This is a genomic window from bacterium, assembly GCA_021108215.1.
Classification (GTDB): Bacteria; Oederibacteriota; JAAXVQ01; order JAAXVQ01; family JAUVAV01; genus JAIORK01.
Map to the genome: position 1 here is coordinate 1 of JAIORK010000028.1, position 115343 is coordinate 115343.

A 115343-nucleotide genomic window follows, 5' to 3' on the forward strand; every position below is an offset into this window, starting at 1 on the left:
ACTTCCCACCTCATTCCCTTTGTCCAGACTTGGCCTGGCGCAAAACTCCGGCACCAATAAATTCGCATGTGAATAATTGTGATTTTTCAACCTGATCAATTGACGACGAAAGATACGGGAAATTGGCATATCCGTTTTCTCCATTTGTTATTTATATGGTTTGACGGATTTTTTCGGAATTTGTGACGATTTTTTCATATTGATTTTTTGGGCGCGCTAAATCGCGCCCCTACGGCGGGGATGATAAATCGTGACGGTATGGTGTTTAATCAACCGGTGTTTCAGGCGCGATGAATCGCGCCCCTACGGGGGGATGGTGGATTCCAATGGTTGGAATTCATTCAACCGTTATTGTGTTACGTTGGTTTTCGGATGCAACAAGAAATGTATGAATGGTATTGTAGGGGCGCGATTTATCGCGCCCTCATGCTTTCCATACCCACTCACGCTGTATTATCGTATTTCACATATTTCCAATTTCGGAATAATATAATTTAAAACTATATTTCTTGTAGCAACAGCTTGCCCTCTCTTCTGCACACCTTCCTGCACCATCCGAAACATTAATTGTGCCTTTTCTTTGGACCCTCTTTTTAGACGTTCTGACAAGTAATCACCATCACTTATTTCTGACTCTTCCACAAGTCTCTTTAATTGCTCTATTATTCCATTACCTTGTTGTCCCATTATATATTCAGCACAATAGAGATCACACTCAATCTCAGCCAACCATCCATCATCAGTAACCCTTTCCTCGAGAAAACATTTCGAAAAATAATCAACAACTTCACCGGCATGCTTTACACCTTGCACATATTCACGATAAAAAATATTATTTTTTATTTTAAGTAATATTAATACATTCAATATAATGGGATACATATGATGATTATCATGAGTATTCCTATCTACAAAAATAAATAATCTATAATAGTGTTCTATTTCTCGTAACGTTAGACCAAAACGATAACTTATTACCTCAAAACACATTATAAATCGCCCATAATCATCAGAGTGAATCCTTCCTTTTGCCTGCCGCTCTTGAAAATGTGCTGAAAATTTATTTTTCTGGTTAAATGACTTGCAATACTTCCCAGAATCATTCGTTGATAGTATAAATTCCATATCAAATAGTCGGCGCAAATAATTATCAACATCAATTTTTCCATAAATTGTTCTAATTGAAATTGACAATTGTATTTTATCTATCCCAAGCACAAATACTATTCGAGGAACATCAAATATATGCTTTATTTTTTCTAAAAGCTCAATAGAAAATATTGGTCGACATCAATCCAATTCATCCACAATAAATACCAAGGGATGATTTGTTTTTTGAAATACTTTTTCAGATAACTGGTTCAATACTTCTTTTAGTTTTTTTTTGTCCGAATGAGAATTCTTATATTTTTCAATTATTTGATTAGAAACAGACCTTAACTTTGGATCATCCAAATCTACATGTTTTTTCATACCTGTTTTAATCATATTAAAAGCCAAAGATTTCGCAGTATTTTTAATTTTTTTTGTTATGTCACTCTCGTTAACGTTTTTTACCACACCCCACATTTGACCAAGGATTGCAATAAAAGGGTCTTCGTTAAAATCATCTTCCCAGGCATTATAATAAATTGCTTCATAACCATCTTTTTCTAATTGAGCATGCCACCTTTGTAATAAAAATGTTTTACCAGTTCCCCACCCTCCATCAACACATAAAACCATTGAGTTCATCTCACTGGCGACAATATTTGTTAGACCATCTGCTATTATTTTTCTGCTCAAAGTGTCATCTTTCCAAATATTTTGACTATCAATTATCTCTTCATTTATTTTCAATGGTAAATTCATTTCTATCGCCTCATTTGTATTTTAGGACAGAGTGATCTTCCCCTATTATATGCCCATCATTGCATGAGATTCTACAAGCCAATAAACTGAAGCCATTAGAAACATCACCGCCGATAATATATATAAATAAATCATTTTATACTTAAACGTGAAGAAAATCGAGCTCAATAGAATTGGCCAAAAAATTATAAAAGCCAGACCAAATCCTTCCCTATTGCCCAACTCAGTTATTCCCACTAAATTACCAAAACTCTTGGGTAATGATATAATTGCTGTTAAAAACATTATAAACACATTTTCAATTTGATTTATTATATGGCTACTTGCATTTCTATATTCTACATAAAAACTAACTGTCGCAATAATTACACCTACAAATATAAGCGCACAAAATGAAACGACTATATGTAAAATACTTTTAAATTTACATTTTCTTAAACTCAATTTATTCACCCACCCTGATCAATTTCAAATCCTTTCACTTACCGGTTTGCTCAAAAATATTTCTACCGAAATACCATTGTGTACTTGGTACCGGAGTTCGAATAACCGAACAAGGACGTTAACCGTATAATCGAACTCCTGAAGTTGCTCCAAAAGAAACGGGACGGAAACGGGACGTATTTGAATTAAGGAATTAAGCCTCCCTTTCTTCGCCCTGCCTGCCCATGATTGGCAGGCCTCTTCGACGCCGTACATCTCCCGGCTCTCTTTTTTGAGCAATGCCACAAGCCAATGAGGCCAGACAAAGGTCTCTTTTTTTAGACGCGCTGTGGTGCTTTTTTATAATGTAAAAACAAGAAATCGCTTGGCATTGTGGACAAACGGATCAACAGACAAACCCTGGTTTTAATTATTATATTGTTGTAGGTGACCAGGATGTCGAAAAAACCGCCACAGATCAAACTGCACAAATAATTATGCGCCTATGAAATGGAAAATGACAAGAAAAAAATCGATTCCAACAAAGACGGAAAAGTATGCAAGGATTTTAGTGATTTCCAGTCTAACCCAATGGAAGTTCCGGTTGACAGAACCGGGAATTTCAAACAAAATTGGGAGGCTGAAAAATGACAGAAGAAGGAAAGATTACGATGAGCGAATTCAAAACAGTTGTCGAACGGTTTGAAGACAACCAGAAAAAAATCGTCGAATACATGCAACATGAGTTCGGATCTATACACCAGCAGTTCGGAAAGGTCAACAAAAAACTCGATGTGCATGACAGAAAATTCGACTCTTTGCATGAGCAAATCGCTCTGCTGCACGAAGGCCAGACCGCCATCCGCGCGGAATTGCGGCATAAACCGTCTATGGAGATGTTTGGAGACCTGGATCGACGGGTAACACGGCTTGAGAACAGGGCAAACGTCTGAACGTCACGACCTTTTTATTTAGTCCACAGATTAAAACTCCCACAAAAACAAATGCGGACAAACTGAAAAACTTGCACCACGGAGATCACGGAGAAGGGCAAAGGCGGGATAGGGTGAAAGCGTAAAAGCAAAAACCAAAGACTCTATCCACAGATTTCACAGATGACGCAGATTACATCCTAAAAAGATAAAAACTTTTAGAGTTAAAACATATCAGCCAAAAAATGATTTATGCCTTCACCCCTAACAAAGATTTTAATCTGCGCAATCGGCGTAATCTGTGGATTAAACAGTTTTAGGTTTAAAGGGGGGGGGTTACACCCCCATCATGTTCTAAAGGTGCGGATCGTCTTTCATCAAATAATTCTGCACGTAATCCGCGACAGCATTTTCCAGGGACATGAAGCTTCCCGGATATCCGGCCCCGATCAGTTTATCAATCGCCGCCTCGGTGCGGTATTGATAACGATCGCGCAAATTTTCCGGCATTTCTATAAATTCAATTTTCGGTTCCTGGGCCATGGCTGTAAAAACAGCATAGACCAGATCTTTCCAGGTACGTGCTTTTCCGGTCCCGACATTAAAAATGCCATTGGTCGTGGGATTATTCAAAAGCCACCACATGACCTCCACCACGTCTTTTACATAAACAAAATCGCGTACCTGTTCACCGTCGTTGTATTCAGGCTTGTAGGATTTAAACAGACCGACTTTTCCGGTTTCTTTAATTTGACCAAACGCTTTGTGCACAACACTTCGCATATCTTCTTTGTGATATTCATTCGGCCCAAAAACATTGAAAAATTTCAATCCGGCCATTTGCCGGGCTGCACCGGATTTCAGCGCCCACAAATCCAGCAAATGTTTTGAGTAGCCATACATATTCATGGGTTTGAGCCCCGGTGTCTTGGCATCTTCATCAGAATATCCCTGATCACCGTTGCCATAGGTCGCACCCGAGCTGGCATAAATAAAACGAACTTTGTGCACCAGCGACCATTCCGCCAACCGGCGGGTATACTGATAATTATTCCGCATCAAATAATCCGAATCCCGTTCCGTGGTGGCGCTGCAGGCACCCATATGCACAATTGCACGAATATCGGCAGGAAGACTGTCCGAATTTATTTTTTCAATGAATTCTTGATGATCGAGATATCCATCAAAACGGAGGTTTACCAAATTTTTCCATTTATCCGTATCATCCAACGCATCCACAACCAGGATATCTTCAATCCCTTGCGCATTTAATTTCCAGATAAACGCACTACCGATAAAACCGGCGCCGCCGGTAACAACAATCATGCCTGACTCCCTGGTTTTATTTTCCTGGATTTGAATTCAAAGACTTTTTTTTGAATCTGCTCGCTTATCATTTCAACCGGATAAATACCATCTACCACACCGGCTTCTACAACTGATTTGGGCATCCCGTAAACAACACAGCTTTCTCTCGCCTCGGCCAGGATTTTCCCTTTATTTTTACTGATCACAGCCGCACCTTGCGTTCCATCGTGGCCCATCCCGGTCAAAACGACACCCAGACAATTGGCACCGTAAACCTTGGCCGCAGACTCCATTGTCACATCCGCAGCCGGACGGACACTGTTTCGGGTAGGTCCCTGATGCAGCCGGATAACTTCCTTGCCGGATTCACTCACAACAATCATGTGATAATTACTCGGCGCAATATAAACATGCCCCGCCAACACCTCATCGCCGTCCTCCGCCTCCTTGACGGAAAGATTGCTGATACGATTCATTCTTTCCGCCATCGATTTGGTAAAACCGAGTGCCATATGTTGCACAATCAATACCGCTGCCGGAAAATCCGCCGGAAGATCCGGTACCACAGCATACAGCGCCCGGGGACCTCCGGTCGAACTCGCAATCACCACAACTTGGCGGCCGGCAATCATGGTCTCGGGAATACTAACAATCTGCTTTAATTTTTCATATTCCAAAAATGACAGTCGGGAAATATCCACCTGCGCAGCTGCCCGGACTTTCGCCACCAAATCCTCAGCAACTTTTGCCAGATCAAGACTGATCGGCCCGGAAGGTTTGCAGATAAAATCAACCGCCCCGTACTCAAGCGCCTTCATGGTCATCTCGCCGCCCTTTTCCGTATAGGCGGAAAGCATGACCACCGGTGTGGGACATTCGCTCATAATATAACCCAGGGTCTGCAGCCCGTCTAAATTGGGCATCTCTATATCCAGGGTTACCACATCAGGATGATAATCAGTAACTTTTTGAACGGCATCCATGCCATCCCGGGCCGTGGCCACAACCTCAATATCTTCGGCAGCATTAAGAATATTACTGATGGTTTTCCGCATAAACGCCGAATCATCCACCGACAAGACTCTAATAGTCCGAGAAGCATCCATTGGAGGCATGGTTTAAAAGAAGGGTTATTTTGCCAGCGCGCGTTCGACTGCTTCTAAAACGCGAGGCGGTTGAAATGGCTTAATAACAAAATCTTTGGCCCCGGCGGCAATCGCCTCAATGACCATTGCCTGTTGTCCCATGGCACTACACATAATGATAACAGCCTTGGAATCCACTTGAATGATTTCCTTAACCGCCTCAATGCCATTGACTTCGGGCATGATAATATCCATTGTGGTCAAGTCCGGTTTTAGGTTTTTATACATCTCTATTGCCTCTTTGCCGTCTTTGGCTTCTCCCACAATTTCATAGTTCTGTTTTTCTAAAATTCCCTTGATCATAACCCGCATAAAAGCGGCATCATCGGCGATGAGGATCCTGGCAGGCATTAGTTCTCCTCCTGAAGTAGAATACTTGAAGCATCCGGTGTCTCACCGGGCAAACTTTCTGTTGCAACTTGCTCGACCTGATGTGTTTCCTGTTCCGAAAGTATTTTATCAAAATTCAGCATAATTAAAATCCTGCCAGGTAATTTTCCAATCCCTGAAAGATACTCTCCTGCAATGTCGGCAACCATGGGCGGCGGCGGTTCAATCGCATCAACCGGGAGACGAACCACCTCGCTTACTTCATCAACAATCATCCCTAAAATTTGCCCTTCCACTTCCACCTCCATAATCCGCCGTTTTTTTTGCGGAGAGGCATCCAGCGGCAATTCAAAACGACGCCGCAAATCGAGAACCGGAATAATCCTTCCTCTTAAATTAACCACACCCTCAATAAACCGGGGTGCCCGGGGAACACGGGTTATCTCAACCAACCGAAGAATTTCATGTACTTGATGAATCGGCGCGCCAAATTCCTCTTCACCCAGTCTGAAGACCACTAATTTTATTTCATTTTTCATTTCCCGGTTTTCGTGCATGGTCATAACTCATGTTCCCCGGCCAATGCGGTTCGAACACGCATCATGCCGGTTTCGGAAAAATATTCCACTGAACGACCCGAAGTCCCGCCCGTATCTTCAGAAGCTAAAAAAATACCTGCTTCTTTTAATTTTTCTTTCACCGCGATAATGTTCCGTTGCCCGATATTCAAACTATCCGTATTGGAATTCTTGTTTCCAAAGACAAACATATTGGCCCCCCCCACCACTTTAGCCTGCAAACGTGCGACCGGGACACCCAATTGTGGAAAACGCTCCAACATCACCATAACCGCCGTATCCGCAAATTTAGCCGGATTGAGTTCCTGCTTGAAACGCGGCTGTTTGGAATCCGGCAACATAATATGAGCCATGGCTGCAATCTTGGTTTGGGGATCCCATAAGCCAAGACCCACACACGACCCCAAACCAAAGGTTATCAAACTATCTTTATCGCGGGCAATTTTCCAACTCGCCATACCCACTTTAATTCTTTCAGGCATCGACAACTCCCGCAGCTTTTTGTATCGCACCAACAATAATATCCAAAGAACCGGCTTCAGGAATCAAGAAGAAGGTTCCGGAAATTTTTGCTTCCGTCTCTATAATTTCAGTTTTAAGCATTAACGCATATTGTGTATTCACAGAAATTTCGACCAAAATGGTTTCTAAAATAGCGGTCATCGTATCAATTGCCAGCGCCGGAACAGATGGAATCATGCGCATATCCAGAAATTTTGCCAAAGCATTTAAATAAGCACCGGATAAAATCGCTCCCAATTCTTTAAGCGCGGATAACTTCATCTCGCTCATGAGCGCGGTCGACCCCAATGTCTGGCCCAGCAGCATATCTGTCAGCCGGATAAGATTATCATGCGGAAAAGTCACCAAAATTTTCGAGGGCAAATCGCCGAATACTTCGAGATAAATCCCGGCAACAATGTCCTCCGCCCCACCGACCTGTTCAGGAACTTTTTCAACCGGAATAATCATCACATCCGGAACAGACATGGTGATGGTACGTCCCACCAATTGAGAAAGTGCAGTCGCAGCATTGCCGGCACCGATATTCCCCAGCTCTCTTAGTGCATCGCGATAAAATTCATTAATTTGGTTGGGATCATCCATAAGAACTACTCCTCTTCCTGTTCAACTTTTTGAATCGCTTCAACAACGCCGGTCGGCTGAAAAGGTTTAATAATAAAATCACGGGCACCTGCCTGCATGGCCTCCACCACCAAGGCCTGCTGACCCATCGCGCTGCAAATTACAATTTTTGCTTTGGGATCAATCTCCACAATACGTTTGACTGCTTCAATCCCGCCCATTTCAGGCATAATCAAATCAATCAATGTAATGTCCGGCCGGAATTCCTGATACGCTTCAATCGCAACTTTACCATTCTCCGCCTCCCCAACAATCGCGTATCCATGGCTGGTAAGTATATTTCGCAACATCATGCGCATAAACGACGCGTCGTCTACGATGAGGATTTTACTTGCCACTTTGAATCTCCTCTCTTCAATTTCCCCGCTCTGATCCGGCATTCGCCGGACAAGAGAACGGGGATTTGGATATGATTTGTAAAAAATCATTATTACAATTCCGCAGTTTGTTTCTCAAACAAACTGTCCCCGGCTTAACATGCTTTACACTAATAATGCTATCCCGCTCATGTCATGCAGTTAAAGCCGGGGAATTCACGGTTAACATATTAAAAACATGCTTTATTTTTCCTGCATTTTCCCCCGCCCGGCACGGCGTTGCTATAACGCCGATTCTCCCCGCTCGCCGGTGCGAATACGAACAGTTTCCTCAACCGGAAGAACAAATAATTTCCCATCTCCCAAGCGTCCGGTCTTGGCTGTCGAAATAATTATTTTTAAAATCTTTTCCAGCAATGCTTCTTCAATAACTATTTCTAACACAATTCGGGGTTGAAATTCAACCAAGTAATTCCTACTCACTTTATGTGTCAACTGCGATCCATGAATACCATAACCCTTGGCCTCATAAACCGTCATCCCTTGCACCCCTTCCTGCAAGAGTGCGTCCTTCAATAATTCGAGCTTCGTGACCGGGATAATACATTTAATCAGTTTCATGCATCGCTCCTGTCATTGTGTTCAGCGTATCAGCCGGCGGTTCTTGGTTCCCGGCGAATAACGGAACTGATCCAACCAGTCTTGTGTGCTGCGCATCTTCTCGGTGGCCCGCATCGCCGCCTCTGTGTTTGGCGCCAGCTGGATAAAACGGTCCCAGGCGGCAATCGCCTCGTCCCACCAGTTGCGCAGGCTGTAAATTTTCCCCAGCCGATCATGGACCTCAATATGTTTTGGATTGAGTTCCAAGGTCCGGCAGTATTCCACCTCAGCCTCATCCAGCCATTTTTTTTGCAAATAAACCTCTCCCAAATAATAATGTGCATCCGGATAGTCGGGGTTTAATGAAACGGCGCGCAAGAGAACCTCCAACGCCTCGTCGGAACGGTCGAGTTTTTTATAAATCAATCCCAGATTGGTACAAGCCTCGACATACCGCGGATTGATTTTCAATGCTTTTTGGTACTCGTCTATTGACTCTTCAAAACGATCCGTGTTGCGATAGACATTGGCCAAGTCATAATGAGCCGCTGCATTGTTCGGATTGGCGCGAATATCCGCCTGCAGCTTTTCAATCGCTTCATTAAAAATATCTTTCTTCTTAGCCGCCGCCACCAGATTTTTTTTCGCGGTGTCATATTCCGGATCTATTTCCAAGGCATGATTAAACTCCTCGATCGCCCGATCATAGACACCTTTTTGGTAATAAATAACACCCAGATTATTAAATGCTTTGGCGTACTGTGAATTAATGGCGATCGCCTTGCGGTACGCCTCCAACGCATCGTCAAAATTCCCAATGCTTTTATACGCCATCCCCAGAGAATTGTGGGCGATCGCATTTTCCGCATCAATCGCCAATGCTTTTTGATACTCAATAATCGCTTCTTCAAAACGGCCCTTGTCCGCCAAAGCCAGTCCAAGATAAATATTCGCCTCACTGTCTTGCGAGTAAGCCGGCGAAAGCTCGATGGCCCGCCGAAATTCCCGGACCGCACCATCATAATTATTATGTCGATAATAATAAATACCCAGTTGATAATGCGCATCCGCATAATGAGGATTTTTTTCAATCGACCGTTCAATTTCCGTAATCGCCTCCTCGATTTTACCCTGCTTATAGTAGACGATTCCCAGTTCATAATGACATCGCACATTTTCCGGGTCATACTCGAATGCTTTTTGAAACTGATCCACCGCCTCCGGAAAATGCCCCTGATTCCGGTATAAAATCCCCGCATTGATATAGGCTTCCGTATACTGAATATCCAATTCAATGGCATGATGAAATTGTTTAAGTGCCTCGGGCAGCATTTTAAGTTCAAAATAAACTTCACCCAGGCTATTACAAAGCCCGGCATCCGCCGGGCTCACGGTCAGCGCCTTTTCATATTGCTGGATGGCTTCATTATACAATCCTTTGAGGCGATAAGCCTTGGCCAATTCTTTATACGCGGCCGACGGATCCCCTTCTTGCGCTGCGGTTGCAGCCTGTGAGGAATCGCCCCACCCTGAACCGCCCGCTTCACCTGCCTTGTAGTAATCAATCGCCAAATTGGTGGAGGCTTGCGCATACCCCGGATTAATCTCAACTGCCCGGGAAAATTCCCGTTCCGCTTCCTGGTTCATACCCTTATCCCCGTAGGCGAACCCCAAATTGTAATGCGCTACTGCAAATTCCGGATTAATTTCAACGCAGGTTTTAAATTCCTGGATCGCCTGATCATACGAACCTTTATTATAATACACCTCTCCCAACGTATTGTGCAGATCTGCAAAATGCGGTGCTTTGTCGATTGCGCCTTTTAAAAGGTCCAGTGCATCATCAAATCGCCCCAGACTTTTATAGACCGAACCAAGAGAATTAATGGCAAAAAGATGTGAGGGTGTAATTTCGATTGCTCTTTGATATTCCGAAATGGCCTCTTCATACCGTCCGGTATAGCGGAAAGCATTTCCCAAATTGTAATGCGCGTCAGCATCATTGGGATACATTTCAATGGCTCGTTGGTATGCCCCGATCGCCCGGTCATAAATACCCGTATTTTTATTGACTGCCTGAAGATTTTCCATGGCCTGGGTTAAATTATGATCAATCTCCAACGCTCTTTTAAATTCCTTGATGGCTTCTACATACATGCCTTTGGAATAATAAAACACACCGAGGTTGTTGTGCGCCGAGGCGTCATTTTGATCAATGCCGTACTCGAATTCCCGGATGCTTTGCATATCCTCGGTTCCGCTCATTGAAGCTCCCCTGCATCCGGCAAAACATCATGGGCCTGCACGTTTTCTAAAATATTTTCCAGATGCAATACTGTTATGAGACGATCATTGTACTTGCCGACACCGTAAATATATCTGGCATCCAACCCGCGCAATACCGCCGGCGAACTCTCAATCCGGTCCATGGGCAGCTGCACCACCGCCTCGACTTCGTCAACCAACAAACCAAAAATTTGTGACGCACACTCCACCACAATAATCCGTGACTCGTCGCTAAGTGTCTGTGATGCCTGTTGGAGTTTGGCTGCCAGATTCATGATCGGTACGACAATACCGCGATACTTAATCAGCCCTTCAATAAAGGGCGGCATTTTGGGCAATTGATTAATTTCCTGATGACGAATTATTTCACGGACAAAGAGCGCCTCAAAAGCAAAGTCCTCTCTGGCCAACCGGAAGGTAACCACCAAAAGCCCTTGGAGCGCATTTAAAACATCATGTTCATTCACATAACCGAGACGAACCAGCGTTTTTCCCAACGGCTCGGCCGAACGCTGCTGTTCACCCAGCGCTTTTTGCAGTTGATCCCGTTGTAAGCGCCCGCTTTGCACCAACAATTCGCCCAAAGATTTTTCCTGCTGCTTTTGGATAAAACTCATGTCCCCGTACCCTTCATAAATTTTATGTTATTCCGCAAAATCTCATTCTGCGGATCAAGCTCCAAGGACTTTTCCCAGACCTTAAGTGCCTTTTCCTTCTCCAGCTTTTTATAAAAAATATTGCCGAGTTTGAGATACGCTTCAGCATTATGCGGTTCCAATTCCAGGACATCTTTGAATGCCGCCTGGGCACGATCAAAATCCGAAGTCCGGTAAAGAAAATTGGCCATCCCGACATGAATACTCGTATCCTTGGGTGACAACTTACGGGCCTGCTCATACTCCTTGAGGGCCTCACCTTGATTATCCTGTTGATCATAGATAAAGGCCAGCATTTTATGCAAATTGGCATCATCCGGATTAATCTCCAAAACCTGCTTGTAGGCTGCCACCGCTTCTTCCCGTTTTCCCAGTTTGGCATAAATCTGCCCCAGCAGCGTAAACGCCTCAATATTTTTCGGATTCACCTTGAGCGCGCGCTGGACAAACATAATCGCCTCTTCGGATTGTCCCAGCCGAACAAGAATCGTTCCAAGATTTTGCAGACTGATGACATCATCCGGATTAATTTCCAATGCTTTCCGGCAGGCTGCTTCCGCTTCCGCAAATTGTCCCATTTTGGATTTCAACCCGGCGATAATATTGTGAACACCGGCGTGTTTGGGATTAATTTTCAGCGCCGATTCATATTCCTCCACACCCTCGGCATATTTACCCTGGCTCTCATAAATATAGCCGAGCTTAAAATGAACTTCGGAAAGATTAGGATTGATTTTCAAGGCCGACACATACTCGCTGCTCGCCTCGGTCAAAATACCCTGTTTATAATATACGTCTCCCAGATTATTATGAATCCCCGAATCATCGGCATTAATCTCCAGGGCTTGCCGATATTCACGAATCGCCTCATCCAGCTTGCCCGTATTGGAATAGATCAACCCCAGTTTGCAATGCGCATTGATGTGTTTGGAATTTGCTTTCAGGACGCGGTTGTATTCCTCCACCGCCTCATCATACTTCCCGATATTGGAATACAGCACCCCGAGCTGAAAATGAACTTCCGGGGCTTCAGGATTAAGTTCCAGTGCTTTGCTGAATTCGCGTATGGCATCTTGATAACGCCGTGTCAAAGAAAAAGCCACGCCTAAATTAATATGGTCTTGAATTTTATCCAATGAAAAATTGCCTCCTACGCTTATTCCGTATCCGGCCCGGCTTCCTTTTTCTGATAAATCCGCTCCCGAATATCCCGGATATGATACAGCCGGCGCATATCTCCCAAAAGTGTTTCCGTTTTTCCCAATACTAAAAAACCATTGGGACGAAGCAATTCGTGAAAACTCTTGAAAAGTTTTTCCTGCAGCCCGGCGACAAAATAAATCAAAACATTACGGCATACAATCAAATCAAATCGTCCAACCGGCATCGAGCCCGTTAGATCATGCTGCCTAAACTGTACATGTTCCGCAATCGATCGATTGATCTTCCATGTCATTTCTGTTTTTTCAAAATACTTCTTCCGTAAAAAAACCGGAACATTTTTGATTGTCTCATCACGATACTCTCCCTGCCGGGCCCGTGCCAAAACCGTGGGATCAATATCTGTGGCCAAAATCTCCCAAATGCCGGAGGCGGGCAAACCTTCTTTCAATCTAATGGCCAATGAATAGGGTTCTTCCCCATTGGCGCAACCGGCACTCCATATGCGGATATTTCTTTGCTTTCCAATCTCCGGGATGATGATCCGCTTGATCTGATCATAAACCACAGTGTCACGAAAAAAATTAGATACATTAATTGTCAACCGGTCCAAAAGCCGGCCATATTCTTCTGAATCATTCTCCAGCAGCTGCCGGTATTTCACATAACTATCAAGTTTCGTCGCCCGCATACGGACAGCTAATCGCCTTTTTAAATAATTAACCTTATACTGCTGACAATCAAGACCCACCTGTTTTAAAATCAGCTGGCAGAGTTCTTGAAATTGGTTTTCAGTCTGAAACGTCATTTTTTTGTCCCAAGATAAACTATATCTCCTTGATGAATAATATCACGAGCAGCAATCACACGTCCAATGCTTATTTTATCATGGTTTTCTATGATCTTCACCCAACCCACTTCTTCATACCACTCTAGAATACATTGCCCCGCTTTGGGAAGACGCTTTTTCATATATTTATATATAATATATTTTGCATTTTTTTGCATGTTTTTTGTAGGAAAATTTGTTAAAAATATTGTATCTCCTGTCGTGATTATCAAACGATCCTCCTTACTATCTAATAACGCTGTACAACACTTCTTCATTAGTTCTGCTGAAATGTAATACCGGCTTGGTCGAGACGGATTGCCAATCTCAGATGGTTGGGAATCTTTTTTGAATTCATCAGCAGTTTCACCCGCAACCGGTGTCACCAGCGCCAAGGCTGCTTGCACCGGCAGCAACATAATCGCTAAAAAAACCCATAGTAACCTGTATTTGCTTTTTTTTATTACTTGCCGCATCATGTCACCCCTTATCCTCATTATAAACCATGCAAACCGCCACACGGCCTATTCATAGGAACGGAAAAAAAAACAGGTTATAAACCAAAATGATACATTTTTACCATGATTAAATGCATAGCAGGATCAGTCGTTAAACTCTATTTAGTCGATCCTGAAGACTATTGAAAAAACAGTAAAAAGGGCATGTTATAATTTGCACAATTACGTAAAAAAGCAAGGATTTCCTGCAAAGTGCGACCGTTCTAAGGGCAAAGCAGACCTGTGCGTATTGTTGAACGAATACGCTGCCGGGGTATGGCCTGACAGGCTTATTCAGCATCCGGCGGCTCATTGCAGGCTGTTATTTTTATGTCCCCGTAATATTATATGGCCCCTTTGCAGCAAAACAGAGAAACAATGCGCACAGATCCGGCCTGTGTGATGATATAAAACCACGGAATGACCTGGTCAAAAAATCATTTTCCGGTTAACTTTTTCAGGATCGACTATTTATGCGTGAATAAATGAAGAAAACAAAAGATGGGACACTGTAAAAAATCAGCAAATTATTTTTCAGGTAAAATTGCCGATACAATCCGGGGTATTTTCTGCCAATCAGGCAGGATTTGAATGCACTTGAATCCGTGGGCCAGAAACATATCGCCAACCGCAGCGCTCTGACCAATTCCTATTTCACAAACACACAACCCACCTTGACAAAGCAATTGCCGGGCTGTGCCAACCACTTTCTCAATCATCCTAAGTCCGTCCACGCCGCCATGCAGTGCCATCCTGGGCTCATGGCGCACTTCTGCCTGAAGTTGCTTCATGTGTCCGGTCATGATATAGGGTGGATTCGCTGTTACCAAAGAAATTTTACTGTACTGTTTTTTGGGAATCGCTGTGGTCATATCCCCTAGAAAAAAATAAATATTTTTTTGTTGCATCTTTTTTTTATTGATTCGTGCCCAGGCAAGCGCACGCTTAGATTTATCCACAGCCAAAATCGTTGCCTGCGGATATTCAAGCCCCAACGCCAACGCTATATTCCCCGAACCGGTGCACAAGTCCGTTAGGATACTATTTTGCCGCTTAGGGATAAATCGCTGTTTAACAACTTCGAGTAAAAGTTCGGTTTCCGGCCTGGGAATTAAAACACCCTTTCCTACGGAAAGCGTCATTCCCCAAAAATCTTCAGACCCCAAAATATATTGGAGCGGCACATGACGGCATCGCGCTTGCAGAACCTTTTTAAGTCTTATGACTTGCTTACCGGCGAGTCTTTTTTCCGGTAACGTCAACAACGCCGCTTTGGAAATCCCGATTGATTGGCATACCAAATCCCGGCTGGTACGCTGCGGTGCCTCAATCCCTGCTTTTAGCAAGACTTGTTCAATCCGCTGTTGCCAATCACCAATAGTTGTTTTTCCTGTCATGTCCCAAACCTTATTTCAGTTGACTTTAAATGATTCATAATTTAACATAGCTTCAGTAACATTTTAAAATTAATACTTTTATACGCTTCTCGTTTTTATCACTATCCAAATTCACTACCAAACCAAATAAAGCGGGAAAAATACACTTGGATGGTTTTATGACTTTAATTTTACGCCCACATCACATTCTGTGCAGCCTGGGATTCAATGGATACGGCTATTCCCCTGAATTCATTGCTGAAATCGCGCGTATTACAAAAATCATCAAATCCGGACGTGTAAAAACAGTTATTATCCGGCCCGGCTTTGACAATGTTTGCCAAAGCTGTCCACACCATGAGTATGAATGCTCCCCTGAAACACTTGGTCCGCGAGGGCGTCATGCCGCAGAGCTCGACCGGCGTACTCTGCGGGCTTTAAAACTTAAACCGGGACATCCCTATCCGCTGCCGGAAATCAATGAACGCATCGCCAATTTATCAGAAAAAAACTTCCAGGAAATCTGTTTAGGCTGTGAATGGCAAATATTAGGCATCTGTCGCGAAAGCTTCCTGGCACTAAAATCACGGTTAAAAAACCCATCCTAAAAACATACCCGTGCGACACAATCCAGCGTCTTATTCTCCAGCGAGTTTAGATGCCTGATCGGCAGCTTGGAGCTTTTGTATCATTTCCTGAATATCACCATTGATGAACATTTCAAGATTATACAATGAAACCCCGATCCGATGATCCGTAACCCGGTTTTGCGGAAAATTATATGTCCGGATTTTCTCACTCCGATCACCGCTGCCAACCTGCGATTTACGATCCGCCGCCAGTTCTTTAGATTGCTCCTCTTCCCTGACTTGTTGTAATCGTGCTGTCAGCACTTTCATGGCCTTGGCTTTGTTCTTGGTCTGGGACCGTTCATCCTGACATTGGACAACAATCCCGGTTGGCAGATGGGTTATGCGTATGGCGGAATAAGTGGTATTAACACTTTGTCCCCCGGGACCGGATGAACAAAAAATATCAGTCCGCAGATCACCTGGATTAATGGACACATCCACTTCATCCACTTCGGGCAAGACCGCCACTGTCACTGCAGAGGTATGAATCCTCCCGGAAGCTTCCGTGCTGGGCACACGCTGCACACGATGCACACCGGCCTCAAATTTCATATGCCGATAGACTTCTTTTCCATCTATCTGAAAAACAATTTCCTTATAACCGCCCAGTTCCGTCTGATTACTATCCAAAACACCAATCTTCCAATGTCTGGCCTCGGCAAACCGGCTGTACATACGAAACAGATCCCCGCAAAACAGGGCGGCTTCATCGCCACCGGTCCCCGCACGAATTTCCATAAACACATTTTTTCCATCATGGGGATCTCTGGGTATTAAATGCTGTTTAAGATCGCTCTCCAGTTGGGTTAATTTCCCCTTCAACAGCTGCGCTTCTTCTTCAGCCAATGCGGCCATCTCACCACCCGCCGCCTGCATCTCTTCAGTATCCTTAAGTTCCTGCTCCAGTTTACGGTATTGCCTGATCGCCTCAACCACTTCGGTGAGTTCAGAATGCTTGCGCACCACCTCACGGTACCGGTCCTGATTCTGCACCAAACCGGGGTCCGAAAGCTTTTCTTCCAGATCAACATACTTTCTTTCAATTTTTTCCAGTTTGTCCCTCATGAGTATCCTCTTTAAAATCCATTGGCTGCGTCAACATCCCAAAGATCGCGATGTGATCTTTCCGCTCCTATCCATCCCTGACGTCCCGGGAATCTGCGTAAACACAATGGTGCCCCACGGACTTGCCCGTGGTACCCCATTTGATCCTGCACCGCGCGTCAGTTTGGCCGCTATAAAATGTATTCAGCGCAGAACAACTCCTAGGATGTTCTGCAAAACGGGATAAAAAAAACCACAGAGTCCAATTTTCCGGCAGGTTCTTCCATCGGAAAACAAATCACTCTGTGGCTCACCTAATCGTTTAAATCAATGCAACCACCCAACATCCCTCGTCGAAACCGACATTCCTGCTATATCAAGAGTATTGGGCTGTGTCATCACCGGTATTCCTCGCAAAAAATAACTTCCTGACAGCACAAAACTCACCGGCCGATCCAAAAGGCTGCAGTGAGTTTTGGTTGAACAAAAAACTATTTGGATTCTTTCTTCTCATACCGACGGCGGAATTTCTCGACCCGGCCTGCGGTATCAACTAATTTTTGGGTTCCGGTAAAAAACGGATGACAATGTGAGCATATTTCCACACGCACTTTAGGCGGCGTGGTGGAGCGCGTTTCAATCACATTCCCGCATGCACAGGTAAATGTGGTATCCTCATATTTTGGATGAATTTTTTGTTTCACTGCTTTTTCCTCCGATACTCAAAAAAACAAAATAGCATTATTTAAAAGAGCGGTATCCTACCATACCGAACTTAACTTGGCAAGTTTTTTTACTTTAAAATACAGGGGTATCCCACCAACGGACTAAGTGTTCATCGCATCCAGAAAAGCCTTGTTATTCTTGGTTTTCCCCATTTTATCCAATAAAAGTTCCATGGCTTCAACCATGGAAATAGGATTGAGAACCTTCCTGAGAAGCCAGATTCTGGCCAAATCATCAGGTGGAATAAGCAACTCTTCTTTTCGTGTCCCGGAGCGCTGAATATCAATTGCCGGAAAAACACGCTTTTCAACCAACTTGCGATCCAAACACAGTTCCATATTACCTGTTCCCTTAAACTCTTCAAAAATGACCTCGTCCATACGGCTGCCGGTGTCCACCAAAGCAGTCGCAATAATCGTTAAGCTCCCGCCTTCTTCCAATGCACGTGCCGCACCAAAAAACCGTTTAGGCCGCTGCAGCGCATTGGAGTCAACACCACCGGATAAAATTTTGCCGGATGAGGGAATAATCGTATTGTATGCCCGGCCCAGACGTGTAATCGAGTCGAGCAAAATAACGACATCACGTTTGTGCTCAACCAGGCGTTTGGCTTTCTCAATCACCATCTCGGCCACCTGGACATGACGATCTGCCGGTTCATCAAACGTGGATGAAATAACTTCGCCGTTGACCGAACGCTGCATATCCGTAACTTCTTCCGGGCGTTCATCAATTAGCAGTACAATCAACCAAATATCCGGATTATTGGCGGTAATGGCATTGGCAATTTTTTGAAGTAAAATAGTCTTTCCGGTACGCGGCGGTGCCACAATCAGGCCGCGCTGGCCTTTTCCGATCGGGATTAATAGTTCCATAATCCGTGTACTGATATCGCCTTTATCATATTCGAGTTTAATTCGCTCTTTCGGGTGAATCGGGGTCAGGTTATCGAACAGAATTTTATCCGCCTGTTTTTCCGGCAGTTCAAAATTTATTTTCTCCACTTTGAGCAAGGCAAAATACCGTTCTCCCTCTTTGGGCGGCCGCACCTGTCCCGTAATGGTATCACCCGTACGTAAATCGAAGCGCCGAATTTGCGAGGGAGAAACATAGATATCATCCGGGCCCGGGAGGTAGTTATAATCCGGCGAGCGCATAAATCCAAACCCGTCAGGCAAAACTTCCAAAACCCCCTCAGCAGTAATTTCTCCGTTTTTCATGGCTTGGGCTTCAACAATTTTAAAAATCAGCTCCTGCGTTTTCAGCCCGGAAACGTTTGTCAATTTCAGTTTTTTCGCCATGTTGTTGAGCTCAGAAATGCTCTTGTGTTTCAACTCCGTGATGTTCATAAATAATATTTCTCCCTGATTATGGTTTGATCCGGCAGGACACTGTGTATAAAACCCCATTTGTTTTTATTAAACGGCTTTTGTATCTGGTCGGTTTATTCATGTTTACTATCGGTCAAGCCCCAAAAAAATTAACCTATTTAATTGCTTTTTGTCAGTAAACCAATAATTTCGTGCCTAATGATTGGAATCCAAAACTCGCGGGATAACGCAACGACAGCAATCAAGCAAGGTCGCTCCGTTTTGGTAGGCTAGTTGAGTATAGCCAAGCTTTCAATCCCTGTCAATCTTTTTTTGGGTTCCCCGCCTCATAGATGCTGACCCTATCCCGACCTGCATGCTTTGCCTGGTAAAGCGCCTCATCCGCCGAAACAATCAACGACTCCTGTGAAAACGCATCTGTCGGATACGTACTGACACCTGCTGAAATAGTCAGAGTCAACTTCAACCCACCAATATCAATGAGGGTTGCCTTTAAAAACCGGTTAATCGATTTGGCCACCTCCGCAGCACGGACTTTGATTGTATTGGGCAGCAGGACCGCAAACTCCTCCCCGCCGTATCTGGCCACCAAAGCTGTGGGCCCGGACATTTCTTGAATCCGGGCGGCAGCTTCCACCAGCACCGCATCCCCCACCTGATGTCCGTTTTTATCATTCACCTTTTTAAAATGATCGATATCCAGCATAATCAGGGACAGGGGTTGGTGATAACGCTCGGCCCGGTGAATCTCCTCACGCAGCCGCTCCTGAAAATACCGATGCACATAGAGTCCTGTCTGGCTGTCTGTAAAAGAAAGCGTCTGCACCTTCCGGTAAAGCAGAGCTTTTCGCAAGGCAAACACAATTTGCTTTCCCAACACCTCCGCTTGTTTAAAATCCTGAGGTGAAAAGGCAATCGGCTGGGATGACCCCAGCAACATCACACCAATCACAATCTCATGCACAACCAAAGGCATAATAATCAATGCACGAAACGGCGTTTCCTGACGCAAACCATAAAACCGGGGATCAGCCGTCAAATCCTTGAGACGTAAAGGACTGTAATTATCCCCCAACCAACTGCGCAAATTCACTGCCTTAAGCTTGGCAGGGAATCCCGCATCGGAAATTTCGTGTTCCTGGGTCAATACTTTTTGGAAATCACTGGTATCCTCCTCAGGAATATAAAAAGCCAGACGCACATCCTCTTCCGATTGTGCTTGAAAATGGTGGGGCAATATTTGCGAAACTTCCACCCTTGCCTCATCCAACATGGTCTCCAACTTAAGAATCCCGGAAAGTTTTTTAGCCACTTCATATAATTTTATCAAACCTTTGAGTCGTTTCTCATAACCTTCGATTTGACGCCGGATCATAAAAGCTTTACGCTCGATTTTCAACAATTCTTTTTCCTTAGGTTCCCGAATATCGAGGTATTCCTTTTGTAATAATTCCCTATCCTTGTACTGCAATGCCAAAAAGCCAAAAAGCCCCCCAAAGGTCACGACTTGAACGATCGCGATACTCTGGGGAAGCCAGGCATTCAGATAGCACCCCACCACCGTGAGTGCCGCCAGCAGGGTAAAGATAAAAGCACCGATGACATCTTCCAACATGCTTGCCAACAAGATCAGCGGCAATAAAAGCAACAAGAAAAAACCGGTTACCTCCGACTGTTGTCCCAGCAATATCAAACAAACAATCAAAATATATGCTGCTATTAGGATGCCGTAATGTTTTTTCTTCCGGTTCATGAATCGCCTCCAGCCAGCACGATCCGGTTTCTTCCATTCCGTTTTGCGGTATAAAGTGCCTCATCTGTAATCCGTATAAGCTCATTCATATCCGTGCCGTGACGCGGGCACTCACCGATGCCCCCACTGACGGTAATACTCATCTCGGTTCCGCCTGCAATAAATGTTTGCTTTGCCACGCGATCCCGCAGACGTTCCGCCATCACCAGAGCCCCTTCAATTTGTGTGTTGGGCAGGATAATGGCAAACTCTTCACCACCGAAGCGACAGAGTAAATCCGCCACCCGGGCCTCCTCGCGCAAAAGTTCCCCAAGTTGCGAAAGGATCTGGTCTCCGGCCAAGTGCCCCAGCCGGTCATTGATCCGTTTAAAATGATCCAGATCCAAAATAAACAGTGAAAAAGGTGTCGCATGTTCGCGGTTGCGACTCAATTCCTCCTCAAACCGCTGGTTGAAAAAACGGCGGAGATAAAGACCGGTCAAACCATCTGTAATCGCCAGTTCCTGAGCATACTGATAAAGCCGGGCATTTTCCGCAGCCACCGCCGCTAAATCCGCAATGATGGTAAACAACCTTAAGTCGTCCTTTGTAAAAATATTTTCCCAGGGACTTTCGGCCCTTAATATACCGATCAATTTCCCTTCCGCCATCATGGGTGCGATCATAAGGCTGCGTACCATGGTCTCGTGCCCTAGGGGTTGAAAACGAAAATCATCATTGGTATCACAAACCAACAAGGTGGAACAATGCTGGGTCGTCCAGCTGCCGTACTGGTCACCCGCGACCTGGTCGGCATCAGGCTGTTCCGGAATCCCCTGTACCAAGGACTCCTTTTTATCAGGAAAATCAAACACCAGCTGATAACGCCCGCGTTCCGCACCGATAATTTCCCGCACTTCAATTAAAACTTTCTCCGCCAATTTTTCCAATTTAAGTTGTGATCCAAAAACCCGCGAAACCCGGTTTAATAATGAACATTTTTGAAATTTCTTTTGGTTGGATACATTAACGATCAAATCGGTCTTATATTGTTCGCGTATCAAAGTGAGGCGTTCCGCAATCACATCAAGGTGTCTTTGGTCCTCGATTTCCCGTTTGATATTGCGATGCTGAAAGATCAATGAAAAAATCCAAATAATCAGGATCACGGGAATATGAAAAAGCATCTCCAATCGATAAAGCGCATCCACTTCGCGGACTCCGGCAAACCAGAAAAAAATAATCGAAAAAATCATCAGACTGTTGCCCACCGCCAAATTAAAGCCCAGCATGCCGATAATCGGCGGCAGCAACGCCAGACTGAGCCAGCCCACATCCCTCACCAAATAGGTCAAACCAATAATCGCCGGATAAAACCCAACTAAGGCTGCCAGAAAAACCCAGCGGCGCACGGGATGTTGTCTTAGTACCCAGAACATCATCGTCCACCCTTGCCGGTAATTTTTGAGAGTATGCGCGGCCAAACTTCCTCCGCACCTTTTTTCACATCCATATCCGACCCAAGGTTGGGAAGAATAAAATCAGAATTTTTTTCATATTCCTCATCTTTACTCTGGATGCGTACCCGGATGGAAGCCTCTTCCATCGAAAGCCGCTTGCTGTCCGCCAGACGCTGAACCCGCAAGCCGCCGGGTGCCCGGACCCATAGCACGGCATCTCCCATCCCCCGAAAGGATTTTGCAGGGTAAACCGCCATATCGAGAATAATAGGCCGGCGACTGAGTTTGTGATGAAGCCGGATCTTGGCATCCAGCAATTTCCTAAGTCTTGAATGAGTTATTTTATTGAGGATTTCAAGGCTGGCGGGATCGGAAAAGACCCTCGCGCCCAGCTTGTCCCGCCGAATAACACCCGCAGCATTGATTGCCCAGGGACGTTCCGGCAGCCGGTTTCCCTGAACATCCACAAAATCCTCCGGCAAAAAAGAAACCGGTGAGCCTTTTTTTTTCATATATTTGACGCCACAAAATTCCCGAATAATTTCACGCCAGGCTTCCCCGCCTGGTTTTAGCAGCCGATGGGCAAGGCGATCAACATCCACGACCCGTGCTCCCTGTTTTTTAAACACGGCTGCCACTGTACTTTTTCCAGACCCGGTCCCGCCGGTAATCACAATCACAGGAGCACGATTTTTTTTAAGCACCCTATCTACCTCACAAAATAACGAATAGAAAAATTCCAACCCAGCCTATTGCGTTGCTGATGAAAAACCACACCACCGACATTTGGCAAAAAAACCTAAAAATAAAAACCGAAATTTCTAATTATTATACCATCTTATCCAAATTAAAAAATACGGCAGCGAACCGATTCGCCCTAAGTGCTGGTTTTTAAAAAAACTTGTCCGGCGAATGCAGGACGCACCACAAATTTCAGTGGAACACCAGGGGACTTTATCGTCAAATCCGGCTCTAGCGTATGGATACAGTATCAATTTTCCTCTAAAAATCAGCACTTAAGACGAACAAAAACAGTGCGTTTTATAATTTGGACAGCAGTGTTATTATACGGAATTCCCCACAAAACAAAACCCGGAAAATCATTTTTTATGCTACGTGTGAGCTTCCATCCAATTTCGTCCCCAGGCCGCTTCCACTGTCAGCTCAACTCGAAGCGCCACAACGCCGCTCATTTTCTCAACAACCGTTTGCTTAAGTGTTTCCATCTCGGCTTCGGGTCCTTCAAACAGCAATTCATCATGTACTTGCAAAATCATACGCGACTGCCATGTTTCTGCGAAAAGTGACTGATCAATATCGATCATGGCTTTTTTAATAATATCGGCTGCTGATCCTTGAACGGGAGTATTAATTGCCATTCGCTCAGCAGCTTCCCGAATATTCCGGTTGGCAGCTAAAATGTCCGGCGTCATCCTGCGCCGCCCCATCAGGGTTTCCACGTAGCCATTTTCTCTGGCTGCTTCCAACAAGTGGTCCAGATAAATCCGTACCCCGGGATAACGCGCATAGAACCCATCAATAAAATCTTTGGCACGCATCGGGGGGATGCGTAATTGGCGTGAAAGCCCATAGGGGCTGACCCCATAAGCAATCCCGAAATTGCATGTCTTGGCCTGACGTCGCATATCGGTCGTCACATCCTCCAACGGCACCTTAAAAATATCCGCGGCTGTGGCTGAATGAATATCCAATTTATCCACAAAATCTTTTAGCATCTGTTTATCTTGCGAAAGGTGTGCCAGTAAGCGGAGTTCAATTTGCGAGTAATCAGCTGAAAGAATACGTTTTTCAGAATTTCCGGCAATAAACATCTTTCGCAAAACCCGTCCCCGTTCAGTCCGAATGGGGATATTCTGCAAATTAGGTTCCGATGAAGAAAGCCGGCCGGTGGCAGCCCCAACCTGATGAAACGAGGTATGAATCCTTTTGTCTCTTTGATCAATCAAGCCGGGCAAAACATCCAAATAAGTTGATTTCAACTTTTGCAATTGACGAAATTCCAAAAGTTTGGCCGGCAGCGGGTGCTGGTCCGTCAAATTTTCTAAAACATCTACACCCGTTGATCTCCCGGTTTTGGTCTTTTTTCCAGGCAAAAGCCCGAGACGTTCAAATAATATTTCCGCCAATTGCTGCGGTGAGCGGAGATTGAACTCTACGCCGGCAATTTCCCAAACCACCTTTTCGAGCACACCAATCTCCTGCCCCATCGCTTGCGACATTTCCTCAAGTGCTTTAACATCAATGGCCACGCCCATTGCCTCCATTTTTGCGAGCACCGGAAGCAGCGGTAATTCCAATGTCCTGTAGAGCTCTCCGCCATCCACAGCCGCGAGGCGGTTATCCATCGAGGGCGCGATCATCACAATTGCACACGCGGCTGCCTCCGGGCGGTCTTCCGGCCATGCCCCGCCTAAAACCCGGGTAATAAATTGTTCCAGTTTATTGGATGGCAGATCAATTAAATGAGCGGCAAGATGAAGGTCAACATAAGGTCCGGCCATTTCCAGACCGGCTTTAAAAAGCGCGGTCACCAAAGGTTTCATATCATAACTGATTTTTTTAATTGCTTTGTCGGTTAGCAGGGAAACCCAATCACCGCCGTGGCGGAGCAATTCCGGGAGCGTCTCTATCGGGGCCGCAATCCAAAATGGCAATACAGCATCGGCTGCCAGTGCAATTCCCTGCGGAAAAATCTCAATAACCACTTGCTTTTTTTTCTGAGCCCGAGTAATAACATCCGCAATCGTCGTGGCTGCTTCGATACCCTTCGTCCATTCGGCTGCCGGCGCGCCGGCGCTCATGCCCCGGCTCATCAACAGCCGTTTAAAGCCGAACCCGGCCAATGCATGAAATCCGGATTCCGGAAGTTTTTTCCCGACCACACACTCTTTTAATTGGAATGCAATCGGCACATCTTCAATAATTTTTACCAAAGCATAGGATTGCTCTGCCAGCGCCTGATTGTCCACCAACTTCTCCCTGAGCTTACTCTTGCTGATTTTATCCACTGACCGGTAGATTTCCTCAAGCGATCCATAGGTGTTGACCAACTGAATTGCGGTTTTTTCTCCAACACCGGGGACTCCCGGGATATTGTCTGAGGCATCACCCATCAATGCCAGCATATCCCGGACATATCCGGGTTCCACGCCAAAAACCCGTTTCACTCCGGCCTCATCTAAAATTTCATATTCGCCCTTGCCGCCGCGAACCGTACGTGCAATGTGAACTTTAGGCGTCACCAACTGAAATAAATCCTTGTCGCTACTTAATATCAAGGTCTCAAATTTTTCTTTTTCCGCCATTCGGCTCAAAGTGCCGATAAGATCATCTGCTTCCAACCCGGCTTTTTCACAAACCTGTACTTGAAACGCCGCAACCAATTCTTTAATCAATGGAATCTGCGCGACCAGATCATCCGGCGGCGCTTCGCGCTGTGCCTTATAATCCGGATACATTTGATGCCGATGCGTTGGCTCCGGCCGATCAAACGCCACCACCATATGCGTCGGCGAAAATTTATCAAACGCATTTAAAAGCATGTGAGCGAAACCATAGACCGCATTGACCATCCGCCCTTGCGGATCGGTCAAGGGCTTGATGGCATAAAATGCCCGGTAAATATGCGCAGTTCCGTCAACAATAACCAGCTTCTTCGACACAGTGTTTCTCCTTTTCCACAACCTATCCCATCCGGCGTGGCAAATTCTATTTTTTTCGGATAAAACCGACCACACTTTCTATGTGATAGGTGTGCGGAAATAAATCGATGGGTTGAACCTGCCGGATACGATAACCACCGGAGGTCAGGCGGGCAGCGTCTCTTGCCAAAGTGATTGGATTACAGGATACATAAACAATTTTCTCAGGCTTTACTTCCAAAATTTTTTCCAGCAAAGCATCGGCACAGCCCTTACGCGGCGGATCAAGTACAACTAAATCCGGATGCAATCCTTTTTCCGCCAGCAGCTTCATACCGCAACCCGCATCCTCAGCCAAAAACTCCACATTGGAAAAATGATTCAAATGTTTATTGGCCTGAGCATCCTCAATGGCACCCGGTACGGATTCAATCCCAAAAACCCGCCGCGCATGCCGCGCACACTCCAGGCTCAAAAACCCTACACCGCAGTAAAGATCTACGACTGTATCATTTGCATTAATTGCAGCGGCCCTTAAAACCGCCTCTGCCATATGCGGCATCTGAAAAGGATTGATCTGAAAAAACGACCCGGCTGAAATGCGATACCGAATACCGCTAATTTCTTCATAGTAAAAATTCCGACCTGTCAAAACCCGAAAATCTTCCCCTAAGATAACATTGGTCGACCGTTCATTGATATTTTGCACCACCCCGACAATTTCAGGGATTGTCTTTTGCAAATCCTGTGCAAATGCATCTAACCGGGGAATATCTTTGCAGCGGGTTACCAGGATAACCATCACTTCACGCGTATGCAGACCCACCCGGATAATCAGATGGCGTATCTGACCTGCTTGTTGTTTTTCATCATAGCCGCTAAATCCATACACTGTCATACGCTCCCGCACCAGACGAAACAGATGATTGCCTACCGCCGGCTGGACCGGGCATGTATCAACATCAATGACCTCATGGGTCTGACGCTGAAAAAAACCGGCCCGGATGCCTTCCGCAGTTTGCTGAATCGGAACCTGAATTTTATGCCGATAGCCCAAATGAGGAGAAGATTTTACAACCGGTTGAACACGGACCTGCTTCAGATGTGCGATATGTTGAAAAGCGTTTTCTACAAAAGATAACTTTGCTTGTAACTGCGCCGGGTAATCCAACTGCTGCCAGGAACACCCGCCGCATTCTTCCGCCTGTTGACAAATTGGCGCAACCCGCTCTTTGGATTGATGACAAATCTCGAGCAATTCCCCGCGGCCAAATCGTTTTTTTACCTGTTGCACCCGAATCCGGACTCTATCTCCAGGAAAGGCATTGGCGACAAAAATAATCAACCCCTTATAGCGGGCAATACCTTCGCCGCCATACGCCAGCGCGTAGATATCCAGTTCCAGTTCTTCGCCCACGGCAATCATGGAAATTGGCGCTTCAACTGTCAAGGGTATGCGCCTCCTTTTTATATCCTGACCCAGCCGACCCTTTAGCCCAGACGTTCCTTCAATATCTGATTGACCATTTTAGGATTGGCCTGACCTTTTGAAGCCTGCATGACCTTTCCCACAAAAAAACCAATTGTCTGGGTTTTTCCGCCACGATATTCTTCCACTGCCGACGGATTGGCCTGCATAACGTCTTCTACCAGTTTGACCACCGCGCCTTGATCGGAAATCTGGACCAGGCCTCTTTTTTGTACAATGATCTCCGGGTCCTGGCTGCCGGTATACATTTCACTAAAAACCTGTTTAGCGATTTTTCCGGATATTTTTCCGGTTTCAATAAGTCCGGTTAAAGCAGCCAGCTGTTTTGCTGAGATAGGGGATGTCTCAATTGATTGATTGTCCTGATTTAATTTACCCAACAATTCAACCGTGATCCAGTTACAAACACTCTTGCCCGGAACACCAGCTGCGGCAGCCATTTGCGCGGCAAGATCAAAATAATTTGCCAATGCCGGGGTCATTGTCACAACACCGGCATCATATTCGGAAAGATCATAGTTTTTAATAAAACGCGCGCGTACGGCTTTGGGTAATTCAGGAATTTTCGCCCGGGCTTCCTCCAGCATCTGTTCGGAAATCTCGACCAGGGGCAGGTCCGGTTCCGGGAAATAGCGGTAATCATGTGCCTCTTCTTTCATGCGCATCGTATAACTTATATGCTTATCCGCATTCCACAACCGCGTCTCCTGTTGGATAACCCCGCCTTGGCTCACAATTTTCATCTGTCGTGCGGCCTCATAGTCAATCGCTTCACGTACATTTTTAAAGGAGTTCATATTCTTCAGTTCCGTCTTGACACCCAGGGCCGTCTGGCCGTGCGGCCGAATGGAAATATTTGCATCACAGCGCAAAGAACCTTCTTCCATATTACAATCGGAAATACGCACATACATCAAAATTTCTTTCAACCCTGTCAGGTAGGCATAGGCCTCTTGGGCTGACCGCATATCCGGTTCGCTGACAATTTCAATCAACGGGACACCGGTCCGGTTGTAATCCACCAGTGAATTGGCAGCCGCACTGATCTGTCCACCCGCGCCCAGATGAACCAACTTGCCGGCATCTTCTTCCATATGGGCCCGGGTAATACCAATGGTTTTCTTCCGGCCCTCAACCATTATTTCAAGATGCCCCCCGGAGGCAATCGGCATGTCAAATTGAGAAATTTGATAAGCTTTGGGTAGATCAGGATAAAAATAATTTTTCCGGTCAAATTTTGTATGACATTGAATTTGACTGTCAAGTGCCAAGCCTGCCCGGATGGCCAGTGCCAAGACCTCGCGGTTTAATACCGGCAAGGTCCCGGGCAAACCAAGACAGACCGGACAGACATGCGTATTCGGAGGTGCACCAAAGGAGGTGGAACAACTGCAAAAAATCTTTGAAGCGGTTGCCAATTCGGCATGAACCTCAAGTCCGATAACAATTTCGTAATCATGAACCATTATTTCAATTCCTCAATTCCCTTCACATCAACCGCAACACGACTGTTTTAGGACGCCGGATTACCCGGCATCCTTCTCACAAGCCTGGATTTTTTCATCCCATTTATCGCCATCAAGACGATGCAAAGGCCTTTCAACAAAGGTCTTGATATCATACCCTTCAGCATCAATATCCTCACTGTTGCACTTCGGACAAGAAAGCTTAATATCCAGATCACCTGTTTCCGGCTGATTGTACCGTTCCATCATGCCTGAATCATCAAACTCCCAAATTTCCACTGGTTCGTAATAAGTGACCAATGATTGAAAATTTTTCCGGTTACCGCATTTTTTACAAATCATAATTGTTTATTCCTCCATTTTTGTACTTAATTTGTCACTTCAACTTTTCCGGTTTAAAAACCGGGGACATTTTCGCCATAAGCAAAAATGTGATCTGCCAACAACGACTCTTTTCCTGCAAAGCGGAATCAAATTACCCGCGTTTCAGCGCAGTGTAATTCCAGATAAATCCGGCCGCCGGGTATGCCAATCCGTCTGCGACTGAAATGCCTGCGCTGTCCGCAAAAGTGCTGATTCTCCGAAAACCTTACCCACCAATTGCATCCCAATGGGCAGACCTTCCGTATTCATACCGCAAGGTATTGAAATTGCCGGTAACCCCGCCAAATTAATAGAGATAGTATATATGTCTGAGAGGTACATTGACAAGGGATCTTCTGATTTTTCTCCGGTTTTAAACGCCACAGTAGGCGAGGTCGGGGTCATGATCATATCACATGTTTTAAAAACTTCCTGAAAATCATTTTGAATAAGCGTACGAACTTGGAGCGCTTTTTTATAATAGGCATCATAATACCCTGCCGAAAGTGCGTAGGTCCCCAGCATAATCCGACGCTTAACTTCCTCGCCAAATCCGGCAGCGCGCGTCTCTTTGTACATGGCAAGTAAATTATCTGTTTGAGCACGCATCCCATACTGCACTCCGTCATACCGGGCAAGATTGGATGACGCCTCAGCTGTGGCAACCAAATAATAGGTTGCCAGACAATACTCGGTATGCGGCAATGAAACCTCGACAAATGCAGCACCTGCCTGAGTTATTGTTTTTTTAGCTGCTTCAATCGCCTGGGCCACTTCAGGCTGTAACCCTTCCGCAAAATATTCCCGGGGCAGTCCGATGGTCATGCCTGCAATATCCTGAGAAAGATCCGCCAAATAATCCGGAACCGCAGCCGCTGCGCTGGTTGAATCCTTTGGATCATGCCCTGCAATCACGGAAAGCAACAATGCCACATCATCAACGGTCTTCCCAAAAGGACCAATCTGGTCCAGAGAACTGGCATACGCCACCAGACCATACCGGGAAACCCGTCCATAGGTCGGTTTGAATCCAATCACGCCGCAAAACGAGGCCGGCTGCCGAATCGAGCCGCCTGTATCCGACCCCAGCGCCAAAGGTGCCATATCTGCCGCCACCACCGCAGCCGAGCCGCCGGAGGAACCGCCGGTGACGCAGTGTGTATTCCAGGGATTGCGTGTAGAAAAAAATCCGGAATTTTCACAGGACGATCCCATCGCAAACTCATCCATATTCACTTTTCCGAGTACCACCGCATCTGCAGCCAGCAATCTTTCCACTACGGTTGCATTATACGGCGGCTGCCATTTTTCCAGAATACGCGAAGCACAGGTGGTGGGCATGCCCTGAGTGCAAAGATTATCCTTCAGAGCAATCGGCACTCCGGCCAAAGGACCGACCGGCTGATTAGCGGCAATCTTTTGATCCACCGCTGTCGCCGCTTTACGAGCACCCTTCGCATCAAGATGTAAAAACGCCTTGAGTCCGGGATCAAACAGTCCGATACGCTGCAACGCAGCCTCACAAACCTCAATCGCAGTACATTCCTTGGCAACAATTTTTTTTTGGATGGATGTGGCGGATAGTTGTGAAAAATTCATTAATTTTTTTCCTCATGACTGTCCAAATTACGTCAATTATACTTAATACGGTTTCCCAGATACCCGGATATCCTTCAGCACACCAGTATCTTTATTATTCTATAATACGCGGCACCCGAAAAGCATTGTCATACGCATCCGGTGCTTGGTCCAAAGCCTCTGCGTTTTCCAACCCCGGTTTCATTTCATCCGGGCGCCAGACATTTTTGATCGGCAATGCATGCACGGTTTGCGGCACACCCTGGGTATCCAATTCATTGAGCTTATAAAAATGTTCGAGGATTTTTGCCAATTGATCTGCAAAGTGTCCGGCCTCGATTTTATCGACCTTTAAATTAGCCAATTGGGCGATTTTTTCAACTGTTTCTCTGGTAATTTCAGACATAAAAAACCTCATTGTTTTAAAAAGCGTTTCAATATAGCATGAGCGCCATGCCAACGCAAGCACTTGTAAAAGGAAACCCGCAGGAAATCATACCTTAGGACGACTCATTGTTTCCCCTATACTATCTTGACTTTCAACACAATTTTCTTCACCTGTTCCAAACCCTTTGCCTCCGCAGCTTTTTCCGGTATCATCATGGGCATGTATGCATCCTGCGGGAAAAAAACCACAAACATTTTTGACTCAACTGAACTCCGGGCTTAATTTCATTTTTTTAAGGGCTTTGAGATAGTTTTCAGCTTTTTGCCAAGCCGCAGTATGCGTGAATATTTTGTACTATTTCATCTACACATCCTTACACATCCTTACACATCCTTACACATCCTTACACATCCTTACACATCCACAAACTGAAGAGTATGGTTGAAATGCTTAATTCCCTAATTCAAATACGTCCCGTACCACGTCCCCGTCCCGTACCACGTCCCGTACCACGTACCATTATGCGGCAAGCTCACTAACCAACTCGGCAACGACCGGGATATGGCCGGTCAGTAACCATGATAATTTTTTATGTAAATTCAGGTGCCAGGCACGATTCACCCAAAATCTCCGGACATCATCTCCAGATGTTCTTTGATCACAGGCCGGGTGGCGAAAAACCCATTGATTACAGTCAGGTATTTTTCATAATGTCGTGTCTTTTTCAATTGTCGAAAAAACGCCGGTCCGTCTTCAAAAACGTGATGCAGATAAAACCAGATAGCCAAAAGCTTATCCACGATATGCGAAGGTCCGGATAATTTTTCCTTATAGTCCGCCGCCATGTCTGTATGAAACCGCATAAGGGTGTCCAGTTTATCGCATCCCGGCGCAAGCACCCCTTTGATCTGCGCAGGCAAAAACGGATTGGCCAAAGCACCCCGCCCGAGCATCCAGTGAGAAACCTGCGAAAAACGTTTTTGCAATGCCTGAAATGCTGCCAGATTAAAAATATCACCATTGTAAACCACAGAATGTTTGCTGAGCCGCAGGCATTCTTCAAACGATTCCAAATCCACCTGACCGGCATAGGTTTGGCGTCCCAATCTGGGATGAATGATGAGCCTTTGAATCGGATAGCGATTTAATAATGGTACGATCGCGAACAATTCGTCGGCATGCTCCAATCCCAAACGAACTTTAAGAGATAATTGGCAGTGCAATCGGGGCATGATGGCATCTAAAATGGATTCAATTTGTTCGGGATAGGGCAGCAAACCGGACCCGCGCTTTTTCTTGGTTACCAGACTCATGGGGCAGCCTAAATTCCAGTTGAATTCCTGATACCCGGCAGCTTGCAGCGCGTGATCAAATTGCAAAAATTCTTCCGCCTGATTGGATAAAAGCTGTGGAATCATCCGGATTTTTTCATTTCTCTTTTGCAGCAGCGCTTTCTTCCTTTTTCTAGGCCCTCCTTGTATCTGAACTTTGATAAACGGCGCAACATAGCAATCAATGCCGGCAAACAAGTCATGGTACGTTGTTTGATAGCTTTCGATGGTTACGCCTTGTATGGGTGCCAGATAGAGTTGGGGTCCTTTTATCATATTCCAATACTTCCCTGCCGGATGGCAATCAGCATTAAGCATACCTTGTTTTTTTCCATGCATCCACTATTTTCCAGCGGAAAAAACGATCCTATGTTCAGGCTGAACCGCTCCCTTACACGATTGCAATCATTATATAGATATGTTGTTTTTATCCTCACTATTTTACTAAAAAGGAGCAATCCCATGGATTTATTCAAACAATTAACCCAAAAGGGACAAATTTTTTTAGGCGTACATACCCCGATCATCAGCAGCGGCATGACTTGGATCGGCAATTATGAATTGGTAAAAGCTGTCAGCAAACACGGCGCCTTTCCGGTATTGGCCGGCGGACATATCGGACATGTTTCATTGACCATTTTACTCCAACAAGTCCTGTTTAATTTTCGTGATTTCCCTATTTTTGTGGCCGGCGGCATTGCCACCGGCAAAATGATCGCACATCTGCTGCTCATGGGCGCATACGGCTGCCAACTGGGAACGCGCTTTGTCATGACAGAAGAGTACACTGCACATGCCAAGTTTAAAGATGCTTTCATCAAAGCCAGAGCACGCGAAACCATTGCCACCCCCCAATGTGATTCCCGGCTGCCGGTGGTTGCAGTCCGGGCGGTCAACAACTGCGGCATGCGGAATTTTGGACAACTCCGGTTGAATTTGCTAAAAAAAATGGAAACCGGTTCGCTTTCCCGGGAAGAAGCTCAATTCGAGGTAGAGAATTACTGGATGGGTGCGCTGCGTCGTGCGGTTGTGGATGGAGATGTTGATTCCGGTTCGCTCATGGCAGGGCAGAGTGTTGGTTTGATGCACGACGTCAAACCCATGTGTGCCATGCTGGACGAATTGGTCGATGATGCCCGCGATGAATTGGAGCGTGTCTGCGGCACGTTGGGCGGAAAATAACACCGGTTAGTTCCAAGAAACCATCCAGCGCCACCGGGCGGGATCTTTGCCGTCAAGTAAAACCCGGATATTTTGTTTATGTGAAAGTTCCAACACGCCTTGAATATACCCCGTGGTGACATCACGGTAAACCGGCGACAAGCCGGGATAATCTTCCACAATAAAGTCTCCGGCATTGCGCCGGGGATCTTTCTCAACCCGCGCACGTCCCCGGGAATGGTTGACACTCCAAAGTTGTGATGCTTTTTCCATAATCATGGGTATCGTCGCAAAACGCAGCAGCACTTTGTAAATACCGGTCATGTCGCTGATCGCGACCTCGCGCGCAATTTGCAAAACACCCTTGGGATGATGCGGATGCAAAACCACCGCTGCATTAGCATAAATTTTCGAAGCAATCGCAAGATCAATCCAGGCAATCGGCAAAGCCGTTTGAAAAATAGTTTGCTCGGTTGGACTCAATGTTTCTAAAAACGCTTTTTCTAATTCAGCCCCCTGGGCTTTAATCCGCTTTAAAATAAATGAAATACCCGACCCTTTCACCTTCCCGGCAACATCTTCATCTCGCTTCATTTATGTCGCATACCGTAAAAGGCCCTCACTCCCAGGTAAATTCAAAAATACAGTGATCGTCCCCGCGCGCAATGCACTGAGGATGTTTGGCAATAACATTTTTAGCACCGCTAATCACCAGCATTTCCGCAATAAAAGCATTCTGGGCAATTTCGTGATATAAGGGAATATCCAGAAACTCAGTAAGCGTTAATCGGGCAGCTTTGTCATCCGGAAATTCAACCGCCACTTCACCCGTATCAAAGTATTGATGCCAAACCTTGGCGGTATTCTTAAAAATTCCACGCGGCGTCAGCAAGGAAAAAAAAACCCGGTAGATACCGCTAATATCTTTACGGGCATTGTGCCGGGTGGCTTCTTTGATGATCCGGTAGTCTCCTTGACCAAGGACTTTGTCCGCGACCAACATCATGCGAATATACGCACCATAATCAAGCCAGGTATAGGAAAGAATGGGACTATTAAAGATAAGCGCCCGATCTGCGGGTAAAAGCGCTGCTTTAATTTTTTCCATACCGGCGGCCCCGCCGATTTTTTCCAAATACTCCATATTGCCGATCCATCCGGTACCCTTCATTTTTCCCATTGCGCCACTCCTTTAACTGACTGCCAAAAAACTTAAATGAATCGTCCACCGGCAGTCTGCCACTCCGGAAATTTTCAGCGCTTCCAGAGTATTCCGATTTACAGGTCCGAACAAGACACTTGCTCTCTTTTTAACAATAATGATTGTGATTCACAAAAATTTTCAAAAAAACGGAACAGCTTTTGCTGCCGTCACCCGCTCAAGCCGGTTCGAGACGATGCGATTTTTTCTTATGCATCAGCTTGGGTGCATGTTCCGGATCGTTTAAGCTGGCGGCTTGTTTAAAATGGTAAAGCGCGCGCCCATACAATCCTTTTGCCAAATGCTTTAAGCCTCGCGCCAGGTAAACCGGGGCGCTGGTGTGATCAATATAAAGTGTCCGCACCAAATCATTCATGGCTTTCCCACGGTTATCGGCAGCCAGGTAGCAGGCTGCCCGTTTATGATAGGCATCCGCCCAGAGCGCGTCACGTTCCAACGCACTGCTAAAATCCTGTACTGCCGCAGTATAATTTTTTTTCTTCATATAAACGGTCGCACGCAAATAATAAGCAGCTGCATTTTCTGTACTGAGTGTCATGGCTTGCTCAATCCAGCTCATTGCCTTGGCAAGCCGGTTGTTTTGAAAATAACCGGTTGCCATACCCACGCAAGCATCGTGATTATCCGGATTCAATACCAGACTTCTCTCAATGGCCTTGAGTGCTTCGGCAACATCCCGGTTTTCCAAAAATGCCAGACCGCGCACATACCACCCATTGGCATCTTCCGGTGCCTGCTCTAAAAAACGACCCAGATCTCCAATCGCTTCTACGTGCTGTCCGGACATCAACCGGGTAATTCCCCGGTCCCGATAGACCGGATAGTGGTCCGGCCTAACCGTTGCCACATAATCAAAGCACGCTTGCGCCGCAACAAAACGCCCTTTCAATAAAAATATATTTCCCTTACGCATTGCTGCCTGCCAAGCTGACGGAACACGGGACGACAAAAAAAGCATGTCCCAAATTTTTCTTAGCATTGCCGGTCTCCTCATCCATTTGCTGTTTCCTGAAGCTTAATCCCGGGAACCCCAAATGTCAAATAGAACTTCCACCACCTAAAAAATCTTTTTCCTGCTTAATGCCAACCCGGGTAGACCGCAGGTTTAAAGGCCGCAACCGGTTGGTGCGCAACCAGAACCACCAACATTTACTTGGCGGATCGTTCTTCAACCCGGCATTCACCGGCCCTATTAACGCCGCATACCATAATACGGACGCATCTCACTTTTGAAAGCTTAATTGAACAATCGGTTTAACGGGATGTCTTTTTCCACATCACGGTTTCATTAAATTCTTTGGGCCGCGAAACATACTCAACCTTATCCATACAGATCTGCATAATATAGCGGCCCATACCGCCCCGGGAAAATTTTTTCATAACTCGTTTGATGGTTGCTTCAGAAACAGGTGTGGGTTTGTAATTTTTCCCATAATCGCGAACGGCTATGATAATCTTTTTGGGTTCCTTCCAGACACGAATCTGAATAATGCCGTCCTTTTTTCGCGAATAGGCATGCTGAATAACATTGGAAACCGCCTCATCAACCGCCAACTCAACATGATCAATAACCTCAGTAGAAAGACGGTAGGACTCGGCAAATCGTCTGATTTTTCTCCGGACCAACGATAATTTTTCAGCTGCGCTCGGTAATTTAAAAACAAGCTCTTTTGGCATTATTGCGCTCTCCTGATGACAGAGTTGGCAGCAAGTTCCCCGTATCCAAACCGAAGACAGAGCAAGATTGTCATCATGCTTTTCTTCAATACATATCAAATTTCATGCTCTTTGGAACGGGGCATTTTTGTGTCCAGCGATTCCAACGCCCCCTCCAGATGCGAGTATAACTGGATAATCCGATTGAGACCAGTAATTTCTATGCTGCTTTTTACACGTCCGGAAGCACCGACCACGATTACACGGCCATTTCCGGCATCCAGTGTCTTTTGAATCGTCAATAAAACACCCAACCCTTTGGTATTGATATAGACCAAATTGCTTAAATCAAACACCAACCGTTCTTTGCCGGTATGAATAACTCCCCGTGCGATTTCTTCCAATTCCATGGCGCGCGACATATCAATCGCGCCATGCACTTCAATCAGATAGGCATCCACCCCCTCCAGAGGCTTCTGTTTAACAAAAAATTCCACTGTCATGAGATATCCTTTTATAGCGGTTCAAGTGCCGCAAAACGGACCAGCATCTGCTTGCGGCCATATTGTATAAAAGCAATTTCCACCTTCATATCATCCCCGTCCCCTTTTTTTCCAACAATGGTTCCCGGTCCATATTTGGCGTGCCGGACACGTTTCCCGACCGTCAAAACATCCGGGATATCTTCGGCTACACACCCATCCTCAAGAAAAGGTTCTCTGCTTTGAGTATCGACAGAAACCTGATAGTGTTTATCCCGCCACAAACCGCGCCCATCCGCCTGGTGCTCGGCCTTCTGATGTGCCAACGGTTTTGTACCCACAAAAAGGTGACACGGAATTTCATGTAAAAACCGCGATTCGGAGTTGTAAATCCGATTTCCAAAGGAACTGCGGGTTGCCGTCCCTGTCATCACCAATTTTTCCCGGGCACGGGTAATTCCCACATAGCACAGACGCCGTTCCTCTGCCAACCCGTTATCATCCTGCAATGCGTTGGAATGTGGAAACAGCCCTTCTTCCATACCCACCATGAATACCAAAGGAAACTCCAGTCCTTTGGCAGAATGCAATGTCATCAGGGTTACCTGCTCGCTATCTTCATTCGTCTCATCCCAGCTGGAAACCAGAGCAATCTGATCTAAAAATCCCTGAAGCGAACTGTCCCCGGTACGCGAGTATTCATCCGCCGCTTCGATTAATTCATTCAAATTTTCAACCCGCGAGATACCCTCGTCATTCGGCGCATTTTGCCACATCGCCAAATACCCGGTCTCGGTAACGACCCTGGCCATAAACCGCGTCAAGTCAACCTGACTGACTTCCGCTTGCAAACCTGCCATCATTTTAGAAAATTCCGCAACGGCTTTGCGTGCGCGGTCGGTAAAATCACCATTCCCTTGCGCAATCAGGGCCATGGCTTCCAAAAGGGTGCTTTTACTTTCAAAAGCCAGCGCGCGCACTTTCTCCAGGGTTTGATCTCCCAGGCCGCGGGCAGGTGTGTTCACAATCCTTTCCAAAGAAAGTTCATCTGCCGGATTCACCAATATTTTAAGGTAAGCGAGCATGTCCTTAATCTCCATGCGGTCATAAAACTTCATCCCCCCCACAATCCTATAGGGCAGGCGTTCCCGACGAAGCGCATCTTCAAGCGGACGCGACTGGGCATTGGTGCGGTACAAAACAACACAATCCGTGAGCTTGCGCCCGGCACGGTTATACACCGCCTGCAAAATTTCCCGAACGACAAACGACGCTTCCTCAGCCTCATTTTCTCCACGAAAATATTGCAATGGCAACCCTTGCGGATTGTCGGTCCAAAGCGTCTTGTCTTTTCGTCCCTTGTTGTTCCGTACCACAGCCCCGGCAGCCGCCAGGATTGTCTGGGTGGAACGGTAATTCTGTTCCAGTTTAATCACCTTCGCTTTGGGATAGTCACGCTCAAACTCAAGGATGTTGCGCAGATCCGCGCCGCGAAATTGATAAATGCTCTGATCATCATCCCCAACAACCGTCAGGTTGGCTTGCTCTCCGGCCAGCTGACGAATCCAAAAGTACTGGCAATGATTAATGTCTTGGTATTCATCCACCAGGATATACTTGAATTGATCTGCATATTTTTCATGCACGGCGGGATTTTCCTGAAAAATCTTTACCACCCGCATAATCAGATCGCCAAAATCACATGCATGATTTTTTTCCAGTTTTTTCTGATAGAGGCGGTATACTTTGGCTGTCTGGCGCGAACCGAAATCAACTGCCAGTTTTTCAAATTCATCCGCATCAACCAATTCATGTTTGGCACTCTCAATCCGGTAGGCCAATTGATCAACCTTCATTATTTTTTCATCAATACCCAATTCGCGCTGACATTCTTTTAACAGACGTTTGCTCTCTTCCCCGTCATAAATCGTGAAGGCATGTGTCATTTCTTTTTTAAGAATCCGCAAGCACAGTGCATGAAACGTTCCGATCCAAATTTGCTTGGCAATCTCAGTACCTACAATTTTCTTAATCCGGCCACGCATTTCGCCTGCGGCTTTATTGGTAAAAGTCACCGCCAGTAAAGCACTCGGGGCGATTTTATGCTGACAAATCAAATGAGCGATACGATAGGTGATAACCCTGGTCTTGCCCGATCCTGCACCGGCCAATACCAACAGGGGTCCTTCGTCATGTTCGACTGCTTCGCGCTGAGGACTATTCAGCTCCGCCGACGGTAAAACACCGGATTTTGTCATACGTCCGACGCGTTGACCGCGATTTCTTTTAATTCGCGTCCGGGCCGAAAAAAAACACGTTTCAATGCCGGAACAGGAACCGGCTGTCCGGTTTTTACCACACGCCCTAAACTTGGTTTCCGCTGCTTGATGCCAAACGTTCCCAATCCGCGTAGTTCAATCCGGCTTCCCTGACTCAATTCATCCGCCAGTGTATTGACAATATGATCAACAATTACATTGGCTTCCCGTTGGGTAAACCCAAACCGTCGGGAAAGCCGCCTTGCCAACTCTACTTTATTCACGCTTGTTATTCCTCCTCGGCTTTTACCACAATCATTGTGACATCATCGTTTTGCGGCGCCCCGGCACGAAACCGATCTACCGCAGCATCCAATTTCTTTACAATCGATTCGGCTGTTTCAACAGCCAGGCCGCTTAAAATTCCCAGCATGCGTTCCATACCGAATAATACATCCTCGGCATTGCCGGCTTCATCAACCCCGTCGGTAAACAACAAAACAAAATCACCGGGATTCAATTTGATTTTTTTCTCTTGCATGATTTGTTCAAACACATCAGGTTCGGCAATGCCAATCGCAATCCCGGCCGGCATTTCAACATTAAATGTTTTACTCTCCGCCCGATAGACAATTGCTCCGGGATGACCTCCCCGCGCCAATGCCAGTGTCTTTTTTTCCGGATCAAACACAGCATAAGAAATAGTGATGAACATATCCTGACGCATATCGCAGTATAACTGCCGATTGGTTCGCGCAAGAATTTTACCCGGCGAAAAGCTCTCCTGGGCCACACTGCGCAATGTCGCGCGCAGCTGGGCCATCACCAACCCGCCGGGCACCCCTTTGCCGGACACATCGGCAATGGCAAGACCCCAGTTATTTTTTCCCAGCTCAATAAAATCGAAATAATCCCCACTAACTTCCTCCGCCGACCGATAAAGCGTCCCGATGGAAAATCCGGGAATCACAGGATTGGATTTGGGAACCAGCAACTTTTGAATATCTTTGGCCAACGCCATTTCATGCTGAAGCCGTTCTTTATCGATCAGCTCTTTTTGTGCCTGCTTCAAATCAGCAGCCATATGATTAAACGCCAGTGCAAGTTGACCCAATTCATCCCGGCTGTGCGTGGTCAACTTCAAATCCAGGTCCCCCGAGCCGATCTGTTTGACCGCATTGGCCAATGCCTCTACCGGGCGCATGATCCAGCCCACAAAAACAACCGCAAAAAAAACACCCATACCCAGACCGGCAATTGTAATCAACAAAATGGTCCGCAATGTCCGGGTGACCGTCTTTTGAATCGGGGTTAAGAAGTAGACAACATGCGCCTGCCCCAGTACCTTACGCATCGAGGCATCCTTGCCTTCCAAAACAATCGGCATTTCAAAATCCAGACAGATACATCCGGCTTGCGCATACTGATAAATCCGACCCTGCCGCATGGGTTGAACCCGGGCGGTTTTGGGAATCCGGTAGAGCCGGGACTCCTGTCTAAAATCACTGTGTGCCAGAATCATTCCCTTGTCATCCGCCAACACGGCATGGCTGATTCCGGTTTCCTGCTTAATCACTTTGTCCACCAGTTCGGCCAGCAACAACTGATCGGCGGTGGCCAGGGCTTCCGCTGCATTTCCGGCCAAGCCGCGCGTCAACGCCATCCCCTTGACACGCATCTGTTTGAGCAGGGCCTCGCGGACTTGAAACCGCACGACACCCGTCACGGCCCCCATCACCAACGAAATCAACAGGATCACCGCCAAAGAAAATTTTATTTTCAGGCCAACCCCGCGCTTTTTCTCGAACTCCTGCGCAACTATTTCCGCCATCATGTCCCTTTAAATTTTTTCATCGCTTCGGAAGCTGTTTCCAGAACATCAAAAACATCAGTAAAACCAAATACCTTTAAAATATCAAAAACCCGGGTGGAGCAGCCGCCCACCTTGATGTCCCCTTTGCGTGTGCGCACTTCGCGGATCCGTCCAATAATAGCACCCAGACCGGCTGAAGAAATATAATCCAAGTTGGTCATGTCCAGTACGATCTTTGTGTGACCTTCCTGGATTAATTGATCCAAAATTTTTTCCAGCCCGCCAACCTCGGTCATATCCAAAAAACCATTGAACGTTACCAGACGGACAGTACCCTTTGTTGTTTGCGTAATCGTCACTTTGTTTTTCATAGTATCCTCACTCAAAATAACTATTGTAGTGTCTCATGCTGTTGGTACTTTATAAAAATCATTGCGAGGAGCGATTTTTGCGACGAAGCAATCTGGGTTGAACTCAAAGTGCTTGAAAAACCAAGATTGCGACCAACGAAAGTCCCATACGATCCCCCATCCGGGCGGGGCTTCGCTTCGCTCGCAATGACAAACGCTCCATCATTTCCGAGACACTACACTATATACTCTCCGGCTTGCGTTTACTGCATTATTGTATTGCCAACCCGGTGTTTTGTCCACAGCTTCTGTGCGCGCGCCCAATCCTTTTCAACTTGTTTAAGCAATGCCCCGGCACATACAAAAATCTGTTCCCCGCGCAGCCGGGCTAAAAATTCAACCGCCATATACCGTCCGTATAATTTTCCCCGCCACCCGGGAATATGGACTTCAATGGTTTGCGGACCCCACTTATGAAATGTCGGTCGTTTCCCGATATGACATAAACCCGGCCGGGTAATTCCGCCAAGACGGACCACAACCGCATAGGTTCCGGGTTGCGGAACAATTTCGTGCAATGTCTTGATATTGGCAGTTGGCAGCCCAATCTTACTGCCGCGGCCATCGCCATGAACCACCTTGCCGTGTAATGTATACGGCCAGCCAAGCAGCATCCGGGCTTTTTCCATCTCACCTGCCGCGACCATCCGGCGTAGTGCACTTGAACTTACCACCCCTTGCCTGCGTCGTATTGGATTGACCTCCGTCACACCAAATCCCAGGGCTTTTCCCATTTTTTTCAGAAGTGCTGCATTACCGTGACCATGCCTGCCAAAAATAAAATCCTTGCCAATCACAACATGCCGTACTTTTAACCACTTTACCAGAATACGTCGGATAAAATCTTCTGCTAAAATAGCCGCAAATGTCCGGGAAAAACGCACCAAAAAAACTTCATCGATTCCCAGCGTACGCATACGGGCAAGACATTGCTCCTGATTGGCCAGTCGCGGCGGACGTTTATCCGGTGCCAAGGTTTTGTGGGGATGTTCATAAAATGTCATCACCGCAGCCGGCACACCCAACTGTCGCGCTTTTTGTATAAGCGTCTTGAAAATGACGGCATGGCCGATGTGCACACCATCAAAAACCCCCAGGGTCAACACCCGCCCCTTTCCGGGTTGGGACTTCAACCGCGTATGGCGCCTCATTTGTTTTCCTCATTGGCGGGATGTAAAACTTTGATCATTTTCAGTTGTCCCATTTTTTTTTGTGCCAGTGCCAAAATCCGGCCGGACACGTCCTGAAGACGAACAATTTCCTGGTCACCCGGTTCCAGGTTATCCGGGAGCGCGATGGCCGACCCGTGCTGGACCGCCTGCTGTACCTGCCCGGCAACCGTCCAGGGTGTCAGATGCCCCAGCACCTTTTCCGGTGCGATCAACCGGTCGCGCCATGTTGTCTGTTGAACCGCTGCTTCCAGCTGTTCCAAAGACATGGCCTGCTCGATTGAAAAACCGTTGCACAAAATCCGGGTTAAAGCATGCAAATGCGCACCACAACCCAGGCGTTGACCGATATCAAATGCCAGTGAACGGATATACGTTCCCCGCGAGCAACCGACTTCAATGCTGATATCCGGCGCATGATAATCGAGCAAATGAATCCAATGAATAACAATCGAACGCGGTTCCCGCACCACGACTTCGCCGCGCCGTGCAAGCTCATAAAGTCTTTTCCCCTTGTGATGCAGTGCTGAAACCATGGGTGGAATTTGCTGTTGGTCGCCTTGAAATGCTTCCAAAACGCTTACAATCGCTGCTGGATGTAAATTCGGTATGGGAAAGGTTTTTTCCACCTCGCCCCGGGCATCATAGGTCGATGTGATCTCACCAAGACGTACGGTTGCACGATAGGCTTTATCAGACAAAAGATAGGGAAAGAGCCGGGTCGCCCGATGAAATGCCAGAACCAAAACACCTTCTGCCGCCGGATCAAGCGTCCCGGAGTGACCGACACGTTGCGCGCGGGTCAGCCGTTTTACGCAGTTAACAATCGTCGCCGAACTGGGCCCGGCCGGTTTAATGACCGGAAGAAACCCATCCGGCATGCGATTACCGTTGTCCGTTGACACGGGCCTCGACTTCAGCAATCACCTTATGCTCTGCACTTTCCAATGGACCGGGCATAAGCGCCCCGGCTGCGCGCTGATGACCGCCGCCGCCAAACGTAAGCGCAATCGTGGAAACATCCACAGCACCCCGCGAACGAAAAGACAGCTTCACCTTGCCTTCCTTGGTTTCCATAAAAAAAACCGCCACCTCAACGCCATCCACTGCCCGAACATAGTTCACAAAATTCTCAGTCTGGTTGGCATTCGTCCCGGTTTCTTTGAGCATATCCTGGGTAATGGAAAACCAGCCTACATTTTTTTTAGCGTTGTACTTTACACCGCAAAGGCCGCGGGCCAGCAATGAAAGACTGGGAGCGGGAACACGCTCATAGAGTTGCTCATTCATGTAGCCGGGTTGAACTCCCAGCGCGATTAATTCCCCGATAATCCGATGGGTTTGCTGCGTGACACCTGCATACTTAAAATGACCGGTATCGGTCGCGATGGCGGTATAGAGTCCAATGGCCATACGCTGATTACGACTGCAATTCAATGCACAAATCAGGTCCCAGACTTGTTCCCCGGCCGCAGCTGCCGTCGGGTCAATCAGATTGACAGTCCCATAACGCGAATTGAAAACATGGTGATCAATATTGATAATATGATCCGCACCACTTGGCACCGCAATCACACCACCCGACCGTTTTTCATCCGGACACTCTAAAAAAATCGCCACTTCATGATGTTGGGTATGTTGCGATGTCACCTGGAATTGTTCCCGTTCCGGGAGGTAATGATACAATTCCGGTGTCGGATGGACATTGACGACAGTCACTTTTTTCCCCATGCCGGTCAATGCCATTAAAAGTGCTGATTCAGAACCCAGGCCGTCGCCATCCGGATTAAGATGGGTGGTTAAAACAAAATCCTGACAAGCACCAATAATCTCAACCGCTTTTTCAAATTCCTGCTCATAGGCCGAATCACGTTCCAGCTTCTGTTCCACCATCGGGTGTCTTTCCTCCTTGGTTCAACTCGGTGATAATTCGTAAAACATTTTCCGTCTGTTCAGCCTGCTCATCCCTAAAAAAACTCAAGTTGGGAACAACCCGCCATTTCAGCCGGTTTCCCAGTTCGCGTTTGATAAAACCGCTGGCATGCCGCAATGCCTCAAATGTTGATTCTTGTTTTTCACCACTGTCCAAGGTTCGGATAAATATTTTTGTGTCCCGCATATCCGGAGAAACGTCCACCCGGGTGATGGTCACCCACTCTAATCGCGGATCGGAAAGTTTGCGTCGGATAATATCGGAAATTTCGCGAATAACTTGGGATGCTAATCGGTCTGTTCGTTTTGCTTTCATAATTGTTTTCCCACCATCTTGTTCCCTTGCTTTGTGATACCGCCGATCTCCAGTCATCACATTTTAAAACGGCATAGCGCAATACTTTCTTTTAAAAACCCTTCCCATGGACTTCCGGATTTTTACAGTTTCTGTGCCACTTCCTCCAGCCTAAACGCTTCAATAATATCTCCGGTTTCGTACGTCTTGTAGCCGCTCACAGTAATACCGCATTCCTGACCGGTAGTCACTTCTTTAACATCGTCTTTAAACCGGCGCAAGGAGTCAATTTTGCCTTCGTGCACGATCTGGCCGCCCCGGACAACTTTCCCAACCGAGTTGCGGATAATTTTTCCGTTCAGCACCTGTGAACCGGCAATGAACAATCCGGAAGAAAGTTTAATCGGCGTTTTCACTTCAGCCTTGCCGATCTCGATCTCATGAAAATGGGGTTCCAAAAGCCCTTCCATGGCCGACTTGACATCTTCGACCATCTCATAAATAACCGAATAAATAAGAACATCCACTGCTTCGCGTTTGGCAATCTGTTCAACGCCGCTTTCAGGTTTAATATGAAAACCCAGTACGATGGCGTTGCTGGCAGCTGCCAGCATCACATCGCTCTCGGAAAGGTTTCCCACAGCACAATGAATACAGGTCAATTTAACCTTTTCGGTTGAAAGCCCTTCCATGGAATTTTTCAAAACCTCTGCCGATCCCTGAACATCCGCTTTAATAATAATCTTTAGTTCTTTGATTGAGCCATCGGCAATCCGTTCATTTAAATTATCCAACGTGACTTTCTGGGCGCGGCTGATATCCTGCTCACGTTTGATCATCTGACGCTTCATGGCAATCTGGCGCGCCGTCTTGTCACTCGCGATCACCTGAAAAACATCCCCGGCCTCAGGGACGCCGCCCAACCCAAGAATCTCTGCCGGCATGCTGGGGCCGGCACCCTTTATCTGCTTGCCCCGTTCATTCATAAGCGCACGAACCTTGCCATATTGGACGCCGGTTACAATCGAATCACCGACATTCAATGTGCCGCGCTGAACCAACACGGTCGAAACCACACCGCGGCCACGATCAAGTTTTGCCTCAATCACCGTCCCCTTGGCAAGGGTCGTGCGATTGGCCTTTAATTCGAGCATCTCCGCTTCCAGCAAAAGCATATCAAGTAATTTTTCCAACCCCATTTTTTTCTTGGCTGAAATTTCTATACAGATGGTTTTGCCGCCCCATTCTTCCGGTAATAAATCGTATTTGGTCAGTTCCTGCTTAATCCGATCCGGATCGACTCCCGGTTTGTCCATCTTGTTTATCGCGACAATAATCGGGACCTCGGCCGCCTTGGCATGATCAATTGCCTCAATCGTCTGCGGTTGAATACCATCATCTGCCGCAACCACCAAGACCACCACGTCGGTTATCTGTGCACCGCGCGCACGCATGGTGGTAAACGCTTCGTGACCCGGTGTGTCCAAAAATGTCACATAACCTTTGGGCAGTTTTACCTGATAAGCACCGATATGCTGTGTGATGCCCCCGGCCTCACCATCCATAACATTGGTTTCCCGAATTGCATCCAGCAGTGATGTTTTCCCATGATTGACATGCCCCATAATGGTAACCACCGGCGGACGGGATTGAAGGTCCTCAGGACGATCAACGTCTTCCTGCTCGGAAAGCAACTCTTCTCCATAAAGTTCCTCGTATTCCGGAGAATGACCGAATTCAGACAGCAAAATTTCGATTGTATCTTCATCCAAGCGCTGGTTGATGGTTGCAAAAACCCCCAGCCCCATAAGCTTTTTAATGATTTCGGCCGGTCGTGACTGCAACCGGTTGGCAACATCCGATACTGTCGCACCACTGGGTACCTTAATCGGTGTTAATTCTTTCTCTATTTTCTCAGGTTCCGGCTCAGGTTCCGGCTCGGGTTCCGGCTCAGGTTCCGGCTCGGGTTCCGGCTCAGGTTCCGGCTCAGGTTCCGGCTCAGGTTCCGGCTCAGGTTCCGGTTCCGGTTCTTCCGCCACCACAACCTGCTCACCGGGTCCGGACTGACTGTTATCCGTTTTGAATTCAAGCGCGTCTTTTTTTTCCTCTATCTTCATTCCCGGTACAATGGCATCATCGACAATCTCATCTTCACCCCAATGCCGTTTGATATACGCAACCGTCTCATCCTCCAAAACGCTCATATGACTTTTAACCTCAATGCGCATCGCCGTTAATTCACCCAATAATTCCTTGGAGGTTAATTTCAGTTCCTTGGCCAATTCAAATACGCGTACTTTTTGACTCATTCTTCATCACCTTCTTCCGCCTCGGCAGAACCAGCCTCTGCATTTTTATCCTCATCAGCAGTCTTCGCGGCACTGTCCAACCCTGCAAATAAATCGCCTACCGCAATCTCTTTTTTGGGTTCCGATTGAGATTGGACGGTACTCTCACCTTCAATTCGCGAAAAAAGATCAGCTGCAGTTTGTTCTTCTTTGACCTCGCTGACTTTGGGTAAATAGTTGGAAAGACTTTCCATAATTTTCTCAGCAGTTTTCAAACCAATCCCCGGAATTTCCGTCAATTGTTGGGCCGTAACCTCCCGGAACTGCACCACCGTTTCATAACCGGCCTCTTTAAGGCGTTTGGCCATTGCCCCGGTAATCCCCGGAACTTTTTCCAATGCCGGTGCCGTGGCCAAAAATGCCTCTTCAGCCTTTTTCCGCATTGCTTCCTGATTTTTCGAAGAACTCATCACATCAATTTTCCAGCCCGCCAATTTAGATGCCAGACGAACATTCTGACCGCTTTTCCCGATTGCCAAGGCCAATTGATCATCATTTACAATAACCGTGGCACAACTTTTCTCCGGACAAAGCTCCACTGCTGCAATTTTTGCCGGCTGCAACGCGGAATTAAGCAATGTCTCTATATTTTCGGAATAAAGGATTACGTCAATTTTTTCACCATGAATTTCGCGGACAATAGACTGGATGCGCGATCCTTTAACACCCACACAAGCTCCGACAGGATCAACATTTTTATCCTTGGAACAAACTGCAACTTTGGACCTGGCGCCAGGCTCCCGTGAAATCGCCTTGATCTCAACCACGCCATCCGCAACTTCAGGAACTTCCATCTCAAAAAGTTTACGGATCATGGTTGGATGCGAGCGGGAAACCACCACCTGGGGTGAGCGGCTGGTTCTACGGACATCCACAATAAAACTTTTTATCCGGTCCCCATTTTTATAAATTTCACGCGGTACCTGCTCGCGTGCGGGCAGCACAGCTTCCGTATCTCCCAGATCAATAATAATATTTTTATGTTCCTGCCGCAGTACCGAACCATTAATCAGTTCACCTTGGCGTTTTTTAAAATCTTCATAAATGGCATTACGTTCCGCTTCCCGGACCCGCTGCAACATAACCTGTTTGGCGGTCTGGGCGGCAATACGTCCAAAATCCGAAGGATGCATCGTAATCTCGATAACATCGCCCTCAACCGCGTCTGATTTCACTTTATGGGCGTCTTCCAAGGAAATTTCGTTCCACGCTTCCTGAACCTCTAAAACCACCTGCTTTTTAAGGTGCGCCATCAGATCGCCGGTCGTGTTATCAAACACGACCCGGATATCCTGCGCTGTTCCATGATTTTTCCGGGAAACCGATATCAATGCCGATTCGATTGCTTCGATCAGCACTGAACGGTCAATTTTTCTGGCCCGTTCGATCTGCCGGATAACGTCTATTAATTGTACATTCATGCTACAGTCCCTCACTATTTTCAAACTGGTCCCACTGCCGGTAAGCTGTCTAACCGCCCTGCAATGAAAAAAACACAGTATAAAATAAAAAGAGTGGGCATAAAACCCCCACTCTTTTTGGCAAAGTGGTTTTCTAAAGCTCATAGAATAGGACTGTTTGAATATCAAGTCAAGCGAAAAATAGTATTCTAGTCGATCCTGAAAAAATCAAATTGGAAATCCTTTCCCGATGAATCCTGGTCAAACCATTGAGCAAGTACGCTGCCAGGCATTGTCCGGCACAACTTGTCCGGCGAATGTCGGATGCTGGGATTCGGATGCCGGGATTTTCCACGTCCGGTTTCATTATCAGCATCGATGCCATACACATCCCCGTCTTAAATACTGTCCTTTGGCGGCATACGTGCGCAATAGCTTGACCAGGCAATAGCGTGATTTTTGTATCTTCATACACTTGGGACCTGTGCGTATTTTTCAAAATCGACTCTCTATAATTTCTTTTTTAAAATTCGGTGTTTTATGAGAGGATTATATTGATTTTTATAGGAGATACTCACATGATGAACTCTTCAGACACATTCCCGGCAAAATTGCTTCGCACATCACATGCTGACGTTCATAAGGACCATCCTATGTCCCGGGAATGTTCCTTCCAACTGGGCGGCAAAGCACAGTATTTTTGTAAACCCCGTGATCCCCGGGCGCTTCAGGCAACACTGCAACTCTGCCTGGAGGCGCGTGTCCTTCACTTGCTCATCGGCGGCGGTGCCAATCTGCTTTTCCGCGACGAGGGATTTCCCGGCGTAGTTATCAGCACTGCAAATCTGACGAACATTGAACCCTTGGACCCAACCCGCATCCGGCTGGGCGCCGGGCTGAGTAATGCCGCATTCACGGATTATACCTTAAAAAACAATCTTACCGGATTTGAATGGGCCACGGACTTACCCGGCTCTCTCGGCGGCGGTATTTATATGAATGCCAAATGTTATGACGCCTGTTTTTCCAACATCGTCTCAGAAGTCAAATCACTCGCCCCTGATGGAACCTGGCATGTTTTTTCCAAATCGCAATGCGGATTTGATTACAAACAATCAATTTTTCAAAAAAACCGGCACATCATTGTCGAAACCGTCCTGGATATGGCACCAGGTGAGACCCAAACCATTTCCCGCGAAATCGACCGGATACGTCAGGACCGAAAAACCAAAGGTCAGTTCGCATATCCCTCAGCCGGATGCGTGTTCAAAAATGACTATGCCGCCGGCATTCCCTCCGGTCAACTCATCGAGTTGTGCGGTCTCAAAGGCCACCGTATCGGCAATGTCAAAGTCTACGAAGAGCATGCCAATTTTATTGTGAATCTGGGCAATGGCAAGACACAGGATGTTGTCGCGCTCATGCAGTTGATTGAACAAAAAGTCTGGGAAAAACACCATGTTCGCCTTGAGCCGGAAATACGGATTGTTCCCTAAAAACAATTGTTTTCTAAAACCAACGTTTTCCAAGGAGTGACCCTTTGATCTTAAAAACCACACCCCCTAATTTTAACATAATATTTGAAATCATCGATGATGCCGCCTCAGCATACCGGGCCATCATTCCCAAAAACTTTCGGTACGACCTCTGCAAAAAATGAAAAAAAAATTACTGTCATTTTTCATATCCCGCTATTTTTAATTGTATGCACCCCTTTCTTTTCCACCTATAGTCACGCTTCAGCCCAGGAGGCAACTTTTTTGAACAATCCGAAACTTAAAACCATCAAAAACGGTTATCAAGGCAATCCGATTTCCCGAAAACGTTTCCACGGACCCTATACTTCGAATGTAGGTAAATCGTTTCTGCCAATTTTGAAGTGGAAGTTATCCAAAAATCCCAGAGGCCAAGCAAAAAAAACAGACACTTTCCGTCTCCAGGTCCTTAAACCGGGACCACTCCCTGCCAGTGACCAAAACTATCTTCTCTGGTTGGGACATGCCTCGTTTTTACTCCAATTGGGCGGCAAAACAATTTTAATCGATCCATGCTTGTCCACCTCACCATTTTATAAGCGCTATGTTGATGCTCCTATGGAAGCCGGCCAAATCCAGGCTGACTATCTCCTGGTATCCCATGTCCACTACGATCATTTGGATAAAGCGACCCTGCAAGCACTGCCTGGAAAAAACACCCTGGCCTTGCTGCCCTTACGCGTTGGACGACTGGTAAAAAAAATGAATCCCCGTATCCATATCCAGGAAGCCGGTTGGTACCAACAGTTTGAGACCGACGGAGATGTGGAAATTTATTTCCTTCCAGCCAGGCATTGGAACCGGCGCGGCCCAAATGATCTGAACCGGTTTTTATGGGGCAGCTATATCATCCGCTATCAGGATATCACCCTCTACTTTGCAGGTGACACGGGTTATGATACCCACTTCAAAGAAATCCGTGCGCTCTTCCCTAAAATCGATTATGCCCTCTTGCCGATCGCAGCCTATGATCCCGCTTTCGTGATGCAAGACAATCATATGAATCCTGCCGAAGCAGTGCAGGCATTTCTGGATCTCGAGGCAAAAATCTGCATTCCCATGCATTACGGAACCTTTGACTTAACGGATGAACCTCCGGGCGAACCGCTCCAATGGTTTCTCAAAGAAATCAAATCTCACAATTTAAACCAACAGGTTCGTGTGATGGATATAGGGAAAGTCATGCGCTTGCCGATGGTTGAGTGTGTGAAAGAATAATTTTTAGAATAGTGTGGTCTGGTCGGTCTTGGGCAGTACTTCCAGGCAGCCGTGTTGGGTCATGATCTCAACTACATTTTTGTTGGCACCGGTCCGTTTGCCCAATTCTTCAATAGAACGAAAGGGACGAAGTTCCCGTTCCTCGGCAATACGCAGTGCACAGGTCAGACCCAGTCCTGCCAAAGAAATCAAGGGTGGTAACAGCGTCTGCTGCGGGCGCAATTGAAAACGCTGCGGATCCGACTCGGAAAGCGAGATCGGTTGAAAAGTAATCCCCCGGGCATACGCTTCCCGTACCACTTCGAGCACCGTCAGATTATTTTTCTCCTTGGCCGTCATGCTCTCCAGGGCTTTTAATTCTTTAATGGTCTCAGCCACCTTCTTGGCGCCACCGTGTACTACCAGCTCAGCATCAAAAAAATCGGCATTCAAAGAAAAATAATTGGTATAAAATGCGGCCGGAAAGTGCACTTTAAAATAAGCGATGCGAAAAGCCATAATGCAATACGCTACCGCATGGGCTTTGGGAAACATATATTTTATTTTCTTACAAGAGTCAACATACCATTTGGGAACGCTGTTCGCCTGCATGCTTATTTCCTGATCAGCTGCGACCCCTTTGCCTTTGCGAACAGATTCCATAATCTGAAAAGCAAGTGCCGGCTCCACGCCCTTGCTGATTAAATAATTCATAATATCATCCCGCGCTGAAATAACCGTGGAAAGTGTGGCTGTTTTCTCCTTAATCAAGTCCGCGGCATTGTTGAGCCAGACATCCGTCCCATGGGAAAGTCCTGAGATACGCACCAGTTCGGAAAAAACCGTAGGTTTGGTGGCTTCCAGCATCTGACGAACAAATTCGGTCCCGAATTCGGGAATCCCCAAACTCCCTATCGGGGTTCCAATCTGATCCGCTGTCACGTTCAAGGATTCCAAACTCGAAAAAATTTTCAGGGTGTCCAAATCATCCAGGGGTATGGAACGCACATCCACACCGGTCAAATCACCCAACCGGCGCAAAGAGGTCGGATCGTCATGCCCGAGAATATCGAGTTTAAGCAATGCGTCATGAATGGCATGGTAATCCAAATGGGTTGTGGTAATCTCTGATTTACGGTCATCCGCCGGGCGCTGCACAGGTGTAAAATCATAAATCTCCATATCCGCCGGAACAATCATAATGCCACCCGGATGCTGGCCCGTGGTCTTTTTCACCCCGGCACACCCGCGTGTCAGCCGGTTGACCTCAGCTTCACGAATCACTAATTGGTGCTCTTCCAGATATTTTTTAACAAATCCATATGCAATCCTGTCCGCCACCGTAGAAATCGTCCCGGCACGAAAAATATGGTCCTTATCAAAAATTTCTTCCAGCGACTTATGCGCAATCGACTGGTACTCTCCGGAAAAATTCAAATCAATATCCGGCAGTTTGTTCCCTTTAAAACCCATGAAGACCTCAAAAGGAATATCGAAACCGTCTTTTTCCATCACCGTTCCGCACTCGGGACATTCCTTTTCCTCCAGGTCAGCGCCAATCCGGTTTTTTTCTCCCTGCTCAAAATGGCGGCACTTGGAACAAAGGTAATGACCGGGCAACGGATTCACTTCTGTAATCCCCAGCATCGTGGCAGTCAGCGATGACCCTACCGAACCGCGCGAGCCCACCAAATAGCCGTCTTTGATGGAACGCAGAACCAACTTCCTCGCAATGAGGAACAACGAAGCAAAATGATTGTCATTGATTGCCTTGATCTCCCGCGCCAGCCGTTTGGCAACCATTTCCGGCAGCGGGTCGCCGTAACGTTCCCGGGCCTGTTCAAAAGCAATCGTCTTGAGCTCCTTCTCGGCATCGGGTAATTTAGGCGGATAAAAATTCTGTTTGAGCGGCTTGATATCCTGGACCTGTTCGGCAATCAATACTGGATTCCCCACCACGGTTTCAAATGCCTCTGCCGAACCAAGATACGCAAACTCCTCCAGCATCTCATCGGTTGATTTAAAAAAGAGTGGTGCTTGCAAGGTTGCATCGTCATATCCCATCCCAGACTGGAGGATGGAACGAAAAACTTCATCGCCGGGTTCGAGAAAGTGTATATCCCCGGTTGCCACCACCGGGATATTTAATTTTTTCCCGAGCTGATAAATTTTTCGGTTCAATTCAAGCAATGCCGCTTCATCCGCCACCTTGTTGTTGCGGATCAAAAAAGCATTGTTTCCCCGGGGCATGATTTCTAAATAATCATATTTTTTGGCAGTGGCTTCCAGCTCCTCTGCCGGAACATTTTCCAGCAGTTTACGAAATACTTCACCTTGTTCGCAGGCTGATCCCAAGAGCAATCCATCGCGACTATTAAACAAAACCGAACGCGGGATACGCGGATGGCGGTAAAAATATTTTAAATGAGCCTCGGAAATCATACGATAAAGGTTGCGCACACCTTGGGGTTCGGAAATAAGAATACTAATATGATACGGCCGCGGCGGCTTGCGCTTGCCCACCTGCTCAAGCCAGGCATCCTCGATCAGATACCCTTCCATGCCGTAGATTATCTTGATACCATATTTAGCGCCGGCAGACATGGCTTCAGGAAACGCCTGCACCACCCCGTGATCTGTGATCGCAATCGCCTTGTGTCCAAAATCCGCCGCCCGCTTGATCATCTGAGAAACACCCACCATAGCATCCATGGCGCTCATTTGCGTGTGGGCGTGCAATTCCACCCGTTTGACCTCAGCCTCGTCTACACGCTGCGGCTTTTTGCCAATCGCAATATCCTTCACAAACAAACACAAATCCTGGGAATATTTATCATTCTGTACAGAACCGCGCAGCCGCACATAGGCACCCGCCTTGATCTCCGGCGCCAACTGCTTGCCGGCATCCACAAACAACCGGGTATTCATGCTGCCGGTTTTATCATACACATCCATCAAAATCAATTGACGCCCGGTACGCAGTGTTTTGCATTCAAAGGTAATAAGCTCACCTTCAAATACCGCGTGAGGTTCTTCTTCCTTGATCCCGGCAATTGGAATGGGCTGGGCGGCAATCTTGCGGCCATACACCACGCGCCATGTCGCGCGTTTGGCAGGATCACCCTTGGCGCCGGCATCACTTTGCATTTCATCTCCGGCTTCAGCCTGGACACGCTCCAATTCCTCGCGAATACGCTTCTCGTACAGGGCTTCACGCAGCTTAACTTCTTCGCCGAACTCGCCGATCTCAAAACGCACAGCCACCTCACACTGCAATCGTTCTGTCAGCAGCCGGCCGAGAATTTTGTCCCCTGTCTGACGCTTGAGTGCAATCAGGGTCATCTCATTGGGCACGGCAATCCTGACCTTGTTCTCGCTCCCGTTGGAAAAACGCACCAATGATAGGTACGCGCCCGCCATGTTGACCTGACGCGAAAAAACACTGATCAAATCATTCCAGTGTTCATTAAAATAGTCTTGGGGATTGATGATTTTCGGAGTGTAGTGTACATCCAGAATCATTTGGGGAGATTCCGCCGGGGACATACACTTCACCAATTCACAGCGCAGTTGATCCACCGCATCTTTATTCAACCGCTGAGCGGCATTAAATTCAATTGTAATCATTGCCGGTTTGGGACTCACCAAAATGGCGCGGGGTGTCATACTCAACAAAGATGTTTTTGTGGAATCGTCCAGGTCCAGCTGATTGATGATTTCCTTCAGTTTGGCTGAAAGCCCTTGAGGTTCTACGCGGATTTCCTGATTCATGCATTGCTCCAACAAACAAAGTACCAAGCGGCGAAATTATAGGCCCGTTTTTTAAAAGCGTCAAGCTGTATTTCCCCGGGGAAAACTCATGATTTAAGCAGCCCAACCCGATACTATCTATGCTATATTTAATATGTAAGGAAACTTGATTGATCCGGCGGGTTCAATCGGTTTTACCCTTTTCCCGGAGGACTTACCATGCCGAATACACATAACTACCGTGTCTTTATTCCCCTGATGATTAGCCTGCTCCTTGCCGGCCTGACCGCTGTTGAAGCGGCCGGTACCGGCGTCGGCACAACCAATACCCAAGATGCCTTTAGTTCAGCCTCACGGCGCTATGTCCATATCGCTGCCAATCAATACTGGATCACATTTCATAACGGTGTTTCACCGGTGCTGGCCGTAAGCAGCGACGGTTCCTCCTGGACGGAAGTAAACACAGGCAATAGTGACAACCACCTCTTCACCACGCCCGACCCGGTACCGAGTGATTGGGGTGCGCTTTTTTCCGGGCGGACACTCTACTTGGCCGGTGCAACCTCCTCGATGGCCTATTTTGAAAAATATCAGATCAACGCTGCCGGCGTTGTTGCCAAGGATGAAACCCGCACCGAATCGGTCGGCACCCATGGAAGCAATAACGAGACCAACCTCTCCCTGACTGCCGGCGGCTTGGTACGGGTCTTTTGGCGTTACGATCCGCGGATTTACCTCTTTGCAGGCAATGCCGGCGAGACGATCTGGTCTGATCAATACAAATCAGGCTATATCACACAGGTTAACTCTTTTTTTCCCTTTGCGCTGCCCCTGGGAACAGCTGATGACCCCAATGAAAATTTAGTGATGATCGCTTTGGATGATGTCAGCGAACACCAAATCCGCAGCATGCCCTATACTGACGCAACCAATACCTGGGGCAGCGCTGAACTGGTTGCCGATGATCTAAACCTGGTTGGAAGCCAACCGTATTGCCGGCAAGTTTCAGCAGTCAAAACCGACGATGGCCGGAGTCACTTGGTCTACATTACAAATAACGGATTAATTGTACATAAAATCCGCAGCAGCAGTGTCGGGGGAACATGGACCACCCCATCTTCAAACATCACGGGAATCGACACCCATACCCGCCTCTCGCTCTCCACCGACGGCCTTGCTTTATGGCTTTTCTATGATAAAAATATGCAGCAGCTTTTTATGCGGCACTGGATCGCAAATACCTGGGGTGATGAAACGGTTGTGAAAAGCAGTACCACTTCTTTGCAAGGTGCCATCACCAGTTCTGAGCATGTGGTCAACGACCAGATCGGTCTTGCCTGGACCGAAGGCCTCGCTGTACCGTATGTTGTTGAATTTGCCAAGGTGAACATAGGCACTGCCACCCCGACACCAACACCGGCCGCAACCCTCACACCGCTGCCAACTGAGACGACCCTGCCGGCATCCGGCCTGAGCATTACCAATAAAATCGTCCGTGCCTCACGCGGTGAGATGCCGGAATTCACTGTGCATCTTGAAAAAGCGGGACATGTACGCATCCGAATCTATAATTTAAACGGCAAACAGCTCGCTGCTTTGGCCAACCGCGACTACCCGGCCGGCACGCACCGTCTGACCTGGAATATCACGGGGGTGGGTTCAGGCACCTATTGGATTTTATTTGAAACCCCTGCAACGAAAACAAAGGAAAAAATTGTGATTACGCGGTAATCCTTTTCTGCTCTGCCTATGCTCTTTTCACAGTTACTAAATAATTCAATGCGGATATTCTCCAGCACAAGCCGGAGTCCTTTCCTTTTACTGTTGCTTCTCTTGCTGCTCCCGCTTCCAGGTTTTTCCCTGACCGGGCAGCTCCTGGATGTATCACCCGATGCCCGGACCAATGCACTCGGTTCCGCTGCAAGCGCCGATGCCAATGGATCTGCCGCTGTTTTTCACAATCCTGCCGGACTCATGACACTCACCACCCTGGAGCTGGCTGCTTCTTTCCGCAACGAATTAGAGGATGTCAATTCCGGAAGCATGATCGTGGCCATGCCTTTTATGCAAGCCGGTGTTCTCGGCCTGAGTATTTTCAGCCTCAATGCAGGCATACTGGACCTGCCGGATACTGAGAATGATCCTATCGCAGAACTTGATTTTATCGTTTCAACCACCTACGCAACCACGCTGGACCCTTCCCTGGGAATACCCTTCCCGCTCCACCTGGGTGTCACGGCAAAATATTTCCACTCCACACTGGTCGGCGACTACACCGGCCAGGCGGTTGTGGGTGATATTGGCATGATGACGGCTTTGTTCGCGTCCCGGTTGGGTCTGGGTGTCACCCTAAAAAATTTCGGATCGCGTATCACCTATGATCTTGAATCCGAGGCGCTTCCCACCAGCATTGTCTGTGGTGCCGCCTGGCATGGCAGCCTGACACCTGATTTTTCCTATCTGGCGCTGGCAGACTATGCCCAACCACTGGAAGAAAAACCATTGATCCTGACCGGTATCGAGGTGCAATACCGCGATTTCATCAACCTCCGCGCAGGTTACCGTTTTTTACATGACACTGCCAACCTCTCGGCAGGTTTCGGTATCCAGCTGCGCCCTTACACATTTGACTATACTTTTTTAAGCGGCACGCTGGCTGCCAAACACCTTATCACGGTCCGGTATACATGGATCCCCGTTAAAGTCATCCCGTCTACCCACGCCCAACAGGGTATTGATTATTTTAAACAAGGAAAACTGACCGAGGCCAGGCAAGCTTGGAAAACCGCCTTGCAAAAAAATCCGGATGACCCTTTTGCAAAAAAATATGTCCGGGAATTCGAAACTTTACAGACAGACTGGATCAACCAACAGGCCGACCGGGCGGAACAGGCCTTTGCCAACGAGCATTTTTTAGAATCCTGGGAACTTTGGCAAGTGCTTGCCAAAAAAGATCCCAATCACTTCCGTGTCCGAACCGGTATCCAAAAACAAAAAAACGCGGCAGACCGCCAGGTAAGCACAGCACGCACCTGGTTCAACCGCCAAGCCTGGAACAATACACTTTCCGCTGTTTCCCATGCATTAAAAATCATCCCGCGCCATCCACCGGCACTGGCAATGCAGGAGCAGGTAAACACTGTCATGCAGCGGAACCGCCGGAACAAAAACCGTTTCTTCAATCAAATTGCCGCTAAAATAAAAAAACTCAGCCTGCAAGGCAAACCCCGGGATGCACTGGCGATCGCCAAGCGGACACTGACAACTTCACCCAAAAATTCTGTTTTGCTCAAAGCCAAAGCGCGCATCCCGGAATGGTCACATCAGCACGCATTGAAACTCAAATCGCAGCGTCACTATCAGGCTGCCATGCTTCTATGGAAAACACTTCTAAAAATCTCGCCGAATTTCATACCGGCAAAACATCAGTTGAAAAAAACCGCTGATTTTTTCCAAACACATATTCTGGCAGGACAACAAAAAGCCGAGCAGGCATTCTCCCGAAAAAACTATGTGATTGCCATCACTGCCTGGGAAAAAGTCTATGCGCTTGATCCGGAATCAGATGTCAAAAAAAACCTGCTGATAACTTATGAGGCACAAGGAATTTTGTATTATCGGGACGACAACCTGGATGCAGCACTCCAGCTCTGGAAAAAAGCCCTTCACCTGAACCCGGCCAATTCCATTCTGATAAAAAACATCAAGCGGGCTCAAAATAAAAAACAGTTTATCAAAAAGCTCGGTTGGGAGACTTCGCCATGAAACAAAAATTAGGCATCCTGCTTTCCTATGCCACGATCCTCTTCATCACACTGCCGCCGGCAAGTGCCGGTCAACAGCACTATACTGCCGCCGAGGGTCTGCCCCATCCCATGATCAGCGCACTGGCTGTTCAGGAAGGACGGGTCTGGGCCGGAAGCAACCAGGGGCTGGCGGTCAAAACGCTGCAAGCAAAATCCTTTACCTCCTTTTCCGGACAAACGCTGGGAAAAGTGATTGCAATTATACCGCAGCACAACAAGGCCCTCATTGCCTGCAATCAGGGTATTTTTCGCGCAGACGCAGCCAAGCGCTCGCTGGCACCGCTGACATTACCTCCCCATGTAACCCCGGACCAGATCACCTGCTTAAAACAGTCTCCCGGCAAAACCCTCTGGTTGGGAACACGACAGGGACTTTTCACCTCTTCAGAAACCCGAATCCAGTGGCAGCCGTTGGCGCTGCCAGAAACCGCCGGCATGGTACACCACATTGCTTTTTCCGGTTCCCTGGTTTTTGTCAGCACAGAAAATACCTCACTGTATGTCTATGCTACGGTACTCAAACAATGGATCACGGCAATACCGCTGGAAACCGGAGCCTTTATCACCGCACTATCGGTTTACGGTACCACACTTTATTTAGGCACCCATGGCAAAGGACTGTATCAGTACGACTGGCAGCAGCGCCAATTGACCAAAATTTTCCCGCAAAAGGACCGCAATGAATTCATCCATGCTGCCATCACCAATGGTGAAAATGCCTGGTTCGGGACATTTAATCGTCTGCTCAAAGTCAATCAGGCCATGGGTACATTCCAAGAGCGATCGCTACCGTTCCCCAGTCCCAGCAGCATCAATTGTTTTGCCCTTTCCACAACTGATCTCTATATCGGCACCGAATTCGGCATCCTGGTACAACCTCTGAAAAAACCCCGGCTTGCGCTGCAAGTTGACCGCAGTATCTGTTTTGACCCGAAACGCACCCTCAAACTCTCCGGAACCGCTTCCGAATCATCCCGCAAAACGCTGGTTCTGGATTTTTCCAACCGGACACTTGCCACAGTCTGGTTCAAAGAATCACTTTCACTTTCATCACCAGCCAACCGGGCGGACTTTACCGGCCAATGGAACATCACCGGATTGCCGGATAAAAACAATTTTTATCTTCTGCGCGTACGCGCCACCGACCCGCAGGGCAAAAAAAACAGCACCGTCCTGCCCATACTCATCGCAACCGAGAAACCCGCCATCACACTCAACCGCACGAACACGAAACATCCCGAAGGCTTGCGTTCCTTCAGCGGTAAATTCAACACCTGGTTTGTAGACACTCTCCAGGTAACACCCGGCGACATGCCGGCAGAAATCGAGATACAAAAAAACGCCTTCCGTTCCACCGTGACACTCAATCCCGGCAGCAACACTGTCCGCGCAGTCCTGAGCGATTGGTTCGGGCGCAGCGCCAAAGACCAAATTACAATTCAAGTCGCCCAAAAATCTTCCGAGAATGCTGTAATCGTAAAAGCCGGCAAACAAAAAGGCGAGGAAATCATTGTCCTTAGCGAGGCGCTGATCTTTGATTCAGGACAGGCGGAAATCACACCCTCCGGCCTGGAAGCACTGACGAAAGTGGCGGATTATATGCTGCGCGACGATGCCATCACCGCCCGAATCATCGGACATACTGACAACCGGCCAATCGCAAATCGTAAATTCGCGAACAACCGGGCACTCTCCGAGGCCCGCGCCCACACGGTATTTAACTATCTATCAAAAAAGAAAGCCCTTTCACCCGACCGCTTCACCATCATCGGCAAAGGCGCCGCAGACCCCATCGCAGATAACCAGACCCAGTCCGGGCGCAAGAAAAACAGACGAGTGGAAATTGTGCTGAAGAAAGTGGAGTGAAATAAATTGATTGACTTTTTAACGAACTAAGGCCACCTTCTTTTTCTGCTCAAGGATAATCTTCCCATGCATATCGGTTACTTTGATTATGCAAAAATAAATGCCTGGCGCAACATCCTGTGCTGCCCAGACTGTTGATACCGTCCGGCCGCCCCCACCATCCGAACTTTCTTCAATACGGGCAACACGCTCCCCGAGTAGATTAAATATCTGTATAGTTGCCTTTACTTCGCCGACAACTGTATAAGCGAAATACATTTTACCTCTGGCAGGATTGGGATATGCCATCACTTGACCTTCCTGTATAAATGGAGTCGAGGTCGGCGTTGCGGTAATAGTGCAAGTAGGTGTCGATGTGATTACTTCAGGTGTTACCGTGACTGTGCTATTCAATGTCGGCGTCGGCGTTGCTGTTGAAGTCGGTGTTGCAACCGGAGTGTTCACACTTATTTCCGCAGAATAAGCATACGTTGGACGGTCACCGCCCGATGCTTCACGCACACGAAGGTAAATCGTTTCTCCCACATCATAGTGCTGATTGGACGTTTCCAATACACCATTGATTGTCTGCCCAACTGTCAGATTTAATGTTCCTGACCCAGGATCATTTGTCGCCATATTTGTAACCGCATCCATAACAAAAGTTGTGTTGGCAGTTGCTACTATTTGGTGCGATGTATCATCACGCACTTCCACTCTCACCGAAAATGTATTGGGCGCCGCATCCACCGTTATTGGACCAGGCTGTTCAACCCCATTGACCCATACTTTGAAATAGGTCTGACCATAGGAAACAATCTGAACATCTGAACGGGATTCCTGATTATGATTTAATGTACCATTGGTGGTATCCCAGGGATAGATGGTCAATTGGCCCAGGGTATACAAGGTTGCTTCCACCCATGCGGAAGCATAATTAAAAGCGTCCAGCACCAATACGCTTACAATGGGCGAGGAAACATTCGGAATCCCCTGCGGATCACTTTCAGAATTTGTCCGCACTTCAAAATTATCCACAATACTCTCTACCTGATTACCAAAACGATCAACCGGATAAACAGTCACGCCAAAAGCGGCACCGGAAATTTCCGGATCTGCCAGCAGAGAATTTTCCACATCACCGGACGGCTCGGTCAAGGTTACACCACTGTACCAACCGCCTGATGTAACACCGCCGATACCGCTGGCCATAAGGGAATTGCCGCTGCCTTCCACCAATATCTGTCCGGGTGCCACCGTGACCAAGCCGTACACTGACGCCGGATTAACATAAATACCCGGTGTGGTACCGGTCGAAATACCGGCCGGATTGGAATAAACCCAATGCGCAGTAAAACCCGCACCACCTGCAGGCGCATCTCTTCCCAGCCACTCGATGGAATCACCATTTTGCTGATAATCCCAGTTTTTCACATAGACAGCACTGCCATCATGCACCTTGATAATATCAATAACATTCGTAGTTCCCAACGCATCCAATGTTGAACCATTGGCACGGGTCAGCGATTGGGTAGTCTCAATGACATCATAAGCAGTAATGGAGAACGGCGTATCTCCTATGTCCGGATCAGCCGCCTGATGGAAAGCAAATGCCTGTGAACCGCTAAACTCAGCATAACCGCTAATTAAGTTAATTTGAACCGGCGTGGGGATGGATGCAAATCGATCAGTCGTTTTCACATAAACCCAGTCCACTGGTCCTTCAGCCACATTGCCGTATGCATCGCAGGCATAGACCCTAAACGAGCTAATCGAAGAACCTGAGTTTTGTGTTCCCGGTGATCCTGAATACCCGACAAATCCGGCACCCGGACTCGGTGTGCTATAAACACCGCCGCCATTGATATCCATGGAAGGAACGATGGGTATCAATCGCGTGAAACTATTGGCATTAACATTGGATGCAGATGAAGTTCCGCCATGGGTCCCCTCGACATCACTGAATGTCGCCGCAACACTGTTGCCGATATATTCCTTGTACAATGTCAAATCGGGATAACCAACGCCACCGTACGTCCCGCCAGGTAACTGAATAACAGTTGGATATAATGTATTGGTCCCTGAGCCCGAACTTAAATTGACATTATTCGACGCTGGAAAGGCCGTCGCTGTATTGCGGTTGTCCATGGTGTTGCCATACCCATCTTGGGCAGTCACGGTTGCCGAAAAAGCCACACCGGCTGTTTTTGGCGAGGTATCAATATCCACCTGGAACTGTCTAATTTGATCATTGTGCCGTACATTGATCGGGGGATTACCGCCGCCACCCAATGTAAAGGATGCCACACTGCCATTATCCAGATTGGCCACCGTCAATGTCTGATAGCCATTAATGCCAACAGTATAAAGCACAAAATCAGTTGTCCGGTATCCACCATAAGGATATCCCGGATCCTGGGGTGAATTAACCCCAAATGCACCCACATTGACGGTCTGCGGTAAATTTTGACCAGCTCCTAACATCGTCCCCATTGTTGCCGGATACGGATCTGATGAAGAAATCTGAATTTGATCTGTTCCACCCGAGGCAGTATGCGTCACCACATTATAATATTCATCGCAAACATAAATTTTCAGGTCATAAGAAACACCCGCCTCATGAATTTCGGGATTTCCCTCATAACCCGGGAAACCTCCCGGCGGATAGACATTGGGTGCAATACCCGGTTTGGGTGTCATCCCGGTTGCCAAAGCCAACATACGATTGGCTGCATTGTGATACACTGTGGGATTTACACTAACAACGGAGGGAACACTTCCTAGCTGACATTGAATATTAACATTCGTATACGCGCGAAAAACAGTTGCTTGTCCATACCAGATGCCATTCGTGAAAATAATCTGCTGAGGACTAATCACCCGGTAGGGTTCTGCATAATCCGCCGATGTAACCAAATTTGTCTGTCCATTGAATGTTGACGCAATGGTTGATCCTGCATCAGCATAAGCTGTGATCGAGAGGTCAAACGGCACACCGGCAGTCAGGCTGTCCGGGAGGACCGCACCACCAAAACCGGTTAGCATAAAACGGTTCAGACTTGTTGTATCGAAATAATAGGGCGTCGTATAATCATCAATTCCGGTGGTATCATAATCAGCTGTCAAACGATAGGTCTCGCTTCCATTGAGTACTACAGCAACCACGGTATTACCTAAATTGAACTCCCAGTCCGTATTGTGAATATTCGAAGTATCCGGAACCGTGGTCATTGTAAAAGACCCGCTCGAAAAAACCGGATTCCACCAGTCATCTGTCGCATAAACCGTCACATAAAAAGGTGTCCCGATCTCCTGTGCATTCGGAGTCCCGTAATAACCACCCAAAGAATTGCCATCACCGCCGCCCACGCCGGGTCGATATTCTAAACCAGGCACAATCATGAACACTTTTTGGTGTGTGTTTGCATTGACATCAAAGGATGCGCTAGTTCCGATGACTCCCGTACCATTAACATTTTGTGATACTGAAATTTCAACATCCGTACCGGCACGATAAACCAGCATATTATGCGACCAGACACCACTTGAAAACCCCGAACTGACTGTCCAGGTCACACCTGTCGCGGTCCCGTAGGTCGGTACGGATAATACCGATTGTTCAGGATTATGATAATCCAAATCAGGACAGGTCACATACACCGGACCGGTAAAGGATGTAACAATATTTTCATATTCATCACGAGCTGAGATATTGACATTGAAAGCCGAGCCTGCCGTCTGCGTCCCGCCAATATTCCCAACTGTGAAGTGATCCAACGAGGTCGCCAAAACATTAAAATAATTCGATTGTCCCGGGATCGGGGCCGCACCTGTGCACTGTAATTGTTGTTGGTTTGATCCGCTGTAGGCAGTGGTTAATACGATGCTAAATACCGTTCTGCCGTTCGACAAAGCTGCTGTAGACGGTACGGTGGCACCGGCATCAATTCTTTCCAGACTATTATTAATATCACCGGTCGAATAAACGCCGCTTGTCAGCTGATTTCCATAAAGATCGGTTGCATACACTATTACGGATACCATATCTCCCACTGTCATATCAGTGGGTGCAGCAGAACGGCCAAAACCATCACCTTGGTTTTCTCCGGGATGATACGTCTGACCCGGCATAATAACGATATAACGGTAAAGCGAAGTCGTCTGGCTCGCTTCAACATTGAATGTCCCTGAATCATCATCAGTTGCACCATTGTCCGCTCTGATTCCAATGGTAAATCCGGTACGGTAGATGGTATAGGTCCCCGTCCAATTACCATCCCCATCAAATTGAGAGCCACTGATTGAACCGGGAGCATAAGCGCTGGCATCAAAATCACTGCTTGAATTGGCAACCAAATTCACCGTTCCTGCAACACTACCGGTCGATGTACAGGTATTACCATAGACATCATAGGCTGTTACAACCAAGGAAAAACCCGTACCCGCATACTGCGGTGATGCAATTGTGTTAAATCCAAAGGATGCATGTGTCGCATTATCGAGAGGGACTGTTTCCTCATCCGTGGTCAGACCACCAGCCACAGTAAGCGTCTGACTGCCTGCGAGTACACGCCGTAAATCAACATCAAAATAAGCAACACCGCTCGTTAAAAACCCGAGTGTTCCATTCACCTGCATAATCGAGCCGCCAAAGCCCAAATCAGTTGCACCCAAAGCAATCGTGGTCGAAGGCGTGATAAGATTCCAGTACTGGTCGCAGGCATAGATGGTCACCCGAAAGGGGACTCCGGCGGTCTGAATATCCATACTGCCATCAACGCCATCTCCCCCAGTTTCACCCTGCTGAATAGATTGCCCGGGGCCAACAATGAGAAACTGCCCAGCCGGGCCGGTATTTACAGTAATCGATCCCGATGTGGATGTTACAATCGTTCCGGGATCAGGCGAAATCGTGCTTGCCTCCAGTTGAATGCCGCTTCCGGCATAAAATAATTGAATGCGCGGATAAGCCACACCATTGGTAAAGGAAACCGTGTCCAAAACCCCGGAATCGGACCCATTAATACCTCCATTCAATGCGCGAAATGACACCGTCCCGTCAAACGGCAATACAGGATCATTATTATTGTCTCTGGCGGTAACTGTCACATAATTCACTTCCCCTACATCCCATGATACCGGCAGATCATAAAAAAACTTGTCCATATAATAAATATGAATTATTTTTTGTCCCGTTTGAATACCGCTCGGATTATTGGTGCCTGTGGAAATGGTCACATCAGACGTCGCTGCGGGTAAAAGTGTTGTCACAAAAGGCGTATACCGGCAATTGGAAACCGGCGTATCCTGCTCCAAATTTTGCGCGCCTGATGCCGGATTGAAGGTGGCCGAACTGGTTGCTGTCATTGTCACCAAGGCATACGTTGTGATATAATTCCAACTCGAATCATCAATCGAGCCTATTTCCACATCAAAAGCAACCCCCGCAACTTGGGAATTTGGCACAGCATCTACCCATCCTGTACCATGTAAAAAAGATTCACCCGGTGCAACGAGAATAAGTCGATTCGCCGCCATCGCAATCGATGCAGATAGCAATAAAACAACAACACTAAAAACGATTACCATCATTTTTCTTACAGTTCCTTTTATCATATGTTTGTCCTTTTCCCAGAATTTAACAAACCTGCCGAGTGCCCGGATCACTGTCATCCTACTTCTTTATTAGACAAATTATCCATTCATTTTATTGCATTTATTTTATATTTTTATAAATCATTTCACAAATGCATTATTTTCGCCTCATCAAATCCGGGGATGGGACGCACTCCTGATAACTTGTTTAACCTCATCACCAAATATCAAGCTTTCACCCTTTTGAATCAAAATGCTTGCACTGCTTCTTGTCACACATATAAATAATTTTTGCGCCGGAGACAGCAAAAAACGGGCATGAGTGGTCATCAATACCCGGGCATAACAATTGACCTTGGTTTTTTCCAGACACATACTGAAACATCTTGAAAATCGAATCCGGTCTTTCTTATCGTGAAACAAAAACCTGCGTTCGATGCCGCGGATGATGATGTGATAGATGCCACCTGGTATATGGAGTCTCCCTTTTCTGGCCATATATCTTTTGACCAACACTTTGGGAAATCCTTGCACTTTTTTTTAATAAAGTTAAACAGTTATCAGGTTTACGTCCCGTTCCACAGTTACGTCCCGTTCCACGTTCCATGGGAACCAATAAAGAGTCTAGAAGCCAGGCCTGGCACCCTTACCTGCGGTGCCGCCGTAATGGCAGCCACCAAAAAGAGGTCAGGCACACGATGAAATAGAGGCCGGCCGAAAGACGGAAAATCCATAAAGGCGCCCCCCAGTTCTCAACATAAATAATCCGTTCCACCCATGTAGCCAGAAAAGATTCCTGGTAAGAAAAGCCCGGTGTCGCAGCTTGCCGGAAGTATTCCTCGCCATAGGTCAATGGGCAATAAAACCCCAACACTGCCAACACCAAGTAAGAGAATAGCCCCACAGCATGCACCACGCGCAATACCGGACTGCGCAGCACCACTGCCAGGAGAAAACCCGTCACCATAAACACAACCCATAGAAAATGCATTATCAGAAGCGCATCTGCCAGCAGCTTTGCCATAGTCGTTCCTCAAATAGTATGACGGTATTTACCAGAAATACGGTCGCCAATCAGCAATCTAAACAATCCTCACCTGTAATTTCTTTCCCAGTGCCAAAGCAACTTTTTCCAGAGTCGAGAGCTTGATGTCTTCCGCGTGATTCTCAATTCTGGATATTGCTGTCTTTTGCGTGTGCAATTTCTTGGCAAGCTCATCCTGGGACAACCCGGCTTGTTCCCGCGCCATTTTCAGAATGACCCCGATTTTGAATTCCTGATAGCCGCTTTCATAATTCAAAGCAAAACTTTTATCCCTTTTTTTGCGTTTGGAGGTATATTTTTGTAAATCACTCATGGCCATCATCTCTTTTCCTTAAAATATTCCTGCTTCATTTTCTCTGCCCTGTGAATCTCTTGTTTTGATAATTTTTGTGTCTTCTTCATAATGCCATGCGTGAGAATAACATTATTACGGTCCCAAAAAGCAAACACCCTGTAGATGTTATTCCCGACTTTTATCCTGCACTCCCAAATACCCTTCGTTGCAGTGAGCTTCTTGAAATACTGCCTGGGAATAACCGGTAAATCTTCAATAAGATTCAATACCCAGACGACTTTCTTTGCTGTTTTTGCCGGAAGAGTCTCCAGAAAATCCTCAACCGGACAATGATTCTTGAATCGGTAAAAACCCACAGACCGAACCGGCTTATTTTCTATGTTAACTTGCATGTTAACCTTTGTCAAGGTGTGTTTTGCCATATGAATTCCCCTTTGGATTGCGGTATCATCATATTGGACTGATTATTTCAGAAATCCATGCAGAAAAAATAAAAAAAGAATCAATCACTGAATTAACGAAGACTACGAAGGAAAAATTATTTTGAGATTTTAATGATGTAAACTACAGGAGCATTACGAATCTTCATCAATGGAACCCGGGACGTTGATTAGAACCCGGGACGTTGATTAGTAGAACCCGGGACGTTGATTAGTATATTAATATAGCACGTCTGGCACCATCTTCTCAGGTATCCAGCAAATCAAAAACAGCTTTTTCCGGCTCCTCTCCCTTTGGCACTGACGTAATAGAAGGCTCCTGGGATTCCAGTTCAAAATTGTCTTGGCATATTGTATTTAACTGATAGTAGCGGGTTTTCATTTATTTTTTTTGATTTTCTATACTGATATACTAATCAACGTCCCGGATCCAAACGTCCCGGATCCACGGATCCCCTCACTATTACGCTATTAACGGCGTGCCTGAATTATATTTCAGTGAAATTTAAAGGGGACGTAGGGCAAGGGCGTGAATCCCGGTGCCTAATGCACCACCGCGATTCTCCGGGTTTCCAGCAACTTCCCGTCTTTGAGCACCCGCAACAGGTACACGCCGGCAGCAATATCCGAACAGTCCCAGACCAGCGTCTGTCCCCGGCCGGCTGAAAGCGCGGATCCCACCGAAGCGATGCGCTCTCCGGAGAAATTGTATATTTCCAATGTGATCTCAGCCGCCGCGTCCAAATGGACGACAAACTTCATTTCCGCATTGGCGGGGTTCGGATACGGCAGCACAAAGCCGCCCTGCAAATCCACCTGGGCCAGGACATTGGTGGGCGTACAACTTGACGTAGGGGTGGAAGTATACGTGGGTGTGACTGTACTAGTGGGAGTAATGGTTCCGGTCACTGTATAGGTGGTTGAAATCGTCGAAGTTGCCGAAATAGTCGGGGTCGCGGTTATGGTCGGCGAATGGGTAAAGGTTGGTATAGTAGTTGGTGTAATCGTAGGTGTATGCGTGGGAGTGCCGGGCGGAGAAGTGGCTTGTAGGTTCAAGGAAAATTCAGAGGTATTATTAAGCACATCGGTTGCCGTCGCGCAAATATACTCGCCCACGATATAGCCTCCGGCAGCCAGACTCCACAAACCGGATCCGTTGGCAGTAGCATTCCCCAGGTAGCGGGTACTGCCCCCGTATCCGCCGGGTGTATTTTCCGCCGCAAATATTTCCACATAATCTCCAGCTTGAGCTGTACCGGTAATCCCGGCAACTGTGTCGGCCAATCCGACCACAGGTATGTCATAATTTCCGTTTCCACTGCTGACCAGATAAATGCCTTTATTTACAAAAGCAACAATCGTGTTCCCAAAAATCCCATTGTCAATAGTTGCGGCGCCACTCACCACAATCCCGTCATTGGCATTGGCAATCAAGTTACCCACGCCGGTTGCTTTGTTGCCAATCATATTCCCGTGCGCACCGGTGAATAGGTTGATCCCGGCTACCAAACCCACGACCGGAGATTGATCCGGAAACACGCCGATCACATTGCCCACCAGGGTATTGCCAAACGTACCCGTATTTTGCAAATTAATTTCTTGTATATTGTAATTACCTTGGATCATATTCTGAAAACTGTTGAAAAGAACAATGCTTCCGGACCCATTGAGCAAAGGCGCGGTCCCCCCCGCATTACACCCAATATAATTTCCGGCAATAACGTGCCCCACACCGCCGCTCATGAATATGCCATCACCATTATTCCCGGAAATGATATTCCTATAATTCGAATTATACCCGCCAAACAAACACGGCCCTGCGCCGAAATTAATAAATATTCCGCCATTCTGATTGGCTATGGGAGCGTCTCCATTGGCATTGAGTCCGATTGTGTTTCCCGCAATGGTATTGCCCGCGCCCGAGCTCAGGAATATTCCATTGAATTGATTCCCGGAAATTACATTCCCATAGGTGCCCGCATCATTGCGGCCGCCAATCAGGTTGCCGGAACCGCTAATTACAATACCCGTGTTATTCTGCAAAGCGGAAGTGCCGGTCACATTCGTGCCAATATAATTACCGCAAATGGAATTGCCATTCCCGATCAAGTAGATTCCACCGTTTGCGCCATTGCCGGATATGATATTGCCTTCCAAATTATCGCGATTGCCTCCAATAAGTGTGTGGTCGGAATCGTTTAGATAAATACCATCTCCATTGGTGAAAGAGGCACTGGAGGGATTGGTGCCAATATAATTATTCTGAATGATATTATTTTGCGGTCTGGTGCCGGCAGCCTCCCAGAAATTAATGTTGTATGAGGTATTGCCTGCCACAATGTTTTCGTAATTTGCCAGGGACAGTCCGATAGCGTTCCCCTCCAAGGATACGCCCGCAATACCCCGGTTGTTTGGCACGGCGGTATCCATCGCAAGATTCAGCCCTACAATGTTCCCGGCCACCGTATTGCCGGAGGCTTCAGCATCTTCAAAAACAATACCGTATTGGGAATGGCCTGATACAATATTACCCAATCCCGCGCTCCGATCACCGCCAATCAAGTTTTCCCGGCCGGCATATATACAAATACCAAAACTTTGCGCTCCCAACCCCGCGCTGCCCGCATTATTGAGTCCAATATAATTTCCGGTAATAACATTATGCGAACTGCCGGTGTTGAGCCAAACACCGCCATTGGTATTGTCGGAAATGATATTACGCGTACTCGCATTATTTCCACCCAGGCTGTTGTAATTACCCATGATATATATCCCATAGTAATTTCCCAAGCCCGTGGTGTCCGCCCAATCCGTGCCAATCCGGTTCCCATAAATCATATGGCAATTTGAGTTGCTTTGAATACGAATACCGTAACTACTGTCCACAATAGCCAGGCCGGTAATCGTGCTTCCCGTCGCCCCGGCATTCAGTTGAAAACAGATTTGCGGACCAAGATTTTCAGCGCCCACCTTTATCTGGTTGCCATGGATATATGCTGGATAAACAATGAGTAACGTACTATGAACAGTAATTGAATTGGCGGCCGGATCCAGGGATTGCGCATGCACGAATTGGATGATATCCGGAGCGGTCGTCAGATTGGCCTGCGCAATACACCACGGCAAAGAACCAGGCACTGAAACACTGGCCACTGGCGTGACGACATTGTAGGTGGCTGCCAGAGCGTTTTGGCATTGCATGAGAAGCACAAGACTGAATAAAACCGCTGTTTTCAAAAACAGTTTCCTGGCTCGCATAGTGCCCCCCCCATTAATGAAATCCTGCATTATTGTGACAAACATATTTTCGGATGGCAAGTTAAAAGCAAGAAGAACAATCAGCGAATAATTTATTATTTGGTTTTTCCGTAAAGAACCCGGGACGTTAGAACCCGGGACGTTGATTAGTATATTAATATAGCACGTCTGGCACCATCTTCTCAGACATTTGGCAAATCACGAAAAACTTTTTTCCGGATCCTCTCCCTTTGGCACTGACATAATAGAAAGCTCCGGGGGCAAAGTCCCCCTGCTCCCTATGTGCAAGGTGCCGGGGTAATTTCCCTAATAGCATAAAATTCTGTTAGAGTATTAAAATATACATTAGCAACTCTATTCACTTAAACCCCGCACCGACAACTCGATTTTAAAATTTCAGCTTAAATTCCAAACCATAATAATTTGCATCAATCTGTGGTTCAAAAGATAGTACTAGTTCCTGTTTTTCTTTCTCTAAGATCTTAATTTTGTTACTATCACTAGCGCCTAAGACTAAAAAAAGAACGCCATTCCCCGTTATTCCAATGGATGCCAATAATAACATCAGGCCAAAATAGCCTTTTTCTCCACCAACCAAACTAACAACCGTCAATATACCGCCAGCACTAAGTGTAGTAAGCCCCACAATATTTTTCCATAATCGCCCTTTTTTATAGTCCTCGATTTCTTCTTGTATTTCTTGAATAGTTAATTGATTTGTTTTTTCGCTATATTTAATATATTGTTCGTCTTTGAGAACCAATGCTTCTCCTGCAAAACTCATATTTGCTGAAAATAGCAAAACTAAAATACTACTTAATATTTTTTTCATTGCCAACTCTCCTTTATACTTGGTTACATCGTCCAAACAACTTGCCAATTTCATCTACTGCCCTTACTTTTAAATTCATATTGAAAATTACTTTTCCTAATCACCTAACACTATTCCTTTTTCACTCCAAGAACCTAAGTATTTCAGCGAGTTTGACCTCAAGCCGCATGTGCAACTACTTTCGTGATGCATTGCCGGCTCATCTGCCAAAAAGTATATCTCAGCTGTCGAGCCCGAGCAAAATTTTGTTTTCTTTGGTTCGGTATCACCTCCTTTTTCCGGCCAAAAACCCGGGACGTTGATTCGTATATTAATATAGCACACCTGCCATCATCTTCTCAGGTATCCGGCAATCATGAAGAAATACTTTTTCTCCGGCTCCTCTACCTTTGACACTGACGTGATGGAGGGCTCCGGGGATTCCAGTTTAAAATTGTTTTGGTATATTGTATTTAACTGATAGTGGCGGGTTTTCATTTATTTTTTTTGATTTTCTATACTAATATACTAATCAACGTCCCGGATTGTGGCGGCCCACTAGGCGGCCCACTAGTTCCTGTACCCGCGCAATGACCATTTGCTGCATTTTGCGCAGGGAGCGAAAAGCCGGCACCATGGCCAAAAGGGTAACCTCGAAGATAAACACATTTTGCACCAGGCGGGTCCAAAAAGACTGGGAAGCCGGGATGAGCCAGGCCCACACGGCAGAGAGCACGATCAATGCAACGATACATTGTATCGGAAGGAAATCAACCATACGGGAGAACACTTTGTCCCGCTGGATGAACATGGCGAGTACTTGATTGATGTTCTTGGTGGGATAAATTTTAGCAAACCGTTCTTTGGCTTGCGCCAAGGTCCATTGCGGCAAGGTCTTGCGGACCACAGCGACCAGTTTGTTGATCAACCAGGTGGCAACCGCGGCCACGCCAATGGCAATGGCTGACCAGAGAATGATCTCAGACGCGTTCATGGATCGATTCAGCCTTGGGCTTTTTTGGCCGCAATGACGGTTTCATAATTGGCCAGCATCTGTTCGGCCTTGCTCCTGGCCGACCATTCGGTTGCCTGCTTTTTGGCTTCAACTAGTTTTTCCTGATACAATTTTTCATCCGTCAAAAGCCGGTTAACCGCATCCGTGAATTCGTCCACATTGAGCGAGACGGCGATCCCACCTCCAGCTGCCATAACATCGCGCACACCCATGGCCGCGACTGCCACGCAGGGGGTCCCGGCTGCCATGGCTTCGGTTAGCACCAATCCCTGGGTCTCGGTCACAGATGCCAGCAACTGTAAATCCGCCGCTGCATAAAGATCCGCCCAATCTTTGCGATTGAGCAGTCCGATAAACATCACCTTTTCGTCTAGCTTGCGCTTTTTACAGTCTGCTTTGACGCTTTCCAAAGCCGGACCCTGACCGGCAATTACCAATCGCGCGCGGGGTTGACGACTCTCAAGCTTTTGGAGTACGTCAAATAAGAAAGGGATATTTTTTTCACCGGCCACCCGTCCCATGCTCAAAAGAATTTTCTCATCATCTGCAAAGCCCAATTTCTTGCGCATACGTGCACCATCCACATTGCGAAACGGCTCAATATTAATCCCGGTCGGGATGACTTTGACCGGCGGTTTGACTTTATAATCTTTCATCACTTCTGCAATGGAGGTGGACGGCACCACCACCGCATCATGTAAATTACAGCATCGCCGGGAAAACCAACCCACAAACGGTTTATCAAAAACACGCGGCAAGATCGGAAAATAGTGCGGCATGTAAGCCTCAAACATGGTGTGATAGGTATGTACCAAAGGAATATTAAGTTTGCCGCAACGGCGTGCCATCATATAGCCCAATGTAAAGGGTGTCTGGGTATGCATAATGTCCAATTTCAAATCAGCAATCGCTTTGAGCTTACGCTTCGATTCCCCGGCATAAGGGTTGGGCAGCCGGTCCTCAGGATTAAAAAACAGATAAAACGAAGGAAAACGCCAGAGATCTTCTTCATCCACCTTGGCTTCGGGAAATCGGGGTGCAAAAATCGTGACTTTATGTCCCATGCTCCGGAACTGTTCTGTGAATGTCATGATGGATTTCATCACGCCGTTGACCCGTGGTAAAAACGTATCTGTCGCAATTCCAATGTGCATAAGTTCGACACCCCTTGTTTTAGATTGGCTGCACCTTGTGCACCCATAATCCTGCTGATGTGCTCTCGCGGAGAGCGCATCAGCTCCGTGATAGATCTTTAAAAGACAAATACAAATCCATAATTTTTTATTTCTTCTTTTTCATCCGGATCACTTTTTCATAAACCGCCAATGTCTCTTCGGCTTTTTTTTCTATCGACCAGGCCTTGGCCAGCGCCTTGGCTTCAGCTTTTTTCTGCTTATAGAATTTTTCATCTTTCAAGAGCCGATGCACGGCGTTTGTAAAGTCACTCGCGACCAAAGCTGTCATCAATCCACCGCCGCCGGCCATCACATCACGCACACCCATGGCTGCCACTGCGACGCAGGGGGTCCCGGCCGCCATGGCCTCGGTCAGGGTTAATCCCTGGGTCTCGGTCACAGATGCCAGCAGATGCAGGTCCGCAGCTGCATACATATCCACCCAGTCCTGCCCCTGAACATAACCCACAAAAAGCACACGCTTATCCAGCTTACGCAATTTGCACTCAGTCTGCAGGTCGCCCAAACCCGGGCCCGCACCTGCAATTACCAACTTGGCGCGGGGTTGTTTTTTCTTAAGCAAGTGCATCACATCAAGTAAAAACGAGAGGTTCTTCTCGCCTGCCACACGCCCCATGGTCAACAGCATGGGATCTGTTTTAGCAAACCCCAATTTTTTACGCATCCGCTGGCCGTTTTTTTTCTTAAACGGTGTGAGATCAATACCACTGGGTATTACGCTGATGGGTTTTTTAATTTTATATTTTTTCAGAACTCTGGCCATGGCCCGTGAAGGTGCGATAATATGATCATGCCGGTTGCAAAATGTACGCGAGCCGCGATAGACCAGATAACGTCCAAACCCTTCGGGAATATTTTTGGCATAGTGTTGAACATAGGTTTCAAAAAGTGTGTGATAGGTATGCACCACAGGAATCCGTTTTTGCTTGGCCCGGGTCAACATGGCAATGCCTAAAGCAAACGGTGTATGCGTATGCATAACATCCAATTCGAGTTTAGATGCCCTGCTAATAAGCCGCATGGATGACGGCCGGAAAGGATTAATGATACGGTCCTCAGGCGTGTTGGCGGAAGAGCGGGACGGAAAGCGCCAAACATCGCTGTCGGTTTCCTCATAGTCCGGAAATTCGGGCGCAAAAATAACCACCCGATGACCTTTTGCACGATATTCCCGTGTAAAGGTCTGGATGGATTTAACCACCCCGTTGATGCGGGGATAAAAAGTATCTGTTACGAGCCCGATATTCATTCCATTATTTCACCCATCATGTCATTGCGCAGCTGCAGAATCCGCTCCACAATGCGGTCACGGTCCACCATCTCAATCGCCTGATTGTCGCGCCGTTTCAGCTCTATCTTATTATCGGCAACACTTCTCCCAAAAGTTAAGCGAAGGGGAATGCCGATCAAGTCGCAATCCTTGAACTTACTGCCTGCCCGCTCATCGCGGTCGTCCAGCAACGCTTCAACGCCGGCCTGCCAGAGTTCCGTATAGACCGCCTCGGCCATTTCCATGGCTTTAGGATCTTTGGGCGATACCGGCAACAGGGCGACTTGATAGGGTGCAAGCGGCATAGGCCAGATAATACCATTTTCATCATGATTCTGCTCAATCGCAGCTGCCGCAATACGCGTAACGCCGATGCCGTAGCATCCCATCACGCAGAGTTGTTCTTTGCCGGCTTCATCCAGAAAACCAGCCTTCATCGCCTCAGAATATTTTGTACCCAATTTAAAAACATGCCCCACCTCAATCCCGCGTTCCAGAGTCATGGGGGTCTTACATTTGGGGCAGAGATCCTTGGCCTGAGCCACGCGCAGATCCAGCATTCGTGCAAATTGAAAATCTCTTTTCGGATTAACATTCACGGCATGGGTATCAACCCGATTGCCGCCGGTCACCAGGTTGGTTGCATCTTGCAAAGAATCATCCATCACGATTTCAGCAACACCCTGTAAATCAAACGGTCCGGCAAATCCAACCGGTGCTCCGGTCACCGCTTTGATCTTTTCCGGCGAGGCAAGTTGCAATGTTGCAGTATTGAGTGCATTGGCCAATTTGATTTCGTTGACTTCGCGGTCACCGCGGATAAGCACGGCCACCAGTTTGTCATCCGCCTGATAGAGCATGGTCTTGGCCAGCTTGGTAACCGGTACTTTAAGAAAAGCCGCCACCTCTTCCACAGTATGTTTACCCGGCGTATCCACCAAAGAACGTTCCCCCTGGGGTTCCAGAGTGTTGGTATCCGGTATGGCGCCAGTGGCTTTTTCAACATTGGCGGCATAACTGCATTGCGGACAGGTCGCGATCGCCTCTTCGCCTGTCTCAGCCAACACCATAAATTCAGACGAAAAAGCACCGCCGATCGCACCGGAGTCGGCTTCCACAGCTTTGAAGCGCAGGCCGCAGCGTTTGAAAATGCGCTGATAAGTCTCAAACATTTTGGCATAAGCAGCCTCGGCACCGGCTTCATCACGATCAAACGAATAAGCGTCTTTCATGATAAATTCCCGCGAGCGCATCACCCCAAAACGCGGACGGATCTCATCGCGAAATTTGGTATGCATTTGATAAAGATTAAGCGGCAGCTGACGATAGGAGCTGACGGATTTACGCACCAAATCCGTGATCACTTCTTCATGGGTGGGACCCAGCGCAAATTCCCGTTCATGCCGGTCCTGAATGCGGAACAACTCCCCGCCATATTTCCCCCAGCGGCCGGTCTCCTGCCATAATTCTGCCGGCGAAAGAATCGGCATGAGAACTTCCACCGCACCGGCCCGGTCCATTTCCTCACGCACAATCTGCTCAATTTTACGAACACTCCGCCATCCCAGGGGCAGATAATTATATAAGCCGGCAGCCAATTTGCGAATCAAACCGGCCCGGACCATGAGCTTGTGGCTCACAACCTCTGCTTCAGCTGGAACCTCTTTTTGGGTAACCAGCAGCGTTTTGCTCCAATACATCTTCTCACCACAACCTTTCAAATAAATCATCCAAAACGATTAATTTTCTCATAACCCCGCCGAAGTCTCAAGCAGCAAAAAATATCAGATTTTCCATTTCAGATTATCCCTGGCAAATTAAAAAATAAGTGCTCAAGCAAGTCATTCGGGAGGCCTGTTTTTCCATGAAAAAACGCACACCAAGGACACATAGGGCCTTGGTCAACAGTATCCGGGTGGAGACAGTACCGATTTTCCTGAAAAAACAGTCCTCCCGAATGAACGATCAACAGTATTGGACAATAGTGATTTTGGATATCCTTTTGAACAACGATGCAGGACAACAAACTATTTCTATTAATGGCCGGGTATTACTTTTTTCTTTTGCACACCGGCACTGTACCAGCGCAACCAAGCAAGCAGGATTATCAAGTCACCTTATTCAAAAAGTCATTCTTCCGACTACGTTTGTGCAAAAGAAAAAAGTAATACCCGGCCATTGTTCACCATCATACTCATTACTGTTTCACCAATTTTTTCTTCTTGATCGTGTGCATCACCACAGTATGCATCTCCCGATCAGACACATAAACACGCATGCCATCCGGTGAGACGACTAAGTTCGCAGGTTTTTTCACAGTCTTGCATTCAAGAATTTGTGTCCCGGTTTTCACTGAGATAAGTCGAATTCTCCCGGGTTCCAGGATATAAAGATTCCGCCCCATCGAATCCATCACCATATCCAATGCATCGGGCCCCGCCTGCCAGGTCAAACCCGCTTTTTTATAAAAAGGGTCGATTAACTGGACCACACTTCGGGGCGGTTCACGCCCGCTTCCCCGGCACAAAACAAACAGACGCTCCCCCATCGGGGTACTCAGCAGCTTCATGGGATTGGGCCAAACCGGCATTTCTTTGATAACCTGGTTCCTGTCCAGATCAATCACTGATACCGTATGCGCCTTATAGTTGGCAACCCAGAGCAGACCGGTCTCGATCTGCAACAGCATGTCCTGCGGATCAATACCCGCATTAATTGTTGGCAGCGGATTTTTCTGGACAAAGGGATAAATCTGATTTGATTTTGCACTGCAAAATATAAACTGCCTGGCATCCCGAGTCACCATGGCACTGGGTTCATCCGGAAGGTCCATTTTTCCCAGGAGTGTCATCTCAGGGACTTGGTAGAGATAGAGACGTTTATCTTCTGAGCACAGTATCCTCAAGGTTTGATTGTCCCGGTCCAGATATAACCGGATGGGGCCGATAGCCACGTCCACACTTTTTAAACGCTTCTTTTTTTTCACATCCCAGACACTGACTTTTTCCGCACCTTCACACGCAACATACAAATATCGCCCCCGTGCGTCCAGGGCCATGGCCGCAGGATCGGCCTCGGTCTCAATAAATTTTTGCGGCCCGCCACAGCCTGCCACAAGTCCTGCCATTCCTAAAATCATCCACAGTCTGATTCGTCTCATTCACTTTCCTTTAATCCAATTAGTTTTATTGGAGTTTTACACAGTAGGGGCGTATGGCCATACACCCCTTTCCTCCTGATTGGAGGCTTAACATTATTTATACCCTTGCAATTTTTTATCCATTCCCCAAATCACTTGCAACAGCGCTTGCACCGCTTTGTCTGCTGCAACGCGTTTCACCGGCTTGCCTTTGGCAAAAAGCATAAACGATCCATCCGCCGCACCCGCAATACCCACATCCGCATGCCGCGCCTCACCCGGCCCATTGACCACACATCCCATGACTGCCACGGTCAGTGTGCGCTTTTCTGTCGCCAGGGCCCGTTCAACCTGTTTAAGTATTTTTTGCAAATCAGAAGTCGTCCGGCCGCATGTCGGGCAGGCAATAATTTCCGGTCCGCGCTTGCGCACACCTGTGGCGGCTAAAATCATATCCGCCACCCGAATCTCTTTCACCGGATCTTCAGTAAGGGAGACGCGCAGCGTATCACCGATCCCCTCCAGCAGCAAAGGACTGATACCTGCCGCTGTTTTAATGCCCCCGGCCAGTTCCCCGCCGGCCTCGGTAATGCCAAGATGCAAAGGCCACGGCGACTGTTTGGCCAACGTTCGGTACGCTGATAAGGTGGACTGTATATCCGAAGCTTTTACTGAGAGGACAATGCAATCCAATCCGGTTTTGGCAAGTACCGCAGCATACTGCATGGCCTTGCGGGCCATGAGCCGCCCCAATGCTTCCGGGGTTTTGACTGTTTTTCTTTCCCGGGGTGCAATCGAACCGGCATTGACGCCAATCCGAATTGCTGTCTGCGCGCGAACTGCCGCCCGCGCCACTTCCAGGGAGCCGGGCAAACCCATGTTGCCGGGATTGAGGCGGACTTTGGCAACCTTGGCGGCAATGGCTGCCAGGGCAAGTTTATAATCAAAATGAATATCCGCCACAATGGGCAGGGGTGATTTTTTTACAATTTGCGGCAAGGCTGCGACCGCAGCTTGATCCGGGACTGCCACACGGACCAATTCGCAACCCGCCTTGGCAAGACGGCGAATCTGACCGAGTGTCTTCCCCGGCTCGTGAGTCTTAGTATTGGTCATGGATTGAACCACAACCGGCGCGCCACGCCCGATATGCAGCGGCCCTATGGCCACTGACCGGGTTTGAAAGCGCGGACCTTTTTTCAAGGCGTCCCTCCTCCGGTAAAAACAGGCGCAATAATCTTATAAATATCATTAAACGTCGCAAAAACCATCACGCCCATGAGAAGAAAAAAACCGATCTGCTGAGAAACTTCCTGAATCTTAAAAGAGAGCGGCTTACGCATAATACCCTCAATGATAAAAAACATGATATTCCCGCCATCCAAAACCGGAATCGGCAGCAAATTAATAATTGCCAGCATCACCGAAATACCTGCCAGAAAAAAGAAAAAATCTTTTGCGCCTGACTTGGCCTCTTGACCGGCCATGCGCATAATGGTGATCGGGCCGCCCAAAGAATCTTTGGCGGATATCTGACCTGAGATCATCTGTCCAAGTGCATTCAGAATCATTTTTGAAATTGTATAGGTCTGTACCACACCCAATTGTGCGGATTTGAAAAATCCATACTGCATACGCTGGGTCTTGTCGGAAATTTTAAAACCAACCCCGATTACACCAACTTTGCCTTCTTCCGGTAATTGCTGTGCCATGGGTTTGACCTTGAGGTCCACGACCTCACCGGCGCGCTCAACCCGGATACGGGTCTCCTGGTCCGCCCGGGGCCAGACCAATTGCTGGAAATCATATTTGGTCCAAACGGTCTCATCTTCCACTGCCAGAACTTTGTCCCCAATTTCAAACCCTGCCAATTCGGCAGGTGTGCCCACAAAAACCCGCTCCAAAATATTTGTTCCGGTCGGTGCAATGGTAATTCCCAATTGCCAGCGCTTGACCTCTTCGTTATACGCAGGTGTAATCGCTTTGCTCATGCTCTCGCCGTCCCGAATACAGGTAAGGGTAAGTGCTTTGCCGGCTTGTTCTTTACCCAGTGTGTTGATTCTATCGGAAAAGATCTCCCAGTTTTCCGTGGATTCACCATTAAGGTGCGTGATCACATCTCCGGGTTGCAATCCAGCCGCAATTGCCGGCGAAGCATCAGCCATTTGAATAATCTGAGGATGCGCCATGGGTACCATAAAACCAATCCAATAGAGCAGTCCCAAAATAAAGATTGCCGCGAATAGGTTCATAAAAGGCCCGGCCAAAAGCACCAGAACCCGGATATACCAGGGACGTGAAAAATAATCTCCGGGCTCAATGCCCTGATTCTCCTCTGATTCTTTGGGGTTTTCACCCGCCATTTTGACATAGCCTCCCAAAGGCAGCGCAGATATCAGATATTCGGTATCGCCGTGTTTAAATCCGACCAGTTTTTGTCCAAAGCCAAGAGAAAATTTCAAAACACGGATCCCCGCCCATTTGGCCACCAGAAAATGTCCTAATTCATGAACAAAGACAAGAAGTCCCAGAGCGAAAACCCCGTACAAAATAACAGTTACAACCTGCATGCGATTGCCTCCTTGGCTGCCTGACGGGCCCAGGTATCTGCCTGAATGATATCCTCCAAGGATACCCGCTTGGGCGGCCGATATTTTTTGAAAATCATACCAATAATCCGGGCGATCCCCGGAAAATCCAGTTCTTCCTGTAAAAATGCCTGCACCGCGACTTCATTCACTGCATTGATAACTGCCGGTGCCCCGCGTCCTGTCTTGCCGGCTTGATACGCCAACCCCAGACAGGGAAAACGCCGCATATCCGGCGGACCAAACGAGAGATTAAGCCCGGTTTTAAAATCAAGCGGTTTGACGATATGCGGAATCCTTTCCGGCGCTGTCAGAGCAGTCTGAATTGGAAGACGCATATCCGGATTGGACATCTGGGCTAAAATAGAGCCATCGACATATTCCACCATGGAATGGACAATACTCTGCCGGTGCACCACAACCTCTATTTGTTTATACGGCATGCCGAATAAATGGTGGGCCTCAATGATCTCCAGTCCTTTATTCATCAATGTAGAAGAATCAATTGTAATCTTCCGCCCCATGGACCAGGTCGGATGGCGCAGAGCCTGTTGAACCGTCACCCGGTTTAATTTGGCTTGAGAAAAATCCACAAACGGCCCACCCGAGGCGGTAAGTATCAGACGCCGGACCGGGACCGAATCATGTCCCTGTAAACATTGAGCCAAAGCTGCGTGCTCCGAATCAACCGGCAGCAATTTAACCTTGTGATGCCGCACAGTGTCCATGACAATCTCCCCTGCCATCACCAGGGTTTCCTTATTGGCCAAGGCAATATCCTTGCCGCTGCGAATCGCGTCCAGCGTCGGCACCAGCCCGGCACTCCCCACCATCGCAGAAAGGACTGTATCCGCCCGGGGCGCCACCGCTGCCTGACGAACCCCCGCCAACCCAACGGCAATCCGGGGAGGATTTTTCAACAATTTTATTTTTTCTTTCAGGTCCCGGGCCGCAGTTTCATCCGCCAAGGCGACCAGACGGGGTTTAAACTTTTTAATTTGATTGTAAAGACGGGTGACATTGCGTCTGGCAGCCAATGCTTCAACACAAAATCGATCCGGATGCCGTCTGATCACATCCAGCGTGGAACGTCCAATAGAACCGGTCGACCCCAATATAACAATATGCTTTTTCCCGCTCATGAATGCGTCAACCACCATGCCAAACAAAATAATACCGGCGCTGTAAAACAGAGATTATCAATCTTGTCCAACACGCCGCCGTGACCGGGAATAATACCTGAGGCATCTTTTTTTCCAGACCAGCGTTTTATCATGGATTCCATGAGATCACCGGCCTGGCCGAGGACCCCGAGCACCACACCGAGGATAATAAAAAAGGGCAGAGAAATCCCCAATGATTCCGGCAGCCAGACATAAAAAACAATAACCGCAACGACCGCGTTGGTTGCCAGGCCGATTAAAAATCCTTCCATCGTTTTAGCCGGAGAAATCAAAGGTGCCAAGGGACGCTTGCCAAAATATTTACCGCCGAACAATGCGGCCGCATCATACATCCAGTTGAAACCAAAAAGAATAATCCACCAGTTGTGCCCGTCCGGCATGTTGCGCAGCATAAACAAAAACGTACCAATGCCTCCCAGCATAAAAACGCTGAGAAAACTTGCCGCAATCGTTGCAAAGCTTCCCTGTTCCCGAAAACCGCTTAAAATTTCGCGCATTCCCAGCAGCAACAAGCTGGTGAAAACTACAAACCAAAAACCCGCCGCCATACCAAAAGGCCAGATGGTGCTGCCGCCTTCAGGCCAGGCTGCCAGCAAACTAAGCGCCCAGATCGCCGGCAGGGTAATCTCCCAACGAAATACGATCCCCCGATGAGAAATCAACTTGCCCAGCTCCACCGCCGCCACACTCATGCTGATAATCGCCAACAGAAACAAGGGCAGTGGATTGGGTAAATAAATCAGCCATACCAACAGGGGCAGAAAAATAAGTGCAACTATAATACGTGTTCTAAGCACGGATGGTCTCAACGCCTCCAAATCTCCGTTCCCGTTTTTGGTAGTCATCCAGGGCCTGTAAAAATTCTTTTTCCCTGAAATCCGGCCATAAAACAGGACTCACAATAATCTCGGCATATGCCAGCTGCCACAATAAAAAATTGGATAGCCGCAACTCTCCCGAGGTACGGATCAACAAATCCGGATCCGGCATAAAGGCAGTATACATCTTTTGCCCTAATATTTCCTCGGTTAAAACCGGACGCGGTTTCATTTTTATATACGCTTGCACTGCGTCAAGTATCTCCCGGCGTCCGCCATAGTTAAACGCCAGATTCAAATTCAATCCCTGATTGTGCGCTGTCATGACAACGGCCTGATCAATACTTTGCAATACTTTTTCAGGCACCGGATCACGTTGACCCAGCATCAGAATCCGCACACCTTGCCGGTGCAGTTCTGCCAGTTCCTTCTTCAAATACTCAATCAACAACTTCATCAAAAAAGAAATTTCCCGGCGGGGACGTTTCCAGTTTTCCGTGGAAAAAGCATACAACGTAAGATAATCGATCCCCATTTCGCCGCTCTGGCGGATAATGCTGCGCACCGAATTCATCCCTTCCCGATGCCCTTCCACCCGCGGCAGGCCGCGTTGTTGCGCCCAACGCCCATTACCATCCATAATCACCGCAACATGCCGGGGCAATAATGACCGCCGGCCGGAAGGTTTTGCTTTTTGCACCATACTGTTCCTCACCTTCCCCGGTATTTACCAACAAGGGAGTTCACAATGAACGGATGAAAAAAAATCCCCCGGACTTTCCAGGGGATTTTAAAAATAACCACACCAGAAACTATACTTCCATCAATTCCTTTTCTTTATGACTGGTCTGCTGATCGATCTTGGAAATATACTCATCGGTCAATTTTTGAATTTTAGTTTCGGCTGTTTTTTCATCATCCTCGCTAAGCGCTTTATCTTTTTTAAGTATTTTTAAATTTTCCATGGCTTTGCGACGATGATTACGAATTTCGATCTTCATGTCCTCGGCCATTTTGTGCACCTGCTTGGCCAACTCCTTGCGGCGTTCCTCGGTCAAGGGTGGAAATGCCAGACGAATGGCCTTCCCGTCATTAATAGGGGTAATCCCCAGATTGGCTTTTAAAATCGCTTTTTCGATCTCAGCCAGTGTTCCGACATCCCAGGGTTTAATCTCCAGCGTACGCGCATCCGGTATCACCACGGATGCCACCTGATTGACCGGCATCTGGCTGCCATAGTAATCAACCCGTACAGCATCCAGGATCGCTGCTGAAGCCCGGCCGGTCCGGACCGTGACAAATTCGCGTTTCAGTGCCTCGATCCCACGCTCCATTTTTTCTTTTGCTTCTTGATGAATTACCTCAGGCGTATTGGCGGACATAAAAACCTCCGTTACGTTGGATTTAATAAAAATTTTTCGTAGACAGCATCTTTTAATGCACCAGTGTCCCGATGCGTTTACCCAGTACGGCATTTTTAATATTATCTTTCTTCATCAACTCAAAAACAATCAACAGAAGATTATTTTCCATACACAAGGTTATGGCCGTGGTATCCATCACCTGCAAACGGCGGCGAATCACTTCCATATATTCAAGTTCTTTGAAAAAGTCAGCATTTTTATTTTTCCGGGGATCTGCCGAATAAACACCGCCGACATTGGTTGCCTTTAAAATCACATCCGCATTGATCTCGATCGCCCGCAGCGTTGCTGCCGTATCCGTCGAAAAATAAGGACTCCCGGTTCCTGCCGCAAAGATTACCACCCGGCCTTTTTCCAGATGCCGGATTGCCTTGCGTCGGATATAGGGCTCCGCCACTTTTTGCATCCCGATCGCCGACTGCACCCTGGTCGGAACACCCAATTTTTCCAAGCGTTCCTGAACTGCCAGTGAGTTAATCACCGTTGCCAGCATACCCATATGATCTGCGGTCACCCGATCCATGCCCAGGCCCTCGGCCGCTGCACCCCGCATAATATTGCCGCCGCCTAAAACCAACGCGATCTGGACACCCTGTTTTCGGACGGCCTTAATCTGCTCGCTGATTTCTTGAATGACAGCGTGATCCAACCCCATCTTCTGCTTTCCGGCCAATGCTTCCCCGGAAAGTTTAAGCAAAACACGTTTATATTTCAACTTGCGTGCAGCCGCCATAGCCGCCTTATTCCTCGCCGACTTTGAAGCGGGTGAACCTGCGAATCTGGATATTTTCACCAACCTTGGCAACCGTCTCAGCCACCAATTGGTGGATTTTTTTATCCGGGTCCTTCACAAACACTTGTTCCATAAGACAGATTTCCTCGTAAAATTTTTCCAGTTTTCCGGAAATTATTTTTTCCATAATATCCGCCGGTTTCTTCGATTCAGCCATCTGGGCCTTATAGATCTCACGTTCTTTCTGCAAGGTTTCTTCCGGCACATCCTCGCGCTTTACATACACCGGTCCGGATGCCGCAATATGCATGGCAATGTCCTTGGCCAGATTCTGAAACTCATCGGTCTTGGCCACAAAATCGGTCTCAACATTTACTTCCACCAACACACCCAAGCTGCCCCCGGCATGAATATAGGAAGTAACGATGCCCTCACCTGCCACACGGCCGGCTCGCTTGGATGCGGAAGCCAAACCTTTTTCACGTAGATAGGTAATGGCCTTTTCCATATCACCTTCAGTTTCTTTTAAGGCGGTTTTGCATTCCATCATGCCCACGCCGGTTTTATCCCGTAATTCTTTCACCACTGCTGCTGATATTGTCATTCGACGACTCCTCCTCAAACAAGTAACTTTTAATCATCCTTTTTTAAACAAACACGCCGGATCGTTTGTGCACTTATGTTCTATTACTCCACTGCTTTTGGCGCTTCTGCTTCAGGCGCTGCCGGTGCTACAGGTGTTGCCGGTGCCGGTGCTACAGGCGCTGCCGGTGCCGGTGCTACAGGCGCTACCGGTACTGCCGGTGCGACTGCTGCAGGCGCTGCCGGTGCGGCTGCTTCAGCCGATGCGGCCGCTTCAGCCGGTGCGGCATCTGTACCTTCATTCACTGCCTGCGCTTCCGCCTCAGCTTCCTTCTTTTTCCGTTCTTCGTCCAGACGGCGAATTTCCACACCTTCCAGAGATGACTCGGCCATCAGACTTGAAATCAAACGAACAGCGCGAATTGCATCATCATTTCCCGGAATAATATAATCTACTTCATCAGGATCACAATTGGTATCCACAATACCCACAATTGGAATACCCAATTTACGCCCTTCTGCAATGGCATTGTGTTCCTTTTTGGTATCCACAATGAAGATCGCTCCCGGCAGGTTGTCCATCTCCTTGATGCCGCCCAATGAGCGTTCCATTTTTTCCAATTCTTTGGAAGCCAGCACACGTTCCTTCTTTGGCAGTTTCTCCATCGAGCCGTCTTCCAACATGCGCTCGATTCCCTTCATACGTACAATGGTTTTCTTGATTGTCTGAAAATTAGTCAGAGTACCGCCCAACCAGCGCTGATTCACATAATACATCCCGCAGCGTTTGGCCTCTTCGGAAACCGAGTCCTTGGCCTGTTTTTTCGTACCCACAAAAACAATCTTTTTGCCGCTGGCTGTCAATTCCTTGACAAAACGAATGGCTTCCTTGAGTTTTTTAACGGTTTTTTGGAGATCAATGATATAAATACCATTTCTTTCTCCATAAATGTAACGCGCCATTTTGGGATTCCAACGACGTGTCTGGTGACCAAAGTGAACACCGGCCTCCAAAAGTTGTTTCATTGAGATGTTTACCATAAAAAGCCTCCTAATATTGAGTTTTTTCCGCCGCTGCCTTCATCCGGATGCAAATCCTGCAAGGCATCTCCACCTTATCAGGCACCCCTGCAACCGTCCGGCAGCGTGAGAATTTAGAACGTAGGATGTTAGCATATCGGTTTTTTTACCGCAAGTTAAAATTCAAGAAAATATCGTTTCAGGGGGGTAGTAGAAAACCAAACTACCGGTTTAGGGAATCAGGCCGCTGTCCGAAAGGCCGCTGATTTCAGGCAATCCCAGCATCAAATTCATATTTTGAATTGCCTGGCCTGATGCGCCTTTGATAAGATTGTCCGCCGCGCCGCAGACCACCGCGGTCTGTGTCCGGGAATCAACTGCTGCTTTTATCACACACATATTCGAGCCCACGGCTGATGACAGATCCGGCCAGGGTGCATCCGGTGCCAAGACCCGGACAAAGGGTTCATTCTTATATTTTTCCTGATACATCTGATGAAGCGCTTCCTCTGTAATGATTTTATTCAACCGGCCGTATCCGATTGAAACAATTCCCCGTTTGGCCGGGACCAGATGAGGTGAAAAGGTAATCCGTACCGTTTGTCCGCTTGCCTGGCTGAGTGTCTGTTCCATTTCCGGTGTATGCTGATGCAGACCTGCCATTTTGTAGGGCACAACATTTTCTGATATCCGATTAAACTGGGTTGCAGAATTTAATTTTCTTCCTGCACCGCTGATACCGGACTTGGCATCAACAATCAGGGATTGCGCATCTACCAGTTTGCTTTGCACCAAAGGCAACAGCGACAAAACAGTTGCAGTAACATAACATCCCGGATTGGCAACAAATGAAGCCCCTTTAATCTTTTCCCGGAACAATTCAGGCATCCCGTAGACCGCTTTACCAATCCATTCAGGTGCGCTGTGTTTTTGCGGATACCACTGTTCATACACTGCAACATCATCAAACCGAAAGTCCCCGGAAAGATCAATAACCTTAATCTTTTTCTTCAAAAGCTCCGGCACCCGCTTCATGGATTCGCCATGCGGCACTGCTAAAAAAACCAGATCAACATTTTCGGGAGACAGATCGGTTTCCGCACTTTTGGTTAAAATCCGGTCACCGCAAGCACCCATTGCCGGATAAAGCGCATTGAGTTTCTGTCCGGCAAAGGATTCAGATGTCAGCGCCTGAATCTCAATTTCAGCATGTCCGGCCAACAACCGCACCAATTCCGCACCGGTATATCCGCTGGCCCCAACAATCGCAACTTTTGTCATCCTGTCCCTCTATTATCCGCCGATGGATACTGACCATCCGGCGGTTATTCAAACAAAATAAACCAATTCTTTTCATCCACGAATAACACAAATAAAAAAAATCAAATATTTTAATTAATTCATTTTTTGCCTTTGGGCGGGGGCACCCCGTTCCGCCATTTTACTTTGATGCCTTCACCCTATCCTGTTTTTAATCTTCTCAGCGTTCTTTGCGTCTCTGCGGTAAAATGCTTTAACTTTATGCTTTTGACCTTACGATTTTTCCTTGGCTGCATACACCACTTTATATTTACCCTTCAATGATTCCAGCCAGGCCTTGTACCGCACATCAGAACTTTCCGCCATCATTTTTTTACGAATACTCCCCCGCACTTCCTCAAACGGCATCTGACCACCGGTCTGCTTGTCAATCAACTTGACCACAAAATAGCCTTTGGGTGTCTGTAAAATCCCTGAAACCTGATCAATTTTCAGACGCTTAAAAACTGTTTTCTCAAAAACCGGAAAGCCAATATCCCCCTCTTCAATCCAACCGATATCACCGCCCTTTTCCGCCGTGATTTTATGTTCCGAATACCGTTGAGCGGCAGATGCAAATGCATCCCCCTGTTTGAGTGCCGCCAGGACACGCTGGATTTTTCGTTTTGCTACCTGGTCCTGTGCTTGAAAATCTCCTGATGCAAGTCCTTTGCCGGGACGTTTAATAAATATTTGACTAATTCTGGCTCGATCAGGCCGGGAAAATTCAGAAATATTTTCTTTATAAAACCCCTTCAGTCTTTCATCCGAAACCTCGATACCGGTCTTGAATTCCTGGAGCTTGCTCTGCAACAACCGTTGCCGGATAAGATTTTCGCGGGTACTCTGCATCCGCTGCTTGCGCAAGTCAGCTTCAGTCAGGTGATCTTTTTCCAACTGCATTTTAAATTCACGGTAGCTGGGGAACTGCGCCCGCAGCTGTTCAATTTCTTTGTCCACCCGTTCCTCAATCAGGGCATCGTCAATCTCAATTTCCTGAGACCGGGCTTCCAAAAGCAGCAACTTCCCTTCAATCATACGCGCAATATGGAGTTTGCGCGCTTCCGTCATTTTCGCTTCCAGTTCCCGACCGCGATACTGTGTACTGAAGTGTTCGCGATATTTTGCCAGCGGCTCCTCAATATCCACTGTACTGACAATCTCATTCCCCACCCGGATTTGCACCTGATTAAAAACAACCGGCGGACCGGCCGGGACAACCCGGCTGGCGGCAGAAATGGTCTCTTTAGGAGGCGGCGCTTGATCAGCCGCCATTCCGGACAAAGTCGACAGCTGAACAACTGCCGCAACCGCTAAAATAATTCTAAATTTCTTTTTCATTTTCCAACTCCTTGACGATTATGAATACTAATTTCCGCCTGTGACCGCAAATCCTCAAGCCAAACCCGAAATGCCTTATCGGTTTTCGCAAGCCGCAAATCCCGGGCAATCATTTTTTTTGCTTCTTCCAGCGGGATTTTCCCGCCCCGTTCGCGTTTTTCAACTAAAAAAATATGATACCCATACTCCGTGGCAACCGGATCGCTGGGTTTGCCCGGTTTGAGCTGAAACAAAACCTTGGTGAATGTCTGCGGCAGATCTTCTTTGCCCACCCATCCCAAATCGCCCCCCTGATCTTTCTCCGGTCCGCGGGAATACTGGGCTGCCAATTCTTGAAACGGTGTTCCTGCTTCAAGTTTCTGCCTGAGGGTATCCGCCTGTTCCCGGGTCTCGACCACAATCTGCCGGGCATGAACCCTGACTTGCCGGTAAAACTGAAGCAGATGGGTCCAGTAAAACTCTTCCACCTCATCATCCCCCACATGAATCCGTTCCTCAACCGCCTGGTTAATGGTCTGCTCAATGGTTAACCGCTTGGTCACCAGCATCCGCCAGTCTTCCGGGGTTAAATGCTGTTCCTTGAGCATTCGTTCCGAATCCCCTTCAGCAGAACCGTTCCAAAAACCATTCATAAATCCGGCAACTTTTTCCTCTGCAACCACGACCTTAAGCCGCTTGGCTTCTTCCAGGATCAGTGCATCATTAATCAACCGGTCGAGAACATCTCCGCGGGTAATATTCGAAAAAGCCATATTATCACTAACCTTAAGAAATTGCATTTCCCGTTTGAGGTCCACATCCAAAATACCCACACCATTGACCGAGACCAACGTTTTGGGCTTATAAAATTTTTGGGTTAGATACTTGGAGAAAAATCCGAGTGAAAACACTCCGAGCCCCAGGACAACCGCACCCAGGATAATATATGTTTTTTTCATGTGCATAACCTTTGTCAGGCAGGAATACGTGCAATCGCAGACCGGCTGATATTATTCAATCACAATATCTATATTATCATCACCGTACTGCTCACGGAATCGCGACTCTTTCACTTCCACTGAGCTGTCTTTCTCCAACCGGCTGATCAATTTTTCTTCGACCAAAATAGCCTTGATCTGTTTTTGTACGGTTTTCAGCTTGGGAACTTTGGCAGCCGGATTTAAAATTTTCAATTTCCGGGCGTAGTCCTCAAAATACTCTTTCACCTCAGACTCGGAAATCTCCACACCCTTGAGCCCTTCTTTTTTCAAATTACTATTCAATTCATTGAGCAGAACATTTTCGTAAACTTGCCGGCTGATATAACCTTGCTGCGACTTGATATCTAAAATTTGTTTGTCCAGTTCTTCCTGGGTTTTTCCCTGAATTTCAGTAATTTTCTTTTTAATAACATCCTCTTGGTGATAGCCGCGATTTTCCGCTTCAATGATCAATAATTCTTTTTTTACCAAATTATCCAGAATTTTACGTTTGCCCTTATAAGACTCCGCTAAAACTTTATAGTTCTTGGGAAGATTTTGAATTGCCCGGTCAAAATCAAGTGTGGTGATTTCACGATCACCCACAATCGCCAAAACATCGGCATCTTTTTTTCCACAGCCTAAATTCCCCAGTGCAACAACAGCCACACAAAATATTAGCAAAGAACGCACACAATACTTCATCAGAACCTCCCTAAAAATAAAAATCACCTGACCTTTGATTTCTGTGTCAAGGTACACTTTCCCACCGGCCAATACATATTTATAGCACTATGTCAAAAAACAGTTACTCGTTTATATCATACAAATTTTAATTCGGACAAGAACTTTTTAACGTGTGTCAAGGGATCTCCGGCAGGCAGACCCACCTGTAACCCCGCCTGCTCTCCGGGTAAAAAACGAATCCGCTTACTCTGGTCCCCTAAAAGCTGTTGCACCAAGTCGGCATTGGGCTGGAAATATTTAGGCCAATTAAATTTTACGATCCGCTCAGTAATCTGAATCTCACTGATATGGACCTGACGTGCCATGATCCTTAAAAAAGCAACCTTCACCAAAGTTTGCACCGCCTGCGGCAAGGGACCAAAGCGGGCTGCAATCTCTTTTTCCAAAGCAGCCAAGTCCACCTCTTTTTGTACTGATGAGAGGCGCTTGTATAAATTCAGCCGGGTCATGGTATCCGGCACATACTCCGAAGGGATAAAGGCATCCTGCGCAATGGAAATGGTGACCTCCAGAGGGCCTTCCCGGCGCTGTCCGCGCAGCTCCCGCACCGCTTCTTCCAGCAAGCTGCAATACGTTTCAAACCCTACCGCCGTTACCTGCCCTGACTGTTCAGGTCCCAGCACGTCCCCGGAACCGCGAATCTCCATATCCCGCATGGCAATTTTAATACCGGAGCCAAGCTCGGTAAATTCCTGCAGCGTCATCATACGCTTCTCCGCATTCCCGGTCACCGCGCCGCCCACGGGGTAAAACAAATAAGCATAAGCCTGACGGTCCGCGCGTCCGACCCGGCCGCGCAATTGATACAACTGGGATATTCCCAGGGCATCGGCACGATTGATAATAATGGTATTCACATTGGGCATATCCAGTCCTGATTCTACAATAGTGGTGGAAACCAACACATCCTCGGACCGGGCAATAAATCTTTCCATCACCGGTTCAAGCTGCTTTTTGTCCATTTTGCCGTGGGCCACCGCCACCCTGGCTTCCGGCACCAGATTTTTAACCCGCTCGGCCATCTGCCCGATATTATGCACCCGGTTGTGAATGAAAAAAACCTGGCCGTTTCGCGCCATCTCGCGCAAAATCGCTTCCCGGATAAGCTCCTCGGAATATTCCAGCACCTGCGTTTTAATCGGGAGCCGGTTAAGCGGCGGTGTTTCGATAATTGAGATATCCCGAATACCGGAAAGCGAAAGATAGAGCGTCCGTGGAATAGGCGTCGCGGTTAATGTCAACACATCTAAAACAGTCCTGATTTTTTTTAATTTCTCTTTCTGGGCTACTCCAAAATGCTGTTCCTCATCCAAAATAAACAACCCCAGTTTGCTGAACCGAATTTCTTTTCCCAGGAGTTTATGCGTCCCGATCACGATATCCACAGCCCCCTGCGCTAAATCACGAATAACCTCATTTTGCTCTGCTGTGCTGCGGAAGCGCGAGAGCATCTCAATCCGGATGGGATAAGCTGCCATGCGTTCACGAAACGTCGCAAAATGCTGGTCCGCCAAAATGGTGGTTGGCACCAGGATCGCAACCTGAAATCCATCCTGGACCGCTTTAAAGGCGGCCCGCATCGCGACCTCTGTTTTCCCAAACCCAACATCACCGCAAATAAGCCGGTCCATGGGTTTGGAAGACTCCATATCCTGTTTGACCTCGGCAATGGCGCGCGCCTGGTCCGGTGTCTCCTCATAGGGAAACGCATCTTCAAATTCCTTGACCAGCGAGGTATCCGGTCCAAAGGTATGCGCCTGATGGACTTGACGAGTGGCATAAATATCCAGCAGCTGCCGTGCCAGTTCGGTCACGGATGCTTTTACTTTTTGCTTGGTCTTCTCCCAGGTTCCGGTGCCCAGTTTGTTGATCCGCGGCGAGTGATCCCCGCCGATATATTTTTCCACCAGCCGCAATTGATCGGTCGGAACATAGAGTTTTTCATCATTGGCATACGCCAGATAGACAAATTCTTTTTCTCCGCCATCAATATTCAGTTGAACAACGCCTTTGTAGCGCGCCACCCCATGGTCGCGATGCACAGCCAGATCTCCTGATTTTAATTCCAAAATATCAGCAATCGGCTGCGAGGGATATGCCGCACCTTTCATCCGCCGCGGCTTGGGGCGCCCCAATCTGCGATTAAATATTTCCTGGTCCGTAAACAGCACAAACTTCCCAGCCGGATACTGGAACCCCGCTTTGAGATGTCCAAGATGAAATACGAAGTGTCCGCTTAAATCCGGTTGTTGCAAATTAGCGGCCTGTTCCGCCAAAATACGGCGCATGCGCTGTTCCTCAGCCTGATTATGCGAGACCAAGTGCAGTGCCAGCCCCTTGACCTGCAGCGCCTGGGCTTCACGAATTAATAATTCAATATTTCCGCGCAGCGGTTCAGTCCCTTTGACCACCACCGGCCATTCCGGCAGCGCTTCCGGTTCAGGCCAGATGCTTTGCTTGAGCCGCGCAGTCTGCACCAGTGCCATTTTCCCCAACCGTTCACCCAACACTTCGAAGGGTTCAAACAACAGCTCCGGCTTAGGCAGCACCGGCTCTTTTTTCTTATGTTCCCAATGAAGACGCTGCGTCTTCTGGTCATCCAGTGCGGCCTGCTGCCTGGACGCACCCGGCGAGAGCATGACCACAATGGTTTGTCCGGCCAGATAATCCAACAAGGTTGCGGGCGGAATGAAAAAAGGCAGATAGTTTTCTGCGCCCGGGAAACCGGCATCGGTTCCGATTTTTTCTCTCAAGGCCCTGACCTTCTCCCGGCCAAAGCTGCGGTCACAGTCAGCCAGACCGGCTTTGATTTCCGCGGATGAAGGCGAGAACATTTTCGCCGGCGTGATCCGGACTTCATGCACAATCACCGGCGCAGCTTTCTCATCGGGCATCAGAAAAAATTGGCGGATACTAAAAACCTCAGACCCCTCAAATTCAATCCGCCAGGGGGTAAGGTCCGCCGGCGGAAAAATATCCAAAATTCCGCCGCGCACTGCAAACTGCCCCCGTCCCTCTACCGTGTGTTCCCGCGCATAGCCGCGCTCCACCAGGTCGTGTATCAATTTGTCCATGTCCAGATACTGACCCTTAGAAATCACAAGATTTTTTTCCAGGAGCCATACCGGATCGGGCAAGGCCTCACGGACTTGTTCCAGGGACGCGATCACGACGGGCTGCTCGCCATCCGCCAGTTTGAGCAACACTTCCAGACGCTCGCCTTCCAGATCCATATCTGTCAAGGCATGTTCATATGGCAGCAATTCCCTGCCCGGAAAAAGAAATAACTCCTCCCGCTCCGGATCCGGGTGTTCCAAAAAAAGTCTGCAATCATCATACAGGCGACGGGCTTCATCCGGCGTGGGTGTGATCAGGAGCATCGGGCGGCGAAGACGCTCGCGCACACCTGACCAAAAATACGGCGAAGCACTCCCCCAGAGTCCGGTCACCCAAGCCTTGGCATCCGGTGTCTTATCGAGCAGTTGACACAACTCAGTAAACGCGGTGTCCTGATTTAATTGTGTGAGTAATGAGCGTAACGGCATTTGAATTCCCGATTATGTGGTTTATCGTGCTGTTTGATGCTGCGAAAGGCGATATCTTATCCTGTTTCCCCGCAAAACACAACACAGGGATGCCTCGATCCGGCCAACATGTGAAAACGAGATGATCGTCCAACTTACGGGACATATCCATTCGAATCACCCCCGCACAACTGGTGAAGCATATCCTGCATGACCTCTTTTTTCATCCTGCGAAAGCGAAATGACCCTATATAAATACGGATGCTGCTTGGCGACACACAACTTAATAACTTTTTATGCCGCCTCGCATGCTGAAAAAAGAGATCAGGCAGGATTTATAACAGTAGTCCTAAAGTACCCTGTTTCAAAAATACCCGGCACAACTGTTGTCAATGGTGAGGGACATTAAAATCCCAAATTAATTTCCAGTGTGCCGTGAAAGGATTCATCTTCAGCCACATAGGTCATACGCTGACTGATCCGGGCAGGTAAATACCAGAACAATTCCGTATCCAGATGCACATTCAACCCGGCTGACACAACCGCTTTTTCTTCCCAGCGCGTCTGGGTGAGCTTGCCATCCCAGCCCGCGCCTTGCTCCACGAAAAGCTCGGCCCACAAATCATGAAAAAACATCGGAAAGAGACCCGGCCCTTTATCCAGGTAAACAATCGGAAACCGGTAGTTCATCGACCATGTCAGGTTGGTCCCCAAATTAAACTGACCGCCATAATAGCCTTGCGGCGCAACCTCCATAAATGTTTTGGGAAAAAATCCCGCTTTGGTTGCAGCCCGGACGCCAAGGCCGATGGCATGATGCGCAATGGGACTGGGAATATAAAAATCAGCTTCTGCAAAACCGTACCTGCCGTCATAGGCTTTTTGCGGCATGGCGCTTTTAATCATAGCGGTCAAAGAAAAACCCGCCGTAGGAAAAAGGTCCCATGCGCTTTTGCGCGTAGATTGAAAAGTCAGCGTACCGTTCATACCGGTATAGTCGTCCCCGGGATACGCGGCTGCATCTTCCGCGAATATATACATGGCATCATATCCGACCTGCGTTTGAATCCAGGTCGAGGTGATATCGGTTTGTGCCAGTAAAAAAGTCATGACAGCCGAGAGCAGCACCCCTTGCTGCACAGACCAATACACCGTCGTGTCTTCTCTGTCATGCGGTAATCCGTAACGCAGTCCGGGCCGATGAAAACCATTGATTGCCACGACCGCAGGCCACCCTGAATAAGTATATGAAAAATTGCCATAAATCCGGTTGTTGTCCGGCTGATAAAGTATTTGACCGATCCATTGCTGGTTTTCCAAAACATCCTGTTTGCCGGATATAATGCCCCAGATCAAACCCGCCTCATCCGCACTTACCATGGGCAGCCAGAGACTGGGCAGCAAATGGGGTAATGCTGAATAGGGTTTTCCTTTGGCAGGTGCTACATCAAAAACCGGATCATGCGCAGGACGCTTCTGCGGTTCAGCCAGTGCAACTTCCTGCCATGCTGCCGGATGAAAAGGCGCCAGCATGATCCGCTGCGTATTGCCGGGCCGGTATTCGGCAAACGCAATCAATTTCATATCCCAGGAAACCGCCGGATCAAATGCACCCAGATAAGCATCCGTGACTTTGAAAAGTTTTTTATCTTCCAGATGATACGCATAGATCTGATGCGTCCCGCTGCGATCGGAAACAAACAGTACATATTGATTATCCGGTGACCAGACCGGGTCCCAGTCTGCTGCTTTGTCCCATCCACAGATGGATTGCCCGATATTTGTCTGTGGATCAATTAGGCAAATATCCTGCACACCATTGATGCGTATACTGACCGCCAGACGGTTGCCTTGCGGCGACCAGCTCGGCGAGGCGTAATGCGCACCGCGCGGACCGCGTATTTTCTGTACAACCCCTGAGGTTTTATCCAAAATCGCAAGCTGATTAAGCTCGTCACCCTTGACGATACAGGCAATGGTGCCGTCGGGTGCCACCGCCGGTGACCAGCAGCGTTGATTTTTCGTCAAACGTGTTTCCCGGCCCTGCGCATCGACTTCGTACAGGTCCGCCAGATAGGCATCCTGGTAAATCATGTCCGGATGCATTCGCGCCATCAAGACATGATCTTTTTGTACATCATATGCATAGCGGCCTTTACGTAAATTGGCAGACAGTCGCTGCTTGATCACCCTGTTGGTTCGCGGATCAATCTCAACAACTGCATCCGCCTGTTTGAGACTGTCCTGATAAACCAGCAGCGTGGCGCGTCGTGTCCAGCGCGGCTGCTCGTAAAAACCTGATTCCGTTCCCATGACTTCAAGTGCATCCGGCATGGGCAAGCGGTGCTTGCCATAGTGCGCAGCATAGTCCTTGCGTTTTTCAGCTTGGACTTGCTTCCAAATATTTCCCGGCCCGTATCCGGTTTGCCTGTGCCACACATAACCCAGACCAAAAAAAGGCCATGCACTTTGCTGCGATGCCAGCACATCCATGAGATTATCTTTTTGGTATAGGGATTGCAGCTTGGTAATCATATCAAATCCCGGAATATAGACCCGGTCCGGAGGTAAAGAAAATTTCGGATAGACCCCGACCTGCCCCAGTGACCAGGGATGTTCGGACAAAAGATTGGCTGCCAGCTTCATATGCTGATAATTATTTTCACCACGCCCGCCGCGTGCCAGCGTAGTCTCGGCATAGACTGCCACACCCTCCACCCACCAGCGCGGGGCTATATAGTTCATCCCAGCGACCTCGCCGAATAGTGTCGTGAGCATCGCTGAAAAACCATCATGACGCATACCCTGACAGAGATGAGCATACTCATGAATAAAAAGCGATTCCAGCCAACTGGGATCATCCGGACCGAATGTTTTGTCATCCGGCGTAGTCAAATAAAATTCCATCTTGCGAAAAATCGATTGAGCATAACCATTGGCAAAATCCATACGATTGTTCAAAACAATCGGTGTCTTGCCCGGCGGCGCATAGCCGAATAGTTTTTTAACTTTAGGATAATAGTTCTCGGAAATGACTGCAACCCGCCCGGCAGCGGCGGCATTTTCCTGCGGATATATAATAATGAAATGCTCAGTCTCGGTTGTCTGCCAGTCCTGACCCGGACTGCGCCGGGCTTGGACCGGCAATGTGATAAGCAAAACACAGAAAAGGCTGAATAAAATACGGATTGTTTTCATGGAAAAAATATAGCATGAAAGGGTGAAGAAACAAAGGAATTGGAGAAATTTGAACAGTTAATCAGTTATTCGGACTACGTCCTGACCATAAATCTCTAAACGCTCACTCTGTCAAGCTAATCGCTCATAATAGTGAGCGATTAGTAAAAAGAAACGCTTATTTACAAAGGATATTTACTGTGAGTCTATATGAATATGTTTAAATTATACAGGTTTTCCAGTGCCTGGCACCTGACTCCCGAGTACAACTTACAAGATGCACTCCACCCGCTAATTTTGAAATGACTAATTTCTATGATATACTTTATCACTATTCGCATTAAACAAGGGGGTTCAAGTGAAAACATCTGTGTTTTTCCCCAAACTGATTTTATCCCTTTTCTGGCTGGCTTTTTTACTAATGACAAGTGATGTTGCTGCTGAAACCAAACAAGTTTCTTATATATCAAACATCATTAATTTTGAAACACCCACCTTAGATACTGCAAATTCATTTGATATGCAAACACTACAACCCATCACTTATCAGTTTAGCTCACCCCAAATCACAATTTCACCAAAAAGCGGTAATACGGAAATAAGCATAGCAGGTTTGGAAACCGCCGGTGAATTTAGCCAGCCCAGACTTCCCTTTAAAACAGCCAAAATACTGTTGCCGCCGCACATTGATTCTTTGGAAAAACTTAAAGTTGAAATAAGCGGTAATTTGGCACAGATGATTCCAATAGGCCCGCAAATTGAACCCGGTGCCAAAGCAGCCCCCCTGAGCGCAAAACAAAAAGACAGTCCTGTTTATGCTGCGTCCATTTATTCTTCAAGCGCGTCCTATCCCTCCACTATTTTCACATCAGCCAATTCATCTATTCAAAAAGCTTGTGGAATGAATATTCTTTTTCTGAAAATTGTTCCGGTTGTTTATTATCCCCAATCCCATGCGATAAGCTATTATACAACTATTACTGTGACTGTATCCGTAGAAAAACCTGCTCCGGCCACAAGCGCATCCCAAGGGAAAATATATTTCAGAAATAATAAAGATGATAATGAACGCATCAAAAAGCTAGTTGATAATCCGGCAGCGATTGATCAGTATCCGGACACGCCTTCGCAAGTGACCGCGGCAGCTCTTGCAGGACAGGAATATCATTTTGTGATTATTACCAACAATCAATTAAAACCCACTTTTCAGCAGCTAGCGGATCAAAGGAACGGTCAGAATCTAAAAACAACGATCTATACGGTAGAGGAAATTGCTCAAAATTATATTGATGACGGCCCGGCATTTTATGATGCTTGGGAAAGTTCCGCCGAAAAGACCCTGAGTGTTAAAATAAGAAATTTTATTAAGGATGCGTACAATACCTGGGGAACAAAATATATATTATTAGGCGGTGATACTCAAATTATCCCCGCCTTCCGCGTAATGGGTTCTGTCCCGCCGGGGTTGGGAGCCACCTGGATTCCAACTGATATGTATTACGGAGGACTGGATGGAGACTGGCTCTATACGTATCCCTACCAGGCCATTGATCCGATTATGGAAGTCTATGTGGGTCGCGCCCCGGTGAATACCATTGCCGAAACAACCAATTTTATCGACAAAATTTTTTCCTATAATAATACTTCCGGAGACATGCTCATGGCCGGCGAGTGGCTTAACCCGGGCTTTGCCGATGCAACCTTAAACAATATTGCCGCCAAAGTAACCGCAAATAATTCCAGCTATAGTACCGCCAGGCTTTATGATTGTGTCATTGGAAGTGCTTATTATTTATGGAATGTCAATGCATTGCTTAATGGTCTAAATACGATGAATTATGGTTGGGTGGATGGTATCAATTCAAACAAATATCATTTACTCTTTCATTTTGGACACTCCAATCCTTCTTATAACCTTAAAATGACACCGGATGACATTAGTTTGCTTACTAACAGCCAGCCACATTTTTTATATTCATTGGGCTGTTTCGGTGCTTCTTTTGATGGATGGAGCCGGTATGGCGGAACGACTTCTGACGGTGATTGTATGGGCGAAAAATTTGTTTACGGGTCAAAAGGAGCTGTAGCTTATATTGGCAATTCCCGAGACGGACTTGGCAGCGGGCTCACTGCAGGCTACTCCTATGCTTTTGCAGATGCGGTAAAAGAAGAAGTTCCTTTGGGCGTGATTTTTCATGATTCCAGATCCGGTGTGTTGAGTGCACACATGGGCGAATATGATTGGGGTTGGGCGGGATTGATCCTGAATTTATTAGGCGATCCTACGTTGGTTTTCGGTGCAGCGCAAACCATTGATCCAACATACATTCCAACCCCCCTGCCAACCTCCACCTTTACCAGCATACCTACAAATACCGCAACCCCGGTACCAACTGCAACCAGTACAGCCTCCCCGACGAGCACGGCAACACCAACAACGGTTAACACGGCAACGCCAACAACGGTCAACACGGCAACGCCAACAACGGTCAACACGGCAACGCCAACAACTACGTTTACTCAAATTCCAACGATAGCGTTAACTTCCACTCCTACTGTAACCGCCACAAATAGCGCCACACCATTGATTACCCGTACGGAGACCCCGATACCCATAATATCACCCACGGCAACAGCGACAGTAACACAAACGCATGGCAGCACATTTACATTTACACCTACTGCTACAGCCAAAAGAGCAAGAATTAAAAAGAATGAAATCATGCCTTATCCCAATCCAGCGAAAAACCGCATGGCTTTTATGCTTGATCTGGAAAACAATGCGGATGTCAAAATTGTAATATTTGATATGGCGGGAAACAAAATTTCTGAAATAGCCGAATATAAAGCCCAGGGTAAAAACGTGGTGATTAACTGGAATTGCGCCCACGTTGCACCCGGCATTTATCTCGTAAAAACAGTGGTAAACGGAAAAGTATTGAAAACCAAAAAAATCGCGTTAATCAAATAAATGGACCGGGAAACAAGGAAAAATTCCATGCGTGTTCTTGACTATAAACTCTGGGGATGGTTACTTATTTTTTTGTTGGCAATACCCGGCATAGGGACTACCCAAAAATGGGGAGGCAATGGGGGACGGAGTCTCTCAGTACAATATCCTTTCGGCTGTGGGACCGTTTCCTACCATGTCCCGATTCACGTCGCCAAGTATCGTATAGGTATCGTCTAGTCTATTGTATACTCCTTTCACCGGAAATTGCCTATCCGATCAATGCGTACCCCGCTAATATGCCGTCGCATATGAAGTCTTCCAACCGACTGTAATCCTCTTTCAATTGCGGCTGATTCAAATACATAATGTAATAGTGCCGGTCCGCCTGTGCAATGACGGCAGGCGCGATATTTTTCTGCAACAGCATGGCCCACAACAACAAACGCCCCACCCGTCCGTTGCCATCGGAGAAAGGATGGATCTGTTCAAAGCGGCTGTGGATGCGTACCGTGAAACCAATGCTATCCTTATCCCCTGCGCGGATTGTTTTCAATAATTCCGGCATCAATACATTAAGTTTCAAATAATTCGCTGTCGGCACATGGGAACCAACAATCCGCACCGCATGCCTGCGATATAGCCCGGCATCGTCCTTGATACCATTCATCAATTTTGCATGGAGTTTGAGCACAAAATTTTCCGTGATCGGCTTCCCAGCGAAAATATGCTGTATCATCAAAGAGAATGCTGCCTGATGGTTTTTGACTTCCATGTGTTCAATCAGGGATTTATCCGCCAGTGCGGCGTTTTGAAATAGAATCGCAGCGGTTTCAGGCTCCGTCAACGTACTCCCCTCAATGCGGTTGGTATTATAGGTGAGCGATAAAAGAAATTGGTCGTACAGATCTTTGCGGGTATTGAACAGCGTCACCAGTTTCGGATACTGCTTGCAGGTGTGCAGTATCGCGCGCTTTTTCCCCTCCAGCTGCGTTTCCGGGATAACATTTTTCCCCGTAAACTGCTGGTATAGTGCTTGTATGCGCTGTTGAGCAGCTTGACGCGGCTCAGACTTGCCGTTGATCCAGCTATTCAGCGTCGGGAATGAGACCTCCAACTCAGCGGCGAGTTTCTCCTGCGTCTTGCCCGACACCTTTGCAATCAGGGATAATTGTTCCTTTATAGTCATAATCCAAATGTAACAAACTTTATAAAGTTTGTCAATATTCCCGTTTATTTATAAAGTTTAGATTGTATCGGTATCGTCGAGTCTGTTGTATCATTTCCCGCGCTTGGTACTTGGTTTCCTAACTTGAGGTCACAGACTGTGACTTCAAGTTAGGAAACTTCGTGGTGAGGAATACTCTGAAATGTAACTATTTTCTATTTATCACTTGCACACTATCCGTTAAACCGATATACTCAATGTATGCTTTTACATATTCGAGACAAAACAACCGAAGATATTTTCAATGGTCTCAATACCAAAGCTGCGCGGAAAACTCCTCACTCGGTTTGAAATATCGCACAAAGAAAGCTCGATATGATTCATTCAGCGGCTGAGCTACTGGATTTAAGATATCCACCCGGAAACCGACTTGAAGCGCTAAAAGGTAAATTATCGGGATTTCACAGCATCAGAATAAATGATCAATATCGTATCATTTTTAAATTTACAAGTGGCAATGCTTCCGAAGTCGGCATTGCAGACTATCACAAATGAGGTGACAAACATGCTTCCTACACATAGACAACCAACACATCCGGGAAAAATTCTTTTAGAAGAATTTCTCAAACCCATGGAGATTTCTCAGGTCGCATTTGCTAAAAGCATTGGCGTGCCCATACAGAGGGTCAATACATTAATCAATGGCAAGCGTGGCATCAGTGCCGAGACTGCGGTACTTCTGGCAGCGCAACTTAAAACAACCGCCGAATTCTGGATGAACCTCCAGACAGCCTATGATCTGTATTCCGCTATGAAAAAATTGAATAAACTGGCGGCGTGATGATGAGCTCATCCCCAAAAGCAGACGATCTAAAACCCTATCCATCTTCTCGCAGCTCCCATTTAATCACAAAATTTTCTATAGGAATAAATTCCACTTTACAGGATTGATAGTAAATCTGATCGGATAAATTATTATTCACAACAAAAGCTTTTTCTGTTTCCGGATAGCGATCTAAAAACCGCTTCAATCCTTTTGGTAACTCCGGCAGGTGACAATTACTTTTCACTTCAATCGGATAGGGTTTGCGGTTTTTCAGTAAAATAAAATCCACCTCATCCCCGGTTTTGGTCCTCCAAAACTTTATTTCCATATTGGGAGAAAGTATACTCTGCAATTTTAAAAAAACCAGACTTTCCATCAAAACACCCTTATCCGCCCTTCCCCTCATGCTTGAAAAATCTTTTAAAATAGCATTTCTAATTCCCAGATCATATAAATAGGTTTTACAGGACTTTTTCAACTCATTTCCAAGATTGCGAGAAAAACTATATATCCTGAAATTAACATATGTCCCTTCCAGAATATCCAAATACCGGTTTATTGCTTTCGAACTCATATTCACCTGATTGGCAAGGGAATGAACGGAAATCACCGAACCTTGATTTTCCGCCAATAAATATAACAAATGATTGAAAACCCGGATATTCTCTTCCTTAACCAAAGATTTAACATCTTTGAGAATATAACTGCTTAACAGCTCAACCAACAACTGCTGTTTCCGCTCCTCCGTCTCTATATGCGTCAACCCTGGCAACCCGCCATAAACCAAATAATCATCCAATACCGTTCGAGACCGGCTGGCGTGAATTTCTGAAAATTGTAGCGGGAAAATATGAAAAAGCAATCGTCGCCCGGCAAGGCTTTCACGAAGATGTTTATGAATTTCAAGCGATGAAGACCCTGAACAAAATATTTTTACATGTTGGTCAGAGTCATAAATGGCTTTGAATAGTTTGGATGCATTTTCCAGATAGTGAAATTCATCGATAAATAGTATGGAGCCCGAACGCGTTAATTTTTCAATAATGAGTTGATCGGATGTGTTAAATTCTGCCAGCACTTGCGGTTGCTCAAGATCATAGAAATGCGTTTGAGAGCCATGACTTTTGGCATATTTTTGAAGTTGCTTGAGAAGGGTTGTTTTGCCTACCTGTCTCGGACCTAAAAGAATATTAATTTCCGGTCGCTTGATTTCTTCCAGTAATTTATTGAAAATTAAGCGTTTTATCATGATATGACTATTTTTACCCAAAGGGTCAATAAAGTCAATTAATAAATTCCACTTATATTATCTGGCACCAATACCCCATCATCGCTCTCCCAACTGATTACCGATACTATTTAGGATAGCTTGCGATTTGTAAGCAGCATGTGATCTGGGACGAGTTTTGAGGGACGGTGTTTGGTAGTAAGGTTGATTCATCTGGTTCAAATCCCCTTATTTCACGACCGCGATTTTGACGGTTTCTTTCACATCTCCGGTGACGGCATACCGCGCCCTTAAAAAAAGGACTGCCCTCCCAATGTATACCGGATGTTCGGAAACAAATTATTCTGTTAGCCGGGCCATACACGGGCTCATCACGTTGATAAAGGATATCCGTGCTGCTTTACATAATTCGCAAAGCTTGCTTTTTCAAGATGGCTTGAATCCTTATTTGAAAAAAAATGCAATTCCAGATCATCACCGGCTTTTTTCTGAATAATTGCACTTATTTTAGACATTTTAAATAAATCCCATTTTTCAAACTCTTCTATAAATATCCCAAGATCAATATCACTATATTGATCTTCTTTTCCCTCCGCATAAGAACCAAAAATATAGGCTTCACCAATTTCTGTATAATCGCGTAATAATTTTACAGCCTGAATGGCCCTGGCTTTAATCAAAGCATCAATTTCAGCCATTGGAAAACCTCCTTCGATTTCACAAGTACCTTTTCTGTTTGTGTTCTATCCAGCAACTCACCCGCAATTTCGAGAGTATCCGGATAACGCGAATGAATATAATAATTTGATAGCTCTCTAAAAAAATCAGCACTGTCTTCTTCTAAAGTTATTTCTGCAAATTCAGCCAATCTAATCAATTGATGACTTCTTGGTGGCATTTCGTTTTTCTTTACCACTATCACTGCTTTTAATATCTTCTCAATTGCTTGTTGGCAGCAAAAAAGAACATAAAGATAACGGGATGATTCCAACATTGAGTTGGCTGTTTCCAAATCATAATTTGCTTGTTCTTGCCATTTTTTCGCAATATTCCCGGACATCTTCACCCTCTATTTATTAACAATTTTATCAAATCTACTACTCCATCAAACTTTACAGTATACAATTATGTTAGTAAAGTACAATTCACAGTTGGGGGTCTGCACGCATTGACTCATATTAATTTTGAGGAACAGTGTTCAGTCGGAAAGGCGAACATTTTAGAATAAAAAAGCCCTGCACCAATAAGGTGCAGGGCTTTTAAAAAAGAGATTATTTAGAATCCAACGCCAATCGCGATCTGATGGGTCATGCCCAGATCACCGTAGGAAAGCAGCGCATAGTCAATGCCCAGGCTGATATTGGCACCCACCGGAAGTTTAACACCGGCACCTGCTGTCAAACCGGTGATGCCGCCCAGATCGCCGGTATCTTTGATCTTGTAGCCGGCACGAACAGCCACGAGGTTGTTGTAGCAATACTCCGTCCCAATATTACCGGAGGTATAATTGACATCACCAAAAGGAAGATTGACATCCACTAAAATATTCCAGGTATCATTTTCAGAAATTTTCAAAGGCGTTTCATAGGCCAAGCCTGCTTTGGCATTCATAGGCAAAGATGCATCACCAATGCTGGTACCGAGATTCTGAATGGACAATCCGGCCTGGAAACCCTTGGCACCCAATTCGGAGAGTTTAAAGATCGCACCCACATCGACTGCGACTGCTGAATAAGATTCTTCATCAATATTTTGACTGTAAAATTTAATCGCACCGCCAATTGCCAGAGCGGGCATAACCCACTGCCCATATCCGGCGGTAAAAGCAAATACCATGGGGGTAAACTCACCGGTAATCTCCGGGAGACCGTTGACTTCCTCAACTTTATCCATGGTGCCGTAATTGAGCATCATCAGATTGACACCCACACCTGCGCCTTCAAAAATATTCTGTGCATAGGCTAGGTATTCAAGTGCGGTGTCTTCTATATAGATGTTATGCATAAATCCTGCTTGGTGTCCCTGAATCTGCGCCAAACCGGCGGCATTCCAGGCTGTGGCATTGAGATCGTCGGCTTTGGCTACGAATGCCTCACCCATGGCAACCGGTCGAGGACCTAATCCGATTTTTAATTCCGAACCACCCACTTTGCCGATATCATAATTTGTTTGATCAGCATTTGCTAATACTGCCAAAAAACCGGCCAAAAAAACCACTCCTACCCACGCTACTGTTTTCTGCATTGTGCTTCCCCCTTTATCCATGCTGAATTCACTTTATACCTTGTTATCATATTTTCCTGAGCCTATCAAGCAAATTAAATGCCCTCAAGAGCCTTTCCTGCGCCGCACCACATTGGCGACGCTAAGTCGCGCCAGCGCTTTTTTCAAGGAAACTTCCACACCCTCCATTTCAGCGCCATGCAGCCCTTTTTTCATCTGCGCGAGGGCACGTTCTTTCTCCTTGCGCGCCGCTTCAATATCAATATCCTCAGCCAATTCGGCGGTGTCGGCCAGAATCATTGTTTTGTTCGCCGACACCTCTGCATAGCCCCCGCCAATCGCATAAATAATTTCCTCCGCACCGCGCTGCACCTTGAGCATTCCGGGTTTGAGTGCCGCCACCAACGGCAAGTGGCCGGGCAGCACACCAAAACTCCCCTCCAGACCCGGACAAACAAGCGCATCCACTTCCTCGGCAGCTACATGGCGTTCCGGTGTTACCAATTCCAACAATATTTTCTTTTCCATTGTCACCCTCTGTTATCGTGCCGGCGCGAATCCATGGTCCATCAGGCCAATTGTTTGGCTTTGGAAATCACTTCTTCAATTGTACCGACATTGACAAATGCCTGCTCGGGCAGTGTATCATGCTTGCCATCCACAATCTCTTTGAATCCCGCGATGGTGTCCTTCAAGGCTACATACCGTCCCGGGGTCTGAGTAAAATCCTCCGCTACAAAAAACGGCTGGGATAAAAAACGCTGAACTTTACGTGCCCGGCCTACCAGAATTTTATCCTCTTCGGAAAGCTCATCCATCCCCAGGATGGCAATAATATCCTGGAGCTCTTTGTAACGCTGGATCACCTGCTGCACAGAGCGGGCCACCTGATAGTGTTCTTCACCCACAACATCCGGCGTGAGTATCCGCGAGGTTGAATCCAGCGGGTCTACTGCCGGATAAATACCTTGTTCAACAATCGCACGAGATAAAACCGTGGTTGCATCCAAATGTGAAAAAGCGGTTGCCGGTGCCGGATCGGTCAAATCATCGGCCGGTACATAAATCGCCTGGATCGAGGTCACTGAACCGCGTTTGGTCGAGGTAATCCGTTCCTGCAATTCCCCCATCTCAGTGGCCAAAGTCGGCTGGTACCCGACTGCTGAAGGCATCCGGCCGAGCAGGGCCGAGACTTCGGAGCCTGCCTGAGTAAAACGGAAAATATTATCAATAAACAGGAGCACGTCCTGCCCTTCTTCATCACGAAAATATTCAGCCTGAGTCAATGCGGACAAGGCCACACGCATACGCGCTCCCGGCGGTTCATTCATCTGACCAAAGACCATGGCTGTTTTTTCCAAAACCCCGGAGCCTTTCATTTCCAGCCAGAGATCATTGCCTTCACGCGTACGCTCTCCCACACCGCCGAACACTGAAAAACCGCCATGTTCGGTCGCAATGTTACGGATCAATTCCATAATCAAAACCGTCTTGCCCACACCGGCGCCGCCGAACAAACCAACTTTACCGCCCCGGGGATAGGGTGCCAGCAAATCAATAACCTTGATGCCGGTCTCCAATTGCTTGGTGGCGGTATCTTGTTCCTCAAAGCTTGGTTTGGGACGGTGAATGGGATAGGTCTTTTCACTATTGATTTTCCCCATCTCGTCAACCGGTTCCCCTAAAACATTCATCATCCGTCCCAGGGTCGTACGGCCGACCGGCACATGAATCGGGCTTCCCAAATCCAACACTTTCATGCCGCGTGTCATGCCGTCGGTCGAAGACATGGCAACACAGCGAACCGTGTTGTCGCCCTGATGTGCCTGCACTTCCAGGACCACCGCGATTTCACTTTCCAAATCACCCACCTTATACGTCCCGACCACCCGCAACGACTGATATAACGGCGGTAATTTTCCTGATGGAAATTCAACATCCACAACCGCTCCAATGACCTGCGATACTTTTCCTTCACTCATAAAGCAAACCCCCTCGTCTCATGCCGTCGGCATGCAACTCCATAATACATTTCCAACATTATGCATTAATCGCTTCCGCACTTCCCACCAATTCTGAAATTTCATTAGTGATCATGGCCTGACGCGCCCGGTTCATCTGCAAGGTCAGATCATCAATCATCTCACTGGCACTTTGGGTCGCACTATCCATGGCCTGCATACGCGCCGCCAACTCAGCGGCTTTTGATTCGAGCATCGCACGCCACAATGATATTTTCACATACCGGGGAAGCATATACTTAAAGATCTCCGCTTCCCCGGGTTCAAACATATATTCACGCAACCGTTGTCCCTCGTTTTCCGCAGGTTCCGGTTTGGGCAACGGCAGAATAATTTTTTCCGTGACTTCCTGGGTCATCATGGATTTGAATCCATTGAAAACAAATGTCAGACTCGACCAACGCCCCGCGCTGTAAAGGTCTATCAATTCCTGCCCCATGGCATCGGCATGGTGCCAGCTCAATTCCTGCCAAAACCCCGCCCACTCCTTGAAGGGTTTAATCCCTGAACGTCTAAAAAAATCCACGGATTTCCTTCCCAGCGCCAACACTTCCGCATCCCCGGGTTTTTCCAATACTGCCAGTTTACGTCCCACTGCCTGTAATGTCTGCACATTGAACCCGGCACACAATCCCTTGTCTGCGGTCATAACAACCAATCCGGCAGGTGCTTTTGGATTTCCCTGCAATAGCGGATGATTGTCATCGCCGGAACGACCGGCACTGTTGACCACCATCTCTTTAATCTTGGTGCTGTAAGGACGCGCTTCCATCAACTGGGTCTGCGCTTTGCGCAAACGTGCCGAGGCGACCATCTTCATCGCGCGGGTGATCTGCTGAATATTTTTAACACTCTTGATCCGGTCACGGACCTGTCGGACATTGGCCACGGAACAACACTCCTTTGTTGTGCGACTGCTTTGGCCGTGGACTGTTGCCCGTTGCCAAAGCACAAAAAACCACTAATTTATGCCAGTGGCTTTTATCGTGCTGGTGCGAACACGATGGACAGCCTGCCCGGCGAATGCCGGGTAAGTCCATCAATGAAGCAAGTAAAAATATCGCCGATTGAAGGTGGAGCACCGAATTGATATTTCAGCGACTCGGCGCGACATCCTGCCATGCTTTAAGGCAGGGCGAACATCTCTCGACAAAAATCCCACGGGCAGCCTGCCCGGCGTATGCCGGGTAAACCCGTGGATTTTTATTCCTTAAAACTTTTTTTAAATTCTTTAATCGCTTCCTGTACCTGTTCTTGCAGGGCATCATCCATAACACCTTTTTCCTTGACAGTCGCCAGCAATGATCCATGTGACTCGCGGCAAAAGGCCAGTAGTTCTTTTTCAAAACGAATCACCGCTTTTACCGGCACATCATCCAGACCACCGGTCGTGCCGGCCAGGATAATAACAATCTGTTCTTCAATCGGCATGGGAACATATTGCGGCTGCTTGAGTACCTGCATCATACGCTCACCGCGCGCCAATTGCGCTTTGGTGGCTTTGTCCAAATCAGAGCCAAACTGGGCAAACGCAGCCAATTCGCGGTACTGCGACATGTCCATGCGTAACCGGCCCGCCATTTGTTTCATGGCTTTAATCTGTGCACTGCCGCCGACGCGCGAGACCGAGAGACCAACATTGATGGCCGGACGCTGTCCGGAGTGAAACAAGTTCCCCTCCAAAAAAATCTGGCCGTCTGTAATGGAAATAACATTGGTCGGAATATACGCTGAAATATCTCCGGCCTGTGTCTCAATCAACGGCAGTGCTGTCAATGACCCGCCGCCGAGTTCATTATTCAATTTAGACGCACGCTCCAAAAGGCGTGAGTGCAGATAAAAAACATCCCCCGGATAGGCTTCGCGTCCCGGCGGCCGGCGAAGCAGCAAAGACATCTGACGATACGCAATGGCGTGCTTGGACAGGTCATCATAAATAATCAGGGCATGCTGCCCGTTCATTAAAAATTCTTCCGCCATCGCACATCCGGCATAAGGCGCCAAATACAGCATGGGCGCGGGTTCGCTGGCACCGGCTGTGACCACAATGGTTTTATCCATGACCTGATGTTCTTCCAGCGTTTTAACCACCTGCGCGACCGTGGATTGCTTTTGCCCGATCGCGACATAGACACAAAAAACATCTGTATTTTTTTGATTGATAATGGCATCCACAGCCACGGCGGTCTTCCCGGTCTGGCGGTCGCCAATAATCAACTCACGTTGCCCGCGTCCAATCGGAACCATGGCATCAATCGCTTTAATACCGGTTTGCAACGGCTCTTTCACCGGCTGGCGTTCCACCACACCATGCGCACGCCTTTCCACCGGCCGCCGGTTACAGTCCGCAGGCAGGTCCCCTTTGCCGTCAATCGGCTGTCCCAAGGCATTGACCACCCTGCCCAGCAGTGCTTTTCCCGTGGGTACTTCCATAATTTTCCGTGTCCGCTTGACCTTGTCGCCTTCTTTAATCAACGTGTAATCACCGAGCAAAACACAACCGACATTATCTTTCTCCAGATTGAGGACCATGCCATACACATTGTTGGGAAATTCCAGCAGCTCCATGGACATGGCACCGGTCAGCCCCCAGATCCGGGCAATACCATCGCCGACCTGTAAAACCGTCCCGACTTCCTCCAACTCAGACTGGCTGGTAAATCCCTCCAGCTGCTTTTTGATAACATCCGTAACTTCTTCCGGTGAGATCTTCATGGTGCTACTCCCTTAACAATAATAGTGATTAATTATCCGAGCTTAAAACACGGCGCAACTTAGCCAAACGTCCCGCCAATGTTCCGTCCAGGTGCAAATCATCCATCTCAATCCGGGCACCGGCTTTCAGGCCGGGTTCCACCTGTTCTTGTACTTCCAATTCACCTTCATAAATCGTCTGTAACTTCATACGCAATTTGCTGATCTGCTCTCGAGTCAAAGGAATTGCCGTAATGACTTTGGCAATATTTTTATTCTGGCGGACGAGCCATTCTTTTTCATAACTTTCCGCTACAGCTTTGACCAATGCGCCCCGTCGTTTCTCGATCAACAACTTGAGCAGCGAGAGCGAGAGCGGATGGACCTTGCCTTCCAGCAGACCGCTCACGATCCGGACCTTTTTCCCCGCCTCCAGCAGCGGGTTGACCAAGAGTTCCTTCCCTTCCTGGTCCCCAAAATACTGAGTCATCAGTGTCATATCTTCCTTTACCTGATCAGCGGATGCTTTTTCCATCGCCAGCTCTAAAAGAGCGCGTGCATACTTGGCGGCAACGACGCGGTCGGAATTCATGATAGTTTCTGCACCTTATCCACTTCATCAATAAAATCATCCAACAAACGCTGCTGGACTTGTTTGTCAATGCTTTCTCCCAAGATGCGTTCAATTGCGGTCATGGAAATCTCGGTCACCTGGCTGCGCAACTCGCGAATAACCTGATCCCGTTCTATTGCCAAATCGCGCCGGGTTTTATCCAATACCTTCTGCGCCTCATCCCGCGCCTCTACCAAAATGTCCTCTTTGGCCTTGTTTCCCTTCTGGATCGCGCTGTTGATCTCTTTGCGTGCGTGCTCCTCAATATCCGAGAGGCGACGGTGATAATCCGCTTCCAATGACTCAATCTCACGACGACCGTGATCCGCCTTTTCCAGGTCACCAGATATTTTCCGGGTCCGTTCCTGCATCATCTTGGTCAACGGTCCCCAAAATAGTTTCCATACAACGACCATGGCCACCAAAAAGGTGACGACTTGAGTAATTAAAAGCGGCCAGCTGATTTCAATCATAATAAACCTGCTCCTTTGTGCTCCCGCAATTCCCCTGCACTGAGGCGCGGGGAATTCGCGGCGAATAAATTAAATCAGATAACTGACAAATGGATTGGCAAACAAAAGAATCAATGCAACCACCAGGGCATAGATCGACAAGGATTCGATAAATGAAATACCGATAATCATCGCTGTCTGAATCTGACTGGTCGCCTCGGGTTGACGGGCAATCCCTTCCACGGCTTTACCCACCGCAGTTCCCTGACCAATACCACCGCCAAAAGCCGCCAAACCCAATCCCAAGGCTGCGGCCACCGCACAAGCAATGAAATACCAGGTAGCATCGCCATTGGCCGCTTTGGCGGTTTCCGCCACATGACCCGCTTCTTCGCTGGCCATGGCCACAGACGTGGTCGCCAGTACCCATAGCAATGTTTGTCCAATTTTCATCATCATCTTTTTCACGTTGTCAATCCTCCTTGATATTTTTTCCTGCATTTATTTTCAGGACCCCAGGCCCTTGTTTGCCTTCCCTTTTTCCGCTTTCCGCTTTCCGCTTTCCGGTTTCCGGTTTAATGCCCTTCCGTCTGCATAGCGCCACCGATATACACCATGGCCAAAAGCATAAACACAAAAGCCTGAATAATACTCACTAAAATCCCCAATAAAATAATCAAGGGCCGGAGAACAAGCGGTACTAAGGTTAAAATTTCCTGAATCAGATTACCGGACGGCAGAAAAATAATCACCAAAAGCGCCAAAACACCGAGCAAAATTTCCTTGGCTAAAATATTTCCGAACAAGCGGAATGAAAGCGAGAGCGGACGGGCCAGTTCGCTGATCAGTTCGATAATCAACATAAAGGGTTTGAGCCATACCGGCACCGGCCCAAACCAGTGTTTGACATATCCCCAGACCCCCTGTTCCCTGACACCAAAATAATGGGTGGAAAAAAACACAACCAAGGCCAGCCCCACGGTAGTGGAAAGCCGGCTGGTGCTGGAAAAAAGTCCTGGAATCAATCCCATAAGATTGGAAACCAAAATAAAAAAGAAGAGCATTGTAAACAAAGGATAGAATTTTTGTGCTTGCGGCCCGATCATGTCATCGGCAAACTGATAAATAATATTTAAAATCCATTCCATAAAATTCTGTGCACCCCGCGGCACATGGCTGAGCTTGCGGGTGGCTGCCCAGGAAAGCAAACCAATAATTGCCACACCCAGCAGGCTCATCAGGATACTGGCGTCAAAGGGAAGATGAAATTCTACTGCTTCCGGAACTGCACTCATCGTAACCGCCTTAAGTCATCGATATTGAAAAACTGCTTTTTCGGTCATCACGAGCAGCTTGCCCGGCGCACTTGCCCGGCGAATGCCGGGTGCCGGGCAGCGATCTCAGCTCTTCCTTAATAAATCAAGAGATCGCGACCAAAGGAAGTCCCATACGATTCCCCAGCCGGTTGGAGCTGCGTCGCTTCCGCTCCTCGCAATGACTATTTCTGCTTTTTCAGAATCGACTAAGTACTCAGTGCCCGAAAAAATGCGGCAGGCATCTGTATAATCGTATAACCAATCAATACACCCGCGATATGAATCGCCGGTGCTTTGACGGCAAGGAACATCACACCGCCGATCAAAGCATACCGTAATAATGTATGCAAAAATAATTTTCGACGGACTTCAGGCAAACCTTTAGACAAAAATCGTCTTACGCTCAACCCGACCCAAACATAGCTGATAAAACCCAGAATTTCCCCCAGCAAGGCCCCCCGGCCCCAGGCTGGAAGCCCGGTGATGAAAAACGTAATTGGAACCGCGATTCCAATCACAGTCAAGATACGCCTAAAAAATGGCTTCATTTTTTGGTGTTTGAATCCCCCAAGGAAACAACTGTCCGAAAAACATTATAAAACCCTGCAACAATCCCCATCACCATAAAAAAAAGCATCATCCAAGGACTGCTGCCCAGCAAGCGGTCCAGCCAAACACCGATGGCTGTTCCAACGAAAATACAGGCTGCAAGCATGATCCCGGCCATACTTGCCTGGCCTAGTTGGCGATATTTTGGAAAATTTTTTTTTTGCATCCTGAATCAACGATTAAAATCGGCCGGTTTAAGGTCCTGAAAGAATTTTTTAAATTCAATCTTCTCTTTTTCATACTTGGATTTATCGGTGATGCTGGCTTCCACAATAACCTTCTCGGAAACAAAAATCGAACACTCTGCACGCAACCCCAATGCAATGGCATCGGAAGGCCGGGCGTCAATTTCCCACTCCTCGTCTCCGCGGATAAGCGATATCCGTGCATAAAACGTGTTGTTTTGGATATTATGAATTAAAATACGGTCAATGGTGACGCCCAATGTCTCCAGAATCGATTTCATGAGGTCATGCGTCATGGGCCTGGGAACATTAATTTTTTCCAAGGCAATCAAAATCGCATCCGCTTCATAAATGCCGATCCAAATAGGCAGATATCTTTTCTCTTCAGGGTCAGTCAGAATGACCACCGGTATTTTGGAGTTGGCGTCAACCGCCAAACCCTTTACTTTCATCTCAACCATGGCAATGCCTCCTCAATCGGGAAGGATTATACCTAAACTGTTTGGTCAGAACAAGGGTAAATATGATTTCTGTCCTTCTTTTTTCTTTCCCAAATGTAGCTTCGGCTTTTTACTTTTTTCATAAAGCCCGAATTCAATATCCGTAACCATATGATATTTCAAACACCTTCTGCAAGAATTTCTACAGTAAAAGTGCGTAATTCTGTCTCAGGGTCCTGCCA

At 47.3% G+C, this 115343-nt stretch carries 100 protein-coding genes and 1 pseudogene (1 of these 101 running past the window's edge); 11 read left to right on the top strand and 90 right to left on the bottom strand.

Features of this window, described 5'->3' with window-relative positions:
- Nucleotides 1–453 precede the first annotated feature (453 nt).
- Genes K8S19_05355 through K8S19_05365 form a run of 3 tightly spaced genes read right to left on the bottom strand, consistent with a single transcriptional unit; the run spans nt 454 to nt 2295 of the window.
- Entirely contained in the window at nt 454–1281 is an 828-nt protein-coding gene (locus K8S19_05355; protein ID MCD4813100.1) for a KAP family NTPase, read from the bottom strand.
- Nucleotides 1282–1290: 9 nt separating this feature from the next.
- Nucleotides 1291–1851, bottom strand: a complete 561-nt coding sequence (locus K8S19_05360) for a KAP family NTPase (GenBank protein ID MCD4813101.1) — start codon at nt 1849–1851, stop codon at nt 1291–1293.
- A gap of 45 nt (nt 1852–1896) precedes the next feature.
- Nucleotides 1897–2295: a hypothetical protein gene (locus K8S19_05365; GenBank protein MCD4813102.1), complete on the bottom strand. Its 399-nt coding sequence runs from the start codon at nt 2293–2295 to the stop codon at nt 1897–1899.
- Nucleotides 2296–2921: 626 nt separating this feature from the next.
- Between K8S19_05365 and K8S19_05370 the strand changes: the two genes are divergently transcribed.
- Complete coding sequence (locus K8S19_05370) at nt 2922–3227, top strand: hypothetical protein (protein MCD4813103.1); 306 nt, start codon at nt 2922–2924, stop codon at nt 3225–3227.
- Between the two features lie 333 nt (nt 3228–3560).
- Here K8S19_05370 and rfaD read toward each other — a convergent pair whose 3' ends face one another.
- From rfaD to prmC, 14 genes are all read right to left on the bottom strand, one after another.
- Entirely contained in the window at nt 3561–4532 is a 972-nt protein-coding gene (gene rfaD, locus K8S19_05375; GenBank protein MCD4813104.1) for an ADP-glyceromanno-heptose 6-epimerase, read from the bottom strand.
- Nucleotides 4529–5620 carry a chemotaxis response regulator protein-glutamate methylesterase gene (locus K8S19_05380; protein MCD4813105.1) on the bottom strand — a complete coding sequence of 364 codons (1092 nt, stop codon included), beginning with the start codon at nt 5618–5620 and terminating at the stop codon, nt 4529–4531. Before K8S19_05380 ends, rfaD begins: the two co-directional genes overlap by 4 nt.
- Nucleotides 5621–5644: 24 nt before the next feature.
- Nucleotides 5645–6010 carry a response regulator gene (locus K8S19_05385; protein ID MCD4813106.1) on the bottom strand — a complete coding sequence of 122 codons (366 nt, stop codon included), beginning with the start codon at nt 6008–6010 and terminating at the stop codon, nt 5645–5647.
- The gene (locus tag K8S19_05390; GenBank protein MCD4813107.1) at nt 6010–6528 is read right to left on the bottom strand and encodes a chemotaxis protein CheW; all 519 of its coding nucleotides are present in this window, start codon (nt 6526–6528) and stop codon (nt 6010–6012) included. The genes K8S19_05385 and K8S19_05390 overlap by 1 nt, the downstream gene beginning before the upstream one ends.
- 20 nt (nt 6529–6548) lie before the next feature.
- Nucleotides 6549–7049 (bottom strand): chemotaxis protein CheD, encoded by a 501-nt coding sequence (locus K8S19_05395; protein MCD4813108.1) that lies wholly within the window; start codon nt 7047–7049, stop codon nt 6549–6551.
- On the bottom strand, nt 7042–7674 hold the full coding sequence (locus K8S19_05400; protein ID MCD4813109.1) for a chemotaxis protein CheC: 633 nt from the start codon (nt 7672–7674) through the stop codon (nt 7042–7044). The genes K8S19_05395 and K8S19_05400 overlap by 8 nt, the downstream gene beginning before the upstream one ends.
- 5 nt (nt 7675–7679) lie before the next feature.
- The gene (locus K8S19_05405) at nt 7680–8051 is read right to left on the bottom strand and encodes a response regulator (GenBank protein ID MCD4813110.1); all 372 of its coding nucleotides are present in this window, start codon (nt 8049–8051) and stop codon (nt 7680–7682) included.
- A 261-nt stretch (nt 8052–8312) separates the two neighbouring features.
- A complete protein-coding gene (locus K8S19_05410) occupies nt 8313–8651 on the bottom strand; it encodes a P-II family nitrogen regulator (protein MCD4813111.1) in 339 nt (112 codons plus the stop codon).
- Between the two features lie 21 nt (nt 8652–8672).
- Nucleotides 8673–10895, bottom strand: a complete 2223-nt coding sequence (locus K8S19_05415) for a tetratricopeptide repeat protein (GenBank protein MCD4813112.1) — start codon at nt 10893–10895, stop codon at nt 8673–8675.
- The gene (locus K8S19_05420; GenBank protein MCD4813113.1) at nt 10892–11533 is read right to left on the bottom strand and encodes a chemotaxis protein CheW; all 642 of its coding nucleotides are present in this window, start codon (nt 11531–11533) and stop codon (nt 10892–10894) included. Before K8S19_05420 ends, K8S19_05415 begins: the two co-directional genes overlap by 4 nt.
- Nucleotides 11530–12708, bottom strand: coding sequence for a tetratricopeptide repeat protein (locus tag K8S19_05425; protein ID MCD4813114.1), 1179 nt, complete (start codon nt 12706–12708; stop codon nt 11530–11532). The genes K8S19_05420 and K8S19_05425 overlap by 4 nt, the downstream gene beginning before the upstream one ends.
- A 20-nt stretch (nt 12709–12728) precedes the next feature.
- Nucleotides 12729–13541 carry a protein-glutamate O-methyltransferase CheR gene (locus tag K8S19_05430; protein ID MCD4813115.1) on the bottom strand — a complete coding sequence of 271 codons (813 nt, stop codon included), beginning with the start codon at nt 13539–13541 and terminating at the stop codon, nt 12729–12731.
- The gene (locus tag K8S19_05435; GenBank protein MCD4813116.1) at nt 13538–14041 is read right to left on the bottom strand and encodes a hypothetical protein; all 504 of its coding nucleotides are present in this window, start codon (nt 14039–14041) and stop codon (nt 13538–13540) included. The genes K8S19_05430 and K8S19_05435 overlap by 4 nt, the downstream gene beginning before the upstream one ends.
- Nucleotides 14042–14586: 545 nt before the next feature.
- Complete coding sequence (gene prmC, locus K8S19_05440) at nt 14587–15456, bottom strand: peptide chain release factor N(5)-glutamine methyltransferase (GenBank protein MCD4813117.1); 870 nt, start codon at nt 15454–15456, stop codon at nt 14587–14589.
- Between the two features lie 158 nt (nt 15457–15614).
- Between prmC and K8S19_05445 the strand changes: the two genes are divergently transcribed.
- Nucleotides 15615–16043 carry a DUF1284 domain-containing protein gene (locus K8S19_05445; protein MCD4813118.1) on the top strand — a complete coding sequence of 143 codons (429 nt, stop codon included), beginning with the start codon at nt 15615–15617 and terminating at the stop codon, nt 16041–16043.
- Between the two features lie 30 nt (nt 16044–16073).
- On the opposite strand, the gene prfA is transcribed toward K8S19_05445, so the two are convergent.
- The 14 genes from prfA to K8S19_05515 form a co-directional block, all read right to left on the bottom strand.
- Nucleotides 16074–17132 carry a peptide chain release factor 1 gene (gene prfA / locus K8S19_05450; GenBank protein MCD4813119.1) on the bottom strand — a complete coding sequence of 353 codons (1059 nt, stop codon included), beginning with the start codon at nt 17130–17132 and terminating at the stop codon, nt 16074–16076.
- A gap of 470 nt (nt 17133–17602) precedes the next feature.
- Entirely contained in the window at nt 17603–17815 is a 213-nt protein-coding gene (rpmE, locus tag K8S19_05455; protein MCD4813120.1) for a 50S ribosomal protein L31, read from the bottom strand.
- A 123-nt stretch (nt 17816–17938) separates the two neighbouring features.
- Nucleotides 17939–19186 (bottom strand): transcription termination factor Rho, encoded by a 1248-nt coding sequence (gene rho / locus K8S19_05460; GenBank protein ID MCD4813121.1) that lies wholly within the window; start codon nt 19184–19186, stop codon nt 17939–17941.
- A gap of 283 nt (nt 19187–19469) precedes the next feature.
- A complete protein-coding gene (locus tag K8S19_05465; GenBank protein ID MCD4813122.1) occupies nt 19470–20921 on the bottom strand; it encodes a sensor domain-containing diguanylate cyclase in 1452 nt (483 codons plus the stop codon).
- Nucleotides 20918–22384 carry a sensor domain-containing diguanylate cyclase gene (locus tag K8S19_05470; protein MCD4813123.1) on the bottom strand — a complete coding sequence of 489 codons (1467 nt, stop codon included), beginning with the start codon at nt 22382–22384 and terminating at the stop codon, nt 20918–20920. Before K8S19_05470 ends, K8S19_05465 begins: the two co-directional genes overlap by 4 nt.
- Nucleotides 22339–23064, bottom strand: a complete 726-nt coding sequence (locus K8S19_05475) for a dephospho-CoA kinase (protein ID MCD4813124.1) — start codon at nt 23062–23064, stop codon at nt 22339–22341. The genes K8S19_05470 and K8S19_05475 overlap by 46 nt, the downstream gene beginning before the upstream one ends.
- Before the next feature lie 408 nt (nt 23065–23472).
- The gene (gene polA, locus K8S19_05480; GenBank protein MCD4813125.1) at nt 23473–26043 is read right to left on the bottom strand and encodes a DNA polymerase I; all 2571 of its coding nucleotides are present in this window, start codon (nt 26041–26043) and stop codon (nt 23473–23475) included.
- 46 nt (nt 26044–26089) lie between these two features.
- The gene (rlmD, locus tag K8S19_05485; GenBank protein ID MCD4813126.1) at nt 26090–27472 is read right to left on the bottom strand and encodes a 23S rRNA (uracil(1939)-C(5))-methyltransferase RlmD; all 1383 of its coding nucleotides are present in this window, start codon (nt 27470–27472) and stop codon (nt 26090–26092) included.
- A 41-nt stretch (nt 27473–27513) separates the two neighbouring features.
- Nucleotides 27514–28977: an Asp-tRNA(Asn)/Glu-tRNA(Gln) amidotransferase subunit GatB gene (gene gatB / locus K8S19_05490; GenBank protein MCD4813127.1), complete on the bottom strand. Its 1464-nt coding sequence runs from the start codon at nt 28975–28977 to the stop codon at nt 27514–27516.
- Between the two features lie 60 nt (nt 28978–29037).
- Nucleotides 29038–29319 carry a hypothetical protein gene (locus tag K8S19_05495; GenBank protein ID MCD4813128.1) on the bottom strand — a complete coding sequence of 94 codons (282 nt, stop codon included), beginning with the start codon at nt 29317–29319 and terminating at the stop codon, nt 29038–29040.
- A 144-nt stretch (nt 29320–29463) separates the two neighbouring features.
- Nucleotides 29464–30939, bottom strand: coding sequence for an Asp-tRNA(Asn)/Glu-tRNA(Gln) amidotransferase subunit GatA (gene gatA / locus K8S19_05500; protein MCD4813129.1), 1476 nt, complete (start codon nt 30937–30939; stop codon nt 29464–29466).
- A gap of 94 nt (nt 30940–31033) precedes the next feature.
- Nucleotides 31034–31324, bottom strand: coding sequence for an Asp-tRNA(Asn)/Glu-tRNA(Gln) amidotransferase subunit GatC (gene gatC / locus K8S19_05505; protein ID MCD4813130.1), 291 nt, complete (start codon nt 31322–31324; stop codon nt 31034–31036).
- Nucleotides 31325–31440: 116 nt separating this feature from the next.
- Entirely contained in the window at nt 31441–31560 is a 120-nt protein-coding gene (locus K8S19_05510) for a YhcH/YjgK/YiaL family protein (protein MCD4813131.1), read from the bottom strand.
- A 363-nt stretch (nt 31561–31923) separates the two neighbouring features.
- Entirely contained in the window at nt 31924–32976 is a 1053-nt protein-coding gene (locus tag K8S19_05515) for a tRNA-dihydrouridine synthase family protein (GenBank protein MCD4813132.1), read from the bottom strand.
- Nucleotides 32977–33099: 123 nt separating this feature from the next.
- On the opposite strand from K8S19_05515, the gene K8S19_05520 reads away from it, so the two are divergent.
- Nucleotides 33100–33819, top strand: a complete 720-nt coding sequence (locus K8S19_05520) for a nitronate monooxygenase (protein ID MCD4813133.1) — start codon at nt 33100–33102, stop codon at nt 33817–33819.
- A 6-nt stretch (nt 33820–33825) separates the two neighbouring features.
- On the opposite strand, the gene K8S19_05525 is transcribed toward K8S19_05520, so the two are convergent.
- From K8S19_05525 to nusA, 15 genes are all read right to left on the bottom strand, one after another.
- A complete protein-coding gene (locus K8S19_05525; GenBank protein MCD4813134.1) occupies nt 33826–34392 on the bottom strand; it encodes a hypothetical protein in 567 nt (188 codons plus the stop codon).
- A gap of 25 nt (nt 34393–34417) precedes the next feature.
- Nucleotides 34418–34978 carry a DUF2378 family protein gene (locus tag K8S19_05530; GenBank protein MCD4813135.1) on the bottom strand — a complete coding sequence of 187 codons (561 nt, stop codon included), beginning with the start codon at nt 34976–34978 and terminating at the stop codon, nt 34418–34420.
- A gap of 199 nt (nt 34979–35177) precedes the next feature.
- Nucleotides 35178–35999 (bottom strand): tetratricopeptide repeat protein, encoded by an 822-nt coding sequence (locus tag K8S19_05535; GenBank protein ID MCD4813136.1) that lies wholly within the window; start codon nt 35997–35999, stop codon nt 35178–35180.
- Nucleotides 36000–36274: 275 nt separating this feature from the next.
- The gene (locus tag K8S19_05540; protein MCD4813137.1) at nt 36275–36697 is read right to left on the bottom strand and encodes an ATP-binding protein; all 423 of its coding nucleotides are present in this window, start codon (nt 36695–36697) and stop codon (nt 36275–36277) included.
- A gap of 95 nt (nt 36698–36792) precedes the next feature.
- Nucleotides 36793–37179 (bottom strand): STAS domain-containing protein, encoded by a 387-nt coding sequence (locus K8S19_05545; protein ID MCD4813138.1) that lies wholly within the window; start codon nt 37177–37179, stop codon nt 36793–36795.
- 11 nt (nt 37180–37190) lie between these two features.
- Nucleotides 37191–39416 carry a UvrD-helicase domain-containing protein gene (locus K8S19_05550; GenBank protein ID MCD4813139.1) on the bottom strand — a complete coding sequence of 742 codons (2226 nt, stop codon included), beginning with the start codon at nt 39414–39416 and terminating at the stop codon, nt 37191–37193.
- On the bottom strand, nt 39413–39700 hold the full coding sequence (locus K8S19_05555; GenBank protein MCD4813140.1) for an integration host factor subunit beta: 288 nt from the start codon (nt 39698–39700) through the stop codon (nt 39413–39415). Before K8S19_05555 ends, K8S19_05550 begins: the two co-directional genes overlap by 4 nt.
- A 5-nt stretch (nt 39701–39705) precedes the next feature.
- Entirely contained in the window at nt 39706–41250 is a 1545-nt protein-coding gene (locus tag K8S19_05560) for a SpoIIE family protein phosphatase (GenBank protein ID MCD4813141.1), read from the bottom strand.
- Entirely contained in the window at nt 41247–41600 is a 354-nt protein-coding gene (locus K8S19_05565; GenBank protein ID MCD4813142.1) for an STAS domain-containing protein, read from the bottom strand. Before K8S19_05565 ends, K8S19_05560 begins: the two co-directional genes overlap by 4 nt.
- Before the next feature lie 242 nt (nt 41601–41842).
- The gene (gene ribF / locus K8S19_05570; protein ID MCD4813143.1) at nt 41843–42790 is read right to left on the bottom strand and encodes a riboflavin biosynthesis protein RibF; all 948 of its coding nucleotides are present in this window, start codon (nt 42788–42790) and stop codon (nt 41843–41845) included.
- A complete protein-coding gene (truB, locus tag K8S19_05575) occupies nt 42787–43713 on the bottom strand; it encodes a tRNA pseudouridine(55) synthase TruB (GenBank protein ID MCD4813144.1) in 927 nt (308 codons plus the stop codon). Before truB ends, ribF begins: the two co-directional genes overlap by 4 nt.
- Nucleotides 43694–44701, bottom strand: coding sequence for a bifunctional oligoribonuclease/PAP phosphatase NrnA (locus tag K8S19_05580; protein MCD4813145.1), 1008 nt, complete (start codon nt 44699–44701; stop codon nt 43694–43696). The genes truB and K8S19_05580 overlap by 20 nt, the downstream gene beginning before the upstream one ends.
- Entirely contained in the window at nt 44676–45056 is a 381-nt protein-coding gene (gene rbfA, locus K8S19_05585) for a 30S ribosome-binding factor RbfA (GenBank protein MCD4813146.1), read from the bottom strand. The genes K8S19_05580 and rbfA overlap by 26 nt, the downstream gene beginning before the upstream one ends.
- Nucleotides 45057–45178: 122 nt before the next feature.
- The gene (gene infB, locus K8S19_05590) at nt 45179–47344 is read right to left on the bottom strand and encodes a translation initiation factor IF-2 (protein ID MCD4813147.1); all 2166 of its coding nucleotides are present in this window, start codon (nt 47342–47344) and stop codon (nt 45179–45181) included.
- The gene (gene nusA / locus K8S19_05595; protein MCD4813148.1) at nt 47341–48804 is read right to left on the bottom strand and encodes a transcription termination factor NusA; all 1464 of its coding nucleotides are present in this window, start codon (nt 48802–48804) and stop codon (nt 47341–47343) included. The genes infB and nusA overlap by 4 nt, the downstream gene beginning before the upstream one ends.
- Nucleotides 48805–49361: 557 nt before the next feature.
- Here nusA and murB point away from each other — a divergent pair.
- Nucleotides 49362–50279, top strand: coding sequence for a UDP-N-acetylmuramate dehydrogenase (gene murB, locus K8S19_05600; protein MCD4813149.1), 918 nt, complete (start codon nt 49362–49364; stop codon nt 50277–50279).
- A gap of 264 nt (nt 50280–50543) precedes the next feature.
- Nucleotides 50544–51536, top strand: a complete 993-nt coding sequence (locus tag K8S19_05605) for an MBL fold metallo-hydrolase (GenBank protein MCD4813150.1) — start codon at nt 50544–50546, stop codon at nt 51534–51536.
- 3 nt (nt 51537–51539) lie between these two features.
- Here the strand turns inward: K8S19_05605 and K8S19_05610 are convergent, their stop codons facing one another.
- Entirely contained in the window at nt 51540–55286 is a 3747-nt protein-coding gene (locus K8S19_05610; GenBank protein MCD4813151.1) for a PolC-type DNA polymerase III, read from the bottom strand.
- Between the two features lie 198 nt (nt 55287–55484).
- Between K8S19_05610 and K8S19_05615 the strand changes: the two genes are divergently transcribed.
- The 3 genes from K8S19_05615 (at nt 55485) to K8S19_05625 (ending at nt 60937) form a co-directional block, all read left to right on the top strand.
- Nucleotides 55485–56996, top strand: coding sequence for a T9SS type A sorting domain-containing protein (locus K8S19_05615; GenBank protein ID MCD4813152.1), 1512 nt, complete (start codon nt 55485–55487; stop codon nt 56994–56996).
- A gap of 102 nt (nt 56997–57098) precedes the next feature.
- On the top strand, nt 57099–59030 hold the full coding sequence (locus tag K8S19_05620; GenBank protein ID MCD4813153.1) for a PorV/PorQ family protein: 1932 nt from the start codon (nt 57099–57101) through the stop codon (nt 59028–59030).
- Nucleotides 59027–60937, top strand: coding sequence for an OmpA family protein (locus K8S19_05625; GenBank protein ID MCD4813154.1), 1911 nt, complete (start codon nt 59027–59029; stop codon nt 60935–60937). Before K8S19_05620 ends, K8S19_05625 begins: the two co-directional genes overlap by 4 nt.
- Nucleotides 60938–60955: 18 nt before the next feature.
- On the opposite strand, the gene K8S19_05630 is transcribed toward K8S19_05625, so the two are convergent.
- The 26 genes from K8S19_05630 to K8S19_05755 form a co-directional block, all read right to left on the bottom strand.
- Entirely contained in the window at nt 60956–66532 is a 5577-nt protein-coding gene (locus tag K8S19_05630; protein ID MCD4813155.1) for a DUF4815 domain-containing protein, read from the bottom strand.
- Between the two features lie 625 nt (nt 66533–67157).
- Nucleotides 67158–67535 carry a DUF2784 domain-containing protein gene (locus K8S19_05635; protein ID MCD4813156.1) on the bottom strand — a complete coding sequence of 126 codons (378 nt, stop codon included), beginning with the start codon at nt 67533–67535 and terminating at the stop codon, nt 67158–67160.
- A gap of 58 nt (nt 67536–67593) precedes the next feature.
- Entirely contained in the window at nt 67594–67869 is a 276-nt protein-coding gene (locus K8S19_05640) for a helix-turn-helix domain-containing protein (protein MCD4813157.1), read from the bottom strand.
- A 5-nt stretch (nt 67870–67874) separates the two neighbouring features.
- Nucleotides 67875–68243 (bottom strand): type II toxin-antitoxin system RelE/ParE family toxin, encoded by a 369-nt coding sequence (locus K8S19_05645; GenBank protein MCD4813158.1) that lies wholly within the window; start codon nt 68241–68243, stop codon nt 67875–67877.
- 591 nt (nt 68244–68834) lie between these two features.
- Nucleotides 68835–71549: a right-handed parallel beta-helix repeat-containing protein gene (locus tag K8S19_05650; protein ID MCD4813159.1), complete on the bottom strand. Its 2715-nt coding sequence runs from the start codon at nt 71547–71549 to the stop codon at nt 68835–68837.
- 388 nt (nt 71550–71937) lie between these two features.
- The gene (locus K8S19_05655; protein MCD4813160.1) at nt 71938–72381 is read right to left on the bottom strand and encodes a hypothetical protein; all 444 of its coding nucleotides are present in this window, start codon (nt 72379–72381) and stop codon (nt 71938–71940) included.
- 511 nt (nt 72382–72892) lie between these two features.
- Nucleotides 72893–73354, bottom strand: coding sequence for a hypothetical protein (locus K8S19_05660; GenBank protein ID MCD4813161.1), 462 nt, complete (start codon nt 73352–73354; stop codon nt 72893–72895).
- An 8-nt stretch (nt 73355–73362) separates the two neighbouring features.
- A complete protein-coding gene (locus K8S19_05665) occupies nt 73363–74529 on the bottom strand; it encodes a glycosyltransferase (GenBank protein ID MCD4813162.1) in 1167 nt (388 codons plus the stop codon).
- 127 nt (nt 74530–74656) lie between these two features.
- Entirely contained in the window at nt 74657–75820 is a 1164-nt protein-coding gene (locus tag K8S19_05670) for a glycosyltransferase (protein MCD4813163.1), read from the bottom strand.
- On the bottom strand, nt 75817–77541 hold the full coding sequence (locus K8S19_05675; GenBank protein ID MCD4813164.1) for a proline--tRNA ligase: 1725 nt from the start codon (nt 77539–77541) through the stop codon (nt 75817–75819). Before K8S19_05675 ends, K8S19_05670 begins: the two co-directional genes overlap by 4 nt.
- Nucleotides 77542–78038: 497 nt before the next feature.
- Complete coding sequence (locus tag K8S19_05680; GenBank protein ID MCD4813165.1) at nt 78039–79001, bottom strand: hypothetical protein; 963 nt, start codon at nt 78999–79001, stop codon at nt 78039–78041.
- Between the two features lie 93 nt (nt 79002–79094).
- Nucleotides 79095–80183 (bottom strand): flavodoxin-dependent (E)-4-hydroxy-3-methylbut-2-enyl-diphosphate synthase, encoded by a 1089-nt coding sequence (gene ispG / locus K8S19_05685; protein MCD4813166.1) that lies wholly within the window; start codon nt 80181–80183, stop codon nt 79095–79097.
- Entirely contained in the window at nt 80180–81550 is a 1371-nt protein-coding gene (gene rseP / locus K8S19_05690) for an RIP metalloprotease RseP (GenBank protein ID MCD4813167.1), read from the bottom strand. The genes ispG and rseP overlap by 4 nt, the downstream gene beginning before the upstream one ends.
- Nucleotides 81538–82710: a 1-deoxy-D-xylulose-5-phosphate reductoisomerase gene (gene dxr / locus K8S19_05695; protein ID MCD4813168.1), complete on the bottom strand. Its 1173-nt coding sequence runs from the start codon at nt 82708–82710 to the stop codon at nt 81538–81540. Before dxr ends, rseP begins: the two co-directional genes overlap by 13 nt.
- Nucleotides 82707–83549, bottom strand: coding sequence for a phosphatidate cytidylyltransferase (locus tag K8S19_05700; protein MCD4813169.1), 843 nt, complete (start codon nt 83547–83549; stop codon nt 82707–82709). Before K8S19_05700 ends, dxr begins: the two co-directional genes overlap by 4 nt.
- The gene (locus tag K8S19_05705) at nt 83542–84273 is read right to left on the bottom strand and encodes an isoprenyl transferase (GenBank protein MCD4813170.1); all 732 of its coding nucleotides are present in this window, start codon (nt 84271–84273) and stop codon (nt 83542–83544) included. Before K8S19_05705 ends, K8S19_05700 begins: the two co-directional genes overlap by 8 nt.
- A gap of 109 nt (nt 84274–84382) precedes the next feature.
- Complete coding sequence (frr, locus tag K8S19_05710; protein ID MCD4813171.1) at nt 84383–84952, bottom strand: ribosome recycling factor; 570 nt, start codon at nt 84950–84952, stop codon at nt 84383–84385.
- 52 nt (nt 84953–85004) lie between these two features.
- Nucleotides 85005–85727, bottom strand: a complete 723-nt coding sequence (pyrH, locus tag K8S19_05715) for a UMP kinase (protein ID MCD4813172.1) — start codon at nt 85725–85727, stop codon at nt 85005–85007.
- A 7-nt stretch (nt 85728–85734) separates the two neighbouring features.
- Entirely contained in the window at nt 85735–86331 is a 597-nt protein-coding gene (gene tsf, locus K8S19_05720; GenBank protein ID MCD4813173.1) for a translation elongation factor Ts, read from the bottom strand.
- Between the two features lie 83 nt (nt 86332–86414).
- Entirely contained in the window at nt 86415–87350 is a 936-nt protein-coding gene (gene rpsB / locus K8S19_05725) for a 30S ribosomal protein S2 (protein MCD4813174.1), read from the bottom strand.
- Nucleotides 87351–87560: 210 nt separating this feature from the next.
- A complete protein-coding gene (argC, locus tag K8S19_05730) occupies nt 87561–88610 on the bottom strand; it encodes an N-acetyl-gamma-glutamyl-phosphate reductase (protein ID MCD4813175.1) in 1050 nt (349 codons plus the stop codon).
- Nucleotides 88611–88862: 252 nt separating this feature from the next.
- Nucleotides 88863–89969 (bottom strand): peptidylprolyl isomerase, encoded by a 1107-nt coding sequence (locus tag K8S19_05735; protein MCD4813176.1) that lies wholly within the window; start codon nt 89967–89969, stop codon nt 88863–88865.
- Nucleotides 89966–90907, bottom strand: coding sequence for a peptidylprolyl isomerase (locus tag K8S19_05740; GenBank protein MCD4813177.1), 942 nt, complete (start codon nt 90905–90907; stop codon nt 89966–89968). Before K8S19_05740 ends, K8S19_05735 begins: the two co-directional genes overlap by 4 nt.
- Before the next feature lie 51 nt (nt 90908–90958).
- Nucleotides 90959–91633, bottom strand: coding sequence for a SurA N-terminal domain-containing protein (locus K8S19_05745; GenBank protein ID MCD4813178.1), 675 nt, complete (start codon nt 91631–91633; stop codon nt 90959–90961).
- A gap of 116 nt (nt 91634–91749) precedes the next feature.
- Nucleotides 91750–95220 (bottom strand): transcription-repair coupling factor, encoded by a 3471-nt coding sequence (mfd, locus tag K8S19_05750; protein ID MCD4813179.1) that lies wholly within the window; start codon nt 95218–95220, stop codon nt 91750–91752.
- Nucleotides 95221–95604: 384 nt separating this feature from the next.
- Nucleotides 95605–98397, bottom strand: a complete 2793-nt coding sequence (locus K8S19_05755) for a hypothetical protein (protein MCD4813180.1) — start codon at nt 98395–98397, stop codon at nt 95605–95607.
- 337 nt (nt 98398–98734) lie between these two features.
- Between K8S19_05755 and K8S19_05760 the strand changes: the two genes are divergently transcribed.
- Entirely contained in the window at nt 98735–101347 is a 2613-nt protein-coding gene (locus tag K8S19_05760) for a T9SS type A sorting domain-containing protein (GenBank protein ID MCD4813181.1), read from the top strand.
- A gap of 250 nt (nt 101348–101597) precedes the next feature.
- On the opposite strand, the gene K8S19_05765 is transcribed toward K8S19_05760, so the two are convergent.
- The gene (locus K8S19_05765; GenBank protein ID MCD4813182.1) at nt 101598–102515 is read right to left on the bottom strand and encodes a Fic family protein; all 918 of its coding nucleotides are present in this window, start codon (nt 102513–102515) and stop codon (nt 101598–101600) included.
- Nucleotides 102516–102755: 240 nt separating this feature from the next.
- Between K8S19_05765 and K8S19_05770 the strand changes: the two are divergent.
- Nucleotides 102756–103049 (top strand): annotated as a pseudogene (locus K8S19_05770) (type II toxin-antitoxin system RelE/ParE family toxin).
- Between the two features lie 10 nt (nt 103050–103059).
- The gene (locus tag K8S19_05775) at nt 103060–103335 is read left to right on the top strand and encodes a HigA family addiction module antidote protein (GenBank protein ID MCD4813183.1); all 276 of its coding nucleotides are present in this window, start codon (nt 103060–103062) and stop codon (nt 103333–103335) included.
- A 37-nt stretch (nt 103336–103372) separates the two neighbouring features.
- Here the strand turns inward: K8S19_05775 and K8S19_05780 are convergent, their stop codons facing one another.
- The 16 genes from K8S19_05780 to amrA all read right to left on the bottom strand — a co-directional run.
- Nucleotides 103373–104569 (bottom strand): ATP-binding protein, encoded by a 1197-nt coding sequence (locus K8S19_05780; protein MCD4813184.1) that lies wholly within the window; start codon nt 104567–104569, stop codon nt 103373–103375.
- A 350-nt stretch (nt 104570–104919) separates the two neighbouring features.
- On the bottom strand, nt 104920–105246 hold the full coding sequence (locus K8S19_05785; GenBank protein MCD4813185.1) for a nucleotidyltransferase domain-containing protein: 327 nt from the start codon (nt 105244–105246) through the stop codon (nt 104920–104922).
- Nucleotides 105225–105608: a HEPN domain-containing protein gene (locus tag K8S19_05790; GenBank protein ID MCD4813186.1), complete on the bottom strand. Its 384-nt coding sequence runs from the start codon at nt 105606–105608 to the stop codon at nt 105225–105227. The genes K8S19_05785 and K8S19_05790 overlap by 22 nt, the downstream gene beginning before the upstream one ends.
- Nucleotides 105609–105823: 215 nt before the next feature.
- On the bottom strand, nt 105824–106792 hold the full coding sequence (locus K8S19_05795; protein MCD4813187.1) for a PorV/PorQ family protein: 969 nt from the start codon (nt 106790–106792) through the stop codon (nt 105824–105826).
- An 84-nt stretch (nt 106793–106876) separates the two neighbouring features.
- A complete protein-coding gene (locus tag K8S19_05800) occupies nt 106877–107299 on the bottom strand; it encodes a F0F1 ATP synthase subunit epsilon (protein MCD4813188.1) in 423 nt (140 codons plus the stop codon).
- 41 nt (nt 107300–107340) lie between these two features.
- On the bottom strand, nt 107341–108753 hold the full coding sequence (gene atpD, locus K8S19_05805) for a F0F1 ATP synthase subunit beta (protein ID MCD4813189.1): 1413 nt from the start codon (nt 108751–108753) through the stop codon (nt 107341–107343).
- 58 nt (nt 108754–108811) lie between these two features.
- Complete coding sequence (gene atpG, locus K8S19_05810) at nt 108812–109681, bottom strand: ATP synthase F1 subunit gamma (GenBank protein ID MCD4813190.1); 870 nt, start codon at nt 109679–109681, stop codon at nt 108812–108814.
- Nucleotides 109682–109995: 314 nt separating this feature from the next.
- Nucleotides 109996–111507 (bottom strand): F0F1 ATP synthase subunit alpha, encoded by a 1512-nt coding sequence (gene atpA, locus K8S19_05815; protein ID MCD4813191.1) that lies wholly within the window; start codon nt 111505–111507, stop codon nt 109996–109998.
- Nucleotides 111508–111535: 28 nt separating this feature from the next.
- Nucleotides 111536–112078: an ATP synthase F1 subunit delta gene (gene atpH, locus K8S19_05820; GenBank protein MCD4813192.1), complete on the bottom strand. Its 543-nt coding sequence runs from the start codon at nt 112076–112078 to the stop codon at nt 111536–111538.
- A complete protein-coding gene (gene atpF / locus K8S19_05825; GenBank protein MCD4813193.1) occupies nt 112075–112572 on the bottom strand; it encodes a F0F1 ATP synthase subunit B in 498 nt (165 codons plus the stop codon). The genes atpH and atpF overlap by 4 nt, the downstream gene beginning before the upstream one ends.
- A 69-nt stretch (nt 112573–112641) precedes the next feature.
- Nucleotides 112642–112953: an ATP synthase F0 subunit C gene (gene atpE / locus K8S19_05830; GenBank protein ID MCD4813194.1), complete on the bottom strand. Its 312-nt coding sequence runs from the start codon at nt 112951–112953 to the stop codon at nt 112642–112644.
- Between the two features lie 173 nt (nt 112954–113126).
- Nucleotides 113127–113846, bottom strand: coding sequence for a F0F1 ATP synthase subunit A (gene atpB, locus K8S19_05835; GenBank protein MCD4813195.1), 720 nt, complete (start codon nt 113844–113846; stop codon nt 113127–113129).
- Nucleotides 113847–114073: 227 nt separating this feature from the next.
- Nucleotides 114074–114415, bottom strand: coding sequence for an ATP synthase subunit I (locus K8S19_05840; GenBank protein ID MCD4813196.1), 342 nt, complete (start codon nt 114413–114415; stop codon nt 114074–114076).
- Nucleotides 114412–114642 (bottom strand): AtpZ/AtpI family protein, encoded by a 231-nt coding sequence (locus K8S19_05845; GenBank protein MCD4813197.1) that lies wholly within the window; start codon nt 114640–114642, stop codon nt 114412–114414. The genes K8S19_05840 and K8S19_05845 overlap by 4 nt, the downstream gene beginning before the upstream one ends.
- A 6-nt stretch (nt 114643–114648) precedes the next feature.
- Nucleotides 114649–115122: a bifunctional nuclease family protein gene (locus K8S19_05850; protein MCD4813198.1), complete on the bottom strand. Its 474-nt coding sequence runs from the start codon at nt 115120–115122 to the stop codon at nt 114649–114651.
- Between the two features lie 158 nt (nt 115123–115280).
- Nucleotides 115281–115343: the end of an AmmeMemoRadiSam system protein A gene (amrA, locus tag K8S19_05855; GenBank protein ID MCD4813199.1), read on the bottom strand. 507 nt of this gene lie beyond the right edge of the window; the window shows 63 of its 570 coding nt (coding positions 508–570); its start codon lies beyond the right edge, outside the window; it ends in the stop codon at nt 115281–115283.

Coding starts and splice junctions, on each gene's coding strand:
- K8S19_05360 (MCD4813101.1), bottom strand. CDS start 1,851: ATGAATTTACCATTGAAAATAAATGAAGAGATAATTGATAGTCAAAAT.
- K8S19_05370 (MCD4813103.1), top strand. CDS start 2,922: ATGACAGAAGAAGGAAAGATTACGATGAGCGAATTCAAAACAGTTGTC.
- rfaD (MCD4813104.1), bottom strand. CDS start 4,532: ATGATTGTTGTTACCGGCGGCGCCGGTTTTATCGGTAGTGCGTTTATC.
- K8S19_05380 (MCD4813105.1), bottom strand. CDS start 5,620: ATGGATGCTTCTCGGACTATTAGAGTCTTGTCGGTGGATGATTCGGCG.
- K8S19_05385 (MCD4813106.1), bottom strand. CDS start 6,010: ATGCCTGCCAGGATCCTCATCGCCGATGATGCCGCTTTTATGCGGGTT.
- K8S19_05390 (MCD4813107.1), bottom strand. CDS start 6,528: ATGAAAAATGAAATAAAATTAGTGGTCTTCAGACTGGGTGAAGAGGAA.
- K8S19_05395 (MCD4813108.1), bottom strand. CDS start 7,049: ATGCCTGAAAGAATTAAAGTGGGTATGGCGAGTTGGAAAATTGCCCGC.
- K8S19_05400 (MCD4813109.1), bottom strand. CDS start 7,674: ATGGATGATCCCAACCAAATTAATGAATTTTATCGCGATGCACTAAGA.
- K8S19_05410 (MCD4813111.1), bottom strand. CDS start 8,651: ATGAAACTGATTAAATGTATTATCCCGGTCACGAAGCTCGAATTATTG.
- K8S19_05415 (MCD4813112.1), bottom strand. CDS start 10,895: ATGAGCGGAACCGAGGATATGCAAAGCATCCGGGAATTCGAGTACGGC.
- K8S19_05420 (MCD4813113.1), bottom strand. CDS start 11,533: ATGAGTTTTATCCAAAAGCAGCAGGAAAAATCTTTGGGCGAATTGTTG.
- K8S19_05430 (MCD4813115.1), bottom strand. CDS start 13,541: ATGACGTTTCAGACTGAAAACCAATTTCAAGAACTCTGCCAGCTGATT.
- K8S19_05435 (MCD4813116.1), bottom strand. CDS start 14,041: ATGATGCGGCAAGTAATAAAAAAAAGCAAATACAGGTTACTATGGGTT.
- prmC (MCD4813117.1), bottom strand. CDS start 15,456: ATGACAGGAAAAACAACTATTGGTGATTGGCAACAGCGGATTGAACAA.
- K8S19_05445 (MCD4813118.1), top strand. CDS start 15,615: ATGACTTTAATTTTACGCCCACATCACATTCTGTGCAGCCTGGGATTC.
- prfA (MCD4813119.1), bottom strand. CDS start 17,132: ATGAGGGACAAACTGGAAAAAATTGAAAGAAAGTATGTTGATCTGGAA.
- rho (MCD4813121.1), bottom strand. CDS start 19,186: ATGAACATCACGGAGTTGAAACACAAGAGCATTTCTGAGCTCAACAAC.
- K8S19_05465 (MCD4813122.1), bottom strand. CDS start 20,921: ATGAACCGGAAGAAAAAACATTACGGCATCCTAATAGCAGCATATATT.
- gatB (MCD4813127.1), bottom strand. CDS start 28,977: ATGGTTCATGATTACGAAATTGTTATCGGACTTGAGGTTCATGCCGAA.
- K8S19_05495 (MCD4813128.1), bottom strand. CDS start 29,319: ATGATTTGTAAAAAATGCGGTAACCGGAAAAATTTTCAATCATTGGTC.
- gatA (MCD4813129.1), bottom strand. CDS start 30,939: ATGAATTTTTCACAACTATCCGCCACATCCATCCAAAAAAAAATTGTT.
- gatC (MCD4813130.1), bottom strand. CDS start 31,324: ATGTCTGAAATTACCAGAGAAACAGTTGAAAAAATCGCCCAATTGGCT.
- K8S19_05510 (MCD4813131.1), bottom strand. CDS start 31,560: ATGTTTGTGGTTTTTTTCCCGCAGGATGCATACATGCCCATGATGATA.
- K8S19_05515 (MCD4813132.1), bottom strand. CDS start 32,976: ATGCATGGAAAAAAACAAGGTATGCTTAATGCTGATTGCCATCCGGCA.
- K8S19_05520 (MCD4813133.1), top strand. CDS start 33,100: ATGGATTTATTCAAACAATTAACCCAAAAGGGACAAATTTTTTTAGGC.
- K8S19_05525 (MCD4813134.1), bottom strand. CDS start 34,392: ATGAAGCGAGATGAAGATGTTGCCGGGAAGGTGAAAGGGTCGGGTATT.
- K8S19_05530 (MCD4813135.1), bottom strand. CDS start 34,978: ATGGGAAAAATGAAGGGTACCGGATGGATCGGCAATATGGAGTATTTG.
- K8S19_05535 (MCD4813136.1), bottom strand. CDS start 35,999: ATGCTAAGAAAAATTTGGGACATGCTTTTTTTGTCGTCCCGTGTTCCG.
- K8S19_05540 (MCD4813137.1), bottom strand. CDS start 36,697: ATGCCAAAAGAGCTTGTTTTTAAATTACCGAGCGCAGCTGAAAAATTA.
- K8S19_05545 (MCD4813138.1), bottom strand. CDS start 37,179: ATGACAGTGGAATTTTTTGTTAAACAGAAGCCTCTGGAGGGGGTGGAT.
- K8S19_05550 (MCD4813139.1), bottom strand. CDS start 39,416: ATGACAAAATCCGGTGTTTTACCGTCGGCGGAGCTGAATAGTCCTCAG.
- K8S19_05560 (MCD4813141.1), bottom strand. CDS start 41,250: ATGATGGCGGAAATAGTTGCGCAGGAGTTCGAGAAAAAGCGCGGGGTT.
- K8S19_05565 (MCD4813142.1), bottom strand. CDS start 41,600: ATGAAAAACAAAGTGACGATTACGCAAACAACAAAGGGTACTGTCCGT.
- ribF (MCD4813143.1), bottom strand. CDS start 42,790: ATGAGGCGCCATACGCGGTTGAAGTCCCAACCCGGAAAGGGGCGGGTG.
- K8S19_05580 (MCD4813145.1), bottom strand. CDS start 44,701: ATGGTGGAACAGAAGCTGGAACGTGATTCGGCCTATGAGCAGGAATTT.
- rbfA (MCD4813146.1), bottom strand. CDS start 45,056: ATGAAAGCAAAACGAACAGACCGATTAGCATCCCAAGTTATTCGCGAA.
- infB (MCD4813147.1), bottom strand. CDS start 47,344: ATGAGTCAAAAAGTACGCGTATTTGAATTGGCCAAGGAACTGAAATTA.
- nusA (MCD4813148.1), bottom strand. CDS start 48,804: ATGAATGTACAATTAATAGACGTTATCCGGCAGATCGAACGGGCCAGA.
- murB (MCD4813149.1), top strand. CDS start 49,362: ATGATGAACTCTTCAGACACATTCCCGGCAAAATTGCTTCGCACATCA.
- K8S19_05610 (MCD4813151.1), bottom strand. CDS start 55,286: ATGAATCAGGAAATCCGCGTAGAACCTCAAGGGCTTTCAGCCAAACTG.
- K8S19_05615 (MCD4813152.1), top strand. CDS start 55,485: ATGCCGAATACACATAACTACCGTGTCTTTATTCCCCTGATGATTAGC.
- K8S19_05625 (MCD4813154.1), top strand. CDS start 59,027: ATGAAACAAAAATTAGGCATCCTGCTTTCCTATGCCACGATCCTCTTC.
- K8S19_05630 (MCD4813155.1), bottom strand. CDS start 66,532: ATGATAAAAGGAACTGTAAGAAAAATGATGGTAATCGTTTTTAGTGTT.
- K8S19_05635 (MCD4813156.1), bottom strand. CDS start 67,535: ATGGCAAAGCTGCTGGCAGATGCGCTTCTGATAATGCATTTTCTATGG.
- K8S19_05640 (MCD4813157.1), bottom strand. CDS start 67,869: ATGAGTGATTTACAAAAATATACCTCCAAACGCAAAAAAAGGGATAAA.
- K8S19_05645 (MCD4813158.1), bottom strand. CDS start 68,243: ATGCAAGTTAACATAGAAAATAAGCCGGTTCGGTCTGTGGGTTTTTAC.
- K8S19_05650 (MCD4813159.1), bottom strand. CDS start 71,549: ATGCGAGCCAGGAAACTGTTTTTGAAAACAGCGGTTTTATTCAGTCTT.
- K8S19_05655 (MCD4813160.1), bottom strand. CDS start 72,381: ATGAAAAAAATATTAAGTAGTATTTTAGTTTTGCTATTTTCAGCAAAT.
- K8S19_05660 (MCD4813161.1), bottom strand. CDS start 73,354: ATGAACGCGTCTGAGATCATTCTCTGGTCAGCCATTGCCATTGGCGTG.
- K8S19_05665 (MCD4813162.1), bottom strand. CDS start 74,529: ATGCACATTGGAATTGCGACAGATACGTTTTTACCACGGGTCAACGGC.
- K8S19_05670 (MCD4813163.1), bottom strand. CDS start 75,820: ATGAATATCGGGCTCGTAACAGATACTTTTTATCCCCGCATCAACGGG.
- K8S19_05675 (MCD4813164.1), bottom strand. CDS start 77,541: ATGTATTGGAGCAAAACGCTGCTGGTTACCCAAAAAGAGGTTCCAGCT.
- K8S19_05680 (MCD4813165.1), bottom strand. CDS start 79,001: ATGAGACGAATCAGACTGTGGATGATTTTAGGAATGGCAGGACTTGTG.
- rseP (MCD4813167.1), bottom strand. CDS start 81,550: ATGCAGGTTGTAACTGTTATTTTGTACGGGGTTTTCGCTCTGGGACTT.
- dxr (MCD4813168.1), bottom strand. CDS start 82,710: ATGAGCGGGAAAAAGCATATTGTTATATTGGGGTCGACCGGTTCTATT.
- K8S19_05705 (MCD4813170.1), bottom strand. CDS start 84,273: ATGGTGCAAAAAGCAAAACCTTCCGGCCGGCGGTCATTATTGCCCCGG.
- frr (MCD4813171.1), bottom strand. CDS start 84,952: ATGTCCGCCAATACGCCTGAGGTAATTCATCAAGAAGCAAAAGAAAAA.
- pyrH (MCD4813172.1), bottom strand. CDS start 85,727: ATGGCGGCTGCACGCAAGTTGAAATATAAACGTGTTTTGCTTAAACTT.
- tsf (MCD4813173.1), bottom strand. CDS start 86,331: ATGACAATATCAGCAGCAGTGGTGAAAGAATTACGGGATAAAACCGGC.
- rpsB (MCD4813174.1), bottom strand. CDS start 87,350: ATGGTAAACATCTCAATGAAACAACTTTTGGAGGCCGGTGTTCACTTT.
- argC (MCD4813175.1), bottom strand. CDS start 88,610: ATGACAAAAGTTGCGATTGTTGGGGCCAGCGGATATACCGGTGCGGAA.
- K8S19_05735 (MCD4813176.1), bottom strand. CDS start 89,969: ATGAAAAAGAAATTTAGAATTATTTTAGCGGTTGCGGCAGTTGTTCAG.
- K8S19_05740 (MCD4813177.1), bottom strand. CDS start 90,907: ATGAAAAAAACATATATTATCCTGGGTGCGGTTGTCCTGGGGCTCGGA.
- K8S19_05745 (MCD4813178.1), bottom strand. CDS start 91,633: ATGAAGTATTGTGTGCGTTCTTTGCTAATATTTTGTGTGGCTGTTGTT.
- mfd (MCD4813179.1), bottom strand. CDS start 95,220: ATGCCGTTACGCTCATTACTCACACAATTAAATCAGGACACCGCGTTT.
- K8S19_05755 (MCD4813180.1), bottom strand. CDS start 98,397: ATGAAAACAATCCGTATTTTATTCAGCCTTTTCTGTGTTTTGCTTATC.
- K8S19_05765 (MCD4813182.1), bottom strand. CDS start 102,515: ATGACTATAAAGGAACAATTATCCCTGATTGCAAAGGTGTCGGGCAAG.
- K8S19_05775 (MCD4813183.1), top strand. CDS start 103,060: ATGCTTCCTACACATAGACAACCAACACATCCGGGAAAAATTCTTTTA.
- K8S19_05780 (MCD4813184.1), bottom strand. CDS start 104,569: ATGATAAAACGCTTAATTTTCAATAAATTACTGGAAGAAATCAAGCGA.
- K8S19_05785 (MCD4813185.1), bottom strand. CDS start 105,246: ATGGCTGAAATTGATGCTTTGATTAAAGCCAGGGCCATTCAGGCTGTA.
- K8S19_05790 (MCD4813186.1), bottom strand. CDS start 105,608: ATGTCCGGGAATATTGCGAAAAAATGGCAAGAACAAGCAAATTATGAT.
- K8S19_05795 (MCD4813187.1), bottom strand. CDS start 106,792: ATGCAGAAAACAGTAGCGTGGGTAGGAGTGGTTTTTTTGGCCGGTTTT.
- K8S19_05800 (MCD4813188.1), bottom strand. CDS start 107,299: ATGGAAAAGAAAATATTGTTGGAATTGGTAACACCGGAACGCCATGTA.
- atpD (MCD4813189.1), bottom strand. CDS start 108,753: ATGAGTGAAGGAAAAGTATCGCAGGTCATTGGAGCGGTTGTGGATGTT.
- atpA (MCD4813191.1), bottom strand. CDS start 111,507: ATGAAGATCTCACCGGAAGAAGTTACGGATGTTATCAAAAAGCAGCTG.
- atpH (MCD4813192.1), bottom strand. CDS start 112,078: ATGAATTCCGACCGCGTCGTTGCCGCCAAGTATGCACGCGCTCTTTTA.
- atpF (MCD4813193.1), bottom strand. CDS start 112,572: ATGATTGAAATCAGCTGGCCGCTTTTAATTACTCAAGTCGTCACCTTT.
- atpE (MCD4813194.1), bottom strand. CDS start 112,953: ATGGCCAGCGAAGAAGCGGGTCATGTGGCGGAAACCGCCAAAGCGGCC.
- atpB (MCD4813195.1), bottom strand. CDS start 113,846: ATGAGTGCAGTTCCGGAAGCAGTAGAATTTCATCTTCCCTTTGACGCC.
- K8S19_05840 (MCD4813196.1), bottom strand. CDS start 114,415: ATGAAGCCATTTTTTAGGCGTATCTTGACTGTGATTGGAATCGCGGTT.
- K8S19_05845 (MCD4813197.1), bottom strand. CDS start 114,642: ATGCAAAAAAAAAATTTTCCAAAATATCGCCAACTAGGCCAGGCAAGT.
- K8S19_05850 (MCD4813198.1), bottom strand. CDS start 115,122: ATGGTTGAGATGAAAGTAAAGGGTTTGGCGGTTGACGCCAACTCCAAA.